We start from the raw sequence: 114,070 nt of genomic DNA, 5'->3' as shown, positions 1-114,070 counted from the left end.
GCCAGGCACGTTCACGCTCCAGATGCCGCCCTGCTGCACCTGCGCGGTATAGCTCTTACCGCCCAGCGTCACGGTGATCGTCTGACCGACTTCCGCCGTGGTGGTGCCGGAAATGGCCACGCCCGCAGCCGCTTCGCTGGCGTTAATCACGTTATCGCCTGCGACCGTATCGATGGTCACGGTTGGCGCGGTGGCGTCCACGCTGTACTCGCGGCCAGCCGAGGCGCTGTTGCCGTGCGCGCTGGTGACGCTCACCTGCACGCTGGCATCACCGTCCTTCAGGCCCGCGAGATCCGCAGACGGCACGGTGGCCGTCCAGTTACCGTCGGCATCGACTTTTGCGGTGTACGTCTTGCCGCCGAAGGTGATGGTAACGGTCTGGTTTTCCTCCACGTTCGAGGTGCTGCCGGACAGCACCAGATCCGCGCCTTTCTCCGCCGCGTTAATCACGTCGTCGGTGGCAATCGCATCGATGCTGATAGCCACCGCTGACAGATCGACGGTCACGTCATGGCTGATGGTCACCGGGTTACCCGCCGCGCTCTGGCCTGCAGCGGTCACGGTGACCGTGCCCGCTGCCAGGGCCCCGACGTCTGCCGCCGGGATCGCCGCGCTCCATGTGCCGTCTGCCAGCACGGAGGCCGCATAGGTTTTGCCGTTGACGGTCACGGTGAGCGTGGTGCCTGCCGCCAGCCCGTCGCTGGAGCCGGTAACGATCAGGTTCTGTCCATGCTCGATGCTGTTGATCACATCGTCGCCCGCCACGGTATCAATGCGCAGACCCGGCAGGCTGGCGTCGATAACGATTTCGCGCTCGCCCGCGCCGGTATTGCCGTGGCCGTTGGTGACGGATGCTGACACCGTCAGGTCACCGTTGCCCAGCGCCGTCAGGACGGATTCCGGCACGTTCGCGGACCAGGTGAGATCGCTCTGCACCGTTGCGGTGTAGCTGTTGCCGCCAATGGTGACGGTGACGGTATTGCCCGCTTCCGCGTTCGCTACCTTACCGCTGATGGTCTGGCCCGCGGCCACTTCCGCCGCGTTAATGACGTTATCGCCCGCCACGGTATTGATGGTGACGGTCGGCAGCGCGGTGTCCACCAGCAGGGTCGCCGTATTACTGACGCTGTTGCCCACGCCGTTGGTTGCAGTCGCGCTCAGGGTGTAATTCGCTTCGCCCAGCCCCGCCAGATCCGCTGCCGGAACCGTCAGGCTCCAGGTGCCGTCCGCCGCCGTCGTGGCCGCGTAGTTTTTACCGTTCAGGGTCACGGTCACCACGGTGCCTTCCGACAGGTTGGCGCTGGTGCCGCTGACGCTCAGATCCTGACCTTTCTCCACCGCGTTCAGCACGTTGTCGCCGCTGATGGCGTTGAACGCCACGGACGGCAGGCCGGTATCGACGGTCACGTTATGGCTGCCGGTGCCGGTGTTGCCCGCCGCGTCGGTGACTGATGCAGTCACGGTTACGGTGCCGTCGCTGAGGCCGGAAATGACGCTCTCCGGGACGCCTACGCTCCAGTTACCCGCCGCGTCCAGCACGGTGGTGTAAGTCTGGCCGCCAATCGTGACGGTGACCTTATCGCCCGCTGCCGCGCCGGTGGCGGTGCCGCTGACGATATGCGCCTGGCTGTGTTCTGCGAAGTTAATGACGTCGTCGCCCGCCACGGTGTTGATGGTCACCGCAGGAACGGTCACGTCCACCGTCAGATTGCGATCGGCCGACGCCGGGTTGCCCGCCTTGTCGCTGACGCTCGCCGTCACGGTGACGCTGCCGTCGCCGAGCGATGCCAGATCCGCCGCCGGAACGCTCAGCGTCCAGCTGCCGTCCGCGCCTGCGGTTGTGGTGTAGTCTTTGCCGTTCAGCGTCACGGTCACGGTCTGGCCCGCTTCGGCGGTGGTAGTGCCGGACACGGTCAGATCGGACTGCGCTTCTGCGGCGTTCAGAATATCGTCAGCCGCAAGGGCATGAATGGTCACGGACGGCGCGGTCGCATCGACGCTGTACTCGCGGCCTGCCGAGGCGCTGTTGCCGTTGACGTTGGTGACGCTCACCTGCACGCTGGCGTCACCGTCCCTGAGGTGTACCAGGTCCGCAGACGGTACGGTGTAGGTCCAGTTACCGCTGTCGTCCACGGTAGTTGTGTAGATTTTGCCGTTCAGGCTGATGGTCACGGTCTGCCCGGCTTCCACGTTGGTGGTCGCACCGGACAGCACCAGATCCGCGCCCTTCTCCGCCGCGTTAATCACGTCGTCGGTGGCGATGGCGTTGATGCTGATGGCAACGGTCGCCAGATCTACCGTCACGTCGTGAGTGATGGTGATCGGATTGCCCGCAGAGCTGTCGCCGGTCACGCTGATTTTGACGGTGCCTTCCGGCCACGCGCTCACGTCGGAGGACGGGATCGCCGCGCTCCAGGTGCCGTCCGCCAGTACGGTCGCCGCATAGTCTTTACCGTTGACGGTGACGGTCAGCGCCGTGCCTGCCGCCAGCCCGTCGCTGGAGCCGGTGACGATCAGGTTCTGCGCGTGTTCGATGGTGTTGACCACGTCATCACCCGCGACGGTGTCGACGCGCAGGCCCGGCAGGTTAGCGTCGATAGCGATTTCGCGCTCGCCGGTGCCGGTATTGCCGTGGCCGTTGGTGACGGTCGCCGTTACGCTCAGGCTGCCGTTGCCCAGCGCGGTCAGCACGTCGGACGGCACGTTCACGGACCAGGTCAGATCGTTCTGTACCGTTGCGGTGTAGCTGTTGCCGCCAATGGTGACGGTGACGATATTGCCCGCTTCGGCATTCGCCACGGTACCGCTCAGGGTCTGGCCTGCCGCCACTTCCGCCGCGTTGATGACGTTGTCGCCCGCCACGGTGTTGATGGTGACGGTCGGCAGCGCGGTATCGACCAGCAGGTTCGCGGTGTTGCTCACGCTGTTGCCCACGCCGTTGGTGGCGGTCGCGTTCAGGATATAGTTGGCCTGGCCGAGACCGGCCAGATCCGCTGCCGGGACGGTCAGGCTCCAGGTGCCGTCCGCCGCCGTCGTGGCCGTATAGTTTTTGCCGTTGAGGGTCACGGTCACTACGGTGCCTTCCGCCAGGTTGGCGCTGGTGCCGCTGACGCTCAGATCCTGACCTTTTTCAACGGCGTTCAGTACGTTGTCATCGCTGATGGCGTTGAAGGCCACCGATGGCAGACCGGTATCGACGGTCACGTTATGCGTGCCGGTGCCGGTGTTGCCCGCCGCGTCGGTGACTGACGCCGTTACGGTTACGGTGCCGTCGCTGAGGCCGGAAATCACGCTCGCCGGTACGCCCACGCTCCAGTTCCCCGCCGCGTCCAGCACGGTGGTGTAGGTCTGGCCGCCGATGGTGACGGTCACCTTATCGCCCGCTGCCGCGCCGGTGGCGGTGCCGCTGATGATTTGCGCCTGGCCGTGTTCTGCGAGGTTAATGACATCGTCGCCCGCAACGGTATTGATGGTCACCGCAGGCGCGGTGATATCTACCGTCAGGTTGTGATCCACGGACGCCGGGTTACCCGCTTTATCGCTGACTGATGCGGTGACGGTCACGCTGCCGTCGGTTAATCCAGCCAGATCCGCCGCCGGGACGTTCAGCGTCCAGCTGCCGTCTGCGCTGACGGTTGTGGTGTAGTCTTTGCCGTTCAGCGATACGGTCACGGTCTGGCCCGCTTCGGCGGTGGTGGTGCCGGATACGGTCAGATCGCTCTTCGCTTCGGAGGCGTTCAGAATATCGTCGGTCGCCAGGGTATTAATGGTCACGGACGGCGCGGTCGCATCCACGCTGTACTCGCGGCCCGCCGAGGCGCTGTTGCCGTTGACGTTGGTGACGCTAACCTGCACGCTGGCGTCGCCGTCTTTCAGGCCCGCCAGATCCGCAGACGGCACGGTAGCTGTCCATTTGCCGTCGGCGTCCACCGTGGCGGTGTAGTTCTTGCCGCCAAAGGTAATGGTAACGGTCTGGTTTGCTTCCACGTTCGAGGTGGTGCCGGAGAGCACCAGATCCGCGCCCTTCTCGGCCGCGTTAATCACGTCGTCGGTGGCGATGGCATCAATGCTAATGGCAACGCTCGCCAGATCCACCGTCACATCGTGGCTGATGGAGACCGGGTTACCGGCGCTGCTCTGGCCCGATACGGTCACGGTAACCGTGCCTGCGGCCAGCGCACCCACGTCCGCCGCCGGGATCGCCGCGCTCCAGGTGCCGTCCGCCAGCACGGTTGCCGGATAGGTTTTGCCGTTGACGGTCACGGTCAGCGCCGCGCCAGCCGCCAGCCCGTCGCTGGAGCCGGTGATAATCAGATTCTGCCCGTGTTCGATGCTGTTGATCACGTCGTCACCCGCCACGGTGTCGACGCGCAGGCCCGGCAGGTTAGCGTCTATCACAATTTCGCGCTCGCCCGTTCCGCTATTGCCCACGCCGTTCGTGACGCTGGCTGACACCGTCAAATCACCGTTGCCCAGCGCGGTCAGCACGGATTCCGGCACGTTAACGGACCAGGTGAGATCGCTCTGCACCGTAGCGGTGAAACTTTTACCGCCAATCGTCACGGTCACGGTGTTGCCCGCTTCGGCATTCACCACCTTACCGCTGATGGTCTGCCCGGCTGCCAGCTCCGCCGCGTTAATCACGTCGTCACCTGCAATGGTGTTAACGATCACGCCCGGCAGAACGGATTCCACGTTCACGGTGTGCGACGCGCTGGTATTGTTGCCGACGCTGTCCGTTGCTGAGGCGGTGACGGTATAAAGCGCCTCGCCCAGCTGACCAACCTCGTTCGCCGGAACGGTAGTCGTCCATTTTCCGTTATCGTCCACCTGCGCGCTGTACGCTTTGCCGTTCAGCATCACGGTCACCACCGCGCCTGCCGCCAGGCCGGAAGCCGTACCGGAGATCGTCAGATCCTGGGTTTTCTCGGCGTTGTTGATCGCATCATCACCGGAAACGGTGTCAATGGTCAGCACCGGCGCGGTCAGGTTCACCTCTACGCCGTGCGTGGCGCTGTTGCTGTTGCCCGCTTTATCGGTCAGCGCCGCGGTAATAGTGTGATCCCCGGCGGCCAGCGCGGTTACGTCTGCCGCAGGCACGCCCACGCTCCAGTTGCCTGAGACATCCAGGGTGGCGGTGTACGATTTGCCGTTGAGCGTGACGGTGACCACATCACCGGCCGCCGCACCGGTCACGGAACCCGTGACAATCAGTGCCTGCGCATGCTCGGCGCTGTTGATCACGTCGTCGTCGGAAACGGTGTGGATGGTCAGCTGCGGAACGGTGGTATCGACCAGCACGTCGCGATCCGCTGAGGCCGGGTTGCCCGCCTTATCAGACACGGCGGCGCTGATGGTGTAGTTGTCGTCGGTAATGCCGCTCAGATCCGCGGACGGCACGGTCACGCTCCAGCTGCCGTTTGCCTGCACGGTGGTGGTGTAGTCCACGCCGTTCAGCGTCACGGTGACGGTCTGGCCCGCTTCGGCGTTGGTTACGCCGTTAACGACCAGATCCTGCTGCGCTTCGGCGGCGTTGATGATGTTGTTGTCGCTGACGATCTCGATAGATACCGTCGGCGCGGTGGCGTCCACGCTGTACTCGCGGCCCGCCGACGCGCTGTTGCCGTTCACGTTGGTGACGCTCACCTGCACGCTGGCATCGCCGTCTTTCAGGCTGCCCAAATCGGCGGACGGTACGGTCGCCGTCCAGTTGCCGCTGGCATCGACCGTCGCGGTGTACGACTTGCCGCCGAAGGTGATGGTGACGGTCTGGTTTTCTTCCACGTTGGAGGTCGAGCCGGACAGCACCAGGTCCGCGCCTTTCTCAGCCGCGTTGATTACGTCGTCCGAGGCAATCGGGTTAATGCTAATGGCGACTGCCGCCAGATCCACCTTCACGTCGTGGCTGATGGAAACCGGATTGCCCGCCGCGCTCTGGCCTTCCACGGTCACGGCAATCGTGCCCGCATTCAGCGCGCTGACGTCTGCCGCCGGAATGGCCGCCGTCCAGGTGCCGTCTGCAAGCACGGTTGCGGCGTAGGTTTTACCGTTGACGGTCACCGTTAACGCCGCGCCCGTTGCCAGGCCTTCGCTGGAGCCGGTGATAATCAGGTTCTGAGCGTGCTCAATGCTGTTGATGACATCGTCGCCCGCCACGGTGCCGACCCGCAGGCCAGGCAGGTTAGCGTCAATAACGATTTCGCGCTCGCCGGTTCCGCTGTTGCCGTGGCCGTTGGTGACGCTGGCTGACACGGTTAGATCGCCGTTCCCGATGGCGGTTAAGACCGTGGACGGCACGTTGACCGACCAGCTCAGATCGTCCTGAACCATCGCGGTGTACGTATTGCCGCCAATTGAAATCGTGACGGTGTCACCGCTCGCCGCACCGCTCACTTTGCCGCTCAGGGTCTGCCCGGCAGCCACTTCCGCTGCGTTAATGACATCGTCCGTGGCGACAGGGTTGATGGTGACCTGCGGCAGCGCGCTATCGACCAGCACGCTGTGGCCGGTGCTCGCGCTGTTGCCCGCGGTGTCGGTTACGCTCGCCGTCACCACGTAGCTTGCTTCGCCCAGCGCGGAGACGTTTGCCGCCGGAACGGTGATGCTCCAGTTCCCGCTAGCGTCGGTGGTGGCCGTATAGCTGATACCGTTCAGGGTCACCGTAATGGTGGTTCCGTCCGGCTGGTTGCTGGTGCCGGACACCAGCAGATCCTGGCCTTTCTCGGTCGCGTTGATCACGTCGTCAACCGCCAGTGTATTGATGGCAACCACCGGCGCGATCAGGGAAACGTCAAACTCGTGCGTCGCGGTGGTGCTGTTACCGGCTTTATCGGTAAGTGTCGCGGAGATGGTCTGTTCGCCGTTAACCAGCGCGCCCACGTCCGTCGCCGGAACGCCCACGCTCCAGCTGCCGGACGCGTCCAGCATGGCGGTGTAGTCTTTGCCGTTCAGGGTCACGGTAATCACGTCACCCGCCTGCGCGCCCGTGACCTTACCGGAGACGATCAGCGCCTGGCCGTGCTCGGCAATATTCACTACGTCGTCGCCCGCGACGATGTTGAACGAAATCTGCGGTACGGTGGTGTCGACCAGCACCGCGGAGCCCGCGCTGGCGGGGTTGCCTGCTTTGTCGGACACGGTCGCCGTCACCGCCGCGCTGCCGTCGGCGATGCCTGCCATATCCGCCGCCGGAACGTCGAGCGTCCAGCTGCCGTCCGCCTGCACCTGCGCGGTGTACTGATTGCCGTTGAAGGTCACGGTGACCGTCTGGCCTGCTTCGGCAGTAGAGGTGCCGCTCAGGGTCAGATCCTGCGCCGCCTCTGCCGCGTTCAGCATATTGTCATGGCTGATGGTGTTGATGGTCACCGTCGGCGCGGTAGTGTCGACGCTGAATTCCTGCGCCGAAGACGCCGCGTTGCCGTTCACGTTGGTGACGGTTACCTGCACGCTGGCGTCACCGTCTTTCAGGCCGCTCAAATCGGCTGCCGGAACGGTCCAGGTCCAGTTGCCGTTAGCATCCACCGTCGTGGTATAGGTTTTACCCGCAAAGGTGATGGTTACGGTCTGACCCGCTTCCACGTTGGAAGTCGTGCCGGAAAGCAGCAGGTCCTGGCCTTTTTCCGCCGCGTTGAGCACGTTATCGTCGGTCACGCTGCTGATGGTGATGGCGACAGGCGCGAGATCGACGTCCACAACGGTGCCGATAGTCACCGGGTTGCCGGAAGCATCCTGCGCGCTTGCCTTGATATCCAGCGAACCGTCCGCCCACTGGGAGACATCGGCCGCCGGTACCGCCGCCTGCCAGGTGCCGTCCGCCAGTACCGTTGCGGAATAATCTTTGCCGTTGATGGTCACGGTCACGGTGCTGCCCGCCACCAGATCGGTGCTGGTACCGGATAAAATCAGGTTCTGAGCGTGTTCAATCACGTTGATCACGTCGTCACCCGCCACGGTATCAATACGCAGTCCCGGGAGCTGGGCGTCGATGGTGAAGTCGTGAGAAGAAGAGCCGGTATTGCCGTGCGCGTTGGTCACGCTGGCGGATACGGTGAGGTCGCCGTTACCGAGCGCGGTTAACTGGCTCTCGCTTAACGGCAGGCTCCAGGTCAGATCGTCCTGCACGGTAGCCGTGTACGTCTGGCCGCCAAGGATAATAGTGACAGTGTCACCTGAAGCCGCGTTCGTCACTTTACCGGTCAGGGTTTGCCCTGCCGCCACTTCCGCTGCGTTAACGATATTGTCGCCCGCCAGGGTGTCGATCGTTACTACCGGCAGCGAGCTGTCCACCAGCACGTCATGCGAGGTTGAGGCGCTGTTGCCTGCGCTATCCGTGACGCTCGCCGTCACGGTGTAATGGGCTTCTCCCAGCGCGCTTACGGCCGAGGCCGGTACGGTCACGCTCCAGTTTCCGCTGGCGTCAGCGGTGGCGGTGTACTGAATGCCGTTCAGGGTCACCGTAATGGTCGTGCCTTCCGGCTGGTTGCTGGTGCCGGAGAGCAGCAGATCTTCGCCCTTCTCGGTCGCGTTGATCACGTCGTCCGCCGCCAGCGTGTTGATACCGATGACAGGCGTCACGGTATTCACCACCACATCCAGCGAACTGCTTCCGGTGTTGCCGGATCGGTCGGTCACGGAGACGTCGATGGTCCAGGTGCCGTCAGTCAGCCCCTGCACGACGGACGCCGGCAGGCCAAGGCTCCAGTTCCCCGCCGCATCCACCACGGTGGTGTAATCAACGCTGTTAATGGTGATGGTGACCAGGTCGCCCGCTGCCGCACCGGTGACGGAGCCGCTCAGGATCTGCGCCTGTGAATGGGCGAGCTGGTTAACGGTGTTGGTGTTGGTGACAAAGTCGTTAATGGTCACCTGCGGTACGGTGGCGTCCACCAGACCCACGCGATCGGCGCTGCTGGCGTTGCCCGCCACGTCGCTGACGGTGGCCGTCACGGTCACAATGCCGTCGTTAAGGTCACCGACGTCTGCCGCCGGGACGCTCAGCTGCCAGGTACCGTCCGTCTGGACCGTGGTCTGATACGTTTTGCCGTTCAGCATCACGGTGACCGTCTGGCCTGGTTCCGCACTGCTGCTGCCGCTTAACAGTAAATCCTGCTGCGCTTCAGCGGCATTGATGATGTTGTCGGCGGTCAGGTTATCGAGCGTAATCGCCGGAGGCTGCGTATCCACCGTGACCACGCGCGCGGCGTCGGCGCTGTTGCCGCTGACGTTAGTGACGCTGACGCTCACCTGCGCGCGCCCGTCGATCAGGGTTTCCATGGCGCTGGCGGGTACGGTCAGGCTCCAGGAGCCATCCTGCTGCACCTGCGCGGTGAAGGTCTGGTCGGCGAATTTCACCACCACGGTCTGCCCCGCCTCCACGCCCTGCGTCTGGCCGGAAAGGGTTAAATCACCGCCTTTTTCTGCCGCATTCAGCAGGTCATCGCCGGAGACGGTATCAATGGTGACCGCCACGGCGTTCAGATCGAGTTCAATCGGGTGTTCAGCCGCAACGGGATTGCCCCAGGCATCTACCGCGCTGACGCTAACCGTCATGCCGCCCGCCGTCCAGGCCTGCAGGTCCGCCGCCGGAACGCCGATCTGCCAGCTGCCGCTGGCGTTAACCGCGGTGACGTACTCCACATTGTTGATGGTGACGACAATCTGCGTGCCCGCGGCCAGATGGGTGCTGGAGCCGGTGACGCTCAGATCCTGCTGCTGTTCGATGGCGTTGATCACGTCATCGCCGGAAATGGTGTTCACGCGCAGGCCCGGCAGCTCCGCGTTGATGTTGATATCACGCTCGCCGGTGCCGGTATTGCCGTGCCCGTTGGTGACGGACGCGGTGAAGGTTAAATCCCCGTCGCCGAACGCCTGAAGATCCGCTGACGGGATTTTCACGCTCCAGGTCAGGTCGCTGCCAACCGTTGCGGTGTAGCTCTTGCCGCCTGCGGTGATGGAGACGGTATCGCCCGCCGCCGCGCCGGTAACGCGACCGCTGAGGGTTTGATCGGCGCCCGCTTCGGCGTTATTGACCAGGTTGTCGCCCGCAAACGTATTGATAATGACCTGCGGAAGGACGGTATCCACCAGCAGATTAGCCTCGGCAGAACCGCTGTTACCCACGCTGTCGGTCCCGCTGACGCTGACGCCATAAAGCGTGTTCGCCAGATTCAGGACGTCGGAAACCGGCACCTGGACCGCCCAGATACCGTTTTCGACGGTGGCCTGATAGCTGACGTTGTTCAGCGTCACGGTGACGGTGGAGCCGTCCGGCAGGTTGCTGGTGCCGGTCAGGCTCAGCGGCTGCATCGCCTCCTGGGCATTAAGGACGTTATCCTGGCTGATGGCGTCAATCGTAAATTCCGGCGGGTGTCCGCTCAGCGTAATGCCGTGCGTGGCGCTGCCGGTGTTGCCTGCCGCGTCAGTGACGGAAACCGAAAGCGTGTGGTTGCCTTCACCCAGCGCGCCCAGCACGGACGCCGGAACGCCCACGCTCCAGCTGCCGTCCGCCAGCACCACGCCGGTGAAGGTCTGGCCGCCAAGGGTCACGGTGACCACATCGCCCGCGGCGGCACCGCTCGCCAGGCCGGAAATAATGTGCGCCTGGCCCTGCTCGCTGATATTGAGGATATCGTCGCCCGCCACGGTATGGATGGTGACGATCGGCGCGGCGGTATCCACCGTGAAATCTGCCGTCACGGACGAGCCGTTGCCCGCTTTGTCGCTCACGTTAACCGTCAGGGTGTGATTACCCTCACTCAGCGCCTGCACGTCGTTCACATCAAGCGTGACGGACCAGGTGCCGTCGCTGCCCACCGTGGCGTTATAGTTTTTACCGTTCAGCGTGACCGTGACGATCTGACCGGCTTCCGCATTCGTTTTACCGGTCAGGGTCAGCGGCTGGCTGTGCTCAGCCGCATTAATGATGTTGTCCTGCGCGAGGGTATCGACAGAAAGGGTTGGCGCGGTGGTATCCACCCCAATCGTCTGGCTTCCGCTAACGGTGTTACCCGCCGCGTCTTTACCGCTCACGTTGACCGTCCAGGTACCGTCGCCCAGCGCCTGCGCGTCCGCCGCAGGCACGTTAACACTCCACGCGCCGTCTGCCCCGACTTCAGCCGCGTAGGTTTTGCCGTTCAGCGTCACGGTGAGTGCGGTACCCTGCGCCAGGTTTTTGCTGGCACCGGAAAGCGTAAAGCCCGCGGATTGCTCGCTGGCGTTCAGCACGTTATCGCCCGCCGTGGTGGCCAGCGTAATGGCGGCGTCGGCGGTAGAGACCGTCACGGTGATACTGCCCGCAGAGGTGGTTTTACTGCCGTCGATCTGCACGACGGACCAGGTGTGTTCCCCGTCCGTCTGGGTCGGTAATATTACCGTCCAGGTGCCGTCTTTACCGACCATGGCGCTGGCAATGGTGCTGCCGCTGCTGTCTTTGATCTGGATGGTCGCGCCCGGCTGACCGGTGCCGCTAAAGGTTGGGTTGCTGTCGTCCGTGATCTCGTTTGCGCTCAGCACGCCCTGCTTGTCACCCGCTTTATCCGACAGCAAGAAGGTCGGCGTGGCGCTTTCAACTTCTTTCGTATTATCAATGACTTTTGTTTTAGTTTCGCCGTCACCGCCGTTTGCCAGCAGTGCCCCGATGGCACCGCCGCCTAACGCAGCCCCCGCAATCCAGCCCCACGGCGCGTCGCTTAAAACACTTTCCTGCTCGAGGAAAGGTTGAATGCTGCTAATCGGTGTGGCCTGCGCGGTTAACTCGGTCACCGCAGCGCCTGACGCTTCCCCGGCATCAGCAAAAGAAATATGCGTCAGTTCCTGACGGTCGTTGAACACCAGCTCTGACTGATTATGCGTTTCTGGATCTTCGACAAAATAGTTATTGCAGCGAATAACGCTGCCATCTTTCATATAAATGAGGAGATCTTTACCCTGGCGGACATAACGCGCCACATCCTGAGCAGAGCCCTGGATTTCAATCACGCTCGGCGATGAAATAGAGACCGACAGATTTCCTTCGCCGGTTAATTTCGTTTTCTCCGCCGTTTTGCGAATGATGACATCAACAACTTTCATGTTACTCATATTCTTCTCCTTGCAGGTGTACGGATTCCTGTGGATATGTCCACCAGACGGATGTAGCTATCCCTGGGAAAAAACACCCATTATTTTCAGTCTTACTTTGCGCAACACTGCGCGTCTTTTATTAACTCAAGTCGGGTAATTTTGCGGCAGCGTTTTTCTCTATTCCAATAAGCGGAATTAAATTATCAACCGCGGAAGCATAATTAATTGCCGAACTCCAGCCGTCATACTCGGCGATTATTTTCGCTGAGGTGGCCTGCCAGACATCCTGCTCAACGCTGAGCAGATCGTTAATGCTCCGCTTGCTCAGGGTGTATTCATTTTTATAAACATCGCGGGCCCGCAGCGCATTTTCCAGCTGCTGCTTCCCCGCCTCCATTCGTCCCCGCGCGCCGGTCCAGTCAGCCTGCGCGACGGAGGCCTTTTGCAGGACATCGAAACGCGCCTGATCGACCTGAGAGGAGGCCATGGCACGTGCGCCTTCCGCCTGCCGAACGCGCGCGGAAACCGCGCCCCCCTGATACAGCGGCGCGTCGATATTGAGCTGTATCTGGTCGTCCCAGTAGGAACGGTTGTCCGATTCATAACGGGTGCGCCCCCCCTTCAGGCTTAACGTCGGCCAGTGCTGGGACTTCGCCGTTTCCACGCCATACTGAGCCGAACGTTCCATGTTCTGCGCGGCCATCACCGCCGGTATCAGGGAATAATCGATGCGGTTGAGCGAGTCCGGCTCCACGGCAAGATTCGCGGGCACCGGCGAATAGGCCTCTGCCTGCATGCCGGTTAATACCGCAAGCCTGGCGCGCGCGCTGTTTAAGGCGGCGCGATACTGCGCGACCGTCGCCTGCATGCCGGCAATGCGCGTGCGGGTCTGAAGCTCATCGGAGGTCGAACTCACGCCCGCGTCTGCGCGAAGCTTTGCCAGCTGCTCGACGTTCTTGAGCGCCTGCACGTTATCTATTGCCGCCTGCAGCAGATCGGAATAGCGTTTGACCTCGACGTAGCTCAGCGCCGTTTTTTCCGCCACGTCCGAGAGCGTGCCCATCAGCTGATAGCGGTAGCTATCGCGCTGGGCGGAGGACTGGCTGATGCTGTTATTGGTCTTGCCAAAATCGTACAGCAGCTGCGTCAAGCTCAGCCCCCAGGCGGCTGAATTCTTCAGCGACCCGCTGGAATCGGTGGTCTGGCTGTGCCCCGTACTCCCGTTCAACGATATTTGCGGCATCCAGCCGCTGCGCGCTTCATCTATTTGTGCCTGGCCAATACCTAATTGCGCGGCCTGCTGGCTAATTGACGGATCGCGATCGATCGCAAAAAGAATACTTTCTTTTAAGGTTGTGGTTGCCACCGGGGCAATACCCACCTGATTACTATTGGCGAAAGCCGTATTTATGGCTAATGAAATGAATGCCAGTGCTGCTGTAAATCGGCGTAACATAGGCTTTCGTAATATCGTCATGTTATCTCCCTGACTCTGAGTGATACTCAAGCAAATACCCAAAAAGAGGTACAGATAATTAGACAAATATCTTATTTAGCTACCTTGCTGAATTTCAGGTAATACTCCCCATACCCATTTCCATCGGAGATGAGATCTGCCCGCATCTTATTTCAATTAAGAATTTACTTATTTCTTAAACTGGTTAGCAGCATAACAAAATGTGTTATACCCCACTACAGCCACAATGTTAATGTGGTGTTACAAGCAAGAAAAAATATGGGGTTTCTGGACAAAACTCTAAAAGTATCCTTTCAGATGAAACATATAAACTCTCTGTTATCTAAGGAAAATTCTTAATTCACTCCGTGCACATTTTTGCGTTAATTTCAGCGCGAGTCAGACACAAAGATTTTCAAAGAAGTGTCAGTTTACGTAGCCAAAGGGATATATTTAAAATTAAAAACTTTTAAAAAACTAATTAAAGCAATTAAAACCTGCATAATTTCTATTAAACAGCATTTAACACCACTCAATGGCGATACGCTGGTTACATAACCCAAATCGTTAAATAAAACATAACAATAACATCGTGATTAACATTCAAAACGGCTTCCTTACACCCCCTTAATAAAATTTTAATAATCACCTATCTGAATCATCACGCCGCTGCACATCGTCCTGAGGACATTCCCCTTCTCTCTGCGTCAAAATGCTGTATTATGCAAACTATTGCGACATTTTGCAGGAATGTACTCCCATGCACAAAACCGCTCGTCAACGCTACGTCCTGGATATCCTCAGCGAGCAAGGCCAGGCCAGCATCACCGACCTGGCTGAAAAGCTGCAGGTTTCAGCGGATACCATCCGTCGGGATCTGACCGACCTGGAAAACCAGGGCCTTGCGCAGAAGAACCACGGCGGCGCCATCGCGCTCAACCTCTCCGCCATGAACCGTCAGGGACGCAATACGCTGCTGCCGGAGACCAAACAGCGCCTGGGTAAACAGGTCGCACAGCAGATTCCACCGGGCTCCACCCTGTTTCTGGATGCCGGAAGCACGGTGATGGCCGTCGCCACCTTTCTTCAGGGGCCGCTCACCGTTATTACCCCCTCGCTGGATATCGCCCAGCATTTTAGCGACCGGGAAGATATTGAGCTGATCCTGCTCGGCGGGAAATGGGACCACAAGCAGCGACTGTTTGCCGGCAGCGCCACGCTGTCTTTGCTGTCCCGTTATCGGGCAGATATCGCCATTCTTGGGGCGTGCGCCATTCATGCCGAACTCGGTTTGAGCGCCGGTAAAGAAGCGGATGCCGAGGTTAAACGCGCGATGCTGGACGCAAGCCACGCGCACTGGATTGTCGCCGACCACCTGAAAATTAACCGCTGCGAGCCGTATCTGGTTTCCGGGTTATCCAGCATTCAACAACTCTTTTTAGATCGTCCCTGGCCTGAGCTTGGGGACCATAGCGCACTGCAGGTTACGGTGTGCGCCAATTAACGTGGAGAAGGTCATGAGTAAAGTTCAAACAATCAACATTGCGCTGATCGGGTATGGATTTGTCGGTAAAACCTTCCATGCCCCGCTGATCCAGTCGGTGGACGGGATTAAGCTGGCCGTGGTCTCTTCTCGTGATGAAGAAAAGGTTAAACGCGATCTGCCGGACGTACAGGTGGTGGCGACACCGGAAGAGGCCATTCAGCATCCTGATATCGATCTGGTGGTGATTGCCTCCCCCAACGCCACGCACGCCCCGCTGGCGACGCTGGCCCTGAACTCGGGGAAACACGTGGTCGTGGACAAGCCTTTTACCCTCGACATGCAGGAAGCCCGCGACCTCATTGCGCTGGCGGATGAAAAGCAGCTGCTGCTCTCCGTCTTCCACAACCGCCGCTGGGACAGCGATTTCCTCGGCATTAAGCAGATTATTGAGCAAGGCACGCTCGGCAAGGTTAAACACCTGGAATCGCACATCGACCGCTTCCGCCCGGAAGTGCGCGTGCGCTGGCGCGAGCAGAACGTCCCCGGGAGCGGTTTGTGGTTTGATCTGGGCCCTCACCTGATTGACCAGACGCTACAGCTCTTTGGACTGCCGGAGTCGGTTCAGGGGAATATCGCGACGCTGCGCGACGGCGCAGAAATTAACGACTGGGCGCACGTGGTCTTAAACTACCCGGAGCATAAGGTCATTCTGCACGCCAGCATGCTGGTTGCTGGTGGTACGGCGCGCTTTAGCGTCCACGGGGACAAGGGCAGCGTGGTGAAAGCCAGAATCGACCAGCAGGAAGCGCAGCTGCTCGCAGGGGTGATCCCCGGCAGTGAAACCTGGGGCGAAGACGGCGACAGCATGGTGTTCTTTGGGGCCGACGGCGCACCGCAGACGATCCCAACCCCGAAAGGCGATCAGCGCCAGTATTACGTCAACGTACGTGATGCGCTGCTCGGGAAAATCACCAACCCTGTCCACCCTGTTGAGGCTCTGGCGGTCATGGCCGTGCTGGAAGCGGCGGTGAAGTCGTCGGAGACGGGATCAACGCAGGCGCTGGCGTTAACTGCCGAAGAGCGTGCGCTGCTGGGTTAAAAAACAAGCCGGGTGGCGCTGCGCCACCCGGCAAGCGTTAAAGACTACGAACGCTTTTTCGGCATCATGCGCAGAAGAGTATTATCTTTCCAGAAATAGTGATGCATCAGCGCCGCCGCCGCGTGCAGGCCAATCACAAAATAGCCCAGGTTCGCCAGCGTCTCGTGCCACTCTTTCAACATATCAACCAGGTCGAAATTGGACTCCGCCGCATGCGGCATCGCCAGGCCAAACGCAAACCAGTCGCTGCCACGGTTATACATCATCACAATGCCAATCAGCGGCAGCGCAATAAACAGCAGATACACCACCAGGTGCCCCAGATGGGACATCCCCGTCACCATCGCTTTTGGCTTCGGCTGAATCGGCGGCGCGCGGAATTTCAGGCGAACCAGCAGACGCGTCACCATCAGCACCAGGATACTGATACCGCACGAGACGTGGATCATATTGATCGCTGGACGCGCGGTGCGCGGGAAGAAACCTTTGAACTCCATGGCGCAGTAGGCGACGATGATTAACAGAAACACCAGCCAGTGGATGCCGATTTGCAGGCTTGTATATTTATTGCGCATGTGATTTCCCGATTTAAAACAGTTATCGCGCCAACATAATCTCCTTTCCTTAAAAATTCATTAACTTTTCTGTATGGTTTTTCAAATACTTCCTCCCGCATGAAGCATCTTCAATTGCCGCCCTACCCGTGATGGTCTAAGCCTGGATGAGTTCAAACTGTCGCATCGACACGTTTACAGGAGAACACCATGAGTAAAATTGGCATTAACGGCTTTGGACGCATTGGGCGCCTTGTACTGCGTCGCCTTCTTGAAACCCAGGACAGCAATACCGTCGTCGCCATCAACGACCTCACCTCACCGAAAGTGCTGGCCTACCTGCTCAGGCATGATTCCAACTACGGTGGCTTCCCGTGGAGCGTCGATTTCACCGAGGATGCGCTGATTGTCGACGGAAAAACCATTGCGGTGTACGCCGAAAAAGAGGCGAAGCACATTCCGTGGAAAGCCGCAGGCGTGGATATCGTCGTGGAGTGCACCGGCTTTTATACCTCTGAAGAGAAATCACGGGCGCACCTGGACGCCGGGGCGAAGAAAGTGCTGATCTCTGCGCCTGCGGGCGAGATGAAAACCATCGTCTACAGCGTGAATGACGACACCATTGACGCCAGTGACACCATTATTTCCGTCGCATCCTGCACCACCAACTGCCTCGCCCCGCTGGCGAAAGCCCTGAACGATGCGTTTGAAATAAAAGTGGGCACCATGACCACCATCCATGCCTATACCGGTACGCAGGCGCTGGTGGATGGCCCGCGCGGGAAAGACCTTCGCGCCTCGCGGGCGGCGGCAGAGAATATCATTCCCCACACCACCGGTGCGGCAAAGGCCATCGGTCTGGTGATCCCTGCGCTCAGCGGCAAGCTGAAGGGCCACGCGCAGCGCGTGCCGGTAAAGACGGGTTCAGTAACCGAGCTGGTGGCGATTCTGGGCAAGAAAGTGACCGTTGAGGAGATCAACGCCGCGCTGAAAAAGGCGACGCAGGGCAATAAATCGTTCGGGTATACCGACGAAGAGATTGTGTCGTCCGATGTGATTGGCTCGCATTATGGTTCGGTGTTTGACGCCACGCAGACGGAGGTGTCAGAAGCGGGAGAGCTGCAGCTGGTGAAAGCGGTAGCCTGGTATGACAACGAGTACGGTTTCGTGACGCAGCTGGTGCGGACGCTGGATAAGTTTGCGGCGCTGTGATTTTCCCCTCACCCTAACCCTCTCCCCAATGGGGCGAGGGAATGGTTCCGTGCTTAGATTATTTTACGCGCCCCCTTCAGAACCGGGTCCTGCTGTAACTGTTCCCATGCGGCAATCACAGCATCCGGGAATTCAACGTGCGCGATAAAATCCCGCCCGGCCGGACCATAGCCGTTAACGTCATCGTACAAACGCGGCAGTTCCCCCAGGACCAGTGACAGGTAGCGCTCAACGGGCCACAGTCCGCTATTGCCCGCGCTAAACTCCGCGCCCTCTTTGCCATTCTGCAGCGTTGGCGTAAACCCGGGATGGCTTATCCACTGCGGTGACACGGGCTCATCCCAACACACGCGGGCAAACGTTGCCATCGTACGGCGCTGCATCGTCGGGTCCTGCACCACCAGCACCCGCCCGGTCGCTCGCTGATGCTGTTTCAGCATGTTCCAGCTAAAACGCGCGTTCTCACCGCAGTTGGTGGATTGATCCTCAATCCACCGGCGCGTCTCGGGGATCTGCCAGAACTCCCGCGCAATGTCGGCAAGAATGCTCGCTTCCGCCCGCCCTTCGACGGGCAAGGTGTGATAACGCGGATGACTGCCGATAGCGGCATATAGAAACGCGGTTGAATGACCAATACCGCCGCTAATCAGGAGCGGGATGTCTCTCTGCGTGGCAATACGGCAGGCCGTATCAATGGTCGGGATCACCGCGTTTCCTGCCAGGATGACCGCATCGACGTCCGGGGGCTGGCGGCTGCCGCTCAGGTCGTCCTGCGCCAGCCATTCACCGACAGTATTGATGGCCGCCAGCGTGGCATCCGGCAGGATGGGAAAATGGGGCTGTTCCATGATGAACTCCTTCTCTCTATCCCTTCAGGGTAGCGACTTCAGGTTCTCAACACAACGGCGACATCGGGCCGCTCTTTTTCCTTAAACTTCCCTTCTACATTTGATTAACATGCGTAAATCATATTCACTTGAATTATCATTTGCGGCAGACGTAGAATCGCTAGCCCGCTAATTATTCAATTATTTCTAAGGTAAACGACGTTATGCGCCTGCCCGAACGCGACCCTTATGCTCCTCGCGAGTGGCAGCCACATGAGAAACCCGCCCTGCTGGGTTCGCCTTCCACACCCGAGCACAGTACGCCAAAACGCATTGCCTACGGCGTCGTTGGCCTGCTGGTGTGCCTGACGGGAGCGCTGGGAAATGCGGTGGTGACCGCCAACCTGCAAAACCTGCAGGGAACCTTCGGGGCCTGGTCGACCGAAATCGCCTGGCTTCCCGCGGTCTACGTCATGACCAACATCTCCATCAACCTGCTGCTGGTCAAGTTCCGCCAGCAGTACGGTCTGCGCGCCTTCACGGAAGGTTTTCTGGTGCTGTACGTGCTGGTGACCTTTTTCCACCTGTTCGTTAACGATCTCAGCTCTGCGCTGATGGTTCGCGCCGCGCACGGGATGGTGGCCGCCGCGCTCAGCTCGCTGGGGATTTACTATCAGATCCAGGCCTGGCCTGCGAAGCACCGCCTGAAGGCGCTCACCATCGGGATTACCGGGTCGTCGCTCGCCATCCCTCTGGCCCGCCTGTTTTCCACCGAACTGCTGCAGCTGGACGAGTGGCGCGGGCTCTATTTCTTCGAACTGGGGCTGGCGCTGATCTGCCTGGCCTGCGTGATAGCCTTAAAACTGCCCCCGGGCGACAGGCGCAAGGTCTTTGAGAAGAAAGACTTCATCACCTTTTTTTTAATGGCCCCCGGAATGGCCCTGCTCTGCGCCGTGCTCTCGTTGGGCCGCCTTGACTGGTGGTTCGAGGCGCCGTGGATCGGCTGGTCACTGGCGCTGTCGCTGGTATTAATTGTGGCTGCCATCGTCTTTGAACATAACCGCGCCAACCCGCTGCTGAACACCCGCTGGCTGTCGAGCGGCAGCATCGTCCGTCTGGGGCTGATCATGCTGCTGATCCGTATCGTGCTGGCAGAGCAAAACACCGGGGTCATCGGCTGGCTGCAGTACGTGGGGTTACAGAATGAGCAGATGACCCACCTGGCGTGGTCCATTTTCGCCGGGATCGTCTGCGGGATCGTCACCAGCTGTCTGACCATCAAGCCGACGAAACTTGCGTGGCCAATCATCACCTCTCTGGCGCTGATGATTGTTGCCTCGCTGCTGGACAGCCAGTCCAACAACCTGACCCGGCCGGATCAGCTGATGCTAAGCCAGTTTCTGCTGGGCTTCGGCAGCGCCTTCTTCCTGGCGCCCGCCATGCTGGCCGCGATTGGCGGGGTGATCGCCGACCCGCGCAACCTGGTCAGCTTCTCGGTAATGTTCGGCATGAGCCAGAACCTCGGCGGCCTGCTGGGCTCCGCGATCCTCGGAACCTTCCAGACCTGGCGCGAGAAGTACCACTCCAGCCTGCTGGCGGACCAGCTCACCACGCTCAATCCGCTGGTCAACGAGCGTATCCAGATTTACACCCAGATGTACCGGAGCCTGATTGGCGACAGTTCGCTGCTGGGAACGCAGGCGATCACGCAGCTGCAAACGGTGACGACGCTTGAGGCGAATATTCTGGCTTACAACGATACTTATCTGCTGACGGCGGGCATCGCTGCCGCCACGCTGGTCTGGATTTTATGGCGCTTGCTGCGCCTGCGCATCACTGCCCGTATGGCGCTTAAGAACGCCACCGGCAATAAATAATTGAAATATTTCTGGAGAGTTTATGAGTCAGCAGGATGCCGCTAAAGAGCAGGCCAACACCCGCAAAAATGTGCGCATTGTTTCCGTTTTCACCGCCGCTGCCATCGGTATTGTCGGCGTGCTGGTGATCCTTTATGCGTGGCAGCTGCCGCCGTTCACCCGCCACGCGCAGTTTACCGACAACGCCTACGTGCGCGGTCAGACGACGTTCATCAGCCCCCAGGTGAATGGCTATATCACCGAGGTGAAGGTTCAGGACTTTGTGCAGGTTAAAAAAGGCGACCTGCTGCTGCAGATTGATGACCGTATCTATCGTCAGCGCGTGCATCAGGCCGAGGCACAGCTGGCGATGAAAATTGCCGCGCTCAATAACAACCTGCAGCAGCGTAAAAGCGCCGAAGCGACGATCGCCAAAAACGACGCGGCGCTGAAAAATGCCCGCGCCCAGAGCCTGAAAACCCAGGCGGATTTAAAGCGCGTGAAGGATTTGACGGCGGACGGTTCGCTTTCCATTCGCGAGCGCGACGCGGCGCTGGCCAGCGCGGCCCAGGGCAGCGCCGACATCGAGCAGGCCAAAGCCTTGCTTGAGATGTCGCGTCAGGATCTGCAGACGGTAATTGTGAACCGCGGCGCGCTGGAGGCGGATGTCGAAAATGCGAAAGCGGCGCTGGAGCTGGCGCAGATAGACCTGCAAAACACCCGCATCATCGCCCCGCGCGACGGCCAGCTCGGCCAGATTGCCGTGCGTCTCGGGGCGTACGTAACCGCAGGGACCCATCTCACCACCCTCGTCCCACCTCAGCACTGGGTCATTGCCAATATTAAAGAGACCCAGCTCGCGGAGCTGCGCGTTGGTCAGCCTGTCAAATTCACAGTCGATGCGCTAAACAACAAAGCGTATCAGGGCCGCGTGGAGAGCATCTCGCCGGCAACCGGGGTTGAATTCAGCGCCATCACGCCGGACAACGCCACCGGCAACTTTGTCAAAATCGCCCAGCGTATTCCGGTGCGCATCGAGGTGCTCGGCAAGCCTGAGGAGTCCGCCCTGCTGCGTCCGGGCATGTCGGTGCAGGTGACCATTGATACGCGGGAGGGCAAACAATGACCCTTCGCCCGATAGTCGGTCTGGTGCTGGCGGTAATGCTCGCCGGATGCCAGTCCGTCGACGTAAAACCGGCGCAGCCAACGCTGCAAATCCCCGCCCAGTGGCGCGCTGACGCCGGTCCTGCCAGCCCGGCGGAGCAGCTCTGGTGGCGCAATTTTCACGACAACAACCTCAACCGCTACGTGGATCGGGCGCTAAAGAACAACAGCGACGTGCTGATCGCCCTCGAACGAATTAACGAGTATCAGGCGCGGGTCTTTGCGGCCGACGGCAGCCTGTTTCCGTCGCTTGACGCGGGCGTAACGGGGACGCGCGCCCGTTCGCAATCCGCCGCGACCGGGCTGCCGGTCTACGGCACGCTGTACAGAGGCAGCCTGACGGCGAGCTATGACGTGGATATCTGGGGCGTCAACCGCAGCACGGCCAGTGCCGCCGAAGCCTCACTGGCGGCGCAAAAAGCCGCCGCTGCCGCCGCGGATTTGACCCTCGCGTCTTCCGTTGCGTCCGGGTACGTCACCCTGCTCTCGCTTGACGAACAGCTGCGGGTGACCGAATCCACGCTGAAATCGCGCGAAGAGGCATTTAACCTCGCGAAACGTCAGTTTGAGACGGGCTACAGCTCGCGTCTGGAGCTGATGCAGTCGGATTCCGAACTCCGCTCGACGCGAGCGCAGGTTCCCGTGCTGCAGCATCAGATTGCACAGCAGGAGAACGCCCTCAGCCTGCTGCTGGGAAGCAATCCCGGCGCGGTAGCGCGCAGTGAAAGCTTTGAGGCGCTAACGCCGCTGACGCTGCCGTCACAGCTGCCTTCTACGCTCCTGAACCGTCGGCCGGATATCGTTCAGGCCGAACGCCAGCTGGTTGCGGCCGACGCCTCGCTTGCCGCGTCGCGCGCGAGCCTGCTGCCGTCGATCAACCTGACCGCGACCGGATCGATACAGGATCGCACCCTGTCCGGCCTGCTGGACAACCCGCTTCAGCTCTGGAGCGTCGGGGGCAGTATTCTCGCCCCGCTGCTGAACCGCCAGGCGCTGAATGCGCAGGTGGATATTTCCCAGTCCCAGCGTAACCAGGCGCTGTACGCCTATGAAAAAACCGTGCGTAACGCGTTTGCCGAAGTGAACAACAGCCTCGATGCTATTACGCGCTATCAGGAACAGCTGACGGAGCTGCTTGCCCAGCAGGAGGTGGCGCAGGAGACGCTGCGCATTGCGCAGAACCGCAATCGCAACGGCTACTCCTCCTATCTGGACGTGCTGGACGCGCAGCGCACGCTGTACTCGGTTCAGACCAGCGTAGTGCAGGTGAAAAATAACCTGCTGCTGGCGCAGATCGATTTGTACAGGGCGCTGGGCGGCGGCTGGAAGAGCGCGTGAACCGCCTTGCGCGCTGATGCCCTCACCCCGACCCTCTCCCACAGGGAGAGGGAGAAAAATCCAGGGAGTCAATCTATGCATCAACAATGGTCTGCAGTAGATAATTACATGATTTCTTCGCTAATCCCTGACGATGACGTGCTTCATCAGGTACTGGAAAACAACAAGCGCTCCGGGCTACCCGAACACGATGTTGCGGCCAATCAGGGGCAGCTGCTGGCGCTGTTCGTGCGCATGACCCAGGCAAGACGCATTCTTGAGATCGGTACGCTGGGCGCCTTTAGCTCAATCTGGATGGCGCGCGCCCTGCCGCCGGACGGAAAGCTGATTACGCTCGAGGCTGACCCGACGCATGCCGATGTGGCCCGCCAGAATATTCACCTCGCGGGGCTGAACGATCGCATTGAACTGATTGAAGGCCCGGCGCTGAGCTCGCTGGAGAATTTCGGTGACGTTCCGCCGTTCGACCTGATCTTTATTGATGCCGATAAGCCAAACAATCCAGGCTATCTGGAGTGGGCGCTGCACTATTCACGTCCCGGCACGATAATCATTGGCGATAACGTGGTGCGCGATGGCGAAGTGATTAACGGGCAAAGCGACGACGCGCGCGTGCTGGGGGTGCGGCGTTTTATCGAAATGATTGGGGATAACCCGCGCCTAACCGCCACCGCGCTGCAAACGGTGGGGGTTAAGGGATGGGATGGGTTTACGCTGGCAATAGTGAACGGGTGAAAATGATACCCTCTCCCACAGGGAGAGGGAGAAAACCGGGTTTTAACCGGAAATCTGCTCCATCGCCTGCAGAATACGCTTATCCGAAATCGGATACGGCGTACCGAGCTGCTGGGCAAAGAAGCTGACGCGCAGCTCCTCTATCATCCAGCGGATCGCCTGCACGTCTTCATCGTCGCGGCGCGCCGGCGGCAGCTTGTTTAACCACTGCTGCCACGCCTGCTGCACGCTCTCCACTTTCAGCATCTGCGCGCGATCGCGGTGCGGGTCGATAGCCATTTTTTCCAGACGTTTTTCAATCGCCTGCAGATAACGCAGCGTATCGCCCAGACGCTTAAAGCCGTTGCCGGTGACAAAGCCGCGATAGACCAGCCCCGCCATCTGCGCCTTCACGTCCGACAGCCCCAGCGCCATGGTCATATCCACGCGCCCCTTCAGGCGCTTGTTGATATTGAACACGGCGGTGAGGATCTGCTCGACCTGTTTGGCTATCTCCACCACGGTGTCGTTCAGCTCTGCGCGCACCTTTTCATGAAGCTGAGCAAAGCCCTCTTCCGTCCAGACCGGACCGCCCGCCTCGTGGATCAGCTTGTCCACGCCGCAGGAGATGCAGTCGTCAATCAGATCCAGCACCTTGCCGTACGGGTTAAAGTACAGCCCGAGCTTAGCCTTGTTCGGCAGCTTCTCGTGCAGATACTTGATCGGCGACGGGATGTTGAGCAGCAGCAGGCGACGCAGCCCGCGCCACATCATCTGCTGCTGTTCCTGCGGATTATCAAACAGCTTGATCGCCACGCTGTCGCGCTCGTCCACCAGCGCCGGCCAGGCTTTGACCTTATAGTTACCGCGCTTCTGTTCGTAGCTTTCCGGAAGCTGACCAAAGCTCCAGATGTGCAGCCCGCTCTGCTCAATACCGTCGTCCGCCACCGCAGAAAGCGTCTCCTGAACTTTGCCTTTCAGCGCCTCTTTAAGCTCAATCAGGGAGCGCCCTTCCAGCAGCTTTTTGTTTTTATCATCCACCACGCGGAAGCTGATTTTCAGGTGATCGGGCACCTGATCCCAGTTCCAGTCTTCGCGGTCGATGGTGGTGCCGGTCATGCGTCTGAACTCGCGCTCCAGCGCGTCCAGCAGCGGCAGCTCCAGCGGCGTGACGCGGCCTAAAAAGGCTTCCGCATAGTTTGGCGCAGGCACAAAGTTACGGCGCACCGGTTTCGGCAGGGATTTGATCAGCGCAATCACCAGCTCGCGGCGCAGGCCGGGGATTTGCCATTCAAACCCGCCCTCATCGACCTGGTTTAGCAGCGGCAGCGGAATATGAACGGTCACGCCGTCCGCGTCGGCACCCGGTTCAAACTGATAGGTCAGACGCAGCTTGAGGTTGCCCTGATGCCAGAAGTTCGGGTAGTCGAGCTTGCTGACCGACTCCGCCCCCTCTTTAATCAGCATGCTCTTTTCGAAGTTGAGCAGGTCAGGCGTCTCTTTGCTGGCCTTCTTCCACCAGCTGTCAAAATGGCGAGCGGAAATAACCTCGTGGCTGATACGCTGGTCGTAAAACTCAAACAGCGCCTCGTCGTCCACCAGAATGTCGCGGCGGCGGGACTTGTGCTCAAGCTCCTCCACTTCCGCGCGCAGCTTCAGGTTTTCGCGGAAGAAGGCGTGGCGCGTCTGCCAGTCACCCTCCACCAGCGCGTGACGGATAAACAGCTCGCGGCTGAGCGCCGGGTCAATCTGGCTGTAGTTGACCTTACGCGCGGCGACCACCGGCAGGCCGTAAACGGTCACTTTTTCGGTCGCCATCACCGCGCCCTGCGCGCGCTCCCAGTGCGGTTCGCTGTACGATCGTTTCAGCAGGTGCTGAGCCACCGGCTCCACCCATTCCGGATCGATACGCGCGGCAATGCGTCCCCACAGGCGGCTGGTTTCCACCAGCTCCGCGACCATGGTCCACTTCGGCGGCTTCTTGAACAGGCCGGAACCGGGGAAGATGGAGAAACGGGCGTTACGCGCGCCGGTATACTCCTGCTTTTCAGCATCCTTCATCCCAATGTGGGACAGCAGGCCGGTCAGCAGCGCGATATGAATTTCGCGGTACTCCGCCGGCTCGCTGTTGACCGGAATGCCCAGCTCTTTCACCACCTGGCGCAGCTGGGTGTAGATATCCTGCCACTCGCGCACGCGCAGGTAGTTGAGGAAATCCACGCGGCACTGGCGGCGGAACTGGTTCGAGGAGAGCGCTTTCTGCTGCTCACCGAGATAGTTCCACAGGTTCACGAAGGCGAGGAAGTCGGACTCTTTGTCGTGGAAGCGACGATGCTTTTCATCAGACGCCTGCTGCTTGTCCATCGGACGCTCGCGCGGATCCTGAATGGAGAGCGCCGAGGTAATGATCATCGCCTCGCGCACGCAGCCGTGCTTCTGCGCTTCCAGCACCATACGGGCCAGACGCGGATCCACCGGCAGCTGGCTTAGCTGGCGGCCCAGCGGCGTCAGCTTGTAGACCGTCGCCTGCTCGTCGGTGGTAATGGCGCCGAGCTCTTCCAGCAGACGCACGCCGTCCTGAATGTTGCGTTTGTCCGGCGCTTCGACGAACGGGAACGCCGCGATGTCGCCCAGCCCCAGCGCGGTCATCTGCAGGATAACGGACGCCAGGTTGGTGCGCAGAATTTCCGGGTCGGTGAACTCCGGGCGCGACAGGAAATCATCTTCGGAATAGAGACGAATACAGATCCCTTCCGACACGCGGCCGCAGCGGCCTTTACGCTGGTTGGCGGATGCCTGAGACACCGGCTCAATCGGCAGCCGCTGAACCTTCGTACGGTAGCTGTAGCGGCTGATGCGCGCCGTGCCCGGGTCGATCACGTATTTGATCCCCGGTACGGTCAGCGAGGTTTCCGCCACGTTGGTCGCCAGAACGATGCGTCGCCCGCCGTGCGGCTGGAATACGCGGTTCTGCTCGCTGTTTGACAGGCGCGCGTAAAGCGGCAGGATCTCCGTATGGCGCAGGTCGCGCTTGCTGAGCGCATCGGCGGTATCGCGGATTTCGCGCTCGCCGCTCATGAAGATCAGGATGTCGCCCGCGCTTTCGTTGCCCAGCTCGTCAACGGCGTCGAAGATAGCCTGCAGCTGGTCGCGCTCGGTATCGTCCGCATCTTCCACAATCGGGCGATAGCGCACTTCCACCGGATACGTTCGTCCTGACACCTCGATAATCGGCGCATTGTTGAAATGCTTTGAGAAGCGCTCAGGGTCGATGGTCGCGGAGGTGATGATGATTTTCAGATCCGGGCGACGCGGCAGCAGCTCTTTCAGATAGCCGAGCAGGAAGTCGATGTTCAGGCTGCGCTCGTGCGCTTCGTCAATGATGATGGTGTCGTACTGCATCAGCAGACGATCCTGCTGGATTTCCGCCAGCAGAATACCGTCGGTCATCAGCTTGACCATGGTGTTATCGCTAACGTGGTCGCTGAATCGCACCTTGTAACCGATGCAGCCGCCCGGCTCCGTCTGCAGCTCTTCGGCAATACGGTTCGCCACGGTGCGCGCCGCCAGTCGACGCGGCTGGGTGTGGCCAATAAGCCCTTTTAGCCCGCGCCCCAGCTCCATACAGATTTTCGGCAGCTGGGTGGTTTTCCCCGAGCCGGTTTCCCCCGCGACAATCACCACCTGGTGGTCGCGGACGGCCTCAAGGATGTCCTGTTTTTTCTGGCTGACGGGCAGGTTTTCCGGGTAGGTAATTGCCGGACGCGCGGCTTCGCGCAGCACAACTTTCCCTGCCGCCTGTTCAATCTCTTTCGCCATCTCCTGGTAAATGGCCTGTTGTGCATCAGGATTTTTAACCTTCTTCACGCCGTGCAGACGGCGGGCAAAGCGCTGTTTGTCGCGCAGCATCAGAGAATCAAGCTGTTGCAGGAGCATCGGGAAGGTTAATTTTTGTTGTTCTGTCATAGCGTTAAAGGGCAGTACACGCCCTGATAAACTCTCTTTTTAATGATTGCTATAGAGTACCACATTGACGCCTTTAGCGCCTTATTCAAAAAATTCGAACATAGGCTTCGATATATTGCGCTATCTCTGTGGCAGGATTGTGAATAGAGTGTCAACAAGCAACGGGGCAACCCCCTTCAATCAAATGCAACAACAGGAATCACCCATGAGCAAAGTATTAGTTTTGAAATCCAGTATTCTGGCAGGGTACTCTCAGTCTGGTCAGCTGTCTGATTACTTCGTTGAACAGTGGCGTGAACAGCATTCTGCTGACGAAATCACCGTGCGTGACCTGGCTGCAAACCCAATTCCTGTGCTGGATGGCGAGCTGGTTGGCGCGCTGCGCCCAAGCGATGCACCGCTGTCTCCACGTCAGCAGGAAGCGCTGACCCTGTCTGACGAGCTGATTGCTGAGCTGCAGGCGCACGACGTTATCGTCATTAACGCCCCAATGTACAACTTCAATATCCCTACCCAGCTGAAGAACTACTTCGACCTGGTGGCGCGCGCTGGCGTAACCTTCCGTTACACCGAGAACGGCCCTGAAGGTCTGGTGAAAGGTAAACGTGCGATCGTACTGACCAGCCGTGGCGGTATCCATAAAGACACCCCAACCGACCTGGTTGCGCCGTACCTGAGCCTGTTCCTGGGCTTCATCGGCATCACTGACGTGAACTTCGTGTTCGCTGAAGGTATCGCTTACGGTCCGGAAGTGGCGACCAAAGCGCAGACCGATGCGAAAGCCGCCATCGACAGCCTGGTAGCAGCCTAAGATTTTGCCCTCTCACCGCCAGGTGGGAGGGTTTTTCTTTTCTCCCACATTTCGTTATCATCCGCTCCCACTCTCCAGCCGGGCGGCCTGATGTCTGCGATTATTGATTCTTTTATAGCCCCACCGTGTCACGACGACATTCAGATCCTCTGGCAGGATGAACATCTGCTGCTGATCGATAAGCCTTCCGGTCTGCTCAGCCTCTCGGGCAAAAATCCGCAAAACCTTGATTCCGTCCATTATCGTCTGGTCCAGACGTTTCCCGGCTGCACGCTGGTACACCGTCTGGATTTCGGCACGTCCGGGCTGATGGTGGTTGCGCGCAATAAGGCCATCAACGCGGCGCTGTGCCAGCAGTTCAGCCAGCGCAGCGTGGAGAAGGTCTACAGCGCCCTGCTTTGCGGACATCTGGAAAACGATGAGGGAGAAATAGACGCGCCGATAGCCAAGGACCCGGCGCTGTTCCCGCTGATGTCGATCTGCGCCATCAACGGAAAACCCGCCCGCTCCCGCTATCGGGTGGTGGAACGGTTTTATCAGGGGACGGGACTGCCGTTAACGCGGGTGATGCTTACGCCGGAGACCGGGCGAACCCATCAGCTGCGTATTCACTGCCAGCAGCTGGGGCACCCGATTCTGGGCTGCGATCTGTATGGCGGTCTTGAAGCGCCGGGTGCTGAGGAAACGCCCCGGCTGATGCTGCATGCCAGCGAGTTGAATTTTATTCATCCCGTGAGCGGAGAGCCGGTTAACGCCCGTCACGCCGCCCCGTTCTGAATGCGGTTTACCACATCAAATCGTCCGGGATTTTGAAGTCCGCGTACGGATCGTCTTCGTCCTGTTCTTCCTGGCTGAGCGCGCTGTTTAACACGATGCTGTCGGCATCGCGCTGGGCAATTTTATCGGCCACCACCGCCGGAATTATCGCGTATTCACAGTCGCCGCTGGCGTTAATGACCAGGCGGGCAATCGCCAGACGTCCATTGATCAGCTGAGCCTGGGTTTGCTTGTCGACCTCGATTTTTTTGATCAGATTGCCGTCGGTGAAGTTAAAGGTGATGTTGCCTTTCGCCACGGTGATGCGGTTCATCTCAATCAGCTGCTTCACCTGTGCTTTAAACTCTTTCGCCAGCACGGCCTGCTTCTGCTGCTCGCTCAGCTGCTTGTCGCGCTCGATCTGCGCTTTCTTGTTCTCTTCTACCGCTTCCCGAGCCTCGCGCGCCTGAACGCGTGATTTCTTTGCCGTGCGCTGCACTTTTGCCGCTTTTTTGCTGCTGACCAGGCCCGCTTTCAGCATCTGCTCTTGTAAGGTGAGTTTTGTCATGATCGTTTCTAAACCGGTTGGAAATTTTGGGGATTATAGCGGGAATTGCGGAGCGTGTGCCAGAGAAGTAGGCATGGCGCTTTGTCGCCTGAGCTTTGTTTATTCTTTATTCAGCGTTTACTAACGTTACAGCCGCAAGAGTGATTAAAAATTGTCAGGTCATTTTCTTAAAAAAAATGAGCAGTTCGTGAATATGATGCGGATTGAATAATTGCGATCGCTTCAGGCGTAGGCTGTTTTTTCTTATTAAGAGAATGAAAAAAAATATGCCCTTAAAAGGAACAATGATGCTTAACGATAAGGATTCCGCATGTTTCGACTCTACCGGTCACATGATTTAACACGGCAATTAAACCCTGAAGATTTTCAATACATTCTTACTCCAGCAGGTTCACTGAAAGAGGCGTGTAAACATTATGATCTGTCTTATGAAGCAAACGGTCATAGCCTCTCTTTTGGTCTTCCCAAAAGAAAATACAGCATATCTCCACATCAAAGACCATATGAACGAAGGCAATGCAGCTACGCAGATCCCATTTATGATCAAGTAGAACGCGAACTTCAAATTGGCTGGCTTGTTGGAGTAGATACCTCCAGGCGCTGGAGCAGCGACCGGAACCCGTTTTATATCGACAATAACGGCGAGCTAATTTTTACCCCTACTTCCTCATCGTGGCATGCATGGTATAAGGACGAAATCATGAGCGCTTACCGGCACGTTATTGCCGATCGGCAAGGCAGGAAGCCTGCTCCCACTCAACGGATGCATTATGATTATTACGGGCCAACAACTTCACCGTCGGGGAAAACGCTGAATAGTAAAGCTGTTGGTCGACTGCTCGCCGCTGGTGGGGTGTATAACGGCAATATTAAAGGTTTTCATGAAACCGCACAGCAGCTTGGTGGGGATGCCCCCGCGGGCTACGATCAAATCATGAACAACAAAGGGTTAATGATTGCGGGTGCCTCCATTGCAGCAGGATTGACAATTGGCAGGTTGAACCCTTTAAGCGAAATAGACGAAATATCGGGTCTCAGTAAGATACCAGCACTTGAAAACCCATATGTAAAAGGTTTCACCTCTGAGAATGGTACATTAGTGAATGCTGAACACGCCGTTATCGACCCAAAAAAACTCGCGGCTTATGCTTTAGATTCAACACATCCTACAGGGGGGCACAAAGCCAGGGTGTTTGAATCAGCGCTGGGATACAACCCAACTAATGCAGATGTTTTAGCCGCAAGAATCCAGGAAGGCGTATTATCGGCCCCAGCCAAAGTGTTGCAGGCAAATAATTACGGCCAAACAATGGCTGTCGATATGTCCATTTTAGGCGTCAATGATGAAACAGCGATCGTGCGTACAGGTTGGATGTATGAAACAGACGCGTTAGTTCCTCGCCTGACAACCATATTCGTTAAATGAGAAAATACAAATGAAAAGAGCCGAATTAGACGTAGTGATTTTAGGCGAGGATTTACCGAATGAAGGACTGGTAAAAGGGACTATTGGTACGATTGTTATGGTTTTCGACACCCCTACGCGGGGCTATCTTGTCGAGTTTTGCGATGAGGAAGGAAGAACAATCGCAATGCCTGCTTTGCTTCCCGCTCAACTAAAGAGTTATTTCACTCCAGGTATCCTTAAAACACTGCTGGTTGACAATAATTTCCCGGTAGCCAACCCAGTAGATCCTGACGTAATGACAGACTTGATGTACAAAGCCGCCCCTGCTGAATGGGATGCTCAGAAGAGAAGAGTTTACCAGGATATCCAACGTCTGATGGTTAACCGGCTGGACTACTCTGGTATGTTCGAAATCATGGATGGCCTTGAGTATAACGGTTTGACGCTGTACAGCCTGGTGCAGGCGGAGAACGGTGAACCCGTATGGTCGAATATCTACATTCGTAACTTTGAAATACGTGACAACGAAAGCTATGTTGATCCGAACCTTACTGACAAGGTACTCATTGGTGAAGATGGTATGACCGTGTTTGCCTACAACTTCACAGATGACTGTTTCGAGATCCGTGATAAAGCATCAATGGATTATGCGATTGAAACACATGCTAACCTCAGCGAATTGTTGTCCACGCTGATTGATACGTTGAGCTGAAATCCGCAACATCAATTGCTGGTTGTATTTTCAACCAGCCTATTGGATCACATTAATAAGGAGGTATAACGAAAGCATTCCGATACCTCTTCTCTCACTGCCCTCTCCAGCCTGTGCGCAACACTGTTCATGAACTTCGCTCATGTTGCATTGAAATTAAGTCACTTCCCCTGCGCCGCGGGCTCAGGCATAAATTATGCATCGGTAACTTCTTAGCAACATGAACTTAGGATGCATAACCACAATGAGCAAAGCTTTCACATATACCCTTAAGCGCAGTTGCTTCGATGAGAATTACAACCCGTCAGAAAATACGCGTACGACCACCAACTTTGCCAACCTGGCGCGCGGGGAAAAACGTCAGGAAAACCTGCGCAATACGCTGGTGATGATCAACAACCGCTTTAACGCCCTGGCGCGCTGGGATAACCCAAACGCCGATCGCTACGCGGTTGAGCTGGAAATCATCTCTGTCGACTTGAACATTGGCGCGGAAAAACCGTTCCCGGCCATTGAGATATTGCAAACCACGATTGTCGACAAAAAAAATAACCTGCGTATCCCTGGCATCGTCGGGAATAACTTCTCTTCTTACGTGAGGGATTATGATTTCAGCGTGCGCCTGCTGGAACACAACAAGAACCAGCAGCACTTCAGCATTCCGGAAAAGTTTGGCGAACTGCACGGCAATATTTTCCGCCACTTTGTCAATTCGCCGGAATACAAAGAAAACTTCAGCAAGGGTCCGGCGATCTGCCTGAGCGTCTCCAGCAAAGACACCTATCGCCGCAACGGTAACCAGCACCCGGTACTGGGCATTGAATATCAGCCGGATGGCGAGTCGCTAACGGAACAGTACTTCGCGAAGATGGGCCTGCAGGTTCGCTATTTCATGCCGGAAAACAGCGTGGCGCCTTTCGCGTTCTTCTTTACCGGGGATTTGCTGAGTGACTACACCGATCTGGAGCTGATTGCCACCATCAGCACGATGGAGACGTTCCAGAAAATCTATCGCCCGGAAATTTATAACGCAAACTCGGCGGCGGGACTGTGCTACCGACCGGATCTGAACCAGCAGGATCACTCCTTAACCAAAATTGTTTATGACCGGGAAGAGCGTAGCCGACTGGCGATTGAACAGGGTCGCTTTACCGAAGCGTACTTTATTAAGCCTTACCAACACATTCTTGAGCAGTGGTCTGATAACTACACGCTTTAATTCATCAAAAAAGGTCTTTTATTATGAAAACATTGCTCCCGACTTCTACGGCTGGCAGCCTGCCTAAGCCGACCTGGCTTGCACAACCTGAAACGCTGTGGTCACCCTGGAAATTACAGGATCAGGAACTCCTGGCGGGTAAACAGGACGCGCTGCGCCTGTCCCTGGATGAGCAGATCCGCGCGGGTATCGATATCGTCAGCGACGGAGAACAGACTCGCCAGCACTTCGTCACCACCTTTATTGAACACCTGAGCGGCGTGGATTTTGAAAATCGCCAGACGGTGCGCATTCGTAACCGCTACGACGCCAGCGTGCCGACCGTGGTTTCAGCCGTTGCGCGTCAGAAGCCGGTATTCGTGGACGATGCGAAGTACCTGCGTCAGCTCACGGACAAGCCGATCAAATGGGCCCTGCCCGGGCCAATGACCATGATCGACACCCTTTACGACGCGCACTATAAAAGCCGCGAAAAGCTGGCCTGGGAATTCGCCAAAATCCTCAATCAGGAAGCGCGTGAGTTAGAGGCCGCGGGCGTGGATATTATCCAGTTTGATGAACCGGCATTTAACGTCTTTTTTGACGAGGTGAACGACTGGGGTATCGCCGCGCTGGAGCGCGCCATTGAAGGGCTGAAGTGCGAAACCGCAGTACACATCTGCTACGGCTACGGCATCAAAGCCAATACCGACTGGAAAAAGACGCTCGGCTCAGAGTGGCGCCAGTACGAAGAGGCCTTCCCTAAGCTGCAGACCTCTAATATCGACATTATCTCCCTGGAGTGCCACAACTCCCGCGTGCCGATGGATCTGCTGGAGCTGATCCGCGGTAAAAAGGTGATGGTCGGCGCGATTGATGTGGCAACCAACGCCGTTGAAACGCCGGAGGAAGTCGCCGATACGCTGCGTAAAGCGCTGCAGTTCGTCGATGCCGACAAGCTTTACCCGTCAACCAACTGTGGCATGGCCCCGCTTTCACGCCAGGTGGCTAACGGCAAGCTGAAAGCGCTCAGCGCCGGCGCAGAGATTATCCGCAAGGAGCTCGGCGCGTAATCCCTTACGTTTGCCAGTAGAGCGGCGTGCCGAAAAAAGCCACGTAATAATCAATCACCGCCCTGACGTTCAGGGGCGGATGACGTGCGTTAGGATAGATCGCCGCAATATTGAGTTGCTCCGTGTTGATGGCGCACGCCATTTCCGGCAAAAGGGCGATCAGCTCGCCCCGCTTCAGCCTGTCGCCAATCAGCCAGTCCGGAAACAGGACGATCCCCATCCCACCCAGCGCGGCAATAAGCAGCGACTCCGCATTATTGGACGTCATCAGCGGCGCGACGGGATAATGCACCCAATTCTCCCCTTTGCGCCGCACGAGCCAGCGGTTAGGCCCGGACGAACCGCGATAGACCAGACATTTGTGCTGGCTCAGTTCGGTCGGGTCGGCCGGGACGCCGTGCTGACGCAGATACGCGGGCGACGCGGCGAGGTGGTAGCGCTGCTGCCCAAAAACACGGGCGTGGAACGTCGAATCCGTCAGAGTGCCGATGCGGAAGATGAGATCGGCGGCATCCCGGTGCGGGTCGATAAAGTCATCGGTCAGCGTCAGCTCAATGGTTAACCGTGGATAACGCTCGGCCAGACCTGCCAGTCCGGGCGCAACGTGTCTCTGTCCAAAAAATACCGGCCCGTTTATGCGGACCGTGCCGGAGGGTTCGGTCGAACGTTCATCCAGCTCACGACGCGCCTCTTCGAAGTTATCGACCATCGCCCGGGCATAGCGGATAAACAGATGCCCGCTTTCCGTGGGGATCACCGCCCGGGTATTGCGATAGAACAGCTGCTGGCCGAGCGCGTCCTCAAGCTGATGAACAATGCGCGACACCTGCGAGGCAGAGATTCCCTCTCGTCGCGCGACGACGGAAAAGTTCTGCGTTTCATAGACGGCAATAAACAGCAGCAGTGAGCGAAGGTTCATGCTTCCGGCATCTGACATTAATGCATTTCCTGCAAAGGTGTTTCCTGCATTATGGCATTTTTCTCACGGGTCTACCGACGTAATCTTCTTCGCCTGAAAACGGAGGAAGCGTAATGCAGTTTGTTTTGATTTTACTGGTGATTGCCGGCGGGATGGGCCTCTCCGTCGAGGCGGGGCTACTGGGGCCATTAGGGGGAGAAGTGGGCGATTTATGGGCGACGTTCAGCATTTTTGGCGTCGGCGCCGCGCTGACGTTTCTGCTGATGCTGTTTTTCAGCCCGCGTAACAGCCCGTCGTTTTTCGCCCAGCCCGGCTGGCAGCTGCTCGGCGGCGTGCTTGGCCCTGTTTACGTGGTCATTCTGACGATCGCCACGCCGACCATCGGCATCGCTCTGACGATGATTGGCATTCTGGCTGGTCAGGTTTTTAAAAGCCTGATCATTGACCACTTTGGCCTGCTGGGTACGCCGCACAGGAAGATAAACGCAAAACGTATCGTGGCGCTGGTTTTTATTATTGCGGCACTGGTACTGGTCGCGCAGGGGTGATGATATGACGCTGATAATGATTCTTCTGGCCGTCTGCGGCGGCGCAACGCTGAGCATTCAGGCCGCGATTAACGGGCAGCTCGGCAGCAATGTCGGGGTATTTAAAAGCGCGTTTCTGACGTTTTCCGTCGGCGCGCTGGTAACCGCCCTGCTCATTTTCTTCTTTGAACCGAAGCAGGCGGTCACGCTGCTGGACGTGCCGAAATGGCAGCTCCTCGGGGCGATGTTCGGCGTGCCCTATATTGTGATCATGGTCGTGGCGGTGCAGCGCATCGGCACCGCCGTCGCCACGGTGGCGGTGATATTCGGCCAGCTCGCCATGAGTATGTTGATTGATAACTTTGGCTGGCTGGGCAATCCCGCCATTCCGTTTTCACCGAGCCGTCTGAGCGCGGTGGTGTGCCTGGGGATTGCGCTTGTCTTTATTTACTCGGGTAGTAAATCCCGTTCTGCTGGGACATGACACCACATCTTGCTGACAGAGTGTAGGCAAGAAACTGTTCCCTCGCCCCTTCGGGCTGAGGGTTCCCCACAAAATAATGCCAGCACGGACGCCCCCCTCTCCCTTGAGGGAGAGGGCTGGGGTGAGGGGGAACATACGGCTCTGGTGGTCATTCCGTTCACTTTATGTTCCTTGCTAGTCTGTAACGACATGACCTGTGAACGTGCCAGGGTGGCTCAGTCGCCACCACCCTGGCGACCCGGGCTCCCGGCGGTAAATCGCCGCTTCGCGGTCCGTTCGGCTTATTCCTTCCGGCTTATCGGGGACGGGCGGAGGTAACATCCCTGTAAAGCCCGCCCTCTCGGCGCATCCATGCGCCTCGCCCCGACCTGCAGGAAACGCCTCAGCGATTTACAGCCGGACCAGGTCATCGCTGCAAAATAATCATGTCATTTTAAAAATCTGAATCGCTTCTGGTTAAGAATTTAGTGGGGATCCCTCACCCCTTAGTAAAGAACAGCGTCACCGTGGCGACGGTGACGCCAAATTTCTTCATCTCAGTTTTGTTAAACAGATGCGTCTCATCCTGCAAATACATCCAGTCGTCGAAGTTCAGTAGCCAGGTGCTGCCGTTGGCCTTCACGTTCATGCTGTAATGCCAGTTAAAGGCGTTGCCTGCAGCCTGCCCCGTGGCAACCCCTTCAATGTCCCCTGCCGTTCCCTCGTAGCGATCGTGCCCCACGCGGCGTATATGCCAGACCCGCTGCTGTTTCTCGCCATCGTCGTAGACGAAGTGCTCGTTGAGCGTCAGCGTATCGCCGATAACATCCCCGGCAATCTCAACGTGGAAACGGCGGATCTGCTTGCCGCTGCGATCCTGCACCATCCCCCACGCTTCGGTTTTGCCCTGGAAGTAGTGAAAGATATCAAGCCGCGGCTGCTGCTGGCGATACTCGGCCACCTCAGTGCTACAGCCCGCCAGCAGCATCGTGAATGCCAGCGCCATCATCAGGATACGTTTCATTTTTGGCCTCCGATTAACTGCTGACGCAGCTCAGGATATTGCGTGCGGGGATCGAGCCAGATGGCCAGAAAACGGGTGCTGAACGCTTCCGACTGGCGCGCTCCGAGTGGAATAAAGGATGTTTGCGCCGCTGACGCGCGATACCAGAACTGCCCCTGCTTATCGTTGAGAACAAACGCCAGCTGTGAGCCCGGGCGGACATCCGGCCAAAGGGACTGGAGCATCCGCAGCCAGGCTTCGCTTTGCGGCTCCTGGGCCAGGATCCCCTGCGCCTGCCACTGGTCGCGGGTCGCCTCAACCAGTTCATCGCGATCGATGTCGCGCGCATAGGTAATAATGAGCGCCTGATCCTGGTCCCGGCTGTAACGGCCGTCCGGGGTGCGCAGCTGGGAGGTGTAGACGGTGAAAGGTCCCCAGGTGAGCGTGGCGTCACCCACCTTCCGCCAGGCAAGCCAGTCGGCGGCCTGGGCAACCGGAACAACCAGCGTCAGCCAAAGCAGCAAAACCACAGATCTCATTTTTGTCTCCCCATCAGCAGGTGGAAAAACAGCATCAGTACCAGCCAGCCCGGCGCCATCCAGCTCACGACGATAAAGGTCGGCTCCAGAAACGTGATGCCCCCCAGCCGCTCGCCGAACAGGTAGGCCACCGGTCCGCCCACGGCGGCCAGCAGGGTCAGCAGCCAGCCGGGTAGCGTGGTGGTGCGCGTCAGCTGCGTCCAGACCGTGGCGAACATCAGCCACAGTGCCACCATCCATAACGGCATCAGGGACTCGCCCGTAAAGGCAATCAGCCCGGTCAGGGCCCAGAGTGCGTCCAGCAGACTGCCCGCCGCGGCCAGCCCAATGGCGTAAAACCGGTAAGCAGGCGGCAAGAGCAGGCACGCCAGGATCGCCAGCGCGAGCCAGATAATCAGGCCCTGTTCGCGAAAGAGCACCACCAGCGCCCAGTAGAGATCGAACGCGACGGCGAGCAGGAAGACCTGAAGGTAACGTCTCATACGCGCTCGGCGGTCAGCTGCACCACGCTGATGGTGCGAGCGTTAAACCCGGCCTCACAGTAGCCAAAGTAGTACAGCCACATGCGGCGGAACCGTTCATCGAAGCCGAGCTTTTCAATCTCCTGCCAGGCGTGGACAAAGCGCTGCCGCCAGTGGGCCAGCGTGCGGGCGTAGTCGGGGCCCATGTCGAAAAGATTGCGCACCACGAAATCGGTGTGGCGCGTCATCAGCTCGTTCATCGCGGTAATGCTCGGCAGGAAGCCGCCGGGAAAAATGTAGCGCTGGATAAAATCGACGCTTTTGCTGTAGTCGCGATAGCGCTGGTCCTGAATGGTAATGGCCTGAATCGCCATCCGTCCTCCCGGGCGCAGCCGCGCCTGGCAGGTGCGGAAGAACGTGGGCAGATAGCGTTGCCCGACGGCTTCAATCATCTCGATTGAGACCAGCTTGTCGTACTGTCCGGTGAGGTCGCGATAGTCGCAGAGCAGTACCTCAACGCGATCCTGCAACCCCGCGCGGGCGATCCGCTCTGTCGCCCAGCTATATTGCTCCTGCGACAGCGTGGTGGTCGTCACCCGACAGCCGTAATGACGCGCCGCGTATTCCGCCATCGCGCCCCAGCCGGTGCCAATTTCCAGCAGGTGGTCACCCGGGCTTAGCGCCAGCTGGTCACACAGGCGCGCCATTTTGGCCTGCTGGGCCGCCGTCAGATCCTGCTCGTCAGCGGTAAATAGCGCGCTGGAATAGAGCAGCTCTTGATCCAGAAAATGGGCGTAAAAGGTATTGCCCAGATCGTAATGGGCGGCAATATTTTCGCGCGCCTGCATGCGGGAGTTACGCCGCGTCCAGTGGCGTATCCGCTCCAGCGGCCTGCCGAGCAGACGGAACCCGTTTTCCAGACGGCCAAGCACCTCGCCGTTTATCGCGAGCAGCTCCAGAAGCGGCGTAAGGTGCGCAGTTTCCCATTCGCCGTCCATCCAGGCTTCTGCCGCAGCAAGGCTCCCGCCCGTTAAGACGCGCCAGTAGACGCCGGGCGTGAGGATCTGCACGTCGGCGTGCAGCGCGGAGGATGACTCGCCAAAATGAAAGGTCTGCGCCCCTTCACGCAGCGTGAGCGAGCCGCCGCGGATACCGCTTAACAGACGAAACAGCAGCCATCGCGCGATGCGGACGTTGCGCGGAATATCGGGTTCTAACGCAAAGACGGGATCGGTCATGAGCGTTCACTCCTGCTGACGGGATGGTTATACAGCGGCACGCGCTTGAGCCACAGGCGCAGCGCCTGCCAGTAAATGGCAAAAACGGTTTTCAGGGTCATGAGCGGAATGCGCAGCAACAGCGAGCGCAGCGCGGAGCGCGTCAAAGGCTCCCGGCGCAGCGCCAGCGTGGCGTCAAAAACCTTCGCTTCCTGATGATTTTCAATGTGCATATGCAGCGTGTTATCCGGGTCGTTAAAGCGCCAGTGGTAGATCATGTCCATCGGGTTGAAGGGGGAAACGTGAAACGCTTTTTCCGTCGGCTGCGCATCCTGTCCGTTGACGGCATAGTAATGACGTTCATTCCACGGCGTGTTGCGGACCTCCGCCAGAACCCAGCGCAGCGTTCCCTTCCCGTCGTAGCAGTAGTAAAAGTTGACCGGATTGAAATGAAAGCCGAAATAGCGCAGCTGCGTCAGGAGCATCACCCGCCCGTCCGGACGTTCCCCGGTCAGGCTCTCCAGCCTGCTGAGCACGTTCTCTTTAAGCGGCGTGCCGAGCGGATAGTCAGCGTCGTGGAACGATGCGCCGGCAAAGCGATTGCGCCGCACGCCGATGGACGAGAGCTGCGGCAGTTCATCGAGATCCAGCCAGGCCATGAAGACGCTGTAGCTGAATTCATGGGTTTTCGGCTGAAGGCGGCGGTGGCGTAATACGCCGTGGTAGAGGCAGCTGTTCATCTCAATTCCCCTCTCCGGCCGCTATCGCGTTGACCACGTCCAGCGCGCTGCGCACGCCATCTTCATGAAAGCCGTTGTACCACCAGGCACCGCAGTACCAGCTCCGGTTATGACCGTTGATCTCGCCGCGCCGCGCCTGCGCCCGCCAGCTTTGCGGGTTAAACAGCGGATGTTCATAGACAAAGCGTTGCAGAACGAAGCGTTCATCCACCGGCGCGTCCGGGTTGAGGGTAACGCAGAACAGCGGACTGCCCGCAGGGAGCCCCTGCAGGATGTTCATGTTGTAGGTGACGCAGGCGCTGGCCTGCTCGTGAGCGCTCAGGCGGTAGTTCCAGCTGGCCCACGCGCGCCGCCGCTCCGGCAGCCAGCGCGGATCGCTGTGTAAAACGACCTCGTTGCGCTGCCAGCCGATATCGCCCAGCACCTCGCGCTCTGCAGGCGTCGGGTCATCAAGCATCGCCAGAGCGCTGGCGGAGTGGCAGGCAAAAATCACCCGATCGAAGGTATGGCTGCCGTTTTCAAGCTGAAGCGTAACCCCGTGCTCGTGGCGGCTCACCCGCTGCACCGGAGAATTGAGATGCAGATTCAGACGGTCGCCCAGCTTGTCGAGCATGGCGCGGATATACTCCCGCGAGCCGCCCGGCACCACGTACCACTGCGGGCGCTGGGTGATATCCAGCAGCCCGTGGTTCTGGAAGAAACGTAAGAAAAGCGGCAGCGGGAAACGCTTCATCTCCTGCAGCGACGAGGACCAGATGGCGGCCCCCATCGGCAGAATGTAGTGGCGCGCAAAAAACGGCGTGAAGCCGTGCTTTTCCAGAAACGTTTGCAGCGTGGCGTTCGGGTCCACCTCCCCGTCCAGCGCCTGTTTCGCCAGACGATTGAAGCGGACGATCTCCCCGAGCAGCCGCCAGAATGCCGGATTCACCAGGTTTCGGCGCTGGGCAAACAGCGACGTCAGGGTGTGTCCGTTGTACTCCAGCCCCGTCGCCGGGTTGTGCACCGAAAAGCTCATCTGCGTTTTTTGCCCGCTGATGCCCAGCTCGCTGAGGAGGCCCATAAAGCGCGGATAGGTGCGATCGTTGTAGACGATAAACCCGGTATCGATCGCGTATGTGCCCTGTGGCGTCGTCACGTCAACCGTTGCGGTATGGCCGCCGGGCGTGGCGCCCGCTTCAAACAGGGTCACCTGATGGTGCCCGGCCAGGCGCCAGGCGCAGGTCAGCCCGGCGATGCCGCTGCCGATAATCGCAATGTTCATGAACGCACCATCCTGCGCAGCAGCGCGCGCTGAAGAAACGCAGGCAGCCCGGAGAGCAACCGCAGAATAAAGCCGAACCCGTCAGGAAACGCGATATGCATTTTCCCTGCCGCCAGCCCGGTACGGATCGCCTTGACCGCCTCGTCGACGCTCACCCTGCCCGGCATGGCAAAGTCGTTTTTGCGCGTCAGCGGCGTATCAACAAAGCCCGGGGAGACCACCGTGACGGCAATTCCCTTTGGCTCCCAGTCCAGGCGCAAACTCTCGGCAAACCAGCTCAGGGCCGCTTTGGACGCGCCGTAGGCTTCTGCCCGTGGGAAAGGCAGCCAGTGGGCCATGGAACTCACCAGCACCACGCGGTTGCCAGCCGTCAGCTGGGGCTGCAGCGCGTCAAGACAGTTCACCGGGCCGAGGAAATTTGTCGCCATAACCCGCTCCACCAGCGCCGCATCCACCACGCCTCCATCGAGATATTCGCAGGTACCGGCGCAGAGAATAATCAGATCGGCGTAGCTGCCGGTCAGCGCCTGGCGACAGGCGTCCCTGTCTGTCATATCAAACAGGCGAACGGTGAGATTGGGGCAGGTCTGATGCAGCGCTTCGAGACGCGCCGGATCGCGTCCGCAGGCAATCACGTGGTAGCCGTCTGCGGCAAAGGATTTCGCCAGCCCGGCGCCAATGCCCGAGCTTGCACCGGTGATCAGCACCGTTTTCATGATTTGACCCTCCGCTTCACGCCGCGTACCGCCCAGCCCAGCAGAGGAAGATGTTCGTAGATCATCTCTCCCGCATCGTAGTAGTCGCGCTGGTGCGTGATGAGATCGTTTTCCGTGTTCACCACCGAACACCCCGGCAGTTCGAGCGGCTCTCCCCCGGCAATGCGCGGATGCGACCAGTGCATTACCCAGGTCACAGCAAACCGGTTCCCGCTGCACAGCGGCGTATCGATGGAAAAACGGCAATGCTCGACGTTGGCTAGCAGATGGGTGAAGTAGCGCTGAAGCGCGAAAATCCCGTCATGCTCGCCAAACGGATCGATAAGCGTGGCATTCGAATGGTAAAGCCCCACCAGCGCGGACGGCGGCTGGCTATCCAGTGCGGCGTAGTACTCAACAAACCGACTCACGACAGAGGGCAAAGTGCTCATGGGTCACATCCTGGCTGTAAACAACGTGGCGTAATCGCATACTTAAAACTTACACAATTAACGTTATTTGTCCAAGTTTGTGATGATTTATTTTTTATTTTAACTATATATCAATAACTTAATAACAGTAAAAAAGTGAGTTTTGTAGACCGGGTAAGGAGTGGCCGCCACCCGACTTTAACTTTCAGGATTTCCTTAAGGCAAACTCGCCGGTCTTCTTCCAGGCTTATCCTTTTTATTCATAAGGATGCCTGCATGAAACGTTTCTTTCTCTCCCTATTCTCCAGCCCGGAATCCTTACTGCAGGTGATGAGCCAGCAGGAAATCATAGAAGCCGTCGAAGATGGCGATCGCATCATTATCGACCAGGACGGGAACGCCTCGGTGAACTACAAAAGCAACGAGGTACGGCAGGATTTTCTGCGTCACGTCAACATGCTGAAGAGGGCCTGATATGGGAACGGCGATATTTATGGTGCTGATGGTATGCGGGTACTGGTACACCAGCCGCGACCTGTCGACACGCTTTAAAATCAAGCGCTCCTTTGGCTGGGACGTCTATTTTCTTGTGGCGCTGTACGGCTGTATTTTCGTTCTGCAGGGCGTGATTGCCACCGGTCTGCTCTGGCTGCTCCTGCTCGCCCTTTCTGCGGCCAACAACGCTTTTCACTTTGCCTCGCCGAAATATACCGACTGGCAAATCGACTTTATGAACTGGAGCTTTTTAGGCATTCAGGCGCCGGTGGTCGTGATGCTGGCGTTTGCCATCCTGTTTTGCCTCTACCGCTCTAACTGGGCAGGCAGCGCCAGGCTGGACGGCGAAAGCCGGAAAAAGCTCTACAAACGTCTGGCGCAGTCGAGCGGTATTGAACAGCTGCTGTATCAGTGTATGGAGCAAGGGGAACTGGCGCAGGTCACGCTGCGGTCGAGGCGGATTTACGTCGGCATGATCCACACCGCGACGCTGGAATATGAAAAAACGGCCAATATCGTGCTGATTCCGATGTTAAGCGGGTACAGAGACGCGAAGACGATGAACTTTCGCATCGAGAATAACTACAGCAGGTGGTATGCGGAGCATGACATCACGCTCGACTCCGAACCCCGCAGCGCCATGTCATTCCGGAAGGTGATTTTACTCAATCAGATTGAGAGCCTCTCGCTGTTCGATCCCGCCAGCGCCAGCGCACTGTCGCTGGCACAGCGCGACGAGAGCTCTCGTTCTAAAGAGACATCCCCATAATTCTGAGTATGCTCTGCTGTGAAGCGGTTTCGAAAAGGACGTTCTTAACGCAGAGCATGCCCTGCTTCTGATAGAACCGGTACGCTCCCGCGTTCTGCTCAAGCACTTCCAGCCAGAGATAGTCTTTCCCCCTGCTCCGGGCCATGTCGGTGATGCTGTTGAACATCACCTGGCCATAGTTCTTGCCGGTCTCGGCGGGATCGAGGTAGAGCTTGTTGAGGAGAACGCCCTTCTTGTCCGTTTCCGGGAGCAGGGCTTCCCAGGTCACTTTCATAAATCCCACTGGCCGATCGGTCTCGGCAACATACCAGGAAACAGCGTTCTCTTTCAGGCTCTGTTCAAGTACGGAAAGCGCGTACTCGCCGTCCAGAAAAACCTTCATCTCTGCGTCTGACACCCACAGATGCTGAAAATGGGCGGGATAGATTCGGTATCCCAGCTCGCTTAAGAGCGCGGCATCGGCACGGGTGGCCTGTCGAATTCGAAACGTCATGGAAAGTCTCCCTGGTAATCACCCGCGTTGGGCATTTTGGTAGAGATCCCAGCGGTTGCCGTAAATATCTTCAAACACCACTACCGTACCGTACTCTTCCTCACGAGGCTCTTCACAGAAATGAACGCCTTTGTCTTTCATGGCACGGTAATCGCGCCAGAAATCGTCCGTCTGAAGGAACAGGAAAACTCTGCCGCCGCATTGATTGCCGATAAAGCTTTCCTGCCTCTCGTTAGAAGCGCGAGCCAGCAAAATGTTGCAGTCGCTTTCCGGGTTGGGTGAGACGACCACCCAGCGTTTACCCGGTTGAGGCGTATCTTCTACGAGGGTAAAACCCAGCTTATCTGTGTAGTATTCAATGGCACGATCGTAGTCATCAACCACAATAGCCACGCAGCCAAGGCATCGCTTCTGTGTTCTCATTTTTCGTTTCCTTTGCATGAATGGGTACGGGCACGCTATCCCATTGCAGCGTGCTGGCCGCCGGGTTTACTGGCTTGCGTAAGCCTCGCGCTTTTCTGCCCATTTCAGCATGGCATCAAGCGCCGGACATAATGCCTGCCCCCAATCGGTGAGGCGATACTCCACTTTCGGTGGCACTTGCGGGTAGACCATCCGCGAAACGATACCATCGGATTCAAGTTGCCTGAGCTGCTGCGCCAGCATCTTCTGGGAAATACCGGGGATCAGTTTTTCGAAATCTGAGTAGCGCTGCACTTTTCCGTCGAAAAGATGAAAAAGAATAATTAATTTCCAGCGGCCTTCCAGCAGCCGTAACACTTGCTCCACGCCGCTCGCGGCAGATTCCGGACTATATAACTTACTCATAATTCAGTAGCTCACTTTTTCGTGCGTACTTGTCAATTTCTCAGTCTATGTTGAATATACCTGTACTGTAAATAACGGGAGTGCAAGGTCATGTCATTAGATATTGATTTTAAAGGCAAACGCGTGCTTGTTACCGCGGGCACGAAAGGGCTCGGAAAAGCGGTCGTCGGGCTTTTAAAACAGCTCGGTGCAACGGTATTCACCACTGCGCGCCACGAGCCGGACGTAGATGTCGCAGATACTTTCGTCGCCGCTGACCTTACGACGGTCGCTGGATGTGCCGCTGTCGCATCTGCAGTTCAGGAGCAGATGGGAGGCGTCGACGTGATTATCCATGTTGCGGGCGGTTCAACCTCACCCGGTGGCGGTTTTGCTGCGCTTGGCGAAGAAGAGTGGCAGCAGGAGCTCAATCTTAATTTGCTGCCTGCAGTACGCTTAGATCGCGCCCTGCTTCCCGGAATGCTCGCGCAGGGAAATGGGGTGATTATTCACGTGACGTCTATTCAGCGCGAGCTGCCGTTACCGGAATCAACAACGGGTTATGCGGCGGCTAAAGCAGCCCTCTCAACCTACAGTAAAAGCCTTTCAAAGGAAGTCTCACCGAAGGGCGTTCGGGTGGTGCGCGTTGCGCCCGGCTGGATCGAAACTGAAGCGGCGGTTGCACTGGCGGAGAGGCTGGCAAAGCAGGCAGGTACAGACTACGAAGGCGGCAAGCAGATTATTATGAAGGCGTTAGGTGGAATACCGCTCGGACGCCCTGCCAGACCGATTGAGGTGGCCAACCTCATCGTCTTTCTTGCTTCATCGCATGCTGCGAGTATCACCGGTACTGAATTTGTGATTGATGGCGGCACCATTCCGACAGCGTAACGCGGGTGCTTAATCGGCTCGGTGCGAGAGTTGATTAAGCACCGGGGAATATCACCGATCGGACAGTTTCTCCAGGCCCTTTTTTAACACATGTCTTACCGTTTCTGAATCCATACCCATCTGTGCATGAATAATTGCGCCGTCAATGAGCAGCATGATTTCATTGACGACGCGCTCATCAGCACTCTTCGTCAGTAAGGCAATAATTTTCTTTGTTTCTGACTTATGACTGCGGCATATCTCTTTTATTTCGTTTTCAATATCTTCCGATTTCGCCTCTGCGCTGGCGTTAATAAACGCGCAGCCGTGGAAGTCAGGCGAAATAAACCATTCGTAAAGCGTTGCGGATATCGCATCAGCAGGTATTTCGCCTTGATCGAGATGCCGACGCAGCGTGGATTCAAACCAGTTAATCCATATTTCATGCCGGTAGTTCAAATAGGCGAGAATAAGCAAGCTCTTACTCGGGAAATGGCGATAGAACGTCACCTTGGTCACGTTAGACGCTTTAATCAGCGTATCCACCCCCGTCGCCCTGAAGCCCGTGGAATAAAACAGATCGTGCGCCGCGAGTAATATCTTATCTCTGACGCTAATTTTAGTATCGTTGTCTGCGGGTTCTGTTTTCACTTTTGGGTAGCCTCTAAAATAATGTTGACAGCGTTATTTTACAGGCATAGATTACCGCAAGTAGACAGACCTGTCTACATAATATAACACTGAGGTAATCGCCATGAACACACGTCCTCCTTTACCGCCCTTCACTCGTGAAAGCGCCATCGAAAAAGTCAGACTGGCAGAAGATGGCTGGAACAGCCGCGACCCGGCGAAAGTCGCGCTTGCCTATACGCTGGATACCCAATGGCGTAACCGCGCAGAGTTCGCCACCAACCGTGAAGAAGCCCAGGCGTTTCTGGAGCGGAAATGGAAAAAAGAGCTGGACTATCGTCTGATTAAAGATCTCTGGGCATTTACGGAGAACCGGATCGCGGTGCGCTATGCCTATGAATGGCATGATGATTCCGGCAACTGGTTCCGCTCTTACGGCAATGAAAACTGGGAGTTTGAGCCGGACGGACTGATGAAGCGCCGCTTTGCCTGCGTAAACGATATGCCAATCAAAGCCTCTGAGCGTCTGTTCCACTGGCCGCTGGGCAGACGTCCGGACGATCACCCTTCGCTGAGCGATCTTGGCTTATAGGATTTTTGCATCACTCCGGGCCGCCCCGGAGTGATGAACTTACAGCGTGCCCAGCTGTTTCATCAGCGTCAGGTTGTCCTCAATATGCCAGTTAGCCACAATTTTACCGTCAGCAATCTTATAAAGATCCGTGGCGATGAAATCTATTTTCTGCCCCTGTCCTTTCAGCTTGCCAAATGTTCCGGTGAACGTGCCGTAAAAATGTAAATGCGAAACCACGCGATCGCCTGAAATAATCATTTGCTCAACGTCACAGCGTAAATCAGGCACGGCTGCGCGAAACGCCCGGGAAGCTAAAATAGCGCCTTCCGGCCCCTGCTTACGCCCTTCCGGAGGCGTTTTATCAATAAAACCTGCCGCCAGGGCATCACGCGCCAGGGTTTCATTACCCGTGTTCCAGAATGAAGCATATTCTCTGGCAACGGCTTCATTCACCTTTAATTGCGCCTGCGGCAGGCTGTTGTCCACTATAAGCTGTTTCGGCTGAAGCCATTCCCCCTGCGCGGAAATCGCATTGCCCGACAGACCTGCAAAAATAACCATCGCTACAGCCGAATGAAAATACGTCGTATATTTCATGATATCTCTCAATAGAGTATTACATTCCCGCAGACGATTTCCTGCGGTTCAAATCAGAAAGGGTCAGTTAATTAACGCCCCGCCCTCAATATCAATGACCGATCCCGTGACAAAGGGATTTTCAATGGCGAAAAGATACCCTTGCGCGACGTTCTCCGCCCTTCCCCAGGCTTTGGCTGGCAGGGTTTCCGCCGCGCCAGCGAGCATTTTTTTCCGCGCGGCGGCGTCCATGCCCGCATACGCTTCCGTGTCGGTCAGCCCCGGACTCACGACGTTGACGCGCAGAGGTGAAAGCTCTTTCGCCAGCACTTTTGTCGCGGCCTCGATGGCGGCATTCATCGTCGTTTTAACAATGGCGCCCGCCACGGTGCGACGCGCCACGAACCCGCTGGTGAACGTCAGCGTACCGCCAGGGGCGATGTTCCCGCTGAGATAGCGGGCGACATTGATGCTTCCCCAGAATTTTGTATCAAAAGCTAGCCTTGCCGCGCGGAGATCCAGCCCGGAAAGAAGCCCTCCCGGAGCCAGTGAACCCGCCGTAACGACAATATTATTGACCTCACCCAGCGTTTCACCGAGTGCGACAAGCTCTGCCTCACGGCTGATATCCAGCACGAGGGTATGAACAGACGCGGCGTGGGCGCTCAGCCGTTGCCGCGCAGCGTCCAGCTTCGCGCCGTCGCGGCCCGCAAGAATAATCTCCTCGCCGCGCCCGGCAAGCAGGCTGCCCACGGCGAAACCGATGCCGGAAGCGCCGCCGATAATTAAGGTTTTACGGGTCATAGCGTTTTCTCCTGCAGGGTGTAAATGGGGTAATCGGTATATCCCGTCGCGGTTCCGCCAAACAGCGTGGCGGGGTCGCGCACCTGGGCCAGAGGCAGCTGGTGCGCCAGCCGGTGGGGTAAATCCGGGTTGGCAATAAACGGCCGTCCGAAGGCAATCAAATCGGCATAGCCGGCAGCAAGGATCTTTTCCGCTTTTTGAAGGTCATAGTTCCCCGCGACGATAAGGGTTCCGCTAAAGACCTCGCGAAGCGATTGCCGGAACGGCTCAGGCACCTGCGGCGCATCGTCCCAGTCGGCTTCCGCCAGGTGAATGAACGCAATCCCTTCATGTTCACACCAGGCCGCGAGAGCGAGTATGGCTTCCGTCACCTGCGGATCGTTCATCCCGCGCTGGGTAATAAACGGGGAAAGGCGAATACCCGTACGCTCGCGGCCAATGGCCTCGGCAATGGCGCTTAGCACCTCCTGAGCAAAGCGGATCCGGTTCGCCAGCGTGCCGCCGTACTCGTCCGTGCGTTTGTTGGAGGTTTGCCGCAGAAACTGGTCGATCAGATAGCCGTTTCCGCCGTGAACCTCCACGCCGTCAAACCCGGCCTGAACGGCATTCAGTGCCGCCTGACGATAGTCCGCGATGATGCTGTGGATGTCCTTGCGCGAGAGGGTTCTAGGCTGCGGGCAGTCAACCATTTGGCCTTCGCCCTTTTCATTCACCACCCACACCTGCGCGTCCGGCGCCAGTGCTGACGGGGCGACGGGCTGACCATCCTGATGAAAGCTGGCGTGCGACATTCGCCCGACGTGCCAGAGCTGCGAAAAAATCACCCCGCCCGCCTGATGCACGGCGCCCGTGGTGAGCTGCCATCCTGAAACCTGCTCAGGTGAATGGATGCCGGGCGTCCAGGAGTATCCCTGGCCCTGAGGCGAAATCTGGGTGGCTTCCGTGATAATTAATCCGGCGCTGGCCCGCTGCCGGTAATACTCCGCCATCAGCGCCGAGGGAATATTTCCCGGCTGCAGGGAGCGCGCGCGGGTCATCGGCGCCATGACGATACGGTTTTTCAGGTCTTGCTGACCCAGCCTGTAGCGTTCAAAAAGTGAGGTACGTTGCATGTTTTCATCCCTTATGGTTTGGATGAAATCACTTTACAGCCGGCATCTGATTTTGATAATTACGCTAAAATCAGATGCACTTTTCGGAATATATGAATAATGGGTAAACTCGAAGACATGGCGTTACTGGTGGAAGTTGCCGAGGCCGGCGGTCTTTCTGCCGCCGGGCGACGCCTGTCGCTTTCCCCCGCCACCATGACGGCCAGGCTGAAGGCGATTGAGGAGCGTTACCAGACGCGCCTGTTTCACCGCTCAACGCGATCCATCACGCTGACCCGCGCCGGGGAAGAGTTTTACCATGCCGCGCTGCGCGTGCTGGAAGAGGTGCATCACGCCGAGTCGTTACTGACGCAAAAGGAAGGCGTGCTCAGCGGCAACATTCGGCTTTCTGCCCCCTCGGACTTTGGCAGACAGTATCTTAGCCCCGCCGTCGTAGAATTCTCCCGACGCCATCCCGACGTTAAATTTTTCATCTCGTTAAGAGAACACGTTGAGGACCTGGTCGCTAACCGGCTGGATATGAGCGTGCGTTTTGGCAACCTGCCGGACAGCAGCCTTGTCGTCAGAAACATCCGCCCGAACCATCGGGTGCTGGTCGCCTCCGGGGAGTATCTTAACGAACGCGGTATTCCCTCCACGTTTGCCGATTTAGCTCAGCACCGGTGCCTGGCGCTTGAGTCTCAGGGCGTGGTGATGAACGAATGGCGCTTTGAAAAAGATGGCGAGGAAAGCGTCGTTCGCGTAGAGCCTGCCATGGTGTGCGACGACGGGGCTTTGCTTCGTCAGTGGGCACTCAGCGGGGCTGGCATCGCGGGGAAATCGTGGTGGGACGTCAAAGACGATGTTGAAACCGGACGGCTCACGGTACTGTTTGCCGACAGCTTCACCGGCTTTAGCCGATACGATCGCAAAGATGTCGGTCTGCAGCTTGTTTACCCCCAGCGCAAACTGCAGCCGCTTCAGGTCACGGCGTTTAGCCAGTTTTTTCTCGACTGGCTAAAAAAGCAGTAAAGTTAAATCGCGTGGCAGCTGCAGTTAATTCTCGCCAAAATAAGAGATAGCGCGCATTTCGGTAGCAACCTCAGGACTACTCTGTGTGCGGTTTTCAGGAGGTACAAAATATGAAAAAGCTTCTGATCTGTTGTTTGTTTGGTAATACCGCAAACTCTCTCGCCAAAAAAATGCAGTCTCTGGCAGAACGCGAAGGCTATCCGCTGATGATTAGCGCTGTTGGGCTGGATAACTTCGCCAGCGTCGCTCCCGCTTTCGATGGTTTCCTCATCGCGCCGCACATTCAGTACAAACTCGATGAGATAAAAGAAACGGTGGGCAATACGCGTTCACTCGCCATTATTGAGAGCCTGCCCTATGCCTCTCTCGACGCGAGGAAAGTATTGAATTTCGTGAAGGAGCAGATGCCTGAACTGGCTGCCTGACAGATAAGGCCGCATCTGTTTTGCGGCCTCCTCTCACCCGGCGCTCAAAACGTGTCGACGCAAGGCTGGCCGACCTTATTAATAGCGTTTTTCAACCTGGCTCTGAGTTCAATTAACGCCGCTTCTTTCTCTTCAAGCTGCTGCAGCTTGCGGCGCAGAGAAGACTGTTTTTGCTCAGCGGTAAAGTTGTCGTCAACCCAGACAGCTAAAACCTCTGCAATTTCGGCTAAGGTAAAACCCAGCATTTTGGCATGCTTGATCATGTTTAAGCGCTGTAAATCGACGGCGGAATAAACTTTGTAGTTATTGCTGCGATTGGGCTGCGGGATATTCTCTAATAGCCCCTGTCGCTCATAGTAACGCACCGTCTCTTTCGACAATCCCGTTTTCGCACACAGTTCACCAATTCGCATAGCGTCGCCCTCACCTTGTAAAAATCACGCTTGACCGTGTACCTAAGTGCACGGTTTATCCTGTGCGGCATACATTAGGGAAACGGGATTAAAGATATGAATTCTTTTGATTATACAGGAAAAACAGCGCTGATTACCGGAGCATCTTCGGGCATAGGCCGTGATTTTGCCCGGCAGCTCGCCGCCCGCGGCGTGGCCTTGATCCTCGTCGCCCGCAGCGAGCCAAAGCTGCATGCGCTTGCCGCAGAGTTGGTCAGAAAGCACGGCGTCTCCATCACGATTATCGTGCAGGATTTAGTGAAGCCGGAAGCCATTCCCCACATTGTGGAACGGCTTGAAACCTTAAGACGCGTCCCCGACATTCTGATCAATTGCGCCGGCTTCGCCACCTACGGGCCATTCGGAAAGCTGTCGATCGACAGGCAGCGTGATGAGATAAACGTAAACTGCATGGCCCCCGTGGAGCTGACTCACGCCTTGCTGCCGGGAATGCTGCAGCAGGGATCCGGGGTGATTGTTAACGTTGCCTCAACGGCCGCGATGCAACCGGATCCCTATATGGCGATTTATGGCGCAACCAAAGCCTTCCTGCTCTCGTTTTCGAACGCGCTGTGGGGAGAATATCGCTCCAGGGGCATCCGCGTCCTGGCGCTTTGCCCCGGCGCAACGGATACGGCCTTTTTTGATGTGGTGAATGCTGAGGAAGCTTCGGTAGGGAAAAGAATGCCCGCGCACAAGGTAGTCACCCTGGCGTTGAAGGCCGTTGAGAGTAACCGTAGCTACCTGATTACCGGATGCGGTAACTGGCTTCTGGGGCAGCTACACCGGTTCGTGACGCGCAGGCGTCTGGTTCTTATTGTTGAAAAAATATTGCGCCCGCGCTCGGCTTAAGCAAAAACGGCTCTGTTCAGCGCAAGGGAGTTGCGCTGAAATCCTCGCTTATCGCAGACAGATAGATGCCATAGTGCACGAAAAACAGTGATACACTTACCGCACATGGTTGATCGTCCCGTCTGAACGGCTCATGATGAATGACGGTAACCAAATCTCAAAATGGTCACTCGTTGTTAATCGTAGCCCGTCACGCTAAGCTTAAATAATGACTAAAAATATGAATCCCCCATCATCACGTGGTCCCCTTGACCACGCTGTCAGAGAGCAAATCGTCGAAGCGGCTTTTGAGCACTTCGGTCACTACGGCTATGAAAAAACCACCGTCGCCGAACTGGCTAAATCCATTGGTTTTTCAAAGTCCTACATTTATAAGTTTTTCGATTCCAAACAGGCTATCGGCGAGGTGATCTGCGCTAACCGCCTGGAGCTGATCATGGCGGCAGTGCTTTCCGCCATCGAGGATGCGCCGTCGGCAAGCGAAAAATTACGCCGCCTTTTCAAAGCGCTCACCGAGGCGGGAAGCGAGCTGTTTTTCCACGACCGTAAGCTATACGACATCGCCGCCGTCGCCGCGCAGGAGCAGTGGCCTTCCACGCAAAAGTACAGTGAATGCCTGATGAAGCTGATTGAGAGCATCATTATCGAAGGCAGGCAGGCCGGCGAGTTTGAAAGAAAAACGCCGCTGGATGAAGTCACCTGTGCCGTCTACATGGTGATGTGCCCTTACATTAACCCCGTTCAGCTTCAGTACAACCTCGAAATGGCCCCCACGGCGGCAGTGCTACTCTCTTCATTGATTTTAAGAAGCCTGGCCCCCTAATTTGTGACCATTGACAATTTTGGTCACTAGTCAGAGAATGCGGATACCGTCCTGTTACGTCAAAAAGGTTTCCCATGCTCAGGCTCACTTCAGCCCGCGTTGCCGTTTGTCTCCTGCCGTTTGCCCTGGTGGCGTGCGGCGATATTTCCGCGAGTGACGATCCGCGCACAAAGCCACCGCTCGTCAGATCCGCCTCCGTCGAGCTAGCGAACAATAGCGCCCGCGCCTTCACGGGCGTGGTGGTCGCAAGAACGCAAAGCGATTTAGGTTTCAGGGTTCAGGGAAAAATCCTTGAGCGGCTGGTTGATACGGGGCAGACCGTCAAACAGGGCCAGCCCCTGCTGCGCCTGGATCCGCTTGATCTGAAATTACAGGCCCAGGCGCAGCAGCGCGCGGTGGATGCGGCCCAGGCGCGCGCGCGAAAAGCCACCAGCGATGAGGCGCGCTATCGTGGACTTGTGGCGTCCGGCGCGGTGTCTGCCTCGGAATATGACCAGATCAAAGCGGCGGCCGATACGGCCAGGGCCGATCTCAGCGCCGCCCGGGCGCAGGCCAGCGTGGCGCAAAACGCCACGGGCTATGCCGTGCTGCTGGCGGATTCGGACGGCGTGGTCATGGAGACGCTCGCCGAGCCGGGCCAGGTCGTCAGCGCCGGACAGGTGGCGATCAGGCTCGCCAGAGCCGGGCAGCGTGAAGCGCTCGTCCAGCTTCCGGAAACGCTGCGCCCTGCTGTCGGCAGCGAAGCGCAGGCCACGCTGTATGGCAATGAAAAACATCCGGTCACCGCAACGCTGCGCCTGCTGTCTGACTCGGCCGATGCCGCGACCCGCACGTATGAAGCCCGCTACGTGCTGGATGGCCTGCTGGCGAACGCGCCGCTGGGGGCGACCGTCACGCTGAACGTTCAGGACAACAAAGCGGAAGGTCAGGTCATGCAGGTCCCGCTGGCTTCACTCTATGATGCAGGAAAAGGTCCCGGCGTCTGGCGTATTTCCGCCCAGCCGGCAAAGGCCGCATGGACGCCCGTCAGGGTGCTGAGTGTGGGTGAAGATGCGGCGCAGGTCACGGGCGGCGTGAAGCCCGGTGAGAAGATTGTTGCGTTAGGCGCCCATCTTCTGCACGAAGGTGAGGTCGTCAGGCTTGCTAAGCAGCGCAATGCCGCCCTGGCGGAGAACACGCCATGAGCGGAAGCCGCTTCAACCTGTCGGCGCTGGCCGTCCGCGAACGTTCCATCACGCTGTTTCTGATCGTTCTGGTCACGATTGCCGGAATTTACGCCTTCTTTGGGCTCGGGCGCGCGGAAGATCCGCCCTTCACGGTAAAGCAAATGACGGTGATAACCGTCTGGCCGGGCGCGACCGCGCAGGAAATTCAGGATCAGGTCGCCGAGCCGCTGGAAAAGCGCCTGCAGGAACTCAAATGGTACGACCGTACCGAAACCTATACCCGTCCCGGCATGGCGTTTATCACGTTGTCATTGCAGGACAAGACCCCGCCTGCCGAAGTGCAGGAGGAGTTCTATCAGGCGCGTAAGAAGCTTGGAGATGAATCTCAGCGACTTCCGGCGGGCGTCATCGGCCCGATGATCAATGACGAATTCTCGGATGTCACCTTTGCCCTCTTTGCCCTGAAAGCGAAAGGCGAACCGCAGCGGCTGCTGGTACGCGATGCCGAAGGCCTGCGCCAGCAGCTTCTGCACGTTCCCGGCGTGAAGAAAGTGAACATTATCGGCGAACAGGCCGAGCGGATTTACATCTCTTTCTCCCACGACCGTCTGGCGACGATAGGGCTCTCACCCCAGGACATTTTCAACGCCCTCAACAGCCAGAATGCGCTAGCCGCGGCGGGTTCCATTGAGACCCGAGGCGCGCAGATTTTTATCCGCCTGGACGGCGCGTTCGATGAACTGCAGAAAATCCGCGATACGCCTTTTGTGGCTCAGGGCAAAACGCTCAAGCTGTCCGATGTGGCAACGGTTGAGCGAGGCTACGAAGATCCCCCGACGATGCTGATACGCAATCAGCATGAGCCCGCCCTTCTGCTGGGCATCGTGATGCGTGAAGGCTGGAACGGTCTGGCGCTGGGTAAAGCGCTGGATGCGGAAACGGCGAAAATAAATGATAACCTGCCGCTGGGCATGTCCCTGACCAAAGTCACCGACCAGTCCGTGAATATTCGCTCGTCGGTCGACGAGTTCATGATCAAATTCTTCGTCGCCCTGCTTGTGGTCATGGTGGTGTGTTTTGTCAGCATGGGCTGGCGCGTGGGTGTTGTCGTTGCGGCGGCGGTACCGCTGACGCTGGCGGTCGTTTTCGTGGTGATGGAAGCCGCGGGGATAAACTTTGACCGCGTTACGCTGGGCTCCCTGATCCTCGCCCTCGGCCTGCTGGTTGATGATGCGATTATCGCCATCGAAATGATGGTGGTTAAAATGGAGGAAGGTTACGACAGAATTAAAGCCTCGGCCTTCGCCTGGAGCCATACCGCCGCGCCCATGCTGGCCGGTACCCTGGTGACGGCCATTGGCTTTATGCCGAATGGCTTTGCCCAGTCGACCGCAGGGGAATACACCAGCAATATGTTCTGGATCGTCGGCCTCGCCCTGATTGCATCGTGGTTTGTCGCGGTGGTGTTCACGCCCTATCTTGGGGTGAAGATCCTGCCGGCGATCCCTAAAGTAGAAGGGGGTCATGCCGCCATCTATAACACGCCTCGCTATAACCGTTTTCGCCAGCTGCTTGCCCGCGTTATCGCCAGAAAATGGCGGGTGGCCGGGTCGGTGGTCGCCATTTTCCTTCTTGCCGTACTCGGCATGGGGCTGGTTAAAAAACAATTCTTCCCGACCTCCGATCGCCCGGAAGTACTGGTTGAGGTGCAGATGCCCTACGGTACCTCGATTGAGCAAACCAGCGCCGCCACCGCAAAAATAGAAGCGTGGCTGGGCCAGCAGCCCGAAGCCAAAATTGTCACGGCCTATATTGGTCAGGGTTCGCCCCGCTTTTATCTGGCGATGGCGCCTGAACTGCCCGATCCGTCTTTTGCGAAAATAGTGATCCTGACGGACAGCGAGACGTCACGCGAGGCGCTCAAGCTCCGGCTGAGAGAGGCTGTCGCCAACGGCCTTGCCCCCGAAGCGCGCGTCCGGGTAACGCAGCTGGTGTTTGGCCCGTACTCGCCCTTCCCGGTTGCCTGGCGCGTGTCGGGGCCGGATGTCGAACAGGTGCATGACATCGCTGACAGGGTGAAAGCCGTGCTCCAGGCGAGCCCGATGATGAGAACCGTCAACACCGACTGGGGGTCGCGCGTTCCCGTCCTGCATTTCACCCTCGATCAAAACCGCCTGCAGGCGACCGGCTTGACCTCAAGTGCCGTTGCCGATCAGCTTCAGTTTCTGCTCTCAGGCGTGCCTGTCACCTCCGTGCGGGAAGATATTCGCTCGGTTGAGGTCATTGGCCGCGCGGCGGGAGATATCCGTCTCGATCCGGCCAAAATCGAAGGTTTCACCCTTGTCGGCAATGCGGGACAGCGCGTTCCGCTGTCTCAAATCGGCAAGATTGAGATCGGTATGGAAGATCCGATCCTGCGCCGCCGCGATCGCACTCCGACGATTACCGTGCGGGGCGATATCGCTAACCATCTTCAGCCACCGGATGTGTCGGTCGCCATCATGAAGCAGCTCAATCCGATTGTTGACGCGCTGCCGGCCGGATACCGTATCGACATGGCGGGTTCGATTGAGGAATCGGGCAAAGCCACGCAGGCCATGATTCCGCTGTTCCCTATCATGATGGCCCTGACGCTGCTGATCATCATTTTGCAGGTGCGCTCAATCTCGGCGATGGTGATGGTGTTCTTAACCGCGCCGCTGGGGCTGATTGGCGTAGTGCCCGTGCTGTTGATTTTCAATCAGCCGTTTGGCATCAACGCGCTGGTCGGCTTGATCGCCCTTTCCGGCATTCTGATGCGCAATACGCTGATCCTGATCGGTCAAATCGATCATAACCAGAAGGAGGGCATCGAGCCGTTCCAGGCGGTGGTTGAAGCGACGGTCCAGCGCGCGCGCCCGGTCTTGCTGACCGCCATGGCCGCCGTGCTGGCGTTTATTCCCCTGACGCATTCGGTGTTCTGGGGCACGCTGGCCTACACGCTGATAGGCGGAACGCTGGGCGGGACGATCGTCACGCTCGTCTTCCTGCCCGCGATGTATGCGATCTGGTTCCGGATCCGCCCTGCGGAACAACGGGTGCAGCACCCTGCAGAAAACGTGTAAACTACCAAGAGTAGATAACACTTATGAGGAAAGCATGGTTGTTAAGCGCTTAAGAAAAGAGGACCGCCGCGTGCAGCTGCTGGAGGTTGCGCGCGGAATCGTTCGTCAGCAAGGCACGGAGGCGCTGACCCTTGGCTACCTGGCCGAGCGGGCCAACGTGACCAAGCCTATCCCCTACGATCACTTTGGCGATCGTGAAGGGCTGCTGATGGCGCTGTACCGGGATTATAGCGACCGGCAGCTGGCGAAGTTCCGCGAGACGCTGGCGGTCGACAGCAAAACGCTGGAGAAGACGATCCGCTTTTTCAGCGCCGCCTATATCGACTGCGCCATTAGTGCCGGGCCGGAGACCGGGCCAATTGCCGCAGCGCTGTCCGGATCCCACGCGCTGCAGACGTTTCGTGAGGCATGCGTGGCCGAATGCGCCGACTGCCTGCGTACCGCGCTTTCCCCGTTCGTCGCGCTGAAAGGCGTTCAGGGAGAAGCGGTACTGACGGCCATCATTGGCGCGGCGGACGCGCTCAGCACCGCCGCGGGCAACGGCGTGCTAGCCCGGAACGTGGCGGAAGATACGCTCAGCGGCGCCATGACCGGCGTGCTGGAGACCTACGTGAATAGCACAAAATGATCGCTGGGGGCGGATTGACACCTAAGTTACCAATAGTAATATAGGCGTCAGTTCTCACCCATTCGAGGTCGCTATGTCTGCTACAAATGCCATTAATAACGCACTGATCGTGACGGCTCATCCTGTCGACAATTCGTTATCCCATTCGCTGGCAGCCCGTATTGCCGGAAAATTACGCGAGCAAGGTACGCAGGTTGAGATTGCCGATCTGCATGCTGAAGGGTTTAATCCGGCGATGACCCGCGCCGATCTCGATTTGTATCACGGCGATCCGAGCGCCCTTCCCGACGATATTCTGCGCGAGCAGCAGCGCGTCGAGCGAGCGGATATGCTGGTGTTTGTCTTCCCCGTGTACTGGTGGTCGGTCCCCGCGCTGTTGAAAGGCTGGTTCGATCGCGTATTAACCCTGAACTGGGCGTATAAGGTGGCCGACGATGGCCGGATTGTGGGCAGCTTACGCGACGTTCCCGTCCGCCTGATTGCCACAGGCGGCAGCGATCTCACCGGATTCGACAAACACGGCTATTCGACGGCGATTCAGACGCAGATAATCGAAGGCGTGTTTGGCTTCTGCGGGTTGAAGAACGTTAAGCTCGATATCCTTTACCAGGCAGACACGGCGACGCCTGAGCAGGTAGAGGATTTCCTGCAGGGGCTAGAGAGTCTTAAATAATCCCGGCTATCCAGTCACAGCAAAGGCGCGCCTCCTTCGCCAGAAGGAAGCGCGTGTCTCGTTATCACCTACCACCGTCAGGGGCGATCTTTTAATCCTGCTGGATAACCGGAACTCTCTTTCCAGCGATTATTCAAAAAATAACGAGAAAAGGCCAATCGCCATCACTACGCTCATAATCACCTGAATCAGAATAATAAAAAAAGCGACCCCACCCAAGACTGTGATTTTTCGACGCAGAATGAAAGTAATGCCGGAAAGTACAGCACTGAACAGAATGGCTTTAAGGATATAGGAAAGCGGAACCATTGCCGGGTGACCGGTATGCACTCCAGCAAGCCCAATGAGACCCAGCAGAAAACCTCCGCAGAATCCCCATCCCCAGAAAGTCATTGGTAAGCTCATCTGCCCCGCGACTAATCTTTTCAACATACGCACATCCTTTTTGTGATTATTTTTATCAAAATTCACCGGTTTACAGGGTAAAACCCCCGTCACCCACCTGCGCCTGAGCGTACCATTTCATCAGCTTTTCGGTGCCGGGCTCGTTTTCTGCAGGTGACCATGGGGCGGTATCGTGCTCAGACACGGGCTGATACCCGCCGTGTTTAACCTCAAAAATGACGCCGCCTTTATCCAGCGACAGCACGGCATGCCAGGTACCGGCATCCATCTCCAGCACTTTGCAGTCTTCACCTAACACCACGCGCTGGGTCACGTTACCGCCGTCATCAAAATTCAACACCAGAAAGCGACCGCTCAAAGCCGTCAGCAGTTCAAACGTGTGCGGGTGGCGATGAGGGCGAACATAGGTACCAGGCTCCATCGCGATAGCCAGGCGCTGCACCGGGTCGCTCAGCTCGGGATGTAAATTGCGGTGCGCGCGTAAGCGAGGAGAATTGGCAGCCTGCTCGCTTTGTTGCTGCAGGTCACTGAACGTAATTTGTTTCATATACACCTTTGTGAATGGAGTCAGCGGACGGCAACCCTTTAGCCGCACGACGTTATACCATTCTGGACGCTCGATGAGCGATGGCATTTGTGAAACAAATCGCTGCATCGGTTTCGCAGGTTCTGTTACGACGTGCTCAAAGCAGTGAGATGGACTCATCCAGCCAGCCGGGGAGATGTTCTCTGTACCAGCTCAGGTAGAGCTTAAAATCACTTTTTTTCCTTTCGTGCAGAAGTAACACGACTTCAGTGACAATCCATGCTTTAGCAAGAGCGATTTCTCTGGCTAATCTGCCTGCGACCGAATGCGTGGCAAAAACACGGTAGCGCTCGGCAAGTTGCAAAAGGCTTTGTTTTGAGCCCATCCCTTTTACCAGCGGAGCAAGGTCAATAGCCGGGCTGCCAGTACCGAACCTTTCCCAGTCGAAAAGTATCGTATCGCCGTTTTCTCTTCTGCCCCAGTTACCCGCATTGGTATCACCAGAAATTAAACATTCCCGACTAAACAAAACGCTACTCCCTTGCTGAAAACACCGCATCTGCCGCTCAGCCCGGACGGGCAATTCCAGAAGAGACAGAGATTTTTCTAGCGCTGACTCAGACCAGGTATGGGTGTGATAAATCCATGCAGGGTCGGCAGGATAATCGTGTAGACGTGAAAGTCGTTTCAGTATGTCGTTTCCCGCAACCTCATCCTGTGAGATCTTATGAGGAACGTATTCAAGCGTCAGGCTGCGTCGGTGTGGATCGGCGTTAAAAAGTCGTGGGGATTCGACAACGCCACTGAGTGGTTCCGCCGCATGTTCATAAAAGCCGTATTCAACCTCACTAACAGAGTATTTTTCTATTACCTGATTACCATGCTGATCCACAATCAGATGGACTTTTGCCGCGCCCATCTTGGACAAGTTTTCGCCAGCCATACCATCCTCATGCCACACCTTCGGTTTCTCAACGTAAGTATAGTGTGATGGATCATCATCCCACGTTGAGTAAAACTCACATTGACTTCCACTATTTATCGTTTTTCAAACGTAACCGCATTGAAATACCATCCCTTCATCCCTGGTATATTGCTGGCCAGAAATTGATAACAAAATTCAAATAATATACGTATATGGAGCACCTATGACACTCGATGTTTTATTTCATCTAATGAAAACGATCTCACCTGAAAAAAACACCGCCGGTGAAAATATACATGCGCTCATTACGTTACTTTTGTCAGATAGCGATCGCGCTGAGGCGCTATCGCCTTTCATCCATCGACTGCATCTTTTGGCTTTCGCCCAAAGCAACCCGGGTAACGCCGAAGAGTTGCTCTCAGCGCATTTACCAAAAGAGGATGGGATCCTTCCGCTGCTGGACTTTGCGGACTGGCCAAAGGTGCGTTACGCCGCGTCAGGCGAAGCTCAGACGCGTGAATCGCAGGAGTATTTCCGTGATATGACCTCGGCTGCCAATCTGTTACGCACTGCGCTGATCGACGCCGAGCGAGCAAAGGGAACGCCTGCGCTTTATATTCTGGATAAATTACTCAACCTGAACAGCGCCCTGCCGGAGCGATATAAACAGATGGCGAATATTCCCTACGCATAAATATGTTCTATATGCGGAATATCCTTCACTAAATATTCCGCTATTTATTAAACCCGATTTTCATTGTAATCAAGACAGACGATATCCAACGAAGACAGCACCGGCGCATTAAGGTTAAGCCACGCCAGCAACCGTTCAATACTCTGTCTTCTGAGCGAATTTTTCGGCCAGACGAGGTAGTAGCCATCGCCGGTTGCGATAGCTTCCCTGAAGGGCAGCGCGAGCAGGCCGCTTTTCAGCGCGTCGAGCGTGAGGCGGAGGTCGGCCATCGCCACACCGTGACCGTGCATGGCGGCCAGGCTTCCCTGCTCCAGGGTGTCGAACACGATTCCACGACTCACGTCGAGCCCTGGGAATGACCCGGTTCTTTTCAGCCATCGCTTCCAGTCCCGTCTGTCCGGAGAGGGATGGATAATATCGCACTGCGCAAGCTGATGCCGGGCTGAATCAAGCAAAGACGGGGTACAAACCGGAATGAGCCATTCACTGAAGAGCAGCCTGCTTTCCGTAGACTCGCCGAAATAGCCATTACCGAGGAGGATCGCACAATCGTAGGGCTCACGGCTGAAGTCAACGGTGTCGAAGTCCATCCAGACGCTGGCAATTTCAATTTTTGGCTTAGCGTGGTTCTCGCGAAAGGATTTAAGCACATTCAGCAGCCACCGCATCGTCAGGGTGCTGGGGGCTTTGAGGCGCAGAAGGTGGTTTTCGCTTCTGAATGCGCGACAGGCCCACTCAATATTCGAGAAACTTTCGCTGAGCTGTCCGGCCAGAATACGTCCGGCATCACTGACCTCCACTCGCGGCCCCTGGCGTTTAAAGAGCTCACAGTCGAACCACTGTTCAAGCGTCCGGACATGCCTGCTGACCGCGCCCGGCGTGATATTCAGTGCTTCAGCCGCTTTGCTGAAGGAGTTCAGCCGCGCGGCAACTTCAAAAGCGCGCAGCGCATACAGTGGTGGTAAAGACATACATTCCCTTTCTGTGAGGTTTAGCTATGCAGTTTTTGTATTATCGGCACTCATTGACTTGTCGCTCAGGTCCTCAGACGGGAACGTCATCAGCAGCTCCCTGAGCAGGGACTCAAGCTGCGCGCGCTGCGCGTCAGATAAGTTGCTCAGCAGCGCATTTTGCGTTTGTGTATGCACGATCAGCGCCTGTTCGATACGCTCCTGCCCGTGCGGCGTCAGGCTTACGAGGGTGCTACGCTTGTCATCCGGATCGGCAATTCGCCTGATAAGCCCAAGCTGTTCGAGATGGCTGAGCCGGTTCGTCATCGCCCCTGAGGTGACCAACAGCGATTTATAGAGCTGCGTGGGGGAAAGGCAGTACGGCTCACCGGCGCGACGCAGCGTGGCGAGCACGTCAAACTCGCCCTCGCGAAAGCCAAACTGCGCCATCGCCTGCGCCCATTCTTTTCCCAGATGCTTCATCAGCCGGAGCATTCGGCCAAAAATTTTCATCGACGAGGCGTCCAGCTCCGGCATGGCGCGGCTCCACTGGCCGACAACGAAGTCTACGTGATCTTGCATTTTCACCCCTGATGGCGTGCGAATTTATCCTGTTGTGCGGTACATCTTACGCAAAAACATATTTTATCTCAACGTTAAGATAAATGCTCGTGCGATTTGCCCGGGCCATTCACAACCGAAAAGGACTCCATGTTGAAACGCACGTCGCCTTTACTCTTCGCCGTTATCGCTTTTATCGTCGGGCTGAACCTGCGCCCCATACTGGCTTCTGTCGGACCGCTGTTTTCCGTGCTGCAGCGCGAAGCAGGGCTGACCGCTACGCAATTCAGTCTGTTGACCACCCTACCGGTCGCGATGATGGGGCTGGCCGCCCTGTGTGGCCCCTGGCTGTTAGCCCGAGTCGGCGCCGTACGGGGCATTATGCTCGGGCTTTTCATTCTGCTTGTTGCCTGCTTATTACGCGGTTTTAGCGCCTCACCGGAGAGTCTTATGGGCACCGCGTTACTGGGCGGGGCCAGCATAGGCACGATCCAGGCGTTAATGCCTGCCCTGATAAAAAAGGAATATACGCAAACGGCCAGCACGGTGATGTCGCTCTTCAGCACGGGCATTATGGCCGGTGCGGCAGTCGCCGCCGCCAGCGCCGAGCCGTTGTTTTCATGGCTCACGCTGAAGCCCGCGCTGGCAATGGCCGGGCTGTTAGCGCTGCTTGCGCTGATACTGTGGTTAACCCTGGTTAAGCATCCTCAGGAGGAAAAAACAGCACGCGAAACCGTTACGCTCTCGTCCTCCCGTACAGGGCTACTGCTGCTCTTTTTCGGCGTGGGAACGGGAGCCTACACGCTGGTATTGGCCTGGCTGCCCCCGCTCTATATTCAGGCGGGATGGTCCGCACGCAGCAGCGGCTACATGCTGGCCTGGCTGACGTTAACCGAGGTTGTCGCCGGGTTTGCCGTCTCCGCGCTGATCGGTAAATTCCCCGATCGTCGCGTACCGCTGATTGCCGTTTTGCTGTTGCTGCTGGCGGGATTACTGTGTCTGGTCTTTGCGCCGAGTACGACGCCTGTATTATCCACGTTGCTGCTTGGCACCGGGATCGGCGCCCTCTTCCCGCTGTCGCTCATCGTTACGTTCGATCATGCGCGAACGCCCGCGCAGGCCGGGAAGTTGCTGTCTAAAGTTCAGGGTGGCGGATACACGATCGCCGCGCTTATGCCGTTAATTGCGGGGATCGTTCGCGACAGTTCGGTCTCGCTGACCAGCGCATGGCTGATCATGAGTGCGGGAGTCGTGCTGCTGATCGTTATCGCGCTGAATTTTAAACCCGTCGTGGACGTGCAGGCACGGTGAACGCGATACCAGTTTTGAGAGTCGTATTTCCGCCGATCGTAAGATAAATTCAGGGTGAATTTCACCTCATTCAGGAGTGGATATGCCGCAGACGTTACCGGAAATTGATGTCTTGTTCGTCGCCGGGTTCGGGCCCATTTCGCGGGATACGGAGTCCAGCAGCGCGTTTTATGTTCAGACACTCGGCCTTCCGCTGAAGCCGATGGAGGGAAACATCGATTATCTGCTCACTGAGGAGGATCAGCTGGAAGGCGTGAAGCATTTCGCCGTCTGGCCGCTCGCACAGGCTGCTGCGTCCTGCTTTGGAGAAGAACAGTGGCCAGTTGAGCACCCGATACCGCAGGGATGGGTTGAGTATGAGGTACAGGATTTGGACTCGGCTACCCGCGTTCTGAGTGAAAAAGGCTATCGGCTGCTGGTAGCTAACCGTTTGGAACCGTGGGGGCAAACCGTCACTCGCCTGCTCAGCCCGGAAGGCTTGCTTACCGGGCTGACGATTACGCCGTGGCTGCGGGGATAAATGGTTTTTGGAAAGCAGCCTGGTAGTGGGAAGCGCCTGCTTTGAGCGAACAGTGGGCGTACCCTTATGCTATTTACACCAACGGTGTGAGTCTTTTTCTGTTAAGTTGAATGACGATGAAAACACACTCAGTCCTAACCTATTCAATGATTATTATCACCTGTCTGACTCAGGTGGGATAACGTTTGCCATTTTCCCGCCGGTAAGGCGGGCCTTACCGGTAACAATTCAGTGAGGTAAAGAATGGACACAAATGCAGTAACGACGCCTGAAAAACCTGTCTTGCACTTGTTATGTGGAAAAATTGCATCCGGAAAATCCACATTGTCAGCAAAATTAGGATCATCACCTGGGACTGTAATTGTCAGCGAGGATCGCTGGCTGGCTGCCCTCTTTACCAATGAAATGCAATCCATATCTGATTATGTGCAGTATTCATTAAGACTAAGGAATGCCATGAAGCCTCATCTGGTGTCACTACTCAAAGCTGGTTTATCAGTAGTTCTTGATTTCCCGGCAAACACACAAACAAATCGTGAATGGATGATGAGCATTATTAAGGAGTCAGGTGCCAGTAATCAGCTGCACTATCTGAAAGTTTCTGATGAAGTATGTAAATCCCGCCTGCGCGCCCGTAATGCAGAAGGCGTGCATGAATTTTCTGCCTCAGACCAACAATTTGACATCATAACGCGCTATTTCGAAGAGCCAACGGCTGATGAAGGGTTTAATATTACCGAATACAGCTAAATTTACCTTCCTGCACGAAAGCCGCCAGTTGGCGGCTTTATTATTTTCCATCTCATACGGTTATAAACGGTACTACAGCGAACTAAAAGTCCGCTCCTGGCACAAAGCGGACATCGGGTATTCCGGAAGTGCCCGACTCATGGTTAATTCCATTCACCAAAACTCTCACCTCCCCAAAGCCTCCACAATCACCCTCTCCATTTTCTCTGGCGTGGTCATCGGCGCAAAACGCTTGAGTGGTTTACCGTCGCGGCCGATCAGAAACTTAGTAAAGTTCCACTTGATCCGCCCTCCCAGCACGCCGGGCAATTCATCTTTCAGATAACGAAACAGCGGGTGCGCCGCATTGCCGTTAACTTCTACCTTCTCAAACATCGGGAAGCTCACGCCGTAGTTGATGTGACAGGTTTTCGAGATTTCGTCGGCGCCGCCGGGTTCCTGTTTACCGAACTGGTTGCAGGGGAAGCCCAGCACCACTAATCCTTGATCGGCGTATTTCTTGTATAGCGCTTCAAGGCCAGCATATTGCGGCGTAAAGCCACACTGGCTGGCGGTATTGACGACCAAAACCACCTTTCCCACATAGTCGGCCATTGAGATAGGGCGGCCATCCAGGCGGGTGGCGGTAAGTTGATAAAAGCGAGTCATACTGAAATCCCTCAAGGCTGGCCGAAAAGTCACGGTGACCATCAACAGGGCCGCCGCCGTTTAGAAAGTTTACATTCAGGCAGGCTATTTGTGATACATTCCTGGCGCGCCAATGACCACCACACTCGCTATCAGGTATGCAGAACATAACAAAAAAAATTCGCTGGCTTCTGCTTACTCTCCCACTCCTCAGCGGCTGTGGCACGCTCTCACAGATGTCCTCCCCGGAAGGTACTCAGGAACTTCTCACCCATGATTCGCTGGATGGCGACGTTGACAGCGTGGTGCGTCACTATATGGCGCAAAAATCCGTTCCCGGGATGACGGTCGCGGTGATCCATAATCACGGCTCGCCGCAGTTTTACACATGGGGCGTAACCGATGCGGTCAATCGCTATCCGGTCAGGCCCGACACCCTGTTTGCGCTCGGCTCGCTCAGCAAAGGGATCACGGCGGAAGTGGTGGCTTGTCTGGTGAATGAAGGGCAACTGAACTGGAACGATAACCTGGCGGCATTGCTACCGCCGGGGACGCCGCTTAGCGCGGATGCACAAAAAATCACCCTGCTTGAACTGGTAACCCACACCTCCGGCCTGCCGCGTCAGACTATGGATGTTCCGATGCTTGGGAAATTCATCGGCTATTTAAGCACGGGCGAAAATTTCTATAGCGAGCTGGACAGCGATAACGTGCTGCGCTACCTCGCCGACTGGCGGGCGCCAAAGAATAAAGTGCCGCAATATTCCAATACCGGCTACGCCCTGATCGGCTATATCCTGAAGCACAAGACCGGCGAAGATATCCAGAGTTTAGCCTCGCGCTATATTTTCCGTCCGCTGCAAATGGCTAACAGCAGCTTTATTCCCCAGCAGCTAAAAGGCTACCCGCAGCGTGCGCTCGGCCACGCGGGCGATCAGCCTAAATTCATCCCGCGCGGGCAGCTCACCCCGGACTGGCATTTTTCCAACAACATGGTGGCGGCAGCGAGCTTGTACAGCAACGCCGAAGATCTGGCGGCCTATGCCCGCTATCACGTCTCAACGACCCACAGTCCCCTGCTGGACAATGTCTTTGCCGAAGTCAGAAATACCGATATTCAACGTCCCGACGGAGTGCAGGGTATTGCCTGGACCACCGACTTTATCGGCCTGGAAAAAATCACCTATCAGGTCGGCTATATCGGCGGCTACTCCAGCTTTATCGGCTATGACAAAGAAAAAGGCAATGCGGTGGTGGTGCTGCAAAATACCTTTAACTGGAGCAATTACATAGGCATCGCGCTGTTGATGGATATGGCGAAAAAAGACGGTCTGAGCCCTACACCGCCGACTTCGGCCTTAAGTTCTCATCAAACGCCAGTCGTTTCCGGTCAGGCTCAACGTCTCGCAGCGGCTCCACCTGGTGCATAGTTAGCTTGCAGCGCTCCACCAGCACCTGATACTCCCGCGTGCCCTGCTGCTTCCACGCCAGCTCCTGCTCGCTCAGCTCGCGAATCGCTTTGGCCGGGCTGCCGATAATCAAATGGTTGGCGGGCATCTCCGCTTTCGCCTTCACGAACGCCGCCGCGCCGACGATGCTGTTTTCACCGATGACCGCCCCGTCCATCACCACCGCGTTCATGCCCACCAGCGCATTGCGGCGGATCACGCAGCCGTGGAGAATAGCGCTGTGGCCGATATGCCCGTCCTCTTCCACCACCGTGTCCTGCTCCGGGAAGCCGTGAATCACGCAGTTATCCTGAATGTTGGCACCGTCTTTCACCACGATACGGCCAAAATCACCGCGCAGGCTGGCGTTAGGACCGACGTAAACGCCTTTGCCCAGAATCACGTCGCCAATCAGCACCGCCGTCGGGTGAACATAGCTCTCGTCCGGCACGACCGGCGTCAGACCGTCAATTTGATAAACTGGCATCTTCACTCCTTATGCGCTTGTAAGACCACCAAAGCGTTGATAGTAGAGCGTGCCGGGCACGGGCAGCTCGCCCACGGAGGTTTCGCCCTTCTCGCTGACAAACACCAGCGCCCCCGGCGCGACACGCTGATAGATATTAATGCAGAGCTGTCGGGCGCTTTGCCCCGCCCAGTGCGCGGGCAGCAACTCTTCCGGCAGCAGCGGATCTTTCAGCACCACGCGACGATAAAAGTGAATCAGCAGCAGCTGGATCTGGAAACAGCGTTCCGGCGTCAGCTCCTCCGGCGCGGCCTCTTTCAACAGCGGCAGCAGCGGACGGAATGAATCGATGAACGTCTCGTACATCGCGTTTTGCTCGGTTAACTGCCAGCACTCCTCCACCCGCGAACGCAGCGCGGCGCGGGAGAGCGCCAGCGGCGAGTGGGCTTCAAAGAAAATCACGTTTTCCGCCACGCCGGCATCGTGAAGCAGAGACTGCACGTCCGCCAGATGCTGCGACGGCGAGGCCATCAGGCTCGGCGCCAGCGTACCAAACCCCTGCCAGATCAGCTGTTTTTTGACGTCGGCAAGGGTGGTTTTATCCAGACCTTCGGAGAGCAGCAACAGCCATTTGCCGTCCCAGGCGGGCAGTTCCGCGCGGTAAATCTTATTCTCCGCGCGACGCGTCAGGCGAAGCCCTTTATCGCTCAGGCGGTAAAAGCTGCGACGCCCGATGCGGGAAACGTCCAGCCAGCCCTCTTTGTTGAGGCGAAACAGCGCGGTGCGCACGAAGCGCTCGCCAAACCCCATGCCTTCCAGCAGGGCGGCCAGGCTGCCGAGCCAAATCTCACCGCCGCGATGGGAGAGCGCGTCACCGTATAACGAGGAGATAAGCGAGGTCCCGCTGACGGGAACGGAGCTGACCGCATGCTGGATAAAGGCGTCGAGTTTATTCATGTGATTCATTCTGTTGTTATTTTTGTCCTGGATGAATCATAGCATAGGATTCTGGGGTGTACCCTCACCCTAACTCTCTCCCAAAGGGAGAGAGAACTGTTTACACCCTCTCCTTTTGGGAGAGGGAACTTTTTACACCCTCTCCCAAAAGGAGAGGGCCGGGGTGAGGGAAAACTTAGCCGTTGGCCGCAGCTTTACGCAAGTCAAACACCCGGCAGGCTTTCCCCTCCGAGCGCGGGATGCTGCCGCAGTTAACAATCATTACGTCGGTGGAAATCCCGACCATCGACTTAATGCGGTGGCGCAGCTGGTGGCACACCTGACAGCGCTGCTCGTGGGTCAGGGTTAAGCTGCTCTCTTTCAGCTCGACCTTCACGGAAAGTGAATCAAGATGCCCGCGGCGGTTCACCTCCAGCTGATAGTGCGGAGAAAGGTGTTCGAACTTGACGATCTCCTCTTCCAGCTGCGACGGGAAGACGTTGACGCCGCGGATGATCAGCATATCGTCACTGCGCCCGCTGATGCGGTCCATGCGGCGCATGCTGCGCGCGGTGGCCGGGAGCAGGCGCGTCAGGTCGCGGGTGCGGTAGCGGATCACCGGCAGCGCCTCTTTGGTCAGCGTGGTGAACAGCAGTTCGCCCTGCTGGCCGTCATCCAGCGGCGTGCCGTCGTTCGGGTTGACGATCTCCGGGTAGAAGTGATCTTCCCAGATGGTCGGGCCGTCGACGGTTTCGATACACTCCATCGCCACGCCCGGCCCCATCACCTCGGAAAGACCATAGATATCCAGCGCGGTAATGCCTAAGCGTTTTTCAATTTCGCGACGCATGGCCTGCGTCCACGGCTCGGCGCCGAAGACGCCCACGCGCAGGGAACAGCCGCTGGCATTGCCGCCCATCTGGCGCTCCAGCTCCTCAATCAGGTTGAGGCAGTAGGACGGCGTCACCATGATCATATCCGGCTGGAAATCACGGATCAGCTGCGCCTGTTTCTCCGTCTGGCCGCCGGACATCGGGATCACCGTCGCGCCTAAACGCTCGGCCCCGTAGTGCGCGCCCAGCCCGCCGGTAAACAGGCCATAGCCATACGCCACGTGAATTTTGTCCTTCGCGCTGCCGCCCGCCGCGCGCAGGGAGCGCGCCACCAGATTGGCCCAGTTGTCGATGTCGGTCTGCGTGTAGCCGACAACGGTCGGTTTGCCGGTGGTGCCGGATGACGCGTGAATACGCACCACCTGCTCCATCGGCACGGCAAAGGTATCGAAAGGATAGTTATCCCGCAGGTCCTGCTTGGTGGTGCACGGGAATTTGCGGATATCCGCCAGCTCGTTGAAATCGTCAGGGTGAACGCCCGCGGCGTCAAACTTGCGTTTGTACATCGGCACGTTGTTGTAGGCGTGATGCAGCGTCCATTTCAGACGCTCGGTCTGCAGCGCCTGTAACTCGTCAAGGGAAGCCGTTTCAATCGGATCAAGCTTTGTTGTATTTGTCATTGTAGGGTACTCACATTGTTTTTATGCTCAAACACGCTCAAGGATCATGGCAATGCCCTGACCCACACCGATGCACATCGTACACAGCGCGTAGCGCCCGCCGCGTCGGTGCAGTTCATTGCTCGCGGCCAGCGCCAGTCTGGCACCGCTCATGCCCAGCGGGTGGCCCAGCGCAATCGCGCCACCGTTCGGGTTGACGTGCGCGGCATCATCCGGCAGGCCCAGCTGACGCAGCACGCCCAGCGCCTGCGAGGCGAAAGCTTCGTTAAGCTCGACAACGTCCATATCGTTAATACTGAGTCCGGCGCGCTCCAGCACCTTACGGGTGGCGGGAACCGGGCCGAGCCCCATCAGACGAGGCTCCACGCCTGCCGTCGCCATCGCTACGATCCGCGTGCGCGGGACTAGCCCCTGCGCCAGCGCCATCTTCTCGCCGGCGACGATCAGCGCCGCAGCGCCGTCGTTGACCCCAGAGGCATTTCCCGCCGTAACCACCCCGTTCTTACGAAACGGCGTTTTCAGACCGGCGAGCTGTTCGAGCGTGGTGTCCGCGCGCGGATGTTCATCCACGCAGAACTCAGTGACCGTCCCTTTTTTGCCCGGCACCGGTACTGGCACAATCTCCTGCGCCAGAATGCCGTTCTGCTGCGCCTGCGCGGTACGCTGCTGGCTGCGCAGCGCGAACGCGTCCTGATCGGCACGGCTGATATTTAACAATTCAGCTACATTCTCTGCCGTTTCCGGCATACTGTCAGTTCCGAATTGCTGATGCATGAGCGGATTCACAAATCGCCAGCCGATGGTGGTATCAAAGATTTCCGCCTGACGCTGAAACGCGGCGGTGGCTTTGCCCATCACAAACGGCGCGCGCGACATCGACTCCACGCCGCCCGCAATCAGCAACTCGCCATCGCCCGCCTTAATGGCGCGGGCAGCAAACCCAATCGCGTCCAGACCCGACCCGCACAGGCGGTTGATGGTGGTTCCGGACACCGTCTGCGGCAGCCCGGCCAGCAGGGACGACATGCGCGCCACGTTGCGGTTATCTTCCCCCGCCTGGTTGGCGCAGCCGAAAATCACGTCGTCGATCCGCTCGAGGTCGAGCTGGGGATAGCGGGCCAGCAGCGCGCGCAGCGGCACTGCACCGAGATCGTCGGTCCGGACTGCGGCAAGCGCGCCGCCGTAGCGACCCACCGGGGTTCGAACGCCATCACAAATAAATGCGTCACGCATCAGGCCTCTCCTGTCACGCTGCCGCCGATGCGGTGAGATTTTCCGCGAAAAAGGGCGACGGTTTTCTGTTGTTGGTTCTGGATTTCAATGTCGTACACGCCGGTCAGCTTGCCCTGGTGCATCACCCGCGCGGTGGCGGTGAGCGTGTCCCCGGCAAAGCCCGGACGCAGAAAATCAATCGAGCAGCCGGAAGCTACCGCCGCCAGCCCCTGGCTGTTGCAGGCGTAGGCAAAGGCGGTGTCTGCCAGCGAAAAAAGCTGTCCGCCGTGGCAGGTTTGGTGGCCGTTCAGCATCTGCGGGGTGATGGTCATGGTCACCACCGCGTAGCCTTCATCCATGTCGACAATGTCCATCCCCATCGCCTGCGCGCAGGCGTCCCGTTCGTACATCGCGCGGGCGTTATGCCAGGCGTTATGACTCATAGCTACTCTCCAGAAGCGCGCGCTGGCGCAGCAGGGAACAGGGGCGATAACGCTCTTCGCCGTAATGACGCTGCAGGTTCTCCAGCAGCGCCAGCAGGCGCTGCCAGCCCAGCCGCTCGCCCCAGGCGATCGGCCCGCTAGGGTAGTTCACGCCCAGGCGCATGGCGGTATCGATGTCCTTCTCGCTGGCGACCCCTTTTTGCAGGGCATCCAGCGCTTCGTTGGCAATCATCGCCAGCGTGCGCCAGACCAGCAGGCCGGGATAATCGGCAATTTGCACCACCCGGTTACCCTGCTGCTGCAGGTAGCGGATGGCCTTTTGCGTCGCGGTGTGCGGGTTGCTGGCGGCCGACGCAATCACCGCCACGTCGCGCTCAATGCGGTCCACCACCACCACCGGGCCGTTGAGCCGCAGCGCCAGCGCCTGAGCGGTTTCGCCCTGCGTTTCGATCAGGTACACATCATCAATTTCGGTGACACCGTCACGTCTTCTTTCCACGCGCATCGGGCTGTAGCTGTCGTTCACGGCCGGCACCCACTGCACGGCGGGTTTGTCACCCTGCCAGTCGTAGACGCCCTTCCCGCTCTTTTTGCCCAGCCTTCCTGCCAGCACCAGCTCCTGCTGGACCAGCGAAGGCAGAAAACGCCGCTCCTGCCAGAAGGCGTTAAACACCGAGCAGGTCACCGCGAAATTCACGTCCTGACCAATCATGTCGGTCAGCTCCAGCGGCCCCATCGGGAAACCCCCGCCGTCGCGCAGGGCGGCATCAATCACCTCCGGCGGTGCGACCTGCTCTTCCAGCGCGCGCCAGGCTTCGGAATAAAACGGACGCGCGACGCGGTTGACGATGAACCCCGGCGTTGACTGGCAGCGAACGGGCTGTTTGCCCCAGTTCAGCGCCAGCTCGCACAGCGCGTCGGCCACTTCCGGAGAGGTTGCCAGCCCGCTGACCACCTCCACCAGCTTCATCACCGGCGCCGGGTTGAAGAAGTGCAGTCCGGCGACCCGCTCCGGGTGGTGGACGTCCGCCGCAATCGCCGTAACGGAGATGGATGAGGTATTGCTGGTCAGCACCGTTTGCGGCGGGCAGATCTCAGCCAACTGAGCAAACAGCGCCTTTTTCACCTCCAGACGCTCGGAGGCCGCTTCTATAATCAGATCGGCCGCGGCGAGCGCCTCGATATCGGTGACCGGAAGCAGCCGGGCGAGGATCTGGCTCCCGGCATCGGCGGAGAGTTTTCCGCGCGTCACCCGGGAGGCCAGACGCTGGCGGATCCCGTCGATGGCGCGCGATATCGCATCGCTGGAGATGTCGTAGATCAGCACCTGATGCCCATGGCTGGCCGCGACTTCGGCAATCCCTGCGCCCATCGTGCCGCTGCCAATCACGGCGACAGTCCGTATGTTCAGCATCTTATTTCCCCGTAAAGTTCGGCGCGCGCTTCGCCAGGAAAGCGCTGACGCCCTCGCGGTAATCGTCGCTGCGCCCGGCCAGGCGCTGGTAGTCGCGCTCCAGATCGAGCTGGGCGTCCAGGGTGTTGGTTTCCGCGGCATTAATGGCCTGCTTGATCAGTCCCAGCCCGAAGGTCGGCTGAGAGGCAAAATGCAGCGCCATCTGCTGCGCGGTGGCGGAGAGCTGTTCGTCGTCCACCACCTGCCAGATCATCCCCCACGCCTGCGCCTGTTCGGCGCTGAGTTTGTCCCCGAGCAGCGCCAGCCCCATGGCGCGGGCGCGTCCGGCCACGCGCGACAGCAGCCAGGTACCGCCGCAGTCCGGCACCAGGCCGAGCTTGCTGAAGGCCATCACGAAGTTGGCGGAACGGGCGGCAATGACCATGTCGCAGCCTAATGCCAGCGTCGCGCCCGCCCCTGCGGCCACGCCGTTAACCGCGCAAATCACCGGTTTCGGCAGCTTTGCCAGGCGGCGCACCAGCGGGTTATAGAAGGTTTCAACGGACATCCCCAGATCCGGTGCCGGGCCGTTGGGGTCAACGTTGCGGTCGTTCAGATCCTGACCGGCACAGAAACCACGTCCTGCCCCGGTGATCAGCAGACAGCGGATGGTGTCATCACGCTCGGCCTGTTTCAGGCACTCGGCAAGCTGCTGGTGCATCTCGTCGTTAAAGCTGTTCAGACGCTCCGGACGGTTCAGCGTAATGGTCATTACGCCCTGTTCTACGTGACTGAGAATAGATTCCACAATTAGCGTCCTTTAAAGTCGGGGGTGCGTTTTTGTAAGAAGGCGTCGATGCCCTCCCGGCGGTCTTCGGTGGCAGAAAGCAGCGTGAACAGCTGGCGCTCCTGCGCCAGACCGGCCTGGAGCGGCACCTCCTGAGACTGGCGCAGCGCCTGTTTCGCCGCCTGCAGCGCCAGCGGAGAGTGGCGCGCCATCAGCGCCGCCTGCTTCAGGGCATACTCCAGCGTCAGCGCTGGCGGGAAAACGTCGCTCACCAGCCCGGCGCTCAGCGCCTGCTGCGCGGAAATACTCTCGCCGGTCAGCACCATTTTGCTGGCGAGCGATTTACCAACGCTGCGGATAAGACGCTGGGTGCCGCCCGCGCCGGGCATAATGCCCAGCGTAATTTCCGGCAGGCCAAAGCGGGCGTTATCGCCAGCAACGATCGCGTCGCACAGCAGCGCCAGCTCGCAGCCTGCGCCCAGCGCGAAGCCGTTCACGGCGGCAATCAGCGGTTTAGGAAAAGCGTTGATGCGCGCCCACAGCTGCGGGCGGATATCGTTCAGCGTGGCGGGCAGGTCTTTCTCCGCCATTTCGTTGAGATCGGCCCCGGCGGCAAAGCAGCGCTCGCTGCCGTAAATCACGCAGACGGCGATGTCGGCATCTGCTGCGGCGTCCTCAAGCTGCTCGGCAATCTGGGTTAACAGCGCGTTATTGAGGGCGTTGCGCGCCGCCGGACGGTTTAGCGTCAGCTGCAGCACGCGGCCATGACGGGTAACAATCAGTTCGCTCATGCCATCCCCTTCGCGTCGAAGTCGACAATCACGTCGGCGGTTAACGGCAGCGACTGGCAGCTCAGCACGTATCCGGCGGCCAGCTCGTCCGGCTCCAGGCTGTAGTTGGTCGCCATGTCCACCTTCCCACGCAGCACTTTGCATTTACAGGTAGCGCACACGCCGCCCTTGCAGGCATACGGGAGATCCGCCCCCTGACGCAGGGCGGCATCCAGGATGCTTTCATCGTCCGCCGTCAGGGTGATTTCTCGGTCGCGCCCGTCCTGGCGCACGGTCACTTTCTGTCCTTCCGCCTGGACATGCACCGCGCGTTTAGCGGTGGTTCCCGGGGTGTTAAAGCGCTCGAGGTGAATGGATTTGTCCGGCATCCCCAGCGCCTTCAGCGTCGCTTCGGCGTCGTCCATCATCGCCGACGGGCCGCAGATAAACGCCTCGTCGTACTGGCGGAAGTTAATCAGGGTTTTCGCCAGCGCCTGCAGCTTTTCCCCGTCGATGCGGCCATAAAGCAGATCGCTGTCCAGCCGCTCCTGGCTGAAGATGGAGACCAGCTGCAGCCGCTGCGTGTACTTGTCCTTCAGGTCCGCCAGCGCCCGGCGGAACATCATGCTCTGGCTGCTGCGGTTGCCGTAGATCAGGGTGAAGTGGCTCTTGGGTTCGGTCGCAAGCGTCGCGGAGATAATCGCCAGCATCGGGGTGATCCCGGAGCCTGCCGCAATCGCCAGATAGTGGCCTTCGCGTTCAGCCCGCGGCTGGTAGCCAAACTGCCCCTGAGGCACCATCACCTCCAGCGCCATACCCGCTTTGATCTCATCCCGGGCATAGCGGGAAAAGCGCCCGCCGTCGATGGCTTTGACCGCCACGCTGATTTCGCCCGGGGCGGTACTCCGGCAGATGGAGTAGCAGCGGCGCAGCTCGTCCCCGCCAAGCTTCGTTTTTAACGTCAGGTGCTGGCCGGGGCGGAAGCGGTAGGCGTCCTGCAACGCCTGCGGCACCGCGAACGTGATGGTCACCGCGTCGCGGGTTTCGGGTTCCACTTTTGCCACTGTTAATGAATGAAACGTTGTCATGGCAGCCTCAAATGCATTTGAAATAGTCGAAGGGCTCGCGGCAGGTGTTGCAGCGGTAGAGCGCTTTGCAGGCCGTCGAGCCAAATTCACTGATAAGCGAGGTGTCGGTGCTGGCGCAGCGCGGGCAGGTCACCTCCACAGGCGCGTGCGCGTGGCAGCTATGCCCCACGGGCGGGCTGATGCCGTACGCCCGCAGGCGCTCGCGCGCGTCGGCGGTCATCCAGTCGGTGGTCCAGGCGGGTTCAAGCTGGAGCACAATGTGTACCGGGGTAAAGCCGTTCGCGCTCATCGCGTCGCGGATCGCCCCCAGCAGGTGCTCCGTTGCCGGGCAGCCCGAGTAGGTTGGCGTGAAGCCAATGACCCAGCCTTCCCCCTGCGCCTTCACGCTGCGCACCATGCCTAAATCAGTGATGGTTAATACCGGCACTTCCGGATCGGGGATCTGGCTTAACAGCGACCAGATCTGCGGGATTTGCGCGGGCGCGATGTCGACGAGGCGTTGCATAGCGTTCTCCTTTACCACTGCTGACCGGGATACGCGCGCTGGAGATACTGCATTTCCGCCAGCATCGGGCCCAGATGTTCGGTATGCAGCCCCCTCTTGCCCCCGGTGCGGTACGCCACCTCTGCGGGAACCTGCAGGCAGCCTTCATTGAGACCAGCAAAGACTTCGCTTTCCCACGGCTGGCGCAGGACGCGCGGGTCAACCGCCACGCCGGAGTCAATCAGGGCCAGCTCGACGTCATCGGCTTCAAACAGCTCCGCCGTAAAACGCCACAGGTTGTCGATAGCCTGCTGCATTTTTTGCGCGGACGTTTCGGTCCCGTCGCCCAGACGCACCAGCCAGCCGCGGCTGAAGCGCAGGTGGTAGCGCGCCTCTTTAATCGCTTTGGCGGCGATGGCGGCAAGCTGGCCGTCGCTGCTTTGAGTCAGCCGTTCGTACAGCGCCACGTTCCAGGCATCCATCAGGTACTGGCGGGCAATGGTGTCGGCGAAGCTGCCGTTCGGCTGCTCCACCAGCAGGACGTTGCGGAACTGGCGCTCGTCGCGGCCAAACGCCAGCGTGTCTTCATCGCCCCGGCCTTCCCGCTCCGCGGCATAGGTCAGGAAATTGCGCGCCTGGCCCAGCAGGTCGAGACCGATATTGGCGAGCGCGAGGTCGATTTCCAGCTCCGGCGCATGGCCGCACCAGGCGCCGAGACGCTGGGAAAGCACCAGACCGTTGTCGCCCAGACGCAGGGCATAGGCAGTCACTGAATTCATTCTTTGCCTCACATATGCTCGATGCCGTCGGGGATGGTGTAGAACGTCGGGTGGCGGTAAACCTTGCTTTCCGCCGGGTCGAAGAACTCACCGCTCTCTTCCGGCTGGGAGGCGACAATCTCGCTCGCCTTAACCACCCAGACAGAACACCCTTCGCTGCGGCGGGTGTAGGCATCACGCGCATTTTCCAGCGCCATGCGATCGTCGGCGGCATGCAGACTGCCCACGTGACGGTGGGATAACCCTTGTTTGCTGCGTACGAACACTTCGTACAGCGGCCAGTAGACGTTGCTCATCGTGATTCCTCTTAAGCCACTTTGCGGGCATGTTGTTTTTCCGCGTGCGCCAGTGCGGCTTCGCGCACCCACGCCCCCTCTTCCCAGGCTTTACGTTTGGCGGCCAGGCGCTCGTAGTTGCAGATGCCGCGCCCGCTAATGACCTCGTCAAACTCATGCCAGTCGATCTCGCCGAAGCGATAATGACCGCTCTCTTCATCAAATCGCAGGTCGGGATCCGGCACCGTCATGCCCAGCATCTCCACCTGCGGCACCGTGTTATCGACAAAGCGCTGGCGAAGTTCGTCATTGCCGAAGCGTTTGATTTTCCAGGCCAGGCTGCGGGCGCTGTTCGGCGAGTTGTCGTCGTTCGGCCCGAACATCATCAGCGCTGGCCACCAGAAGCGGTTGATGGCGTCCTGCAGCATCTGGCGCTGGGCCTCGCTGCCCTGCGCCAGCGCCATGCAGGCCTCAAAGCCCTGGCGCTGGTGGAAGCTCTCTTCTTTACAGATTTTCACCATCGCGCGGGCATACGGACCGTAGGAGGTCCGGCACAGCGCCACCTGGTTGACGATAGCGGCACCGTCCACCAGCCAGCCGATCACGCCGATATCGGCCCAGCTCAGGGTCGGATAGTTGAAGATGGAGGAGTATTTCATCCTGCCGTCGAGCATTTTCTGGTAGATGTCTTCACGCGCGCAGCCCAGCGTTTCCGCCGCGCTGTAGAGGTAGAGCCCGTGCCCGGCTTCGTCCTGAACTTTCGCCAGCAGGATCGCTTTTCGGCGCAGCGTCGGCGCGCGGGCGATCCAGTTCCCTTCCGGCAGCATGCCGACAATTTCGGAGTGCGCATGCTGACCAATCTGACGGATCAACGTCTTACGGTAGGCGTCAGGCATCCAGTCCTGAGGCTCAATCGCCGTCTCCTGCGCTATGCGCTGCTCAAACCGTTGTTCTTGCGTCACGTCATCACCTTTATGATTCGTTAGTTTGCAAATTAAGGCGTAATGTTGAATCACTTTGTTTTTTAAAAGTTACACATAGGTTAAATATAACCCCAAGAATTGTTTCCTGGTTTTGTGATGCTGCTCGCAAGGCTTTTGCATCAGGCCTTTCAGAAAGCATCTCCAAGCGATGAGATTCATCCAGCCAGATCACAACGTTAACAATTCATTAAAAACTCAGCTTGATTTTTATGATTCACGATCAAACTATTAATGAGCAAATTACGTAACATTTGGAGATAAGCGATGCAGCAGTTAGCCAGCTTCTTATCCGGTACCTGGCAGTCTGGCCGGGGCCGCGAGCGCACTATTCATCACGCCATCAGTGGCGAAGCCCTGTGGAGCGTGACCAGCGAAGGGCTGGACATGGCGGCCGCCCGTCGCTATGCGATCGAGCGCGGCGGGGAAGCGCTTCACGAGATGACCTTTATCGAACGTGCTGCCATGCTGAAGGCGGTGGCAAAGCACCTGCTTAGCGAGAAAGAGACGTTTTATGCCCTGTCGGCCCAGACCGGGGCGACGAAGGCGGACAGCTGGGTGGATATTGAAGGCGGCATCGGCACCCTCTTCACTTACGCCAGCCTGGGCAGCCGCGAGCTGCCGGATGACACCCTGTGGCCGGAAGACGAGTTAATCCCCCTGTCGAAAGAAGGCGGCTTTGCGGCGCGCCACGTCCTCACCTCCAAATCCGGCGTGGCGGTGCACATCAACGCCTTTAACTTCCCCTGCTGGGGGATGCTGGAAAAGCTGGCGCCGACCTGGCTTGCCGGGATGCCCGCCATCATCAAACCCGCTACCGCTACCGCACAGGTGACGCAGGCGATGGTGAAATCCATCGTCGACAGCGGGCTGGTGCCGGACGGCGCCATCAGCCTGATCTGCGGCGGCGCGGGGGATCTGCTCGACCAGCTCGACAGCCAGGACGTCGTGACCTTTACCGGCTCCGCCAGCACCGGGCAAAGCCTGCGCGTGCACCCGAATATCGTGGCGAATTCGATTCCGTTCACCATGGAGGCCGACTCCCTGAACTGCTGCGTGCTGGGGGAAGACGTTACGCCGGACCAGCCGGAGTTTGCCCTGTTCATCCGGGAAGTGGTCCGCGAGATGACCGCCAAAGCCGGGCAAAAATGTACGGCCATTCGCCGAATTATCGTCCCGCAAAACCAGATTGACGCGGTGAGCCAGGCGCTGGTTGCCCGCCTGGAAAAAGTGGTGGTGGGCGACCCGGCGCAGGAAGGGGTGAAGATGGGGGCGCTGGTCAACGCCGAACAGCGCGCGGACGTGCAGGAGAAAGTGGAGCAACTGATCGCCGCTGGCTGCCAGATACGTCTGGGCGGCAAAGCGGATTTGCAGGCCGCGGGGGCGTTCTTCCCGCCGACCCTGCTGTTCTGCCCGCAGCCGGATGAAACCCCGGCGGTGCACTCAACCGAAGCCTTCGGCCCGGTTGCGACGCTGATGCCGTATCGCAACGCGCGCCACGCGATGCAGCTTGCCCGCGCGGGCGGCGGCAGCCTGGCCGGTACGCTGGTCACCGCCGATTCGGCGATTGCCCGCCAGTTTATTGCCGGTGCGGCGCGCGCCCACGGGCGTATTCAGATCCTTAACGAGGAATCATCCAAAGAGTCTACCGGCCACGGCTCCCCGCTGCCTCAGCTGGTGCACGGGGGCCCGGGTCGCGCGGGCGGCGGCGAAGAGCTGGGCGGCCTGCGCGCGGTGAAGCACTACCTGCAGCGCACCGCGATTCAGGGCAGCCCGACGATGCTGGCCGCCATTGGCAAACAGTGGGTGCGTGGCGCAGCGGTGCAGGAAGATCGCGTGCATCCGTTCCGCAAATACTTTGAGGAGCTACAGCCGGGCGACAGCCTGCTGACGCCGCGCCGCACCCTCACGGAAGCGGACATCGTGAACTTTGCCTGCCTGAGCGGGGACCACTTCTACGCCCATATGGACAAGATCGGCGCGGCGGAGTCGATCTTTGGCGAGCGCGTGGTGCACGGCTACTTCCTGATCTCCGCCGCGGCGGGACTGTTTGTTGATGCGGGCGTCGGGCCGGTTATTGCCAACTACGGCATGGAAAACCTGCGTTTTATCGAGCCGGTTAAGCCGGGCGATACCATTCAGGTGCGCCTGACCTGCAAGCGTAAAACGCTGAAGAAACAGCGTACCGCCGAGGAAAAACCGACCGGCGTGGTGGAGTGGGCGGTTGAGATCTTCAACCAGCACCAGCAGGCCGTGGCGTTCTACTCCATCCTGACGCTGGTGGCGCGCCAGCAGGGCGATTTCAGCTAACGTCCCTTCCCCTTTACCACAATGGCTGGTGGCTCCCGGTAATTTGACGCTGCTTACAGATTCACTGGGGGCCTTCAGCAAGGCCCTCAACATAAAGTGAACGGAATAACCACCACAGCCGTATGTTCCCCCTCACCCCAGCCCTCTCCCTCAAGGGAGAGGGGGTCGCCTGTGCTGACATCATTTATGGGGAGAGGAAATGGCCCGGCATGTGATTTATCCCCGCTCTTTTTTTAACCTGGCAAGGCTGACAAATAATCTGGCAGATGCAGGCAAACGCTTTTCTCAGGCGCCTGTCAGGATAAGGCTGTCACAACACAATATCCCCTAAATAATTCGAGTTGCAGGAAGGCGGCAAGGGAACGAATCCCCGGGAGCGTACATAAGTACGTGACTGGGGTGAGTGAGTGCAGCCAACGCACCTGCAACTTGAAGTATGACGGGTATAAACACAACAAGATGAGGTCTACGATGGGAAGCAATTCTTCTTTTTCTGCCCGTAGAACGGCGCTGGCCATGGCCGTTGCGCTGTGTTGCGCGTGGCAATCCCCTGTTTTCGCCCACGGCAGTGAGGCGCATATGGTCCCGATGGACAAAACGCTGCAGGACTTTGGCGCGGACGTTCAGTGGGATGATTACGCACAGATGTTCACCATTGCGAAAGACGGTGCCTTTGTGAAGGTCAAACCGGGCGCAAAAACCGCCATCGTCAACGGTAAAACCCTCAGGCTTGAAGTGCCGGTGGTGATGAAAGGCAAGAAAGCCTTTATTTCCGATACCTTCATCAACGACGTTTTCCAGTCCGGCCTTGACCAGACCTTCCAGGTTGAAAAACGCCCTCACCCGTTAAACGCGCTAACGGCGGACGAAATTAAGCAGGCCGTTGAGATTGTGAAAGCCTCGGCGGACTTTAAGCCGAATACCCGCTTTACCCAGATCGCCCTGGCAGAGCCTGAGAAAGCCAAAGTGTGGGACTTTGTGCTTAACGGTACGGCAGTGGATGCCCCGCGTCAGGCGAAGATCGTCATGCTTGATGGCAAGCACGTTATCGAAAGCGTAGTGGACCTGAAGGATAAAAAAATTCTGCGCTGGGAACCGGTAAAAGACGCGCACGGCATGGTGCTGCTGGATGATTTCACCGCGGTTCAGCAGATCATCAACGAAAGTACCGAGTTCGCCGAGGTGCTTAAAAAACACGGCATCACCGACCCGAAAAAAGTGATTACCACGCCGCTGACCGTCGGCTATTTCGACGGTAAAGACGGCCTGATGCAGGAAGATCGCCTGCTGAAGGTGGTGAGCTATCTGGACGTGGGCGACGGCAACTACTGGGCGCACCCGATTGAAAACCTGGTCGCGGTTGTCGATCTTGAGCAGAAAAAGATCCAGAAGATTGAAGAAGGCGCCGTTGTTCCGGTTCCCATGACCCCGCGTCCCTATGATGGCCGCGACCGCGAAGAGACGCCGAAAAAACCGCTCAACATCACTGAACCAGAAGGCAAGAACTACACCATCACCGGGGATATGGTGCACTGGCAGAACTGGGATTTCCACCTGAGCCTGGACTCCCGCGTCGGTCCGATGATTTCAACCGTCACCTATAACGACAACGGCAAAAAGCGCCAGGTGATGTATCAGGGGTCACTCGGCGGCATGATCGTCCCTTATGGCGATCCGGACGTGGGCTGGTACTTTAAAGCCTATCTCGACTCCGGCGACTACGGTATGGGCACCCTGACCTCACCGCTGGTGCGCGGTAAAGACGTGCCGTCCAACGCCGTGATGCTCAATGAAACCATTCCGGATTACACCGGCGCGCCGATGGAGATCCCGCGCGCGATCGCCATTTTCGAACGCTACGCCGGGCCGGAATACAAACACCAGGAGATGGGTCAGCCAAACGTCAGCACCGAGCGCCGCGAGCTGGTGGTGCGCTGGGTGAGTACCGTGGGCAACTACGATTACATCTTCGACTGGGTGTTCCATGAAAATGGCACCATCGGCATTGATGCCGGCGCGACGGGTATCGAAGCAGTGAAAGGCGTTCAGGCGAAAACCATGCACGATGCCACCGCCAAAGACGACACCAAATACGGCACGCTGATCGACCATAACATCGTGGGCACCACGCACCAGCACATCTACAACTTCCGTCTCGATATGGACGTGGACGGCATCAACAACAAGCTGGTGGCGATGGATCCAGAAGTGAAGCCGAATACCGCCGGGGGCCCGCGGACCAGCACCATGCAGATCAATCAGTACGATATTGATACCGAGCAGCAGGCGGCGCAGAAGTTCGATCCGGGCACCATTCGGCTGCTGAGCAACACCAGTAAAGAGAACCGCATGGGCAACCCGGTCTCATACCAGATTATCCCTTACGCGGGGGGAACGCACCCGGTGGCGACCGGCGCGAAATTTGCCCCGGACGAGTGGATTTATCATCGCCTGAGCTTTATGGACAAACAGCTCTGGGTGACCCGTTACCATCCGGATGAGCTCTACCCGGAAGGAAAATTCCCGAACCGCTCCGTACACGACACGGGCCTGGGACAGTACAGCAAGGATAACGAGTCGCTCAACGATCGGGATGACGTGGTCTGGATGACCACCGGCACCACCCACGTCGCCCGCGCGGAAGAGTGGCCGATTATGCCGACGGAATGGGTGCATACCCTGCTTAAACCGTGGAACTTCTTCGACGAGACGCCAACGCTCGGGAAAAAGAAAGACGAAAAGAAATAAATAACGTACCGGGCGCAATGCCCGGTTTTTCATCCATTTACTTGCTGAATACCACTCCCCGATTATAGTTATTTCTACCTCATATATTTCCATTGCACTTCTTGAACCACTTTTAGCCAGGACGCGAATTTTCCACAAGCGACGTAATACATCACTGAGAGGTTTAGGATGAAATTCAATTTGATCGTCAGGAGTCTTGCTCTGGCTGGACTTGTTATTTCCGTCAGTTCCGCGTATGCCGCAGACGCCCCGAAGGATGCCACGACTGCAACGCAACAAGCCAATAACGCCCTGTTTAATCAGCTTCCTTTCTCCGACAACACCGATTTTACGAACGCCCATAAAGGCTTTATTGCACCGATTCCTCAGGAAATTATCAAAGGGGAACAAGGTAATGTCATCTGGGATCCACAGCAATATTCGTTTATTAAAGAAGGCGATAAAGCACCGGACTCCGTTAATCCCAGCTTATGGCGTCAATCTCAGCTGATTAATATTAGCGGCCTGTTTGAAGTGACCGATGGCGTATATCAGATCCGAAATCTTGACCTGTCAAATATGACCATCATTGAAGGGAAAGAAGGTATTACCGTGGTTGACCCGCTGGTGTCGGCAGAAACGGCGAAGGTCGGGATGGATCTCTATTTTAAAAATCGCGGCAAGAAGCCTGTCGCCGCCATTATTTATACCCACAGCCACGTTGACCACTATGGCGGCGTGCGCGGCGTGGTGGATGAAGCCGACGTGAAATCCGGCAAAGTGAAGGTCTACGCGCCAGCCGGGTTTATGGAAGCGGCCGTTGCCGAGAATATCATGGCGGGCAACGTGATGAGCCGCCGCGCCAGCTATATGTATGGCAACCTGCTGAAGCCCGATGCCAAGGGCCAGGTGGGTGCCGGTCTTGGGACAACGACCTCCGCCGGGACGGTCACGCTGATTGCCCCGACCAATATCATTGAGAAAGACGGGCAAAAAGAGGTTATCGACGGCCTGACCTATGATTTTATGCTCGCACCGGGATCCGAAGCGCCATCGGAAATGCTCTGGTATATCGAAGAGAAAAAACTGATTGAATCCGCTGAGGACGTGACCCATACCCTGCACAACACCTACTCGCTGCGCGGGGCCAAAATCCGCGAGCCGCTGCCGTGGTCGAAATACATCAACCAGGCGATTGTGCGCTGGGGTGACAAAGCTGAAATCATCATGGCGCAGCACCACTGGCCGACCTGGGGCAACGAAAACGTCGTCAAGCTGCTGAAAAGCCAGCGCGATCTCTATCGTTACATCAACGACCAGACGCTGCGTATGGCGAACGAAGGGCTGACGCGCGACGAAATCGCAGCGAACTTCAAGCTCCCGGATTCACTGGCGCATACCTGGGCCAACCGCGGCTATTACGGTTCGGTGAGCCATGACGTAAAAGCCACCTATGTGCTGTATCTGGGCTGGTTTGACGGCAACCCGGCGACGCTGGATGAACTGCCGCCTGAAGAAGGCGCGAAGAAATTCGTGGAGTATATGGGCGGCGCGGATGCCATCCTGAGCAAGGCGAAAACCGACTTCGACCAGGGGAACTACCGCTGGGTGGCTCAGGTGGTGAGCAAAGTGGTCTTTGCCGATCCGAACAACCAGGCGGCACGCAACCTGGAAGCGGATGCGCTGGAACAGCTTGGCTACCAGGCTGAATCCGGTCCGTGGCGTAACTTCTACCTGACCGGTGCGCAGGAGCTGCGTAACGGCGTGGTGAAAGGGCCAACGCCGAATACCGCCAGCCCGGATACGGTGCGCGCAATGACGCCAGAGATGTTCTTTGACTATCTGGCTGTCCATATCAACGGACAAAAAGCGGGTGACGCCAAATCGGTGTTTAACATCGATCTGGGCAGCGATGGCGGGAAGTACAAACTCGAGCTGGAAAACGGCGTGCTGAACCACACGGCGAACGCGGAAGCAAAAGAGGCGGACGCGACGCTGACGCTTAACCGTGACACCCTGAATAAAATCATCCTCAAGGAGGTGACGCTGAAACAGGCCCAGGACAGCGGAAATATTAAAATTACTGGCGACAGCGCGAAACTTGATGCCATGCTTAGCAATATGGACAAGTTTGATTTCTGGTTTAACATTGTGACACCGTAACGGTGCACGCAAAAGGGCGGTTCGTCCGCCCTTTCCTGCTTCACGTGTTAGCCAGAAAGGGTAAAAAGCGTCAATGGAAAAAAGAAAAAAACCGACACTTGAACGGGCAACCTGGCCAACGCGCCATGCTATGGTTATGCACGGGCTGGCGATGAACCTGCCGTGGCTGGCCTTCGTGAATATCAGCTTCGCGGTGATGATTCTGCTGCGACACGTTTTGCTTAATACCAGCGATCCCCTATATCCCCATTCGCCGCAGCTGACGAGAATAGTTGATGCCTCCATGCTCGGCATTATCATCCTCTCCGCTGCGCTGATCCTGATGGCCTGGCGGCGCATCGCCGGCATCAGCGTGGTGTTGTTTATCTGCAGCGCCATCTGGTCGGTCTCCTGCTTCTGGTTTATCACCCAGCTGCTGCTCCCGCACGTCTGGCCGCTGTGCGTCATTTTATTACTCGCCGGCTTAACGGCGCTCTATTTTTATCCTGAAGGGCTACTCGCCTTTGTGCTCCCGCTCTGGATCACCCTGCCGGTAGCAAGCTGGATACGGAACGATGGCCTCAACCTTCACTTCATTGTTATCTGGAGCGTCTTTACGCTGATTCTGATTTGCGGACGTTTCATCCTGCTGAGCTGGTTTGACGAGGCCTGGCGACGTAACCAGCAAAATCAGCTATTGATCTCCAGGCTGGATGCGCTGGCGCATCAGGATCCGTTAACCAAAACCGCCAATCGCCGGAAAATGGAAGTGGTGCTGGAGAACGCGGTTGAGCAGAAAAAAACCTTCTCGGTGATTATGCTGGATATCGACTATTTCAAACGCTACAACGACACCTACGGGCACCAGGCGGGTGACGACTGCCTGACCCGCGTGGCGCGGGTGCTGAAGCAGTCGGTGCGCACGCCTGACGATGTGGTGTCACGCTACGGCGGCGAGGTGTTTGTGGTGATCCTGTTTAACTGTCCGGAAAACATTGCGGAAAAGGTGGCCTTACGCATTCAGGACGGCCTGCGTACAGAAGCTATACCGCACAGCGCGTCAACCGTTAGCGATCGTGTCACCGTGAGCATGGGGATTGCGAGCATGGCGGAAGGTTTAGCGGGCACCGAGATCATCGCCCGCGCCGATGCGGCGCTGTATCGGGCGAAAGAGGCCGGGCGGGATCGGTGGTCGCTGTAAACATGTCGGGTGGCGGCTACGGCTTACCCGACCTACAAAATTCGCCCGGTGCAGCCTGATGCCCTCACCCTGACCCTCTCCCACGGGAGAGGGAACAAACACAAAAAAGGCAACCTCCAGGTTGCCTTTTGCTTTTACTAGTAGCGCACGCACACCGATTTGGTTTCACACCAGCCGTCCAGCCAGTCCGGACCAAAGTCACGTCCGGTGCCGGACTGCTTCATGCCGCCGAACGGCAGGTTGGCGTCAATCAGCGTATGGCTGTTCACCCAGACGGTGCCCGCCTGCAGCCGGTCGGTATATTCCAGCGCCTTGCTGATATTCTGCGTCCAGACGCTGGCCGTCAGGCCATACTCGCTGTCGTTTGCTTGCTGGAGCGCCTCTTCCCCGTCGGCGACGCGTACCAGGTTGACCACCGGTCCAAACACCTCTTCGCGCGTCAGGCGCAGTGAGGCATCCGGGTTCACCACCAGCGTAGGCGAAACGTAATAGCCTTTGCCTTCCGGCCCCCGGTTACCGACGATCAGCTCCGCGTTGCGCGACTTCGCTTCATCAAGGAAGGTCTGCACCTTGTCGCAGTGCGCGCGCGACACCAGCGGGTTGATAAACGCCTCCGGTGACATGCCCGGCCCGACGCTCAGGGATTTCACCGCCTGCTCAAACCCGCTGACCAGCGTGTCAAACAGCGGCGCTTCAATATAGATGCGCGAGCTCGCCGCGCACACCTGCCCCTGGTTCAGGAAGCTGCCGGTCATCAGGCCTTCGATCACCCACGCCGGGTCTGCGTCTTTTAGTACGATGGCCGGGTTTTTCCCGCCCAGCTCCAGAGTCACCCCTGTTAGCGTGTCCGCCGCCGTGCGGGCAATTTGCTTACCCGTCGCCGTTGAGCCGGTAAAGCTCACCTTTGCAATATGCGGATGCGAGGTCAGCGCTGCGCCGCATACCGCGCCGCTCCCGGTCACCACGTTGAACACCCCGTCCGGAATGCCCGCTTCGCTGGCCAGTTCCGCCACGCGCAGCATGGTCAGCGGCGTGGTCTCTGACGGCTTGATGACAATAGAGCAGCCCGCGGCAAGCGCAGGCATCACTTTCCACATCCCGATCATCAGCGGGAAGTTCCAGGGCACAATCCCGGCCACCACGCCAACCGGCTCCTTACGCGTCCACGCCTGATAGCGGGCGCCCTGCGGCAGCGGGATGGAAAGGTCGAGAGTCTTACCCGAAATTTTGGTGGTCAGCCCGGCGGTATAGCGCATCCAGTTCAGGGTGCAGCCGACTTCAAACATGCGGGAAATGTTGATGGATTTGCCCTGCTCCAGCGTTTCAAGCTGGGCCAGCTCCTCGCTGTGCTGTTCGACCAGATCGGCGAAATGAAGCAGGATCCGCTCGCGCTCCGCCGGCAGTTTTCCGGCCCAGCTGCGGGCGACAAACGCGCGCCAGCCGGACATGACGGCACGATCAACGTCATCGACGCTGGCATCGGCAGTCGAGGCAATGACCTCGCCCGTGGCCGGGTTGAAGACGTTCAGCCGTTTTTCACTGTCCGACGCGGCCTGACGCCCTTCAATCCACAGGCCATGCTGTCGGTCTAAAAATTGTTGTACGGCAGGCTGAATGGCCACCTGTGATTCAGACATAGGATACTCCTTCGTTATTCTTCGCAGGGTGTCCATCCAGTCTAAGTGGGGTTTTGCGTTCTCGCTTTTGTCTCTGTGACATTCGCTTTGCCACCTGTGACAGGCTCCGCAAATCGCGATAATTGCCGCTTATATCGCTGTTACCGGTGAGTGTTCTTTCCTATAGTCAGCCTCATAGCTCTGACAAAATGCAACACAAATGCAACAATGCGAAAACGTTGACGGTGCAGTGAGAGAAACGATGGCGTGTGCAAGCGAGCAGGAACAGTATCAGCAGTGGCTGGCGCAAATTAACCAGGTTTGCGGGCGTTTTAACGCGCAGCCCACCGGGGGAAAATTCTTCGGCGAGCTGGAGACCAGCTATGCGCGCAGCCTGAAGCTCAGCACCGTGACCGCAGGCGGCGTCAACCTGTTCCGCTCCCGTCAGGAGATCGCTCAGAGTAATGATGCCTGGTTCTATACCGTGTTCCAGCTCGAAGGCAGCGCGGAAATTGAGCAGGATGACCGTCGCGCGCTGCTCAGAACCGGTGATATCACGCTGATTGACGCGTCGCGTCCCTGCTCGATCAACTGGCGGGAAAAATCCCGCCAGATTTCGCTGCTGGTTCCCCGTCAGATTATTGAGCAGCAGTGTCGCTTCCAGGAAATAAGCTGCGCGACCGCCCTTTCCCGCACCTTGCCCACGGTACAGCTGAGCCATCGCCTGCTGATGGAGAGCATGAGCAATGCCGACCTGAGTGACCGGGAGAGCGAAGCGGCGCTCGAGGCGATGATCTGCCTGCTGCGCCCCGCTTTCCAGCAGCGTGAAATCATTCAGCCGCGCAAGGAGCGCCAGTTCCAGCATGTGGTGGCGCTGATTGACGACCATATTCAGTCGGAATCGCTGCGCCCGGAATGGATTGCCGCCGAGAGCGGCATGTCCGTGCGCAGCCTTTACCGCATGTTTGCCGAGAAGGGGCTGGTGGTGGCGCAGTACATCAAAAACCGTCGTCTGGATCTCTGCGCGCAGGCACTGCAATCTACCGGTGATGATGAAAAGCTGGCGGGCATTGGCTACAGCTGGGGGTTCACCGACCATAGCCATTTTTCAACGGCGTTTAAGCAGCGTTTTGGCGTCTCGCCGGGTGAATACCGCAGGCGCTACCGCTAACTACTTTTTGAGCCATTTTCCGTTAATGCCCTTCACGTATTCGCCCGGCTGCGCGCGGGCAACCAGTTTCTGACCGGCCATTTTAGCCACTTCATCGACCGGCAAATTATTGCTGTCGGCCAGCTTCTGGTAGTTTTCCGTGCGCGCCGCATTGATACGATTGACCAGCGTCAGCGTTTCCGCGTCCTGTTGAATCGGGGCAAGATAGCCGCTGAGGGTTTCCCCCACGCGCCCCTGCGCCCGGGCATCGTTTAAGGTCAGCGCTGCCGCCTGCACGTTCATCCCCAGCGCCAGTAAAATGAGAGCTAATCGTTTCATGGCATCCTCAGAACAGATCGCTGCGCGATTTCAGCAGGGTTTCAACGTCTTTATCGACCTTAATATGGATCTCATGTTCGATTTTGACATTCATATTGATGGTAATCGGCTCCTTTGGCGCAGCGACTTCAATGCGCGGCGTACAGCCGGTCAGTAGCGCGGCAACGGCAACGGTGAGCACACCAGCCATCTTTTTCATTGTTGTTCCTCACTTTCCTTGCCAGTCGAACTGCGGGGAGCAGGTATCGCCGCATGTTGCTCAAACCAGGTTTGCAGGTTGTCCCCAAAGCGCAGGCTGCGCCAGAGGGTAAAGACATTCTCATCATGGGTATAGTTCAGGTTGACGGAGCTGCTTTTGCCATCCACCCGGCTGGTCCCCTTGATGGTCGCCTGCATGGTTAATTCACCCAGATTATCTAAATTGATTCTCGTCCACGAACGCGAAATTTCCATATAGCGGAGCCAGTTAATCGCGGCGCCCGCCACCATATTATCTTTCACGATGGCGTCTGCCGTATCTTTGTCGATGCGCAGCGTCATTGGCCCCGGGTTGGTCAGCCAGCCATCTTTAATGATCCATTTTTCATTGTCCAGCCAGAACGGCAGCGCCCCGCTCACCGGCCCTGACATGGCAAACTGTTTCGGATTAACGGCGCTAATCAGCTCGCTCGAAGAGATATTGTCCACGCGCAGCAGGGCCGGATCGTGCTGCGGCATCCGCAGCTGCTGCATGGTGATTTTCCCGCCGAGGGTTTCCACCTTCACGTTGGTGAGGAGCAGCGGATTGTCCTCCGTCCAGGGATAATCCCCCTGTAGATCGGCGGTAATGTTGCGCGCGGTCACCAGGTTTTCCACTTCGCCTATGCGCAACGTGACCGGACCGCGCGTGCCGAGAGACCAGGTACCCTCGCTGAAGCGGAACGGCAGCACAAAATCGACGCCGTTAATCTGGTTATCCGGCATCCAGGCGCTGCCGGATTTCAGCACGCCGTGCCCACCGGCCTCAAAGCCCTGATCGGCCGCCGCCGAGAAGGCGACCTGCGCGTAAAGCTCCCCGTCACGCAGCGTCATTTTCCAGTCCGGCGGGATCAGCGGCTGGAAGACGGTGAGCGACTGTTTCGGCCACCAGGCCTGCCCGCGAAGGCGCACGCCGTCCCAGCGTCCGTTCACCTGTACCGGACCGATTTTGTCCGCATGGAGGTCGCCCTTGAACTGAAAAATGGTCGGGTCGGTGCCGTCGACGCTGAAGGTCAGGACCGAGGGCGGCAACGAGCTGCCGCCGGAGAAACGGGTTTGCCCGGCGTTGAGCGACAGCGCGCCGCTGAAGGCCGGTTTTTCGGGGTCACGCAGCCAACGCACCGGTTGATCCAGCACCAGACGCGGCTTGCTGACCTCCATCGTGCCGTACTGGAGTTTGTCAAAACCGGTGGAGAGCGCCGTCAGCTCAATAAGATTGTCGCGCCACTCGCCTTTCCCGGCGACATCCCAGCGGGCATGCATCGGCGTGAAACCGCCTTTCCCCCAGTAGCGCCACTGCCACAGGCCGTTATCAGGTAAAAAGTCGTTGGCCTGACCGTCCAGATGGAGTTCAAAATCGCCCATCTCGTTTTCATGAGCGCGCAGAATCGCCTGTAAACGACCGTCCACGCCCTTCTGCGTCAGCTTCACGCCCGCCAGCGGCCAGCGGATTTCATCGATATCGAGTGAGTCAATGATGCGCCCGCGCGAGCGGAGCAGCGCGCCCGGCTCAAAGGCCAGCTGCGGTTCATACAGGCTGCCGGTCAGCGTGGCGGGCAATTTTGCGTAAAGAATGAGATCGTTTTGCTTCGCTTCACCGCTCAGATGCAGGGGCATGTCGCTGTTTTCCATGCTGAGCCTGCCGGGCCCAATGTTCAGTACCGCGTTGCCTTTCCCCGCGTCACCCTGGGTAAGCACATTCAGCCGTCCGGTCAGGGTGGTGTTATCCAGCCCCTGCTGCCAGTTGTCGGCGCGAAGGGATACCCGCCCGCTCAGCGGCATACCCGAGAGATCCCAGTTCCAGCGCCCGTCGCTGATGTTCAGCTGCTCCGCGGTGATCTGCCACGGCAGGTCAAGCAGCGGATCGGGGTTGTCCCGCGCCATCACCACCAGCTGTCCCTGATTGTCTTCCCAGTCCAGATCGGCATCGACCAGAGACGTCAACTGTGGCACGTTAAAGGTCGCGACCGCGTGGCCCTTCACCGGCACGCCATCCGGTACCAGCGGCAAGGTAAACTCGCCCACCAGCTTAATCGGCTGCGGCTGGTCCGGGAGCTGGACATCGAACTGGCTGACCGAGAGCGTCTGACCGCGAAGCGTGCCTTTAATGCTGACCTGCTCGCCTTTATAGGCGATCTCCTGAATGGACGGCGTCAGCGACGCATGCAGCTCGCCCTGCCACTGCTGCCAGGGCGACAGCGTCAGACGGTGAACCGTGATCCAGGTATTAGGTAATACCGCCTGCCACTGTGCCAGCGTTTTGGGGGCGACCGTTGAGGGCGCAGACTGGGGAATTTTGCTCAGACAGACGGAGTTAAGATCCAGCGCACCGATATCCAGCTTCCAGCGGCTCGGGTGTGACAGCGTCACGTTATCGATGCGGGCAATTTCGCAGTCTTCAACCAGATAGCGAAGATCGGGGATCACCAGCGCGTGGCGGGTCAGTTTCGGACTCTCTTCGAAAGCGATGCGCGTCCCGACGGGCAGCCAAATCCCGGCGAGCGTCGGTACCCACTGGGCGAGCGTCATCAGCAGCGTCAGCGGCAACAATATGAACAGCAGTAAAAGCGCAAGAGCGGCTTTGTATTTACCCTTCATGGGCAGTTAATATCCTGATTTAGCGAAAGATTTAAGCCGGCAGTGCCGATCATTGTCGCATGTTTAGCCAGTCAGTTGAAGGGAATGCCATTTTTAAGGATAGATGCTCTAGAATAATTGATAGAACTTATTGAATTCAATAATATTTTATAAATTGTAAGATAATTTTAATCATGCTAACGTGAATGCAAAATCACTGGAGAAAGTCTTATGAAACTCGCGGTATATAGCACAAAGCAGTACGACAAAAAGTATCTGCAACATGTTAACGAGGCTTACGGGTTTGAGCTTGAATTTTTCGACTTTCTGCTGTCCGAAAAAACCGCCAAAACGGCGCACGGCTGTGAAGGCGTCTGCATTTTTGTTAACGACGACGGCAGTCGTCCGGTGCTGGAAGAGTTGAAAAAACAGGGCGTGAAATATATCGCCCTGCGCTGCGCGGGCTTTAATAACGTGGACCTCGACGCGGCGAAAGAGCTGGGTCTGAGGGTGGTGCGCGTCCCGGCGTACTCCCCGGAAGCGGTCGCGGAACATGCAATTGGCATGATGATGTCGCTCAACCGTCGTATTCACCGCGCTTATCAGCGCACCCGTGATGCCAACTTCTCTCTGGAAGGGCTGACCGGCTTTACCATGTACGGCAAAACCGCGGGCGTGATCGGCACCGGTAAAATCGGCGTCGCAGCGCTGCGCATTCTGAAAGGCTTCGGCATGCGTCTGCTGGCGTTCGATCCGTACCCGAGCGCCGCTGCGCTGGAGCTGGGCGTGGAATACGTCGACCTGCAGACCCTGTTCTCCCAGTCTGACGTGATCTCCCTGCACTGCCCGCTGACGCCGGAGAACTACCACCTGCTTAACCAGGCGGCGTTTGACCAGATGAAAGATGGCGTGATGATCATCAACACCAGCCGCGGCGGGCTGGTTGACTCTCAGGCCGCTATCGAAGCGCTGAAAACCCAAAAAATTGGCGCGCTGGGTATGGACGTGTATGAGAACGAACGCGATCTGTTCTTTGAGGACAAGTCGAATGATGTGATCCAAGACGACGTGTTCCGCCGCCTGTCTGCCTGTCATAACGTGCTGTTTACCGGACACCAGGCGTTTCTGACTGCCGAAGCGCTGATCAGCATTTCAGAAACCACGCTGGGTAATCTGCAGCAGCTGGAAAAGGGCGAAGCGTGCCCTAACGAACTGGCGTAAGCGTGACGCCGGGTGGCGGCTATGCCCCACCCGGCGTACTGTCTGTTTCCCAGGTCCGGTGCGCAAAGCACCACCACAGCAGGACGGCCACCAGCGCAATCGCGCTCAGGACACTGAATGCCGTGGCAAATGAGTAATGACCGGCAATCGTGCCGGTTAACGCCGGGCTCATGGATGCCCCAACCCCCTGCATCAGCATCACCACACTCTGCCCCGCATTGACGTGCCCGCTCCCGCGCAACAGCACCACGATAAACGACGGTACCGCGACGCCCAGGATCCCTGCGGCCAGCCCGTCGAGAATTTGTACCGGGATCATCATGAGCGGCGCGTCCGTAGACGCCGCCAGCGCTGCGCGCACCGGCATCACCAGCAGCGCCAGCATAATTAAGCGCCAGTAGCCGTAGCGGTCTATTCGGTGGGCGACCCAGATGGCAACGGGGATCATCACGGCCTGAGAGATGATAACGGTGCCCGCCGCGTACAAACCGGGGTTGATCGAGGCGGGCGCGGCGGCCACCCTCATGCTCAGCATCGGCAACAGCGCGGCGTTCGCCAGGTGAAACAGCAGCAGCGTCAGTCCGGTCACAAACAGCGCCCGGTTTTTAATCAGCACGGCAAAGCCGGGAACCGGCAGGCTCGCTGAAGAAGAGAGCCCCCTCGCCGCGTCGTTATCGATATCCCCGTTGCGAATGGCAAGCAGCGCACAGAGCGTTAACAGCGTGGTACAGGTCATCAGCAGGAAAATCCCGCCGACGCCCCAGTACCACGCAATGCCCCCTGCAATCAGTGCGGTAACAAAGTTGCCGCCGTGATTGAACGCCTCATTTTTGCCCATCTGCGCGCTGAACCCGCTCTGGCCGGTCAGCCCCAGGGTAATCCCGGCGATCAGCGGCCCGACAAACGCCGCACAGATGCCGGAGACAATTTGCGAAACGGCGACAACAGCGCTCTGCTGGCTAAACCAGAGCAGGAGCGTGCTAAGGGTGATGAGCAGGCACACCAGCGCCAGCACGGTCCGCTTGCTGCGCGAGGTGTCGGTGATGAATCCCGCCGGCAGCGTGGCCAGTAGTCCCGCCAGCCCACCGGCCGTCATCAGGATGCCGATATCATCGGGAGCCCAGTGGCGTTCGGTCAGAAAAATACCGAGAAAAGGACCGAGGCCATCGCGGACATCCGCGATGAAAAAACTTGTCAGGCATAATGCCCGCAGCGAACGAAGAGACATACTTCCTGCCTTTGTCTGTTATCGCCTGTAAAAAAGGAAATGTAGTATAGCGGGTATTTTTTAAAATCAGATGACGTCTTAAAAAATATGCCTTGCGAACTTAAACAATTCATAACGGAGGCTGTTTTTTCGCTTTACTCATTATCGACCCTGACTATACTGGCAATAAATTTTCACAGGAGTCCTTCGTTGGAAAGTTATTTTATTGTTGATACGAAGGTAAGCTAGCGCGATTTCCTCGCTGCTTACCTGAAACGGTGGGCAGCAATCCTCTTTAAGCGATTGTATCCCGAAATAGTAAAACCACTCAATTTGTGGGGCATCGCATGTTCATGTTTACACATTCACTCTTTCCGCCACCGTCGTCCTGACACGTTTAGCATTTAAACGGCGTTATGATGTGCTTAGCAAAGCACTGACGCTTATTATTTAATAACGTTAACAGGCGACAGGCTGATGTTCCCTTATATCTCTCATCTGCTCGCAGCGATGCTGCTGGGCGCAATTATTGGCGCGGAAAGACAGTGGCGCCAGCGTATGGCCGGACTTCGTACTAATGCACTGGTTGCCACGGGTGCGGCAGTGTTCATTTTAAGTTCGGTATCGACTTCTCCTGATAGCCCGGGGCGTATCGCAGCGCAGATCGTCTCCGGTATCGGCTTTCTTGGCGCAGGCGTCATTATGCGTGAAGGAATGAATATTCGTGGTTTAAACACCGCCGCAACGCTGTGGTGCTCGGCCGGAATTGGCGTACTGTGCGGATTAGGCCAGTTCTGGAATGCCGCTATGGCCAGCCTAATTATTCTCTGCGCTAACATATTGCTTCGCGAAGCCGCGCAGCGAATTAATCAACTGCCCGTGCTCCATGAAGGCGAAAAATGCTATGTACTTAAAATCACCTGCAATGATGAGCATGAAGATGCGGTGCGGCAGAGCGTTGTAAATATGGCGAAAGAGTTGACGTTAAGTCTGAAAGCGATTTATTCCGCTACGGCGCAAGCAGAAGGTAAAACCGAAATTCGGGCGGAGGTGATGACCCGGGAGGAATACCGAAAATTACTCGATCTGATTATGGGGAATATGGGCGGGAATAAAATTATCGCGTCCGTCAGCTGTCACGCAATATGAACAAGGTACCGGGCCTTGCGCCCGGTTTAGGCTTTGGCGTTTTGCAGAAAACGGACCGTGACGCGGAGAGATTCATCCCCGAATGCCCCTGTTCGTTGTCACGCCACGTTGACGAGATCACGGGCAGGTTCGACTGTACGCCTATCACATAACCGAAATTTGTCCCCGTTATGACAGCTTGCTCTCTGTTTTCCTGAAATTAACGGTCTACCCTGAATTGTGTGAAAAACACTCAGGAGGGACAAATGTATAACTCAATTTTGGTTCCAATTGACATTTCAGAGGATAGCCTGACGCACATGGTTATCCCCTTCGTTCAGGCACATACAGCACTTAACACAGCTAAAGTTCACTTTCTTACCGTCATTCCATCGCTTCCGTATTATTCATCATTAGGCCTGGCCTATTCTGTTGAAATGCCGAAGCTGAAAGAGTTCCAGCACGCGGCCTTAGCGAAGCTGGATGAAATCGTTAAGCAATTCAAAATTCCTCCCGACAAGATACAGACTCACGCCGTGACGGGCTCTCCAAAGGATCAAATCCTTAAGCTCGCTGACACGATCGATGCCGACCTGATTATCATCGCTTCCCACAAACCTGACATATCGACGTATCTGTTGGGTTCGAACGCTGCGGCAGTGGTTCGGCATGCGAAATGCCCTGTCCTGGTCGTAAGATAGAAAGCGGCGTTTACGATCGTGGATACGAACGGAGAGCGGATAACAAAAACCGGGCGAGAAGCCCGGTTTTTCATTTACGCTTTCCTGAGTGAAAGCGCGATTTAGAGATTTACTCTGTTGGCGTTTAAATTTAAGTCCGTAATGGCGGCCGGTTTTCCAAGCAGGTAGCCCTGAACTTCATCACATTTATTTTTTTTCAGAAAAGACAGCTGTTCGACGGTCTCCACCCCTTCTGCGGTTACCGCCATGGAATAGGCTTTCCCCAGGTCGATAATTTTCTCCACGACTGACTGGTTCTGCGGCGAGTCACCGAGGGTAAAAATAAAGCTCTTGTCGAGCTTAAGCCCGTCAAACTGAAACTTCCGCAGATAGCTCAGTGAGGCATAGCCGGTACCGAAATCGTCAATCAGAATGCGGACGCCCATTCTTTTGAGAGACTTCATGGTCTGCAAGGTTTTTTCCGGGTCGGAAAGCGTAACGTTTTCAGTGACTTCAATTTCCAGCCGGTTGGGTTCAAGCCCCGTTTCGTGAAGGATCTCTTTTATTCTTTCGGCAAGATCGCTTGCCTGGAATTCGATAGCAGAAATATTGACGGAGACCGATAATCCCGGCAATTTGTCTTTCGTCTCCGTACAGGCTTTGCGTATGACCCAGTTGCTCAGGCTAATAATCAGCCCGGTTTCTTCTGCCAGCGGGATAAACTGATCGGGCATTATGGTCCCCCGAGCCGGGTGCTGCCAGCGTACCAGCGCTTCGACGGCCTCAATTTTAGAATACCGGAGGTTATAACGCGGCTGGTAAACCAGGTAGAGCTGTTCTTCGCGAATTGCGGTCTTGAGTTCTAATTCCAGTTTCCTGCGTTCGGTCAACTTTTCCGACATATCCGGGCGATAATAGACCCATCGGTTTCTGCCGGATTGTTTCGCCTGATACAGCGCAATATCCGCGTAGCGTAGAAGATCGTTTGCGCTGCTGCTATCCCGGGGAGCCAGCGCAATGCCCATGCTTACGCCTATCGCCACATCATTGCCCTCAATGGCGAAAGGACGGTTAAGTTCGTGCACGATGCGACGACACACCTCCTCAATCTGGTCTTGCTGGCTGGTGTTGCCGAGGAGAAGCATAAATTCATCCCCTCCCTGCCGTGCGACAAAATCACCTCGACGCACGCAATTTTTAAGACGTGAAGCGACCTCGCCAAGCAGGGCATCGCCGGTGGAGTGCCCGAAAATATCATTGACGGGTTTAAACTTGTCTAAATCAAGGCAAATCATGGCAAACGGATAACGGTTGAGGTCTTCTTTCGCCAACTGGCCAGCCAGAAATTCCTTAATATGATACCGGTTCGGCAGACCGGTTAATTCATCATGGCGTGACAGGAACTCCACGCGTTTTGTTGCTTCAACTTCCTGAGAGACGTCGGTTGCCGCGCCTCGCAACACCACCGTTCCATCAGGCTGAGCAGAAAACTTTGCCAGAAGCGTGCAATATGACGTGGTTTGTTGCGCGTGAGTATAAGGACAGTTTTTAAATTCAAAGCGTTCGGTTAAGTCCCGCTGCCCGGCGCAGTCATGTGATAATCCGCCTGTCGCCGGAAAGAGTTCATCCAACCTACGGCCTATCCATTTGCTATTTTCATATCCCGTTATTGTAGAAAAACGACCCGATAGCCACGTTATCCTTAACGATAAATCTGTTTCCCAGAACCAGTCGCTGGTTGTTTCACTGACGTCCCGGAATCGTTTTTCACTCGTAATAAGATTCAACCGCGCCTGCTCGAGTAGAAACGTATTTTCGTCAAGCATTCTCGCCTTGTGCATAATATGGCGCATTAATATCACCGTCATCGATACCGTCAGAACGACGGAAAGAATGAGCAATGGCAAAAAATAAATTATTAACGCCTGGCCGGGATTTTCACCGTCCCAGATAATTTGCACATCCCCATTTTGGGTGCTTAATGTAAATTCCGTCTGATTCTTTATTTGAGAAGTGGCTGTATCAGGTGAAGTACGAACGTTCTGGATGCCGTCATCCTGCCCAATCGTGAGGAGTTTTTTAGCCGTTAACTTGTCTATAAACACCATTGTCGACGGTTTTCCGGGCATGGTTTGCACGCTCGCATCATCGCCCGTCGTTATCCATTGCGCAGAAACAATGGCCGGCACGGAATCGATAAGCGCTAGCACAGAAACCGGCACTCCCTTTTTTATACTCAACTCATGGAGTAAACGGTCTTTGGTTGATTTGTCTAACCAGCGCCCCAGCTCCTGAAGCTTCAGCTTCCCGTCAACCACGCTGTATCGCGTGCTCCCTTCCGGAGAGAGAACAAACACCCCTTCGTAGCCAAAGTTGTCATACAGGGACTTACCCAGGTTCTGCTTATCCCATGCCCAGTGAACGTCATTGTTCAGATGAAGATGTTTGTAGGCATCTCCCCACTCGGCATTGTCTTTCAAATGACTTCGCATGCTCTCCTGGCGGGTCTCCAGGGCTTTCCTTAACAAAAATTCATCGTGCTTGTCGCTGATTTCATTTACATTATCTTTTATTATTAGCAGGGAAATTATTGCCGCAATAAAAATACTTATCAACAACGTTACAATATAAGTAAAGGTTTTATTTATCAGGCCTTTAGAAGGCTCGGTATCGGTGAAGCCCGGATTGTTCAGAGGTAGGGTCATCTTTCGCCTTCTTAACTGCTACTGCGTCGATTTTTATGCCACTTTCATTTATCGGCACAAAATAACAAAAATTTATAGCTAAAAACCTGAGGCTAAAGAATATTTAATTTTTCCAATTCAGATCAAATTATTAATCATTAACTAACTTATAGCTTAAAGGTTGTTAATAAGATATATTGCCTGGTGTAATTTTTAACTCAGCATTTATCTTTAAAAAAGAATGTACATACTCCATAAGTATAACTATTTTACCGGGCTCGCTGTCACTCCGTTATATTGAGACCTGATATCAGGTCTCAGTTTTATTCATCCCGCTTCGGCGAGGCTGCGGGGGCGGCATACCAGTTTTCTTTCGCCACCATTACGCTTTCTTCAGGCTGCATGACAAAGTTTGGCGACATGATCTGGACATTGAATTCGTTGAACACATCCTGAATGTGAGTGAAGAGCTCATTTCGCGCGACGGCTAGCGACGTATCAGGTCTCAGCGTGACCTGCAGTTCATAGGCTATGTACCAGTCCATCAGCGCCAGCTGCCGCACCAGGGGCGGAATCGTAAGGTCAACGCACTGAGTCCGCTTCGCGGCCAGCTCAAGCATGGCATGGACCTGCCGCCAGGGTGTGTCGTACCCGATGGTGACGCTTACGGTTAGGTTGATGCTGCCATCGTTATTTTGCGCGCTGAGGTTCGTTATCTTGCCACTCACCACGACGGCATTGGGTACGGTAACGATATAGTTTTCTCGCGTAATAATTTTGGTGGCGAGCATACCAATTTCACTCACCTTACCTTCGTTATCCGCGATTCGTATCACATCGCCTTTGCGCAGCGCGCGCGAGTAAATCAGCACCAGACCACTCATGGCATGATTCATCACGCCTGCCGATCCCAGGGTCAGCATCAGACCAAAAAATACGCTTATGCCTTTAAAGGCCAGCGAGTTTGCACCCGGTAAAAAGGGATAGGCCGCAGAGAGCGCGAACAACCACACCATCACGGAAATAAGTTTTCGCGTCGCGCCGACGGTTTCCGGATGAAGGCCCGGTAACTGTAGACGCCCGGCCTCAACCTGATTGAGGATCACTTTTAGAAGTTTAAGGATTAATGCGGTAATGAAGAAAATGATAAGAACAATCGACAATCCTGGTAATGCGGACGCCATCGCTAAGGCAATCTGTCGTATGACATGCCACGACCAGTCACCTAATGATGTTGCCCAGACGCGCGTCCAGGGGAACAGGCTAAAGGCCCAGCTAAGCCAACCATAAAAAGCTAAAATCACCACAAAACACATCAGCAAGCCATAAAGACGGGCTTCAATGACGCCTGTAAATCGCCGCCAGTTTTGAGGTATCCAGCTTCGTTTCTCGGCTACCCTGCGGCGATAATATCCTCTCACCCATTTCCAGGAACGCAACGCAACATAACTCAGCATCAACCATGTCAGGAAACCGGCCGTGGTCTTCGCAGCGGAAAGCGCAAGCCACTGCGTATCATATTGGTCGCGAAGCGAGATGCGCTGCGCTTCCATTCGCGCCAGGACACGTTGCGCTGCCTGGTCTAAGGTCAGATCGTCCCCTTCGTCCAGATCCGATTCGGTCAGCAGCATGACCGGCTTAGCGTTCATTACGAACAGTCTGCCTTGCTGGTTGTAGCGCGTGACAGGAATGATTGTCAGCGGTTCACGAACATCTTCCTGCGTGAAATTTCGCAAGGTATCCCGAATGCGTAATACGCGTTCTTCTGGCGTGGTGAAACCGAACTTCGCCTGTAGCATAACGATGGGCTGGTGGAAAATATAAACCGTCCGCGCACGTTCTTGTTCCGTAGGTTCGAGCCGGGGTTCAGCCGATATGGCACTGAATGAGAGAAAGAAGACCGAGACGATTAAAGAGCTTATCAGAGATAGCACTACTTTGTTCATGTCTACCATCCAGAGCAGTCACGCCATCGTTTAAAACCGGGCTTCACGCCCGGTTCTGTTTTCTGCCCAAAGGGCTCTATTCGCTCAACCCGCGATTTTCCAGCATCGGTTCAATCTTCGGATCATGCCCGCGCCACTGCCGATAAAGTTCAGCCAGATCCGTGCTGTTACCACGGGACAAAATCGCCTCGCGGAATTTTTGTCCGTTTTCACGAGTCAGACCGCCCTGTTCGACAAACCACTGATAGCCATCGTCCGCCAGCATTTGCGTCCACAGGTAGGCGTAATATCCCGCCGCGTAGCCGCCGCCGAAAATATGGGCAAAATAGCTGCTGCGATAGCGCGGCGGTACGGCGGGCAGATCCAGCCCCTCTTTTTTCAGTGCTGCCGCTTCAAACGCGTCTACGCTCGAAACGGCTTCGCTAATCCCGTGCCAGTTCATGTCCAGCAGCGCGGCAGCCAGCAGCTCCGTCATGTCATAACCCTTATTGAAATGGGTCGCGTTGAGCATGCTTTCCCGCAGCGCGTCCGGCATCGGTTCACCGGTTTCGTAATGGCGGGCGTAGTGGGTAAATACCTGTGGATGGCTGGCCCAGTGTTCGTTGATCTGCGACGGGAATTCAACGAAATCACGCGGCGTATTGGTCCCGGAGAGCGTGGCGAAACGCTGGCTGGCAAACAGACCGTGCAGCGTATGGCCAAACTCGTGGAACAGGGTGATCACGTCATCCCAGGAGAGAAGCGCGACGCCGCCGTTAGCCGGTTTTTGGTAATTACAGACGTTGTAGATCACCGGACGGGCAGCAAGCTCGAAGGATTGCTCGACGAAATTCCCCATCCAGGCCCCGCCCTGCTTGGAATCGCGGGCAAAAAAGTCGCCGTAAAACAGCGCCATGCCCTCACCGGTGTGGTCGAAAATTTCCCAGACGCGGACGTCCGGGTGATACACCGGAATATCGAAGCGCTCCACAAAGCGGATGCCAAACAGCTGGCTTGCGGCCCAGAATACGCCATCGTGCAATACGGTATTGAGCGCAAAATAGGGTTTGATTTGCGATTCATCGAGGGCATATTTTGCCTGACGCACGCGCTCGGCATAAAAGGCCCAGTCCCAGGCCTGTACGGTGAAACCGCCCTGCTCGTCATCAATCACTTTCTGAATATCGGCCTGCTCGCGCTCTGCCCGGGCGCGGGCGGCGGGCACAATGCCGCGCATAAATTCCAGCGCGGCGTCCGGGGTTTTCGCCATCTGGTCGGCGATACTCCAGCTGGCGTAATCGTCAAATCCCAGCAGGCGGGCCTGCCGGGCGCGCAGCGCCGTAAGGCGGAGGATCAGCTCGCGAGTGTCGTTTTCATCCCCTTTCTGGGTGCGCGTCCAGCCTGCGTTGAACAGGTTTTCGCGGGTCTGACGATTGCGCAGTGCGGAAAGCGCAGGCTGCTGAGTCGTGTTCAGAAGCGGGATCAGCCAGCGGTCGTTTAACCCTCGTTCCGCGGCAGCCTGCGCCGCGTCGGCGATCTCGCTGGCGCTGAGCCCGTCAAGCTGGTGCGCGTAATCCACCACCAGCCCACCCGTCTTATCGGCCACCAGCAGACGCTGATTAAACTGGCTGGTCAGGGTCGCCGCCTCGGTATTCAGCGCCTTCAGCTCGGCTTTTTCCGTTTCATTGAGACGCGCGCCGGCCAGAATAAACCGCTGATACGTCTCCTCGACCAGCCGGCGGGATTCGGCGTCCAGCGCGGCACGGTCCTGCCAGACGCTCTCCACGCGGGCGAAAAGGGTGTCATTCAGCCAGATGTCGTTTGCCAGCGCGGCAAGCTCGGTGGAGAACTGCTCCTCAAGCTCCTGCAGATACGCATTGGTGTGTGCGGAGGTCATAGCGAAGAACACGCTGCTGACGCGCGAGAGCAAAGCGCCGCTTTTCTCCAGCGCCAGCACGGTGTTGGTGAAGTCCGGCGCAGCGGTTTGAGACACAATGGCGTCTACGTCCGCCCGCTTCTGGCGAAGCGCTTCATCAAAGGCCGGGCGATAGTGGCTATCGTTGATTTCATCAAAATGGGGGGCCTGGTAAGGCAGCAGGCTGATGTCAAAAAAGGGGTTCGTGGCCGTCATCTTTCGCTCCTGAGTACGGGTATCCTCCCAGAGTAGGCCAGGCCGCCATCCCCTGCAACGCCGTCATACAAATGTTGCCTTAACGCACCCTCTGCGGCCGTGCTATGTTAGTACAACACAAAAAGCGTTGAGGAACAGTGAGATGATTATTTTAGTTACCGGGGCAACGGCAGGTTTTGGTGAAAGCATCACGCGTCGCTTCGTCGCCAACGGGCACAAGGTTATTGCCACGGGCCGTCGTCAGGAGCGCCTGCAGGAGCTGAAGGACGAATTAGGCGACAGCATCCTGACCGCGCAGCTGGACGTGCGTAACCGCGCGGCCATTGAAGAGATGATTGCCAACCTGCCCGCCGAGTGGCGCGCCATCGACGTTCTGGTCAACAATGCCGGTCTGGCGCTGGGCATGGAGCCCGCCCACAAAGCCAGCGTTGAAGACTGGGAAAACATGATCGACACCAACAACAAAGGGCTGGTCTATATGACCCGCGCGGTGCTGCCTGGCATGGTCGAGCGCAACCGCGGCCACATTATCAACATTGGCTCCACCGCCGGAAGCTGGCCTTACGCGGGCGGCAACGTCTATGGCGCAACGAAGGCGTTTGTGCGCCAGTTCAGCCTTAACCTGCGTACCGACCTGCACGGCACCGCCATTCGCGTTACCGATATCGAGCCGGGCCTGGTGGGCGGCACCGAGTTTTCCAACGTGCGTTTCAAAGGCGATGACGCGAAAGCGGATAAAACCTACGAAAATGCTAACGCGCTGACGCCGGAAGATGTGACCGAAACGGTCTGGTGGGTGGCAACGCTGCCAAAACACGTCAACATCAATACCGTGGAAATGATGCCCGTCAGCCAGAGTTTTGCCGGACTTAGCGTCCATCGTGGCTAACTCTGCCCTTCCCGGCCTGCGGGCCGGGTCTGTTTCGGGTTATAAAAGAATGGTAGTATGTTCAGGCTAACTCTCTGAGAAATGACAACTCATGGCCGCTGAATCGCAACTCAATCCCACCCAGCCCGTTAACCAGCAAATCTATCGCATTTTGCGACGTGATATTGTCCATTGCCTGATCCCACCGGGAACGCCGCTTTCTGAAAAAGAGGTGTCTGTGCGTTTTGACGTTTCCCGTCAGCCGGTACGTGAAGCGTTTATTAAGCTTGCTGAGAACGGACTGATTCAGATCCGCCCGCAGCGCGGCAGCTACGTGAACAAAATTTCACTCTCTCAGGTACGCAACGGCTGTTTCGTTCGCCAGGCCATTGAATGCGCGGTGGCGCGCCGTGCCGCAACGCTTATCAACGACAACCAGTGTTACCAGCTGGAGCAGAACCTGCACCAGCAGCGTATTGCGATTGACCGTAAGCAGCTCAATGATTTCTTCCAGCTTGATGATGAATTCCACCAGAAGCTGGCGCAGATCGCGGATTGTCAGCTGGCCTGGGACACCATCGAGAACATCAAGGCCACCATTGACCGCGTGCGCTATATGAGCCTCGATCACGTCTCCCCGCCGGAAATGCTGCTCCGACAGCATCATGATATTTTCAGCGCGCTGGAAAAACGCGACCCGGACGGTGTGGAAAAAGCGATGACGCTGCATCTGCAGGAAATTAGCGAATCCGTGCAGCTTATTCGTCAGGAAAATAGCGAGTGGTTTAGCGAAGAGTAATATGCGCCGCCCCTTTCGGGTGCGGCGAGGTGATTAGCGAACGACTAACACCGGGATCGTGGCGTAGCGCAGAATAGATTCCGCATTTGAACCCAGCAGATGCGTGGAGATGCTCGGATTTTTCGACCCGATGACAATCGCATCATATTTCCCCTCCTTGCTCAGCTTGATAATTTCATCCCGGACGTTGCCAAAACGCACCATGCTGTGAATATTCTCAGGGGCAATATCGAACAGTCTTTTTAACTCGTTCATTTTCTTCCCGGATTCTGCGGTCATATACTCTTCAAACTTTTTTATATCGGCGTTGAAACCGCGCAGCAGAGACCGGCTGCTGGCAGGCAGAATATTGACCAGGGTAATCGACGCGCCCTCAGCCTTCGCAAGGCTTGCCGCGTGGCGAACCGCTTTGTCGCTCAAATCCATTTCAAACACGTCTACAGGCATCAAAATGTTCTTATACATAAGCCTGACTCCTTATTCCGATGAAAGGGTTATTTCCTGCACACAGGATGACATCAGGAATATAAACCAACCCTCAACGCTTCCCTGTCGAAACTATCAATTAATGAAAATAACGGTCCACTTTGTAAATTACCGTCCTGAACCGTCAGCGCCCGACGAAATAAAGAAAAAAGTGTGAGTTTGATCAAAAACAAAAACATGAAGCGCGGACAGGCGTATTTATATGCCCCGTGAACGGCATAACCCGAAATAGCGCCGTAACGAACAGGTTAGAGAGGAGAAAATACCATGATGACATACGACCGTAACCGCAATGCAATCACCACCGGCAGCCGCGTCATGATTAGCGGCACGGGCAAAACTGGCGTGATTAAAGCGATCCACAGCGACGGGCTGGATGCCGCGCAGGTGCGCCGCAGCAAAACGGTTGAAGTGGAAGGATGCGAAGGTAAGTTCGAACCGATTGAGCTGATTCGCCTGGGGATGCACTAAGCTGTGCGCAGACATGCCGCCGCGCACGGCGGCATGTGCTGAACTACCGTTGAGACGCGTACTGCGCGACGGTCGCTTTCGCGCCTTTTTGCAGCAACGACCGGTACGCGGCCATCACCGCAGCCACAAAGCGCGGCTCCTGCGGTAACTCGTTACCAAAGATGGCCTCAATGCCGAGCAGCGCATTGACCCGGCTTTCGCCTTCCGCACTTTCGTTCACCGCCGCCTGAATCACCGCCAGCTGCGGATCGCTCACGTCAATGGCGTTACCCTGCTCGTCAATGCCGCCGACATAACGCATCCAGCCAGCCACCCCCAGCGCCAGCAGCGGGAAAGGCGTCTGGTGCACCAGGTGCCAGCGCACGGAGTCCAGCATACGCTGCGGGAGCTTCTGGCTGCCGTCCATCGCGATTTGCCATGTCCTGTGGCGCAGGGCCGGGTTGCTGTAGCGGGCAATCAGGAGATCGGCATAGCGACCTAAATCAACGCCCTTCACTTTCAGCGTGGGCGCCTGCTCGTTAAGCATCAGCGCGTGCGCGGCGAGGCGGTAGTTCTCGTCTTCCATACAGTCGTTGATATGCTGGTAGCCGGCCAGATAGCCCAGGTACGCCAGGAACGAGTGGCTGCCGTTGAGCATGCGCAGCTTCATCTCTTCAAACGGGATCACGTCTGACACCAGCTCGGCACCGGCCTTTTCCCACTCGGGACGTCCTGCCACAAAGTTATCCTCGATCACCCACTGGCGGAACGGTTCACAGGCGACCGCCGCCGGGTCACGCGCGCCGGTCAGCTGTTCGATTTTATCCAGCGTATCGGGCGTGACCGCCGGCACGATACGATCCACCATGGTTGACGGGAAGGTGACGTTAGCCTCGATCCAGTCCGCCAGCTCGCCGTCTACGGCCCGGGCGTAAGCGCAGGTCACATTGCGCATCACGTGGCCGTTCTCCGGCATGTTGTCGCAGGACATCACGCTAAACGCGGGCAGACCCGCCGCTTTGCGACGCGCCAGCGCTTCCACCACCACGCCCGGCGCGGATTTCGGCTGGTGCGGGTTTTGCAGGTCGGCGACGATAAACGGGTGATCGAGCATCAGTTGTCCGGTCGCCGGTGAATGGCAGTACCCTTTCTCGGTGATGGTCAGCGAGACAATCGCCACCTGCGGTTCGCACATCGCCGCCAGAACGCTTTCCAGCCCGTCAACCTGCGCATGCAGCGCTTTTTTAACTACGCCAACTACGCGGGATGTCCATGCGTCGGCAGACATCTCCGCCACGGTGTAGAGGTTATCCTGCGCCTTCAGATCGGCAATCTGCTGCTCGCCGCCAATCAGGTTAACCTCACAGTAGCCCCAGTCGCTGCCGTGCCCGGCGGCGAGAATGTCGGCGTACACCGCCTGGTGCGCCCGGTGAAAGGCGCCAAAACCCAGATGAACAATGCGTGGTTGAAGGCTGTCGCGATCGTACTGAGGCAGCGTCGCGTTGGCCTGTAATAAGGTGTTTTCCATGATTAAGACTCGTTAATTAGAAAGTCCTGGACCGCTGCCGCTCCTCTGAAGCGGCGGCTCCTGCTGACTACACCAACTAGAATGGCAGCTGGGGTAAAAAAATAACTGCCATCAACCATACTGATACTGCCGTTTGAGATTTTGATTTATATTAACTTTTGCTCATGTGGTGTGACATAAAGATAAAGTTATGTGACAGGTCACGTAAGTTATAAACCATTAGCGTCGCGAGGAGACCGCGCCGTAACCCACGCTCTCCTCTGGCGCGGACTCCGCTGCGTCTTGCGCCGCGCTCAAATCACGGTCGCGCACTTCGGGCATCAGGATCGCCGAGACCAGCCCAATCACGGAATAGGCCACCAACATGGCGACAATCGGCCACCAGGAGCCGGTCATGTTGCAGAAGATCCCCGCCAGCACCGGACCAAAGCCCACCGCCACCAGCCCGCCCGCCTCTTTCGAGATAGCCATACGGGTAAAGCGATTTCGCGAGCCAAACATCTCCGCCATGGTGATATTTTCCAGCGCAAACAGCCCCAGCACGGCGAAGTTATGGATAACGATGATCGAGAGCATGATTGTCCCCGGCGCATAGCTCTTATCGACGATGATAGAGAGCATCGGATACGCGAGAAGAATGGCGGAGATATTGAGGATAATGTACGGCAGACGGCGCCCTACTTTATCGGAAAGCCAGCCCAGCAGCGGAATGGAGATAAACCCGAGAATGGAGCTTACCATCAGCGCATCGGTCGGGATGGCTTTATCGAACAGCAGCGTCTGGACCAGATACCCGGCGAGGAACGTCTGGATCAGACCCGAGTTGCCCGCCTGACCGAAACGCAGGCCGGTCGCCAGCCAGAAGGATTTACTTTTCACCATTGAACCCAGCGAGGTGTCCGGCTGTACGGTTTGGGCATCGTTCACTTTCTCAAAGACCGGGCTCTCTTTCAGGTTCATTCGCAACCAGATGGCGAAAATCATCACCACGACGCTGGCGAGGAACGGCACGCGCCAGCCCCAGGCAATCAGCTCTTCACGGTCGAGGGCAAAGAACATCACTGCCCAGATCGCCGTTGCGCTCAGCGTTCCGCAGTTAGTGCCCATCGCCACCAGCGAGGAGATAATGCCGCGTTTCCCTTTCGGCGCGTACTCCGCCAGCATGGTCCCGGCCCCGGAAATCTCAGCCCCGGCCCCCAGGCCCTGGATGATACGCAGCGTTACCAGCAGAACGGGAGCAAAAATCCCGATCTGCGCGTAGGTCGGCAGGACGCCAATCAGCGTGGTGCAGATCCCCATCATGGTGATGGTGATAAACAGCACCTTCTTACGACCAATGCTGTCGCCCATTCTGCCAAAGATAAAGGCGCCGACAATGCGTGCGATATAGCCTGCGCCGTAGGTCCCCATCGCGAGGATCAGCGCCATCGCGGCTGACTGTTCCGGGAAGAAGATCTCGTGAAAGACCAGGGCAGCCCCCAGCGAGTAAAGCTGAAAGTCCATAAACTCCAGGGCGGTGCCCAGCCAGCCGGAAACGGCGGCTTTCACCAGATCGGAGGTAGTTCTTTGAGGTTGTGCTTGCGTCATAATGGCTATCTCTGAAGGGTAAGATGCGTACCACATAGAGCCTGTCTGCGCAGGCTCTTAACCGCGTAAAGGATTATTGCCCGAACGTGAGCAAGACTTTGCAGCACTGCCGCTGGTCTTTCTCAAACAGTTCAATGGCGTCTGTTACATGGTGATAGTCAAAGGCATGAGTGATCAGTTTTTCCGGGTCGATCAGCCCTTTTTTCAGCCAGTCGATGACGACCGGGAATTTGTTGGCATTGAGGCGCGAGGAGAAGATCGCCAGCTCTTTGCCGGTGATGCCCTGCTGGACAATATGGCTCGGCTCGCTGGAGAAGCCCATCAGCACGATACGCGCCGCCGGAGAGGCCAGGGTAATCGCCTCCTGCAATATCGACGGATGACAGGCGGCATCAATGATTAACGTCGGTTTGATCCCCCTTTCGTCCAGCGCGGCCTGTAGCGACTGCTCGCCGTTATTCAACACCCAGTCCGCGCCGCTGCGCTGGGCCATTTTCAGGCGTTCGTCGATGCGATCAACCACGATAACCTGCTTCACCTTATAGACGCCCTTCAGCGCCTGCACGGTGACCAGCCCCATCGGCCCTGCGCCGTAAACCAGCGCGACGTCCTGCTCGATGGGGTTGGCCTGCCCCGTCACGTTGGCGGCGATGGTGAAAGGCTCCACCATGACGGCGTGTTTATCAGGAATGTCATCCGGAATAGGCCAGGCATTTTTAGCGGGTACCGCCGCGTATTCACTGAAGCCCCCGTCGCGGTGTACGCCCAGCACCACCAGCGAGGTGCAGACGTTCGGTTTTCCGACGGAACACGGATAGCAATGTCCGCAGCTGATCACCGGATCGACCGAGACGCGCTGGCCCAGACGGGCACTGTCGACACCCTCGCCTACGGCGTCAATCACGCCAAAAAACTCGTGGCCGATCGTGCGTGGATATTTCGCAAACGGGTTATGGCCGCGATAGATGTGGCTGTCCGAGCCGCAGATCCCCGCCAGCGTGATTTTGACGCGAACTTCACCTGCACCTGGCGCCGGGAGTGGCCGCTCTTCAATCACCAGTTCGTTCGGCTGTTGAATCACTACGCTTTTCATCGTTCGCTCCTCGTTTACCAGTTCCACAGCGTGCCGTCCTCAAGACGGGCCACCGGCAGATAGGCCGGATCGTACGGGTATTTCGCCGCCAGCTTTTCATCAAACTCGATGCCCAGCCCCGGCCTGTCGCCCGGATGCATATAGCCGTTATCAAAGCGCCAGCTGTGCGGGAAGACTTCCAGCATCTGTTCGGAATAGCCCATATATTCCTGGACGCCAAAGTTCGGCACCCACAGGTCGAAATGCAGCGCGGCGGCGTGGCATACCGGCGAGAGATCCGACGGGCCGTGCGAGCCGGTGCGCACCTGGTAGAGCGAGGCGAAGTCCGCGATGCGACGCATCCCGGTGATCCCGCCCGCGTGGGTAATGGTGGTGCGGATATAGTCGATGAGCTGCTCTTCGATGAGCTGCTTGCAGTCCCAGATGCTGTTAAACACTTCGCCCACGGCAATTGGCGTGACGGTGTGCTGGCGAATGAGGCGGAAGCAGGCCTGGTTTTCCGCAGGCGTTGGATCTTCCATCCAGAACATGCGGAATTCCTCGATGCTCTTGCCGAAGCGCGCCGCTTCGATTGGCGTCAGGCGGTGGTGCATGTCATGCAGAAGATGTTCATTGAAGCCGAATTTACTGCGCACCGCGTCGAACAGCTTCGGTGTGAAATCGAGGTATTTTTCGGTGGACCAGAGCTGCTCTTCCGGCCAGTCGCCTTTGGTCGCAGGCTCGTAGGCCAGCCCCTTCCCTTTGGCCATGCCGTAGGTGGTTTTCATACCCGGCACCCCGCACTGCACACGGATTGCCTTGAAGCCCATCTCTTTATGGCGGGCGTAGTCTTCCAGCACGTCGTCAATCGTGTGGCCGGTCGTGTGGCAATAGACCATCACCCCTTCGCGGGATGCGCCGCCCAGCAGCTGGTAGAGCGGCATGTTGGCCGCTTTGGCTTTGATGTCCCACAGCGCCATGTCCACGGCGGAGATGGCCGACATGGTGACCGGGCCGCGACGCCAGTAGGCGCCTTTATAGAAAAACTGCCAGATGTCTTCGATGCGGTGCGCATCGCGGCCAATCAGCTGCGGGCAGAGATGGTCTTTCAGGTAGGAAGCCACGGAGAGTTCACGCCCGTTTAGCGTAGCGTCACCGAGGCCGACAATCCCCTCGTCGGTGGTGATTTTAAGGGTGACAAAGTTCCGCCCCGGGCAGGTAACAAACACGTCAGCCGCGACAATCTTCATAATTCCTTTCCTTACATCATTCGTTGTGATGCTGGAAACTTACCCACCAACCAGACTACCATACAAGTATAATGATCATAAAATCCGCTAACGATCACATAACTGGGGGCTCAGGCCCGCCCCCATCCCGCCACAATAATCAGCATGCCGCACAGGGCAATCAGCGCGCCGGCCCAGTCGTACGCGCTGAGCTTGACGCCGTCCACCACGCGTAACCACAGCAGCGCGGTACAGACATAGACGCCGCCGTAAGCGGCGTAGACGCGGCCGCTCGCGGCCGGATGAAGCGTTAACAGCCAGACAAACAGGGCCAGCGCGACGCTTGCCGGGATGAGAAGCAATACGGATCCCCCCTTCTTCAGCCAGAGCCAGGGCAGGAAGCAGCCGATGATTTCGCATAGCGCGGTGGCAAAAAAAAGCAGCGTCGTTTTGAGCATATTTCACGTCAGGTGAGGATTTATTTAAACATCATACCTGATGATATCCTTTACTTTCCCATACTTGCACCGCGGGTATGCCGTCTTTTCGCTTTGGTGTAGAATCTGTTCAGGGTAACTTGATTATCTGCACCCGTTTAAAAGGAAACGCTATGACCACATTAAGCAAACGCCTTTGTCTGACAGCCCTGCTGGCGCTGTCATCGTTCGCCTTTGCCGCCTCTGCGACAGCGGAAACCAGCAAGCTCATTATCGAGTCTGGTGACAGCGCGCAAAGCCGCCAGAACGCCGCTATGGACAAAGAACAATGGAATGACACCCGCAGCCTTCGCCACAAGGTCAACAAACGTGCTGAGAAAGAGTGGGATAAAGAAGATGTCGCTTTTGACGCGCGCGATAAGTGTCAGCAAAGTGCAAACGTCAACGCCTACTGGGAGCCAAACACCCTGCGCTGCCTGGATCGCCGCACTGGCCGCACGGTAGCCCCGTAATGTCGGCGTCCTGCGATATTAAACTCCGTCCGCTGGAGCGTGAAGACCTGCGCTTCGTCCACCAGCTCGACAATAACGCCAGCGTAATGCGCTACTGGTTCGAAGAGCCGTACGAGGCTTTTGTTGAGCTGTCCGATCTCTACGATAAGCACATTCACGATCAGAGTGAACGTCGTTTTGTGGTGGAGTGTGAAGGCGAAAAAGCCGGTCTTGTGGAGCTGGTTGAAATCAACCATGTTCACCGTCGGGCGGAGTTTCAGATCATCATCTCCCCTGAGCATCAGGGAAAAGGCCTTGCCTCACGGGCAGCGAAGCTGGCGATGGATTACGGATTCAACGTTCTGAATCTCTACAAGCTTTACCTGATTGTGGATAAAGAGAACGAGAAAGCGATCCATATCTACCGCAAGCTGGGCTTTATGGTGGAAGGCGAGCTGATTCACGAGTTCTTCATCAACGGCGAATACCGCAATACCATTCGCATGTGCATCTTCCAGCATCAGCATCTTGCCGGACACAAGCCGTCAGGCGCCAGCCTGCTGAAACCGACCGCGCAGTAACCTGCGCGGTTTTATTCTCAGTAGTATTCAATCGTGTTTTTGATGGTGTATTTGTGCTCAACGGCAGGTTTGACGCTATCGTCCGTGATCGTCAGGTCGCAGCTCACCGGATTATTGTGTCGATCGTAATCGCAGCTCTGCTTCACGTTGCCCAGCGGCTTATCATTCAACATGCTCACCGCCGAGTAATCCATCCTTTTGCGAACGTCTTTAGACGGCGTCGACTGGACGGACAGGTGCTGATCCCCGGAGACGGTGGTTTTGCCCAGCGGGTAGCCGTCCGCATCGTAGCGATACTTCACTTCCATCTCTTTGCCGTGCGCCGCCACCACAAAACCGTTGTCGTCGGTATCCCACGTTATCCCGGCTGACGGCAGTTCGGCCAGCTGGCATTTCCCCTGCAGCTTCACCTTTCGCTGCTGGGTTTCCGCATCAAGGTAGTAATTGGCATCCAGCACCAGCGCCACGCCGGTATTGGCCTCCAGGTCGTGCAGTTCCAGGGTATCGAAACACCCTTCCGCCGACACGGTGCCGGTCACCCGTTTGGACACTTCGCCCTTCTCGTTGAGCAGCGTCTGGGTAAAGTCTTTGACCGGGCCGCGCAGCGGGTCAAAATCAAATTCGTTCGAGAAACTCGCCATTTCGG

The 114,070-nt window shown here is 57.4% G+C and carries 102 protein-coding genes (2 of these 102 cut by a window edge); 45 read left to right on the top strand and 57 right to left on the bottom strand.

The features are described from left to right. Positions 1-12,078: the 5' portion of an Ig-like domain-containing protein gene (locus SPH27_RS01650; protein WP_322435570.1), read on the bottom strand. 5,928 nt of this gene lie to the left of the window's left edge; the window shows 12,078 of its 18,006 coding nt (coding positions 1-12,078); its start codon is at positions 12,076-12,078; its stop codon lies off the left edge, out of view. Positions 12,079-12,199: 121 nt separating this feature from the next. Continuing rightward, on the bottom strand, positions 12,200-13,537 hold the full coding sequence (locus tag SPH27_RS01645; protein ID WP_182072713.1) for a TolC family outer membrane protein: 1,338 nt from the start codon (positions 13,535-13,537) through the stop codon (positions 12,200-12,202). A 739-nt stretch (positions 13,538-14,276) separates the two neighbouring features. Here SPH27_RS01645 and SPH27_RS01640 point away from each other — a divergent pair. Further along, the gene (locus SPH27_RS01640; protein ID WP_182072711.1) at positions 14,277-15,020 is read left to right on the top strand and encodes a DeoR/GlpR family DNA-binding transcription regulator; all 744 of its coding nucleotides are present in this window, start codon (positions 14,277-14,279) and stop codon (positions 15,018-15,020) included. A 13-nt stretch (positions 15,021-15,033) separates the two neighbouring features. After that, positions 15,034-16,101, top strand: coding sequence for an oxidoreductase (locus SPH27_RS01635; RefSeq protein ID WP_064672465.1), 1,068 nt, complete (start codon positions 15,034-15,036; stop codon positions 16,099-16,101). Positions 16,102-16,145: 44 nt separating this feature from the next. Here the strand turns inward: SPH27_RS01635 and cybB are convergent, their stop codons facing one another. Further along, positions 16,146-16,676, bottom strand: coding sequence for a cytochrome b561 (gene cybB, locus SPH27_RS01630; RefSeq protein WP_094935257.1), 531 nt, complete (start codon positions 16,674-16,676; stop codon positions 16,146-16,148). A gap of 189 nt (positions 16,677-16,865) precedes the next feature. On the opposite strand from cybB, the gene gap reads away from it, so the two are divergent. Further along, a complete protein-coding gene (gene gap / locus SPH27_RS01625) occupies positions 16,866-17,867 on the top strand; it encodes a type I glyceraldehyde-3-phosphate dehydrogenase (RefSeq protein WP_029740556.1) in 1,002 nt (333 codons plus the stop codon). Positions 17,868-17,920: 53 nt separating this feature from the next. Here gap and SPH27_RS01620 read toward each other — a convergent pair whose 3' ends face one another. Then, positions 17,921-18,715, bottom strand: a complete 795-nt coding sequence (locus SPH27_RS01620) for a YdcF family protein (protein ID WP_182072709.1) — start codon at positions 18,713-18,715, stop codon at positions 17,921-17,923. A 203-nt stretch (positions 18,716-18,918) separates the two neighbouring features. On the opposite strand from SPH27_RS01620, the gene SPH27_RS01615 reads away from it, so the two are divergent. From SPH27_RS01615 to SPH27_RS01600, 4 genes are all read left to right on the top strand, one after another. Further along, positions 18,919-20,571: an MFS transporter gene (locus SPH27_RS01615; RefSeq protein WP_182072707.1), complete on the top strand. Its 1,653-nt coding sequence runs from the start codon at positions 18,919-18,921 to the stop codon at positions 20,569-20,571. A 22-nt stretch (positions 20,572-20,593) separates the two neighbouring features. Beyond that, positions 20,594-21,676, top strand: coding sequence for an HlyD family secretion protein (locus SPH27_RS01610; protein WP_039262559.1), 1,083 nt, complete (start codon positions 20,594-20,596; stop codon positions 21,674-21,676). Then, positions 21,673-23,052, top strand: a complete 1,380-nt coding sequence (locus SPH27_RS01605) for an efflux transporter outer membrane subunit (protein WP_182072705.1) — start codon at positions 21,673-21,675, stop codon at positions 23,050-23,052. Before SPH27_RS01610 ends, SPH27_RS01605 begins: the two co-directional genes overlap by 4 nt. A 75-nt stretch (positions 23,053-23,127) precedes the next feature. Beyond that, entirely contained in the window at positions 23,128-23,787 is a 660-nt protein-coding gene (locus SPH27_RS01600) for an O-methyltransferase (RefSeq protein ID WP_182072703.1), read from the top strand. Between the two features lie 42 nt (positions 23,788-23,829). On the opposite strand, the gene hrpA is transcribed toward SPH27_RS01600, so the two are convergent. Next, positions 23,830-27,732 (bottom strand): ATP-dependent RNA helicase HrpA, encoded by a 3,903-nt coding sequence (gene hrpA, locus SPH27_RS01595; protein ID WP_182072701.1) that lies wholly within the window; start codon positions 27,730-27,732, stop codon positions 23,830-23,832. Between the two features lie 205 nt (positions 27,733-27,937). Here hrpA and azoR point away from each other — a divergent pair, with 205 nt between their 5' ends. Then, positions 27,938-28,543, top strand: coding sequence for an FMN-dependent NADH-azoreductase (azoR, locus tag SPH27_RS01590; protein WP_182072699.1), 606 nt, complete (start codon positions 27,938-27,940; stop codon positions 28,541-28,543). 90 nt (positions 28,544-28,633) lie between these two features. Continuing rightward, a complete protein-coding gene (locus SPH27_RS01585; protein ID WP_182072697.1) occupies positions 28,634-29,320 on the top strand; it encodes an RluA family pseudouridine synthase in 687 nt (228 codons plus the stop codon). Positions 29,321-29,327: 7 nt separating this feature from the next. Here the strand turns inward: SPH27_RS01585 and SPH27_RS01580 are convergent, their stop codons facing one another. Next, positions 29,328-29,867, bottom strand: a complete 540-nt coding sequence (locus SPH27_RS01580) for a DUF2058 domain-containing protein (RefSeq protein WP_182072695.1) — start codon at positions 29,865-29,867, stop codon at positions 29,328-29,330. A 310-nt stretch (positions 29,868-30,177) separates the two neighbouring features. On the opposite strand from SPH27_RS01580, the gene SPH27_RS01575 reads away from it, so the two are divergent. The 4 genes from SPH27_RS01575 to SPH27_RS01560 all read left to right on the top strand — a co-directional run bounded on the left by SPH27_RS01575 (position 30,178) and on the right by SPH27_RS01560 (position 34,258). Further along, complete coding sequence (locus tag SPH27_RS01575) at positions 30,178-31,293, top strand: DUF6883 domain-containing protein (RefSeq protein WP_182072693.1); 1,116 nt, start codon at positions 30,178-30,180, stop codon at positions 31,291-31,293. 10 nt (positions 31,294-31,303) lie between these two features. After that, positions 31,304-31,987, top strand: a complete 684-nt coding sequence (locus SPH27_RS01570) for a YrhA family protein (protein ID WP_182072691.1) — start codon at positions 31,304-31,306, stop codon at positions 31,985-31,987. 244 nt (positions 31,988-32,231) lie between these two features. Next, positions 32,232-33,206, top strand: a complete 975-nt coding sequence (locus SPH27_RS01565; RefSeq protein WP_182072689.1) for a DUF1852 domain-containing protein — start codon at positions 32,232-32,234, stop codon at positions 33,204-33,206. Positions 33,207-33,229: 23 nt separating this feature from the next. Then, the gene (locus SPH27_RS01560) at positions 33,230-34,258 is read left to right on the top strand and encodes a methionine synthase (RefSeq protein WP_023311627.1); all 1,029 of its coding nucleotides are present in this window, start codon (positions 33,230-33,232) and stop codon (positions 34,256-34,258) included. Between the two features lie 4 nt (positions 34,259-34,262). Here the strand turns inward: SPH27_RS01560 and SPH27_RS01555 are convergent, their stop codons facing one another. Beyond that, entirely contained in the window at positions 34,263-35,195 is a 933-nt protein-coding gene (locus SPH27_RS01555) for a LysR family transcriptional regulator (RefSeq protein WP_182072687.1), read from the bottom strand. Positions 35,196-35,290: 95 nt separating this feature from the next. Between SPH27_RS01555 and SPH27_RS01550 the strand changes: the two genes are divergently transcribed. Continuing rightward, on the top strand, positions 35,291-35,725 hold the full coding sequence (locus SPH27_RS01550) for a DMT family transporter (RefSeq protein ID WP_032657293.1): 435 nt from the start codon (positions 35,291-35,293) through the stop codon (positions 35,723-35,725). A gap of 4 nt (positions 35,726-35,729) precedes the next feature. Beyond that, positions 35,730-36,188 (top strand): DMT family transporter, encoded by a 459-nt coding sequence (locus SPH27_RS01545; RefSeq protein ID WP_058840649.1) that lies wholly within the window; start codon positions 35,730-35,732, stop codon positions 36,186-36,188. A gap of 478 nt (positions 36,189-36,666) precedes the next feature. On the opposite strand, the gene SPH27_RS01540 is transcribed toward SPH27_RS01545, so the two are convergent. Genes SPH27_RS01540 through SPH27_RS01505 form a run of 8 tightly spaced genes read right to left on the bottom strand, consistent with a single transcriptional unit; the run spans position 36,667 to position 42,535 of the window. Then, complete coding sequence (locus tag SPH27_RS01540) at positions 36,667-37,191, bottom strand: DUF3833 domain-containing protein (protein ID WP_047061808.1); 525 nt, start codon at positions 37,189-37,191, stop codon at positions 36,667-36,669. Next, a complete protein-coding gene (locus tag SPH27_RS01535; protein ID WP_047061806.1) occupies positions 37,188-37,709 on the bottom strand; it encodes a hypothetical protein in 522 nt (173 codons plus the stop codon). Before SPH27_RS01535 ends, SPH27_RS01540 begins: the two co-directional genes overlap by 4 nt. Next, a complete protein-coding gene (locus SPH27_RS01530) occupies positions 37,706-38,191 on the bottom strand; it encodes a DUF2878 domain-containing protein (protein ID WP_032657304.1) in 486 nt (161 codons plus the stop codon). The genes SPH27_RS01535 and SPH27_RS01530 overlap by 4 nt, the downstream gene beginning before the upstream one ends. After that, on the bottom strand, positions 38,188-39,408 hold the full coding sequence (locus SPH27_RS01525) for an SAM-dependent methyltransferase (protein WP_167819231.1): 1,221 nt from the start codon (positions 39,406-39,408) through the stop codon (positions 38,188-38,190). Before SPH27_RS01525 ends, SPH27_RS01530 begins: the two co-directional genes overlap by 4 nt. Beyond that, positions 39,405-40,127 (bottom strand): DUF1365 domain-containing protein, encoded by a 723-nt coding sequence (locus tag SPH27_RS01520; protein ID WP_096151584.1) that lies wholly within the window; start codon positions 40,125-40,127, stop codon positions 39,405-39,407. The genes SPH27_RS01525 and SPH27_RS01520 overlap by 4 nt, the downstream gene beginning before the upstream one ends. 1 nt (position 40,128) lies before the next feature. Next, entirely contained in the window at positions 40,129-41,388 is a 1,260-nt protein-coding gene (locus tag SPH27_RS01515) for an NAD(P)/FAD-dependent oxidoreductase (RefSeq protein ID WP_182071281.1), read from the bottom strand. Further along, complete coding sequence (locus SPH27_RS01510) at positions 41,385-42,104, bottom strand: SDR family NAD(P)-dependent oxidoreductase (RefSeq protein WP_032657315.1); 720 nt, start codon at positions 42,102-42,104, stop codon at positions 41,385-41,387. Before SPH27_RS01510 ends, SPH27_RS01515 begins: the two co-directional genes overlap by 4 nt. Then, positions 42,101-42,535 (bottom strand): nuclear transport factor 2 family protein, encoded by a 435-nt coding sequence (locus SPH27_RS01505; protein ID WP_182071280.1) that lies wholly within the window; start codon positions 42,533-42,535, stop codon positions 42,101-42,103. Before SPH27_RS01505 ends, SPH27_RS01510 begins: the two co-directional genes overlap by 4 nt. A 255-nt stretch (positions 42,536-42,790) precedes the next feature. Here SPH27_RS01505 and SPH27_RS01500 point away from each other — a divergent pair, with 255 nt between their 5' ends. Further along, the gene (locus SPH27_RS01500) at positions 42,791-42,988 is read left to right on the top strand and encodes a hypothetical protein (RefSeq protein WP_023311615.1); all 198 of its coding nucleotides are present in this window, start codon (positions 42,791-42,793) and stop codon (positions 42,986-42,988) included. 1 nt (position 42,989) lies between these two features. Next, a complete protein-coding gene (locus SPH27_RS01495) occupies positions 42,990-43,778 on the top strand; it encodes a hypothetical protein (protein ID WP_182071279.1) in 789 nt (262 codons plus the stop codon). Here the strand turns inward: SPH27_RS01495 and SPH27_RS01490 are convergent. The 3 genes from SPH27_RS01490 to SPH27_RS01480 all read right to left on the bottom strand — a co-directional run bounded on the left by SPH27_RS01490 (position 43,759) and on the right by SPH27_RS01480 (position 45,099). Beyond that, a complete protein-coding gene (locus SPH27_RS01490; protein WP_182071278.1) occupies positions 43,759-44,271 on the bottom strand; it encodes a GNAT family N-acetyltransferase in 513 nt (170 codons plus the stop codon). The genes SPH27_RS01495 and SPH27_RS01490 overlap by 20 nt on opposite strands. Before the next feature lie 18 nt (positions 44,272-44,289). Next, on the bottom strand, positions 44,290-44,694 hold the full coding sequence (locus SPH27_RS01485; RefSeq protein ID WP_032639272.1) for a VOC family protein: 405 nt from the start codon (positions 44,692-44,694) through the stop codon (positions 44,290-44,292). Between the two features lie 66 nt (positions 44,695-44,760). After that, a complete protein-coding gene (locus tag SPH27_RS01480) occupies positions 44,761-45,099 on the bottom strand; it encodes a winged helix-turn-helix transcriptional regulator (RefSeq protein ID WP_023311611.1) in 339 nt (112 codons plus the stop codon). Positions 45,100-45,189: 90 nt separating this feature from the next. Here SPH27_RS01480 and SPH27_RS01475 point away from each other — a divergent pair, with 90 nt between their 5' ends. Further along, the gene (locus SPH27_RS01475; RefSeq protein WP_048981103.1) at positions 45,190-45,969 is read left to right on the top strand and encodes an SDR family oxidoreductase; all 780 of its coding nucleotides are present in this window, start codon (positions 45,190-45,192) and stop codon (positions 45,967-45,969) included. Positions 45,970-46,020: 51 nt separating this feature from the next. Here the strand turns inward: SPH27_RS01475 and SPH27_RS01470 are convergent, their stop codons facing one another. Further along, entirely contained in the window at positions 46,021-46,599 is a 579-nt protein-coding gene (locus tag SPH27_RS01470) for a TetR/AcrR family transcriptional regulator (RefSeq protein ID WP_182071277.1), read from the bottom strand. Between the two features lie 103 nt (positions 46,600-46,702). On the opposite strand from SPH27_RS01470, the gene SPH27_RS01465 reads away from it, so the two are divergent. After that, positions 46,703-47,170 (top strand): DUF1348 family protein, encoded by a 468-nt coding sequence (locus SPH27_RS01465; protein WP_182071276.1) that lies wholly within the window; start codon positions 46,703-46,705, stop codon positions 47,168-47,170. A gap of 39 nt (positions 47,171-47,209) precedes the next feature. Here SPH27_RS01465 and SPH27_RS01460 read toward each other — a convergent pair whose 3' ends face one another. The 3 genes from SPH27_RS01460 to SPH27_RS01450 form a co-directional block, all read right to left on the bottom strand. Next, entirely contained in the window at positions 47,210-47,749 is a 540-nt protein-coding gene (locus SPH27_RS01460; protein ID WP_182071275.1) for an ester cyclase, read from the bottom strand. Positions 47,750-47,812: 63 nt separating this feature from the next. After that, a complete protein-coding gene (locus tag SPH27_RS01455) occupies positions 47,813-48,532 on the bottom strand; it encodes an SDR family oxidoreductase (protein WP_182071274.1) in 720 nt (239 codons plus the stop codon). Beyond that, positions 48,529-49,644 carry an alkene reductase gene (locus tag SPH27_RS01450; RefSeq protein ID WP_182071273.1) on the bottom strand — a complete coding sequence of 372 codons (1,116 nt, stop codon included), beginning with the start codon at positions 49,642-49,644 and terminating at the stop codon, positions 48,529-48,531. Before SPH27_RS01450 ends, SPH27_RS01455 begins: the two co-directional genes overlap by 4 nt. A 99-nt stretch (positions 49,645-49,743) precedes the next feature. On the opposite strand from SPH27_RS01450, the gene SPH27_RS01445 reads away from it, so the two are divergent. After that, complete coding sequence (locus SPH27_RS01445) at positions 49,744-50,655, top strand: LysR family transcriptional regulator (RefSeq protein ID WP_033145450.1); 912 nt, start codon at positions 49,744-49,746, stop codon at positions 50,653-50,655. Positions 50,656-50,765: 110 nt separating this feature from the next. Beyond that, positions 50,766-51,080, top strand: a complete 315-nt coding sequence (locus SPH27_RS01440; RefSeq protein WP_094935234.1) for a PTS sugar transporter subunit IIB — start codon at positions 50,766-50,768, stop codon at positions 51,078-51,080. A gap of 44 nt (positions 51,081-51,124) precedes the next feature. Here SPH27_RS01440 and SPH27_RS01435 read toward each other — a convergent pair whose 3' ends face one another. Then, positions 51,125-51,493, bottom strand: coding sequence for a MerR family transcriptional regulator (locus SPH27_RS01435; RefSeq protein WP_182071272.1), 369 nt, complete (start codon positions 51,491-51,493; stop codon positions 51,125-51,127). A gap of 96 nt (positions 51,494-51,589) precedes the next feature. Here SPH27_RS01435 and SPH27_RS01430 point away from each other — a divergent pair, with 96 nt between their 5' ends. From SPH27_RS01430 to SPH27_RS01405, 6 genes are all read left to right on the top strand, one after another. Next, a complete protein-coding gene (locus SPH27_RS01430) occupies positions 51,590-52,384 on the top strand; it encodes an SDR family NAD(P)-dependent oxidoreductase (RefSeq protein ID WP_182071271.1) in 795 nt (264 codons plus the stop codon). Positions 52,385-52,592: 208 nt separating this feature from the next. Further along, positions 52,593-53,207, top strand: coding sequence for a TetR/AcrR family transcriptional regulator (locus SPH27_RS01425; protein WP_182071270.1), 615 nt, complete (start codon positions 52,593-52,595; stop codon positions 53,205-53,207). Positions 53,208-53,281: 74 nt separating this feature from the next. Further along, entirely contained in the window at positions 53,282-54,391 is a 1,110-nt protein-coding gene (locus SPH27_RS01420; RefSeq protein WP_182071269.1) for an efflux RND transporter periplasmic adaptor subunit, read from the top strand. Continuing rightward, complete coding sequence (locus tag SPH27_RS01415) at positions 54,388-57,477, top strand: efflux RND transporter permease subunit (protein ID WP_207168171.1); 3,090 nt, start codon at positions 54,388-54,390, stop codon at positions 57,475-57,477. Before SPH27_RS01420 ends, SPH27_RS01415 begins: the two co-directional genes overlap by 4 nt. A gap of 34 nt (positions 57,478-57,511) precedes the next feature. Then, complete coding sequence (locus SPH27_RS01410; RefSeq protein ID WP_038417506.1) at positions 57,512-58,105, top strand: TetR/AcrR family transcriptional regulator; 594 nt, start codon at positions 57,512-57,514, stop codon at positions 58,103-58,105. Between the two features lie 73 nt (positions 58,106-58,178). Continuing rightward, on the top strand, positions 58,179-58,778 hold the full coding sequence (locus SPH27_RS01405; RefSeq protein ID WP_039262600.1) for an NAD(P)H-dependent oxidoreductase: 600 nt from the start codon (positions 58,179-58,181) through the stop codon (positions 58,776-58,778). A 129-nt stretch (positions 58,779-58,907) separates the two neighbouring features. Here SPH27_RS01405 and SPH27_RS01400 read toward each other — a convergent pair whose 3' ends face one another. From SPH27_RS01400 to SPH27_RS01390, 3 genes are all read right to left on the bottom strand, one after another. After that, positions 58,908-59,210, bottom strand: a complete 303-nt coding sequence (locus SPH27_RS01400) for a hypothetical protein (RefSeq protein WP_033145442.1) — start codon at positions 59,208-59,210, stop codon at positions 58,908-58,910. A 43-nt stretch (positions 59,211-59,253) separates the two neighbouring features. After that, the gene (locus SPH27_RS01395) at positions 59,254-59,730 is read right to left on the bottom strand and encodes a WbuC family cupin fold metalloprotein (RefSeq protein WP_182071267.1); all 477 of its coding nucleotides are present in this window, start codon (positions 59,728-59,730) and stop codon (positions 59,254-59,256) included. 136 nt (positions 59,731-59,866) lie between these two features. Beyond that, a complete protein-coding gene (locus SPH27_RS01390) occupies positions 59,867-60,652 on the bottom strand; it encodes a phosphotransferase family protein (RefSeq protein WP_182071266.1) in 786 nt (261 codons plus the stop codon). A 205-nt stretch (positions 60,653-60,857) separates the two neighbouring features. Between SPH27_RS01390 and SPH27_RS01385 the strand changes: the two genes are divergently transcribed. Continuing rightward, a complete protein-coding gene (locus tag SPH27_RS01385) occupies positions 60,858-61,328 on the top strand; it encodes a hypothetical protein (RefSeq protein ID WP_182071265.1) in 471 nt (156 codons plus the stop codon). A 47-nt stretch (positions 61,329-61,375) separates the two neighbouring features. On the opposite strand, the gene SPH27_RS01380 is transcribed toward SPH27_RS01385, so the two are convergent. Further along, the gene (locus SPH27_RS01380; RefSeq protein ID WP_322435569.1) at positions 61,376-62,299 is read right to left on the bottom strand and encodes a LysR substrate-binding domain-containing protein; all 924 of its coding nucleotides are present in this window, start codon (positions 62,297-62,299) and stop codon (positions 61,376-61,378) included. Between the two features lie 24 nt (positions 62,300-62,323). Next, a complete protein-coding gene (locus SPH27_RS01375; protein ID WP_101744548.1) occupies positions 62,324-62,860 on the bottom strand; it encodes a MarR family winged helix-turn-helix transcriptional regulator in 537 nt (178 codons plus the stop codon). 129 nt (positions 62,861-62,989) lie between these two features. On the opposite strand from SPH27_RS01375, the gene SPH27_RS01370 reads away from it, so the two are divergent. The 3 genes from SPH27_RS01370 to SPH27_RS01360 all read left to right on the top strand — a co-directional run bounded on the left by SPH27_RS01370 (position 62,990) and on the right by SPH27_RS01360 (position 65,420). Beyond that, positions 62,990-64,150, top strand: coding sequence for an MFS transporter (locus SPH27_RS01370; RefSeq protein WP_182071264.1), 1,161 nt, complete (start codon positions 62,990-62,992; stop codon positions 64,148-64,150). Positions 64,151-64,232: 82 nt separating this feature from the next. Beyond that, a complete protein-coding gene (locus SPH27_RS01365) occupies positions 64,233-64,670 on the top strand; it encodes a VOC family protein (protein ID WP_048977838.1) in 438 nt (145 codons plus the stop codon). A gap of 243 nt (positions 64,671-64,913) precedes the next feature. Next, a complete protein-coding gene (locus tag SPH27_RS01360) occupies positions 64,914-65,420 on the top strand; it encodes an AAA family ATPase (RefSeq protein WP_182071263.1) in 507 nt (168 codons plus the stop codon). Positions 65,421-65,585: 165 nt separating this feature from the next. On the opposite strand, the gene SPH27_RS01355 is transcribed toward SPH27_RS01360, so the two are convergent. Then, on the bottom strand, positions 65,586-66,068 hold the full coding sequence (locus SPH27_RS01355; protein WP_182071262.1) for a glutathione peroxidase: 483 nt from the start codon (positions 66,066-66,068) through the stop codon (positions 65,586-65,588). Between the two features lie 137 nt (positions 66,069-66,205). Here SPH27_RS01355 and SPH27_RS01350 point away from each other — a divergent pair, with 137 nt between their 5' ends. Next, on the top strand, positions 66,206-67,477 hold the full coding sequence (locus SPH27_RS01350; protein WP_182071261.1) for a serine hydrolase domain-containing protein: 1,272 nt from the start codon (positions 66,206-66,208) through the stop codon (positions 67,475-67,477). Here SPH27_RS01350 and paaY read toward each other — a convergent pair. From paaY to paaA, 13 genes are all read right to left on the bottom strand, one after another. Continuing rightward, entirely contained in the window at positions 67,386-67,982 is a 597-nt protein-coding gene (gene paaY, locus SPH27_RS01345; protein ID WP_182071260.1) for a phenylacetic acid degradation protein PaaY, read from the bottom strand. The genes SPH27_RS01350 and paaY overlap by 92 nt on opposite strands. A gap of 9 nt (positions 67,983-67,991) precedes the next feature. After that, on the bottom strand, positions 67,992-68,927 hold the full coding sequence (paaX, locus tag SPH27_RS01340; RefSeq protein WP_182071259.1) for a phenylacetic acid degradation operon negative regulatory protein PaaX: 936 nt from the start codon (positions 68,925-68,927) through the stop codon (positions 67,992-67,994). Positions 68,928-69,093: 166 nt separating this feature from the next. Then, entirely contained in the window at positions 69,094-70,410 is a 1,317-nt protein-coding gene (gene paaK, locus SPH27_RS01335; protein ID WP_182071258.1) for a phenylacetate--CoA ligase PaaK, read from the bottom strand. A gap of 27 nt (positions 70,411-70,437) precedes the next feature. Further along, positions 70,438-71,643: a 3-oxoadipyl-CoA thiolase gene (gene pcaF / locus SPH27_RS01330; protein WP_182071257.1), complete on the bottom strand. Its 1,206-nt coding sequence runs from the start codon at positions 71,641-71,643 to the stop codon at positions 70,438-70,440. Continuing rightward, entirely contained in the window at positions 71,643-72,065 is a 423-nt protein-coding gene (gene paaI / locus SPH27_RS01325) for a hydroxyphenylacetyl-CoA thioesterase PaaI (RefSeq protein ID WP_048977906.1), read from the bottom strand. The genes pcaF and paaI overlap by 1 nt, the downstream gene beginning before the upstream one ends. After that, positions 72,055-73,479: a 3-hydroxyacyl-CoA dehydrogenase PaaH gene (paaH, locus tag SPH27_RS01320; protein WP_182071256.1), complete on the bottom strand. Its 1,425-nt coding sequence runs from the start codon at positions 73,477-73,479 to the stop codon at positions 72,055-72,057. Before paaH ends, paaI begins: the two co-directional genes overlap by 11 nt. A gap of 1 nt (position 73,480) precedes the next feature. Then, the gene (paaG, locus tag SPH27_RS01315) at positions 73,481-74,269 is read right to left on the bottom strand and encodes a 2-(1,2-epoxy-1,2-dihydrophenyl)acetyl-CoA isomerase PaaG (protein ID WP_182071289.1); all 789 of its coding nucleotides are present in this window, start codon (positions 74,267-74,269) and stop codon (positions 73,481-73,483) included. Continuing rightward, a complete protein-coding gene (gene paaF / locus SPH27_RS01310) occupies positions 74,269-75,036 on the bottom strand; it encodes a 2,3-dehydroadipyl-CoA hydratase PaaF (RefSeq protein WP_039262616.1) in 768 nt (255 codons plus the stop codon). Before paaF ends, paaG begins: the two co-directional genes overlap by 1 nt. Beyond that, positions 75,033-76,103: a 1,2-phenylacetyl-CoA epoxidase subunit PaaE gene (paaE, locus tag SPH27_RS01305; RefSeq protein WP_182071255.1), complete on the bottom strand. Its 1,071-nt coding sequence runs from the start codon at positions 76,101-76,103 to the stop codon at positions 75,033-75,035. Before paaE ends, paaF begins: the two co-directional genes overlap by 4 nt. A gap of 7 nt (positions 76,104-76,110) precedes the next feature. Further along, on the bottom strand, positions 76,111-76,608 hold the full coding sequence (paaD, locus tag SPH27_RS01300; protein WP_143347074.1) for a 1,2-phenylacetyl-CoA epoxidase subunit PaaD: 498 nt from the start codon (positions 76,606-76,608) through the stop codon (positions 76,111-76,113). A gap of 11 nt (positions 76,609-76,619) precedes the next feature. Next, entirely contained in the window at positions 76,620-77,366 is a 747-nt protein-coding gene (gene paaC, locus SPH27_RS01295) for a 1,2-phenylacetyl-CoA epoxidase subunit PaaC (protein ID WP_048980794.1), read from the bottom strand. Positions 77,367-77,374: 8 nt separating this feature from the next. Beyond that, entirely contained in the window at positions 77,375-77,662 is a 288-nt protein-coding gene (paaB, locus tag SPH27_RS01290) for a 1,2-phenylacetyl-CoA epoxidase subunit PaaB (RefSeq protein WP_033145422.1), read from the bottom strand. Between the two features lie 11 nt (positions 77,663-77,673). Beyond that, positions 77,674-78,603 (bottom strand): 1,2-phenylacetyl-CoA epoxidase subunit PaaA, encoded by a 930-nt coding sequence (paaA, locus tag SPH27_RS01285; protein ID WP_048980793.1) that lies wholly within the window; start codon positions 78,601-78,603, stop codon positions 77,674-77,676. A 285-nt stretch (positions 78,604-78,888) separates the two neighbouring features. On the opposite strand from paaA, the gene paaZ reads away from it, so the two are divergent. The 4 genes from paaZ to SPH27_RS01265 all read left to right on the top strand — a co-directional run bounded on the left by paaZ (position 78,889) and on the right by SPH27_RS01265 (position 87,001). Then, positions 78,889-80,931, top strand: a complete 2,043-nt coding sequence (gene paaZ, locus SPH27_RS01280; protein ID WP_182071254.1) for a phenylacetic acid degradation bifunctional protein PaaZ — start codon at positions 78,889-78,891, stop codon at positions 80,929-80,931. A 471-nt stretch (positions 80,932-81,402) separates the two neighbouring features. Continuing rightward, positions 81,403-83,679, top strand: a complete 2,277-nt coding sequence (gene tynA / locus SPH27_RS01275) for a primary-amine oxidase (protein ID WP_182071253.1) — start codon at positions 81,403-81,405, stop codon at positions 83,677-83,679. A gap of 168 nt (positions 83,680-83,847) precedes the next feature. Beyond that, entirely contained in the window at positions 83,848-85,821 is a 1,974-nt protein-coding gene (locus tag SPH27_RS01270; protein ID WP_182071252.1) for an alkyl/aryl-sulfatase, read from the top strand. A 73-nt stretch (positions 85,822-85,894) separates the two neighbouring features. Beyond that, a complete protein-coding gene (locus SPH27_RS01265) occupies positions 85,895-87,001 on the top strand; it encodes a GGDEF domain-containing protein (protein ID WP_182071251.1) in 1,107 nt (368 codons plus the stop codon). A gap of 137 nt (positions 87,002-87,138) precedes the next feature. Here SPH27_RS01265 and SPH27_RS01260 read toward each other — a convergent pair whose 3' ends face one another. Next, a complete protein-coding gene (locus SPH27_RS01260; protein WP_182071250.1) occupies positions 87,139-88,638 on the bottom strand; it encodes an aldehyde dehydrogenase family protein in 1,500 nt (499 codons plus the stop codon). A gap of 241 nt (positions 88,639-88,879) precedes the next feature. On the opposite strand from SPH27_RS01260, the gene feaR reads away from it, so the two are divergent. Continuing rightward, positions 88,880-89,788, top strand: a complete 909-nt coding sequence (feaR, locus tag SPH27_RS01255) for a transcriptional regulator FeaR (protein ID WP_033145415.1) — start codon at positions 88,880-88,882, stop codon at positions 89,786-89,788. Here feaR and SPH27_RS01250 read toward each other — a convergent pair whose 3' ends face one another. The 3 genes from SPH27_RS01250 to SPH27_RS01240 are packed head-to-tail and all read right to left on the bottom strand — an operon-like array spanning position 89,789 to position 92,941. After that, positions 89,789-90,106, bottom strand: a complete 318-nt coding sequence (locus SPH27_RS01250) for a YdbL family protein (protein ID WP_182071249.1) — start codon at positions 90,104-90,106, stop codon at positions 89,789-89,791. It lies immediately after the preceding gene. Positions 90,107-90,113: 7 nt separating this feature from the next. Continuing rightward, positions 90,114-90,305: a YnbE family lipoprotein gene (locus tag SPH27_RS01245; protein WP_014169918.1), complete on the bottom strand. Its 192-nt coding sequence runs from the start codon at positions 90,303-90,305 to the stop codon at positions 90,114-90,116. After that, positions 90,302-92,941, bottom strand: coding sequence for a YdbH family protein (locus tag SPH27_RS01240; protein WP_182071248.1), 2,640 nt, complete (start codon positions 92,939-92,941; stop codon positions 90,302-90,304). The genes SPH27_RS01245 and SPH27_RS01240 overlap by 4 nt, the downstream gene beginning before the upstream one ends. 210 nt (positions 92,942-93,151) lie before the next feature. Between SPH27_RS01240 and SPH27_RS01235 the strand changes: the two genes are divergently transcribed. After that, entirely contained in the window at positions 93,152-94,141 is a 990-nt protein-coding gene (locus SPH27_RS01235; protein ID WP_033145411.1) for a 2-hydroxyacid dehydrogenase, read from the top strand. Between the two features lie 19 nt (positions 94,142-94,160). Here the strand turns inward: SPH27_RS01235 and SPH27_RS01230 are convergent, their stop codons facing one another. Beyond that, positions 94,161-95,369: an MFS transporter gene (locus SPH27_RS01230; RefSeq protein WP_047061728.1), complete on the bottom strand. Its 1,209-nt coding sequence runs from the start codon at positions 95,367-95,369 to the stop codon at positions 94,161-94,163. Positions 95,370-95,825: 456 nt separating this feature from the next. On the opposite strand from SPH27_RS01230, the gene SPH27_RS01225 reads away from it, so the two are divergent. Both SPH27_RS01225 and uspF read left to right on the top strand, forming a co-directional pair. Beyond that, positions 95,826-96,497 carry an MgtC family protein gene (locus tag SPH27_RS01225; RefSeq protein WP_033145409.1) on the top strand — a complete coding sequence of 224 codons (672 nt, stop codon included), beginning with the start codon at positions 95,826-95,828 and terminating at the stop codon, positions 96,495-96,497. A gap of 245 nt (positions 96,498-96,742) precedes the next feature. Next, positions 96,743-97,177, top strand: a complete 435-nt coding sequence (gene uspF / locus SPH27_RS01220) for a universal stress protein UspF (RefSeq protein ID WP_023292544.1) — start codon at positions 96,743-96,745, stop codon at positions 97,175-97,177. A 101-nt stretch (positions 97,178-97,278) separates the two neighbouring features. On the opposite strand, the gene SPH27_RS01215 is transcribed toward uspF, so the two are convergent. The 3 genes from SPH27_RS01215 to dcp form a co-directional block, all read right to left on the bottom strand. Next, positions 97,279-99,861, bottom strand: a complete 2,583-nt coding sequence (locus tag SPH27_RS01215; protein ID WP_182071247.1) for an EAL domain-containing protein — start codon at positions 99,859-99,861, stop codon at positions 97,279-97,281. A gap of 302 nt (positions 99,862-100,163) precedes the next feature. Further along, on the bottom strand, positions 100,164-101,786 hold the full coding sequence (locus tag SPH27_RS01210) for a mechanosensitive ion channel family protein (RefSeq protein ID WP_182071246.1): 1,623 nt from the start codon (positions 101,784-101,786) through the stop codon (positions 100,164-100,166). A gap of 76 nt (positions 101,787-101,862) precedes the next feature. Next, complete coding sequence (dcp, locus tag SPH27_RS01205) at positions 101,863-103,896, bottom strand: peptidyl-dipeptidase Dcp (protein ID WP_182071245.1); 2,034 nt, start codon at positions 103,894-103,896, stop codon at positions 101,863-101,865. Between the two features lie 142 nt (positions 103,897-104,038). Here dcp and ydfG point away from each other — a divergent pair, with 142 nt between their 5' ends. After that, positions 104,039-104,785 (top strand): bifunctional NADP-dependent 3-hydroxy acid dehydrogenase/3-hydroxypropionate dehydrogenase YdfG, encoded by a 747-nt coding sequence (gene ydfG, locus SPH27_RS01200; RefSeq protein ID WP_023292548.1) that lies wholly within the window; start codon positions 104,039-104,041, stop codon positions 104,783-104,785. Between the two features lie 91 nt (positions 104,786-104,876). Then, entirely contained in the window at positions 104,877-105,563 is a 687-nt protein-coding gene (locus SPH27_RS01195; RefSeq protein ID WP_023311557.1) for a GntR family transcriptional regulator, read from the top strand. 33 nt (positions 105,564-105,596) lie between these two features. Here the strand turns inward: SPH27_RS01195 and SPH27_RS01190 are convergent, their stop codons facing one another. Further along, a complete protein-coding gene (locus SPH27_RS01190; protein ID WP_033145406.1) occupies positions 105,597-106,028 on the bottom strand; it encodes a universal stress protein in 432 nt (143 codons plus the stop codon). A 288-nt stretch (positions 106,029-106,316) separates the two neighbouring features. On the opposite strand from SPH27_RS01190, the gene ydfZ reads away from it, so the two are divergent. Beyond that, entirely contained in the window at positions 106,317-106,520 is a 204-nt protein-coding gene (gene ydfZ / locus SPH27_RS01185) for a putative selenium delivery protein YdfZ (protein ID WP_014883679.1), read from the top strand. 43 nt (positions 106,521-106,563) lie between these two features. On the opposite strand, the gene SPH27_RS01180 is transcribed toward ydfZ, so the two are convergent. The 5 genes from SPH27_RS01180 to SPH27_RS01160 form a co-directional block, all read right to left on the bottom strand. Beyond that, on the bottom strand, positions 106,564-108,027 hold the full coding sequence (locus SPH27_RS01180; RefSeq protein ID WP_182071244.1) for a mannitol dehydrogenase family protein: 1,464 nt from the start codon (positions 108,025-108,027) through the stop codon (positions 106,564-106,566). Between the two features lie 219 nt (positions 108,028-108,246). Beyond that, a complete protein-coding gene (locus SPH27_RS01175; RefSeq protein ID WP_064672413.1) occupies positions 108,247-109,614 on the bottom strand; it encodes an MFS transporter in 1,368 nt (455 codons plus the stop codon). Between the two features lie 73 nt (positions 109,615-109,687). Next, the gene (locus tag SPH27_RS01170) at positions 109,688-110,707 is read right to left on the bottom strand and encodes a Zn-dependent oxidoreductase (RefSeq protein WP_143347084.1); all 1,020 of its coding nucleotides are present in this window, start codon (positions 110,705-110,707) and stop codon (positions 109,688-109,690) included. A 14-nt stretch (positions 110,708-110,721) separates the two neighbouring features. Then, complete coding sequence (manD, locus tag SPH27_RS01165) at positions 110,722-111,936, bottom strand: D-mannonate dehydratase ManD (protein ID WP_032657497.1); 1,215 nt, start codon at positions 111,934-111,936, stop codon at positions 110,722-110,724. A 110-nt stretch (positions 111,937-112,046) separates the two neighbouring features. Then, complete coding sequence (locus tag SPH27_RS01160; protein WP_021241222.1) at positions 112,047-112,373, bottom strand: YnfA family protein; 327 nt, start codon at positions 112,371-112,373, stop codon at positions 112,047-112,049. Positions 112,374-112,525: 152 nt separating this feature from the next. Between SPH27_RS01160 and SPH27_RS01155 the strand changes: the two genes are divergently transcribed. Together SPH27_RS01155 and speG are read left to right on the top strand one after the other, a co-directional pair. Continuing rightward, a complete protein-coding gene (locus SPH27_RS01155) occupies positions 112,526-112,864 on the top strand; it encodes a DUF1283 family protein (RefSeq protein ID WP_023311550.1) in 339 nt (112 codons plus the stop codon). Beyond that, a complete protein-coding gene (gene speG / locus SPH27_RS01150; RefSeq protein ID WP_126794116.1) occupies positions 112,864-113,424 on the top strand; it encodes a spermidine N1-acetyltransferase in 561 nt (186 codons plus the stop codon). The genes SPH27_RS01155 and speG overlap by 1 nt, the downstream gene beginning before the upstream one ends. Before the next feature lie 17 nt (positions 113,425-113,441). On the opposite strand, the gene SPH27_RS01145 is transcribed toward speG, so the two are convergent. After that, positions 113,442-114,070 carry the 3' portion of a YnfC family lipoprotein gene (locus SPH27_RS01145; protein ID WP_033145401.1) on the bottom strand. It continues 82 nt past the right edge of the window, so only the last 629 of its 711 coding nucleotides appear in the window; its start codon lies off the right edge, out of view — the gene reads right to left on this strand; its stop codon occupies positions 113,442-113,444.

This window comes from Enterobacter sp. A103, assembly GCF_034427535.1.
GTDB lineage: Bacteria > Pseudomonadota > Gammaproteobacteria > Enterobacterales > Enterobacteriaceae > Enterobacter > Enterobacter asburiae_B.
This window is presented reverse-complemented; position numbering and strand designations above follow the sequence as displayed.

What these genes read in the sequence shown, in the direction of transcription:
- paaY (WP_182071260.1), bottom strand. Translation starts at nt 67,982, where the DNA reads ATGCCAGTTTATCAAATTGACGGTCTGACGCCGGTCGTGCCGGACGAG.
- SPH27_RS01605 (WP_182072705.1), top strand. Translation starts at nt 21,673, where the DNA reads ATGACCCTTCGCCCGATAGTCGGTCTGGTGCTGGCGGTAATGCTCGCC.
- SPH27_RS01215 (WP_182071247.1), bottom strand. Translation starts at nt 99,861, where the DNA reads ATGACCCTACCTCTGAACAATCCGGGCTTCACCGATACCGAGCCTTCT.
- SPH27_RS01230 (WP_047061728.1), bottom strand. Translation starts at nt 95,369, where the DNA reads ATGTCTCTTCGTTCGCTGCGGGCATTATGCCTGACAAGTTTTTTCATC.
- SPH27_RS01410 (WP_038417506.1), top strand. Translation starts at nt 57,512, where the DNA reads ATGGTTGTTAAGCGCTTAAGAAAAGAGGACCGCCGCGTGCAGCTGCTG.
- SPH27_RS01195 (WP_023311557.1), top strand. Translation starts at nt 104,877, where the DNA reads ATGGCCGCTGAATCGCAACTCAATCCCACCCAGCCCGTTAACCAGCAA.
- SPH27_RS01490 (WP_182071278.1), bottom strand. Translation starts at nt 44,271, where the DNA reads ATGACGTTTCGAATTCGACAGGCCACCCGTGCCGATGCCGCGCTCTTA.
- SPH27_RS01370 (WP_182071264.1), top strand. Translation starts at nt 62,990, where the DNA reads ATGTTGAAACGCACGTCGCCTTTACTCTTCGCCGTTATCGCTTTTATC.
- SPH27_RS01225 (WP_033145409.1), top strand. Translation starts at nt 95,826, where the DNA reads ATGTTCCCTTATATCTCTCATCTGCTCGCAGCGATGCTGCTGGGCGCA.
- SPH27_RS01170 (WP_143347084.1), bottom strand. Translation starts at nt 110,707, where the DNA reads ATGAAAAGCGTAGTGATTCAACAGCCGAACGAACTGGTGATTGAAGAG.
- SPH27_RS01480 (WP_023311611.1), bottom strand. Translation starts at nt 45,099, where the DNA reads ATGAGTAAGTTATATAGTCCGGAATCTGCCGCGAGCGGCGTGGAGCAA.
- SPH27_RS01355 (WP_182071262.1), bottom strand. Translation starts at nt 66,068, where the DNA reads ATGACTCGCTTTTATCAACTTACCGCCACCCGCCTGGATGGCCGCCCT.
- paaC (WP_048980794.1), bottom strand. Translation starts at nt 77,366, where the DNA reads ATGAATTCAGTGACTGCCTATGCCCTGCGTCTGGGCGACAACGGTCTG.
- paaI (WP_048977906.1), bottom strand. Translation starts at nt 72,065, where the DNA reads ATGAGTCATAACGCCTGGCATAACGCCCGCGCGATGTACGAACGGGAC.
- SPH27_RS01390 (WP_182071266.1), bottom strand. Translation starts at nt 60,652, where the DNA reads ATGGCTGGCGAAAACTTGTCCAAGATGGGCGCGGCAAAAGTCCATCTG.
- SPH27_RS01530 (WP_032657304.1), bottom strand. Translation starts at nt 38,191, where the DNA reads ATGAGACGTTACCTTCAGGTCTTCCTGCTCGCCGTCGCGTTCGATCTC.
- SPH27_RS01350 (WP_182071261.1), top strand. Translation starts at nt 66,206, where the DNA reads ATGCAGAACATAACAAAAAAAATTCGCTGGCTTCTGCTTACTCTCCCA.
- feaR (WP_033145415.1), top strand. Translation starts at nt 88,880, where the DNA reads ATGGCGTGTGCAAGCGAGCAGGAACAGTATCAGCAGTGGCTGGCGCAA.
- SPH27_RS01610 (WP_039262559.1), top strand. Translation starts at nt 20,594, where the DNA reads ATGAGTCAGCAGGATGCCGCTAAAGAGCAGGCCAACACCCGCAAAAAT.
- SPH27_RS01450 (WP_182071273.1), bottom strand. Translation starts at nt 49,644, where the DNA reads ATGCAACGTACCTCACTTTTTGAACGCTACAGGCTGGGTCAGCAAGAC.
- SPH27_RS01520 (WP_096151584.1), bottom strand. Translation starts at nt 40,127, where the DNA reads ATGAACAGCTGCCTCTACCACGGCGTATTACGCCACCGCCGCCTTCAG.
- manD (WP_032657497.1), bottom strand. Translation starts at nt 111,936, where the DNA reads ATGAAGATTGTCGCGGCTGACGTGTTTGTTACCTGCCCGGGGCGGAAC.
- SPH27_RS01240 (WP_182071248.1), bottom strand. Translation starts at nt 92,941, where the DNA reads ATGAAGGGTAAATACAAAGCCGCTCTTGCGCTTTTACTGCTGTTCATA.
- SPH27_RS01180 (WP_182071244.1), bottom strand. Translation starts at nt 108,027, where the DNA reads ATGGAAAACACCTTATTACAGGCCAACGCGACGCTGCCTCAGTACGAT.
- SPH27_RS01645 (WP_182072713.1), bottom strand. Translation starts at nt 13,537, where the DNA reads ATGACGATATTACGAAAGCCTATGTTACGCCGATTTACAGCAGCACTG.
- SPH27_RS01365 (WP_048977838.1), top strand. Translation starts at nt 64,233, where the DNA reads ATGCCGCAGACGTTACCGGAAATTGATGTCTTGTTCGTCGCCGGGTTC.
- pcaF (WP_182071257.1), bottom strand. Translation starts at nt 71,643, where the DNA reads ATGCGTGACGCATTTATTTGTGATGGCGTTCGAACCCCGGTGGGTCGC.
- SPH27_RS01620 (WP_182072709.1), bottom strand. Translation starts at nt 18,715, where the DNA reads ATGGAACAGCCCCATTTTCCCATCCTGCCGGATGCCACGCTGGCGGCC.
- SPH27_RS01265 (WP_182071251.1), top strand. Translation starts at nt 85,895, where the DNA reads ATGGAAAAAAGAAAAAAACCGACACTTGAACGGGCAACCTGGCCAACG.
- SPH27_RS01485 (WP_032639272.1), bottom strand. Translation starts at nt 44,694, where the DNA reads ATGAGAACACAGAAGCGATGCCTTGGCTGCGTGGCTATTGTGGTTGAT.
- dcp (WP_182071245.1), bottom strand. Translation starts at nt 103,896, where the DNA reads ATGACGGCCACGAACCCCTTTTTTGACATCAGCCTGCTGCCTTACCAG.
- ydfG (WP_023292548.1), top strand. Translation starts at nt 104,039, where the DNA reads ATGATTATTTTAGTTACCGGGGCAACGGCAGGTTTTGGTGAAAGCATC.
- SPH27_RS01270 (WP_182071252.1), top strand. Translation starts at nt 83,848, where the DNA reads ATGAAATTCAATTTGATCGTCAGGAGTCTTGCTCTGGCTGGACTTGTT.
- tynA (WP_182071253.1), top strand. Translation starts at nt 81,403, where the DNA reads ATGGGAAGCAATTCTTCTTTTTCTGCCCGTAGAACGGCGCTGGCCATG.
- SPH27_RS01175 (WP_064672413.1), bottom strand. Translation starts at nt 109,614, where the DNA reads ATGACGCAAGCACAACCTCAAAGAACTACCTCCGATCTGGTGAAAGCC.
- SPH27_RS01425 (WP_182071270.1), top strand. Translation starts at nt 52,593, where the DNA reads ATGACTAAAAATATGAATCCCCCATCATCACGTGGTCCCCTTGACCAC.
- SPH27_RS01535 (WP_047061806.1), bottom strand. Translation starts at nt 37,709, where the DNA reads ATGAGATCTGTGGTTTTGCTGCTTTGGCTGACGCTGGTTGTTCCGGTT.
- SPH27_RS01405 (WP_039262600.1), top strand. Translation starts at nt 58,179, where the DNA reads ATGTCTGCTACAAATGCCATTAATAACGCACTGATCGTGACGGCTCAT.
- speG (WP_126794116.1), top strand. Translation starts at nt 112,864, where the DNA reads ATGTCGGCGTCCTGCGATATTAAACTCCGTCCGCTGGAGCGTGAAGAC.
- paaH (WP_182071256.1), bottom strand. Translation starts at nt 73,479, where the DNA reads ATGCTGAACATACGGACTGTCGCCGTGATTGGCAGCGGCACGATGGGC.
- SPH27_RS01250 (WP_182071249.1), bottom strand. Translation starts at nt 90,106, where the DNA reads ATGAAACGATTAGCTCTCATTTTACTGGCGCTGGGGATGAACGTGCAG.
- SPH27_RS01415 (WP_207168171.1), top strand. Translation starts at nt 54,388, where the DNA reads ATGAGCGGAAGCCGCTTCAACCTGTCGGCGCTGGCCGTCCGCGAACGT.
- ydfZ (WP_014883679.1), top strand. Translation starts at nt 106,317, where the DNA reads ATGATGACATACGACCGTAACCGCAATGCAATCACCACCGGCAGCCGC.
- SPH27_RS01395 (WP_182071267.1), bottom strand. Translation starts at nt 59,730, where the DNA reads ATGAAACAAATTACGTTCAGTGACCTGCAGCAACAAAGCGAGCAGGCT.
- SPH27_RS01445 (WP_033145450.1), top strand. Translation starts at nt 49,744, where the DNA reads ATGGGTAAACTCGAAGACATGGCGTTACTGGTGGAAGTTGCCGAGGCC.
- SPH27_RS01555 (WP_182072687.1), bottom strand. Translation starts at nt 35,195, where the DNA reads ATGTCAGATGCCGGAAGCATGAACCTTCGCTCACTGCTGCTGTTTATT.
- SPH27_RS01600 (WP_182072703.1), top strand. Translation starts at nt 23,128, where the DNA reads ATGCATCAACAATGGTCTGCAGTAGATAATTACATGATTTCTTCGCTA.
- SPH27_RS01190 (WP_033145406.1), bottom strand. Translation starts at nt 106,028, where the DNA reads ATGTATAAGAACATTTTGATGCCTGTAGACGTGTTTGAAATGGATTTG.
- SPH27_RS01435 (WP_182071272.1), bottom strand. Translation starts at nt 51,493, where the DNA reads ATGCGAATTGGTGAACTGTGTGCGAAAACGGGATTGTCGAAAGAGACG.
- SPH27_RS01565 (WP_182072689.1), top strand. Translation starts at nt 32,232, where the DNA reads ATGAGCAAAGCTTTCACATATACCCTTAAGCGCAGTTGCTTCGATGAG.
- SPH27_RS01380 (WP_322435569.1), bottom strand. Translation starts at nt 62,299, where the DNA reads ATGTCTTTACCACCACTGTATGCGCTGCGCGCTTTTGAAGTTGCCGCG.
- hrpA (WP_182072701.1), bottom strand. Translation starts at nt 27,732, where the DNA reads ATGACAGAACAACAAAAATTAACCTTCCCGATGCTCCTGCAACAGCTT.
- SPH27_RS01155 (WP_023311550.1), top strand. Translation starts at nt 112,526, where the DNA reads ATGACCACATTAAGCAAACGCCTTTGTCTGACAGCCCTGCTGGCGCTG.
- SPH27_RS01235 (WP_033145411.1), top strand. Translation starts at nt 93,152, where the DNA reads ATGAAACTCGCGGTATATAGCACAAAGCAGTACGACAAAAAGTATCTG.
- SPH27_RS01430 (WP_182071271.1), top strand. Translation starts at nt 51,590, where the DNA reads ATGAATTCTTTTGATTATACAGGAAAAACAGCGCTGATTACCGGAGCA.
- SPH27_RS01420 (WP_182071269.1), top strand. Translation starts at nt 53,282, where the DNA reads ATGCTCAGGCTCACTTCAGCCCGCGTTGCCGTTTGTCTCCTGCCGTTT.
- SPH27_RS01575 (WP_182072693.1), top strand. Translation starts at nt 30,178, where the DNA reads ATGTTTCGACTCTACCGGTCACATGATTTAACACGGCAATTAAACCCT.
- SPH27_RS01375 (WP_101744548.1), bottom strand. Translation starts at nt 62,860, where the DNA reads ATGCAAGATCACGTAGACTTCGTTGTCGGCCAGTGGAGCCGCGCCATG.
- azoR (WP_182072699.1), top strand. Translation starts at nt 27,938, where the DNA reads ATGAGCAAAGTATTAGTTTTGAAATCCAGTATTCTGGCAGGGTACTCT.
- SPH27_RS01500 (WP_023311615.1), top strand. Translation starts at nt 42,791, where the DNA reads ATGAAACGTTTCTTTCTCTCCCTATTCTCCAGCCCGGAATCCTTACTG.
- uspF (WP_023292544.1), top strand. Translation starts at nt 96,743, where the DNA reads ATGTATAACTCAATTTTGGTTCCAATTGACATTTCAGAGGATAGCCTG.
- SPH27_RS01585 (WP_182072697.1), top strand. Translation starts at nt 28,634, where the DNA reads ATGTCTGCGATTATTGATTCTTTTATAGCCCCACCGTGTCACGACGAC.
- paaK (WP_182071258.1), bottom strand. Translation starts at nt 70,410, where the DNA reads ATGACAAATACAACAAAGCTTGATCCGATTGAAACGGCTTCCCTTGAC.
- SPH27_RS01475 (WP_048981103.1), top strand. Translation starts at nt 45,190, where the DNA reads ATGTCATTAGATATTGATTTTAAAGGCAAACGCGTGCTTGTTACCGCG.
- gap (WP_029740556.1), top strand. Translation starts at nt 16,866, where the DNA reads ATGAGTAAAATTGGCATTAACGGCTTTGGACGCATTGGGCGCCTTGTA.
- SPH27_RS01515 (WP_182071281.1), bottom strand. Translation starts at nt 41,388, where the DNA reads ATGAACATTGCGATTATCGGCAGCGGCATCGCCGGGCTGACCTGCGCC.
- SPH27_RS01260 (WP_182071250.1), bottom strand. Translation starts at nt 88,638, where the DNA reads ATGTCTGAATCACAGGTGGCCATTCAGCCTGCCGTACAACAATTTTTA.
- paaE (WP_182071255.1), bottom strand. Translation starts at nt 76,103, where the DNA reads ATGACAACGTTTCATTCATTAACAGTGGCAAAAGTGGAACCCGAAACC.
- paaB (WP_033145422.1), bottom strand. Translation starts at nt 77,662, where the DNA reads ATGAGCAACGTCTACTGGCCGCTGTACGAAGTGTTCGTACGCAGCAAA.
- SPH27_RS01545 (WP_058840649.1), top strand. Translation starts at nt 35,730, where the DNA reads ATGACGCTGATAATGATTCTTCTGGCCGTCTGCGGCGGCGCAACGCTG.
- SPH27_RS01550 (WP_032657293.1), top strand. Translation starts at nt 35,291, where the DNA reads ATGCAGTTTGTTTTGATTTTACTGGTGATTGCCGGCGGGATGGGCCTC.
- paaZ (WP_182071254.1), top strand. Translation starts at nt 78,889, where the DNA reads ATGCAGCAGTTAGCCAGCTTCTTATCCGGTACCTGGCAGTCTGGCCGG.
- SPH27_RS01540 (WP_047061808.1), bottom strand. Translation starts at nt 37,191, where the DNA reads ATGAAACGTATCCTGATGATGGCGCTGGCATTCACGATGCTGCTGGCG.
- SPH27_RS01440 (WP_094935234.1), top strand. Translation starts at nt 50,766, where the DNA reads ATGAAAAAGCTTCTGATCTGTTGTTTGTTTGGTAATACCGCAAACTCT.
- SPH27_RS01455 (WP_182071274.1), bottom strand. Translation starts at nt 48,532, where the DNA reads ATGACCCGTAAAACCTTAATTATCGGCGGCGCTTCCGGCATCGGTTTC.
- SPH27_RS01360 (WP_182071263.1), top strand. Translation starts at nt 64,914, where the DNA reads ATGGACACAAATGCAGTAACGACGCCTGAAAAACCTGTCTTGCACTTG.
- SPH27_RS01245 (WP_014169918.1), bottom strand. Translation starts at nt 90,305, where the DNA reads ATGAAAAAGATGGCTGGTGTGCTCACCGTTGCCGTTGCCGCGCTACTG.
- cybB (WP_094935257.1), bottom strand. Translation starts at nt 16,676, where the DNA reads ATGCGCAATAAATATACAAGCCTGCAAATCGGCATCCACTGGCTGGTG.
- SPH27_RS01400 (WP_033145442.1), bottom strand. Translation starts at nt 59,210, where the DNA reads ATGTTGAAAAGATTAGTCGCGGGGCAGATGAGCTTACCAATGACTTTC.
- paaD (WP_143347074.1), bottom strand. Translation starts at nt 76,608, where the DNA reads ATGCAACGCCTCGTCGACATCGCGCCCGCGCAAATCCCGCAGATCTGG.
- SPH27_RS01570 (WP_182072691.1), top strand. Translation starts at nt 31,304, where the DNA reads ATGAAAAGAGCCGAATTAGACGTAGTGATTTTAGGCGAGGATTTACCG.
- SPH27_RS01635 (WP_064672465.1), top strand. Translation starts at nt 15,034, where the DNA reads ATGAGTAAAGTTCAAACAATCAACATTGCGCTGATCGGGTATGGATTT.
- SPH27_RS01460 (WP_182071275.1), bottom strand. Translation starts at nt 47,749, where the DNA reads ATGAAATATACGACGTATTTTCATTCGGCTGTAGCGATGGTTATTTTT.
- SPH27_RS01640 (WP_182072711.1), top strand. Translation starts at nt 14,277, where the DNA reads ATGCACAAAACCGCTCGTCAACGCTACGTCCTGGATATCCTCAGCGAG.
- paaX (WP_182071259.1), bottom strand. Translation starts at nt 68,927, where the DNA reads ATGAATCACATGAATAAACTCGACGCCTTTATCCAGCATGCGGTCAGC.
- SPH27_RS01495 (WP_182071279.1), top strand. Translation starts at nt 42,990, where the DNA reads ATGGGAACGGCGATATTTATGGTGCTGATGGTATGCGGGTACTGGTAC.
- SPH27_RS01385 (WP_182071265.1), top strand. Translation starts at nt 60,858, where the DNA reads ATGACACTCGATGTTTTATTTCATCTAATGAAAACGATCTCACCTGAA.
- SPH27_RS01505 (WP_182071280.1), bottom strand. Translation starts at nt 42,535, where the DNA reads ATGAGCACTTTGCCCTCTGTCGTGAGTCGGTTTGTTGAGTACTACGCC.
- SPH27_RS01160 (WP_021241222.1), bottom strand. Translation starts at nt 112,373, where the DNA reads ATGCTCAAAACGACGCTGCTTTTTTTTGCCACCGCGCTATGCGAAATC.
- paaF (WP_039262616.1), bottom strand. Translation starts at nt 75,036, where the DNA reads ATGAGCGAACTGATTGTTACCCGTCATGGCCGCGTGCTGCAGCTGACG.
- SPH27_RS01560 (WP_023311627.1), top strand. Translation starts at nt 33,230, where the DNA reads ATGAAAACATTGCTCCCGACTTCTACGGCTGGCAGCCTGCCTAAGCCG.
- SPH27_RS01525 (WP_167819231.1), bottom strand. Translation starts at nt 39,408, where the DNA reads ATGACCGATCCCGTCTTTGCGTTAGAACCCGATATTCCGCGCAACGTC.
- SPH27_RS01615 (WP_182072707.1), top strand. Translation starts at nt 18,919, where the DNA reads ATGCGCCTGCCCGAACGCGACCCTTATGCTCCTCGCGAGTGGCAGCCA.
- SPH27_RS01210 (WP_182071246.1), bottom strand. Translation starts at nt 101,786, where the DNA reads ATGAACAAAGTAGTGCTATCTCTGATAAGCTCTTTAATCGTCTCGGTC.
- SPH27_RS01465 (WP_182071276.1), top strand. Translation starts at nt 46,703, where the DNA reads ATGAACACACGTCCTCCTTTACCGCCCTTCACTCGTGAAAGCGCCATC.
- SPH27_RS01580 (WP_182072695.1), bottom strand. Translation starts at nt 29,867, where the DNA reads ATGACAAAACTCACCTTACAAGAGCAGATGCTGAAAGCGGGCCTGGTC.
- SPH27_RS01510 (WP_032657315.1), bottom strand. Translation starts at nt 42,104, where the DNA reads ATGAAAACGGTGCTGATCACCGGTGCAAGCTCGGGCATTGGCGCCGGG.